92 protein-coding genes (1 of these 92 cut by a window edge) are annotated in these 115343 nt (G+C 62.3%); 53 read left to right on the top strand and 39 right to left on the bottom strand.

Going from position 1 to position 115343, the window contains the following annotated elements:
• Window positions 1–91: 91 nt before the first annotated feature.
• The 3 genes from AC3ISR_RS03140 to AC3ISR_RS03130 form a co-directional block, all read right to left on the bottom strand.
• Complete coding sequence (locus AC3ISR_RS03140; protein ID WP_005784408.1) at window positions 92–463, bottom strand: translation initiation factor Sui1; 372 nt, start codon at window positions 461–463, stop codon at window positions 92–94.
• A 195-nt stretch (window positions 464–658) separates the two neighbouring features.
• Window positions 659–1195 carry an NUDIX hydrolase gene (locus AC3ISR_RS03135; protein ID WP_463984722.1) on the bottom strand — a complete coding sequence of 179 codons (537 nt, stop codon included), beginning with the start codon at window positions 1193–1195 and terminating at the stop codon, window positions 659–661.
• Window positions 1196–1197: 2 nt separating this feature from the next.
• Complete coding sequence (locus AC3ISR_RS03130; RefSeq protein ID WP_192300187.1) at window positions 1198–2265, bottom strand: DUF2333 family protein; 1068 nt, start codon at window positions 2263–2265, stop codon at window positions 1198–1200.
• Between the two features lie 300 nt (window positions 2266–2565).
• On the opposite strand from AC3ISR_RS03130, the gene AC3ISR_RS03125 reads away from it, so the two are divergent.
• The 13 genes from AC3ISR_RS03125 to AC3ISR_RS03065 all read left to right on the top strand — a co-directional run bounded on the left by AC3ISR_RS03125 (window position 2566) and on the right by AC3ISR_RS03065 (window position 21158).
• Entirely contained in the window at window positions 2566–4236 is a 1671-nt protein-coding gene (locus AC3ISR_RS03125) for a GGDEF domain-containing response regulator (protein WP_489324576.1), read from the top strand.
• A gap of 53 nt (window positions 4237–4289) precedes the next feature.
• Entirely contained in the window at window positions 4290–6251 is a 1962-nt protein-coding gene (locus AC3ISR_RS03120) for a methyl-accepting chemotaxis protein (RefSeq protein WP_192300189.1), read from the top strand.
• Between the two features lie 175 nt (window positions 6252–6426).
• The gene (gene aroQ, locus AC3ISR_RS03115; RefSeq protein WP_017738538.1) at window positions 6427–6882 is read left to right on the top strand and encodes a type II 3-dehydroquinate dehydratase; all 456 of its coding nucleotides are present in this window, start codon (window positions 6427–6429) and stop codon (window positions 6880–6882) included.
• Between the two features lie 24 nt (window positions 6883–6906).
• Entirely contained in the window at window positions 6907–7371 is a 465-nt protein-coding gene (accB, locus tag AC3ISR_RS03110; RefSeq protein WP_192300190.1) for an acetyl-CoA carboxylase biotin carboxyl carrier protein, read from the top strand.
• 17 nt (window positions 7372–7388) lie between these two features.
• A complete protein-coding gene (accC, locus tag AC3ISR_RS03105) occupies window positions 7389–8750 on the top strand; it encodes an acetyl-CoA carboxylase biotin carboxylase subunit (protein WP_010213490.1) in 1362 nt (453 codons plus the stop codon).
• A 263-nt stretch (window positions 8751–9013) separates the two neighbouring features.
• Window positions 9014–9892: a 50S ribosomal protein L11 methyltransferase gene (gene prmA / locus AC3ISR_RS03100; RefSeq protein WP_226455671.1), complete on the top strand. Its 879-nt coding sequence runs from the start codon at window positions 9014–9016 to the stop codon at window positions 9890–9892.
• Window positions 9893–9922: 30 nt separating this feature from the next.
• On the top strand, window positions 9923–11164 hold the full coding sequence (locus AC3ISR_RS03095) for a DUF3426 domain-containing protein (RefSeq protein ID WP_192300192.1): 1242 nt from the start codon (window positions 9923–9925) through the stop codon (window positions 11162–11164).
• A 185-nt stretch (window positions 11165–11349) separates the two neighbouring features.
• Complete coding sequence (dusB, locus tag AC3ISR_RS03090) at window positions 11350–12363, top strand: tRNA dihydrouridine synthase DusB (protein WP_192300193.1); 1014 nt, start codon at window positions 11350–11352, stop codon at window positions 12361–12363.
• Window positions 12360–12680: a DNA-binding transcriptional regulator Fis gene (gene fis / locus AC3ISR_RS03085; protein ID WP_002555375.1), complete on the top strand. Its 321-nt coding sequence runs from the start codon at window positions 12360–12362 to the stop codon at window positions 12678–12680. Before dusB ends, fis begins: the two co-directional genes overlap by 4 nt.
• Before the next feature lie 82 nt (window positions 12681–12762).
• Entirely contained in the window at window positions 12763–14370 is a 1608-nt protein-coding gene (gene purH / locus AC3ISR_RS03080) for a bifunctional phosphoribosylaminoimidazolecarboxamide formyltransferase/IMP cyclohydrolase (RefSeq protein WP_192300194.1), read from the top strand.
• A gap of 166 nt (window positions 14371–14536) precedes the next feature.
• A complete protein-coding gene (gene purD, locus AC3ISR_RS03075) occupies window positions 14537–15829 on the top strand; it encodes a phosphoribosylamine--glycine ligase (RefSeq protein ID WP_192300195.1) in 1293 nt (430 codons plus the stop codon).
• 104 nt (window positions 15830–15933) lie between these two features.
• The gene (locus AC3ISR_RS03070) at window positions 15934–18705 is read left to right on the top strand and encodes a hybrid sensor histidine kinase/response regulator (RefSeq protein ID WP_192300196.1); all 2772 of its coding nucleotides are present in this window, start codon (window positions 15934–15936) and stop codon (window positions 18703–18705) included.
• Between the two features lie 1856 nt (window positions 18706–20561).
• Window positions 20562–21158, top strand: a complete 597-nt coding sequence (locus tag AC3ISR_RS03065; RefSeq protein ID WP_003171467.1) for a MarC family protein — start codon at window positions 20562–20564, stop codon at window positions 21156–21158.
• Here the strand turns inward: AC3ISR_RS03065 and AC3ISR_RS03060 are convergent.
• From AC3ISR_RS03060 to cobG, 5 genes are all read right to left on the bottom strand, one after another.
• Entirely contained in the window at window positions 21155–21934 is a 780-nt protein-coding gene (locus AC3ISR_RS03060) for a hypothetical protein (protein WP_192300197.1), read from the bottom strand. The two genes, AC3ISR_RS03065 and AC3ISR_RS03060, sit on opposite strands and share 4 nt — an antisense overlap.
• Window positions 21935–22160: 226 nt before the next feature.
• Window positions 22161–23798, bottom strand: a complete 1638-nt coding sequence (gene cobJ, locus AC3ISR_RS03055; RefSeq protein ID WP_489324575.1) for a precorrin-3B C(17)-methyltransferase — start codon at window positions 23796–23798, stop codon at window positions 22161–22163.
• Window positions 23798–24529: a precorrin-2 C(20)-methyltransferase gene (locus AC3ISR_RS03050; RefSeq protein ID WP_192300199.1), complete on the bottom strand. Its 732-nt coding sequence runs from the start codon at window positions 24527–24529 to the stop codon at window positions 23798–23800. Before AC3ISR_RS03050 ends, cobJ begins: the two co-directional genes overlap by 1 nt.
• Complete coding sequence (locus AC3ISR_RS03045; RefSeq protein ID WP_226455663.1) at window positions 24529–25155, bottom strand: precorrin-8X methylmutase; 627 nt, start codon at window positions 25153–25155, stop codon at window positions 24529–24531. The genes AC3ISR_RS03050 and AC3ISR_RS03045 overlap by 1 nt, the downstream gene beginning before the upstream one ends.
• Window positions 25148–26494 (bottom strand): precorrin-3B synthase, encoded by a 1347-nt coding sequence (cobG, locus tag AC3ISR_RS03040; RefSeq protein ID WP_463984657.1) that lies wholly within the window; start codon window positions 26492–26494, stop codon window positions 25148–25150. The genes AC3ISR_RS03045 and cobG overlap by 8 nt, the downstream gene beginning before the upstream one ends.
• A gap of 38 nt (window positions 26495–26532) precedes the next feature.
• On the opposite strand from cobG, the gene cbiE reads away from it, so the two are divergent.
• Window positions 26533–27738: a precorrin-6y C5,15-methyltransferase (decarboxylating) subunit CbiE gene (gene cbiE, locus AC3ISR_RS03035; protein ID WP_463984656.1), complete on the top strand. Its 1206-nt coding sequence runs from the start codon at window positions 26533–26535 to the stop codon at window positions 27736–27738.
• Window positions 27735–28454, top strand: coding sequence for a cobalt-precorrin-6A reductase (locus AC3ISR_RS03030; RefSeq protein WP_463984655.1), 720 nt, complete (start codon window positions 27735–27737; stop codon window positions 28452–28454). Before cbiE ends, AC3ISR_RS03030 begins: the two co-directional genes overlap by 4 nt.
• 118 nt (window positions 28455–28572) lie before the next feature.
• Here AC3ISR_RS03030 and AC3ISR_RS03025 read toward each other — a convergent pair whose 3' ends face one another.
• Window positions 28573–28821, bottom strand: coding sequence for a DUF6124 family protein (locus AC3ISR_RS03025; RefSeq protein WP_226455659.1), 249 nt, complete (start codon window positions 28819–28821; stop codon window positions 28573–28575).
• A gap of 517 nt (window positions 28822–29338) precedes the next feature.
• Here AC3ISR_RS03025 and AC3ISR_RS03020 point away from each other — a divergent pair.
• The 11 genes from AC3ISR_RS03020 (at window position 29339) to AC3ISR_RS02970 (ending at window position 40158) form a co-directional block, all read left to right on the top strand.
• Window positions 29339–29647 carry a type II toxin-antitoxin system RelE/ParE family toxin gene (locus tag AC3ISR_RS03020; RefSeq protein ID WP_463984654.1) on the top strand — a complete coding sequence of 103 codons (309 nt, stop codon included), beginning with the start codon at window positions 29339–29341 and terminating at the stop codon, window positions 29645–29647.
• Window positions 29644–29931 (top strand): addiction module antidote protein, encoded by a 288-nt coding sequence (locus tag AC3ISR_RS03015; protein WP_463984653.1) that lies wholly within the window; start codon window positions 29644–29646, stop codon window positions 29929–29931. Before AC3ISR_RS03020 ends, AC3ISR_RS03015 begins: the two co-directional genes overlap by 4 nt.
• A 97-nt stretch (window positions 29932–30028) precedes the next feature.
• Window positions 30029–30424: a DUF2946 domain-containing protein gene (locus tag AC3ISR_RS03010; protein ID WP_463984652.1), complete on the top strand. Its 396-nt coding sequence runs from the start codon at window positions 30029–30031 to the stop codon at window positions 30422–30424.
• Window positions 30425–30470: 46 nt separating this feature from the next.
• Complete coding sequence (locus AC3ISR_RS03005) at window positions 30471–30953, top strand: copper chaperone PCu(A)C (RefSeq protein WP_192300205.1); 483 nt, start codon at window positions 30471–30473, stop codon at window positions 30951–30953.
• Between the two features lie 11 nt (window positions 30954–30964).
• Complete coding sequence (locus tag AC3ISR_RS03000) at window positions 30965–31354, top strand: DUF2946 domain-containing protein (RefSeq protein ID WP_192300206.1); 390 nt, start codon at window positions 30965–30967, stop codon at window positions 31352–31354.
• Window positions 31355–31447: 93 nt separating this feature from the next.
• Window positions 31448–33517, top strand: a complete 2070-nt coding sequence (locus AC3ISR_RS02995) for a TonB-dependent copper receptor (RefSeq protein ID WP_463984651.1) — start codon at window positions 31448–31450, stop codon at window positions 33515–33517.
• A gap of 126 nt (window positions 33518–33643) precedes the next feature.
• The gene (locus AC3ISR_RS02990) at window positions 33644–35026 is read left to right on the top strand and encodes a PepSY-associated TM helix domain-containing protein (RefSeq protein ID WP_463984650.1); all 1383 of its coding nucleotides are present in this window, start codon (window positions 33644–33646) and stop codon (window positions 35024–35026) included.
• Window positions 35027–35175: 149 nt separating this feature from the next.
• Window positions 35176–37284, top strand: a complete 2109-nt coding sequence (locus tag AC3ISR_RS02985; RefSeq protein ID WP_463984649.1) for a TonB-dependent receptor — start codon at window positions 35176–35178, stop codon at window positions 37282–37284.
• 140 nt (window positions 37285–37424) lie between these two features.
• Window positions 37425–38207 carry an ABC transporter ATP-binding protein gene (locus AC3ISR_RS02980; RefSeq protein ID WP_192300210.1) on the top strand — a complete coding sequence of 261 codons (783 nt, stop codon included), beginning with the start codon at window positions 37425–37427 and terminating at the stop codon, window positions 38205–38207.
• Entirely contained in the window at window positions 38204–39151 is a 948-nt protein-coding gene (locus tag AC3ISR_RS02975; protein WP_463984648.1) for an ABC transporter substrate-binding protein, read from the top strand. The genes AC3ISR_RS02980 and AC3ISR_RS02975 overlap by 4 nt, the downstream gene beginning before the upstream one ends.
• A complete protein-coding gene (locus tag AC3ISR_RS02970; protein ID WP_463984647.1) occupies window positions 39148–40158 on the top strand; it encodes a FecCD family ABC transporter permease in 1011 nt (336 codons plus the stop codon). Before AC3ISR_RS02975 ends, AC3ISR_RS02970 begins: the two co-directional genes overlap by 4 nt.
• Before the next feature lie 81 nt (window positions 40159–40239).
• Here the strand turns inward: AC3ISR_RS02970 and AC3ISR_RS02965 are convergent, their stop codons facing one another.
• Window positions 40240–44697, bottom strand: coding sequence for a DUF4329 domain-containing protein (locus tag AC3ISR_RS02965; protein ID WP_463984646.1), 4458 nt, complete (start codon window positions 44695–44697; stop codon window positions 40240–40242).
• Between the two features lie 266 nt (window positions 44698–44963).
• On the opposite strand from AC3ISR_RS02965, the gene urtA reads away from it, so the two are divergent.
• The 11 genes from urtA to ureC all read left to right on the top strand — a co-directional run bounded on the left by urtA (window position 44964) and on the right by ureC (window position 55172).
• The gene (urtA, locus tag AC3ISR_RS02960) at window positions 44964–46229 is read left to right on the top strand and encodes an urea ABC transporter substrate-binding protein (protein ID WP_192300214.1); all 1266 of its coding nucleotides are present in this window, start codon (window positions 44964–44966) and stop codon (window positions 46227–46229) included.
• A 173-nt stretch (window positions 46230–46402) separates the two neighbouring features.
• Window positions 46403–47905 carry an urea ABC transporter permease subunit UrtB gene (gene urtB / locus AC3ISR_RS02955; protein ID WP_463984645.1) on the top strand — a complete coding sequence of 501 codons (1503 nt, stop codon included), beginning with the start codon at window positions 46403–46405 and terminating at the stop codon, window positions 47903–47905.
• Window positions 47905–48972: an urea ABC transporter permease subunit UrtC gene (gene urtC, locus AC3ISR_RS02950; RefSeq protein ID WP_463984644.1), complete on the top strand. Its 1068-nt coding sequence runs from the start codon at window positions 47905–47907 to the stop codon at window positions 48970–48972. The genes urtB and urtC overlap by 1 nt, the downstream gene beginning before the upstream one ends.
• Entirely contained in the window at window positions 48969–49802 is an 834-nt protein-coding gene (gene urtD / locus AC3ISR_RS02945; protein WP_463984643.1) for an urea ABC transporter ATP-binding protein UrtD, read from the top strand. Before urtC ends, urtD begins: the two co-directional genes overlap by 4 nt.
• A gap of 133 nt (window positions 49803–49935) precedes the next feature.
• Window positions 49936–50634, top strand: coding sequence for an urea ABC transporter ATP-binding subunit UrtE (gene urtE, locus AC3ISR_RS02940; protein WP_192300218.1), 699 nt, complete (start codon window positions 49936–49938; stop codon window positions 50632–50634).
• 31 nt (window positions 50635–50665) lie between these two features.
• Entirely contained in the window at window positions 50666–51499 is an 834-nt protein-coding gene (locus AC3ISR_RS02935) for an urease accessory protein UreD (protein ID WP_463984642.1), read from the top strand.
• Window positions 51500–51676: 177 nt separating this feature from the next.
• A complete protein-coding gene (locus tag AC3ISR_RS02930; protein WP_192300220.1) occupies window positions 51677–51979 on the top strand; it encodes an urease subunit gamma in 303 nt (100 codons plus the stop codon).
• 9 nt (window positions 51980–51988) lie between these two features.
• Complete coding sequence (locus AC3ISR_RS02925; RefSeq protein ID WP_192300221.1) at window positions 51989–52501, top strand: GNAT family N-acetyltransferase; 513 nt, start codon at window positions 51989–51991, stop codon at window positions 52499–52501.
• A 5-nt stretch (window positions 52502–52506) separates the two neighbouring features.
• A complete protein-coding gene (locus tag AC3ISR_RS02920) occupies window positions 52507–53040 on the top strand; it encodes a GNAT family N-acetyltransferase (protein WP_463984641.1) in 534 nt (177 codons plus the stop codon).
• Complete coding sequence (locus AC3ISR_RS02915; protein ID WP_185705172.1) at window positions 53037–53342, top strand: urease subunit beta; 306 nt, start codon at window positions 53037–53039, stop codon at window positions 53340–53342. The genes AC3ISR_RS02920 and AC3ISR_RS02915 overlap by 4 nt, the downstream gene beginning before the upstream one ends.
• A 129-nt stretch (window positions 53343–53471) precedes the next feature.
• The gene (gene ureC / locus AC3ISR_RS02910; protein ID WP_463984640.1) at window positions 53472–55172 is read left to right on the top strand and encodes an urease subunit alpha; all 1701 of its coding nucleotides are present in this window, start codon (window positions 53472–53474) and stop codon (window positions 55170–55172) included.
• Here the strand turns inward: ureC and AC3ISR_RS02905 are convergent.
• The 3 genes from AC3ISR_RS02905 to AC3ISR_RS02895 form a co-directional block, all read right to left on the bottom strand.
• On the bottom strand, window positions 55157–60298 hold the full coding sequence (locus AC3ISR_RS02905; RefSeq protein WP_463984639.1) for an NEL-type E3 ubiquitin ligase domain-containing protein: 5142 nt from the start codon (window positions 60296–60298) through the stop codon (window positions 55157–55159). The two genes, ureC and AC3ISR_RS02905, sit on opposite strands and share 16 nt — an antisense overlap.
• 67 nt (window positions 60299–60365) lie before the next feature.
• The gene (locus AC3ISR_RS02900) at window positions 60366–67343 is read right to left on the bottom strand and encodes a dermonecrotic toxin domain-containing protein (protein WP_489324574.1); all 6978 of its coding nucleotides are present in this window, start codon (window positions 67341–67343) and stop codon (window positions 60366–60368) included.
• An 85-nt stretch (window positions 67344–67428) separates the two neighbouring features.
• Complete coding sequence (locus tag AC3ISR_RS02895) at window positions 67429–68367, bottom strand: DnaJ C-terminal domain-containing protein (RefSeq protein WP_463984637.1); 939 nt, start codon at window positions 68365–68367, stop codon at window positions 67429–67431.
• A 236-nt stretch (window positions 68368–68603) separates the two neighbouring features.
• Here AC3ISR_RS02895 and AC3ISR_RS02890 point away from each other — a divergent pair, with 236 nt between their 5' ends.
• Window positions 68604–69872 carry an Hsp70 family protein gene (locus tag AC3ISR_RS02890; RefSeq protein ID WP_463984636.1) on the top strand — a complete coding sequence of 423 codons (1269 nt, stop codon included), beginning with the start codon at window positions 68604–68606 and terminating at the stop codon, window positions 69870–69872.
• A gap of 141 nt (window positions 69873–70013) precedes the next feature.
• On the opposite strand, the gene AC3ISR_RS02885 is transcribed toward AC3ISR_RS02890, so the two are convergent.
• The 3 genes from AC3ISR_RS02885 to AC3ISR_RS02875 form a co-directional block, all read right to left on the bottom strand.
• A complete protein-coding gene (locus tag AC3ISR_RS02885; RefSeq protein ID WP_192300227.1) occupies window positions 70014–71027 on the bottom strand; it encodes an AI-2E family transporter in 1014 nt (337 codons plus the stop codon).
• A gap of 195 nt (window positions 71028–71222) precedes the next feature.
• Window positions 71223–71525 (bottom strand): PsiF family protein, encoded by a 303-nt coding sequence (locus AC3ISR_RS02880; RefSeq protein ID WP_010213547.1) that lies wholly within the window; start codon window positions 71523–71525, stop codon window positions 71223–71225.
• A gap of 71 nt (window positions 71526–71596) precedes the next feature.
• A complete protein-coding gene (locus AC3ISR_RS02875; RefSeq protein WP_192300286.1) occupies window positions 71597–72385 on the bottom strand; it encodes an AraC family transcriptional regulator in 789 nt (262 codons plus the stop codon).
• A 97-nt stretch (window positions 72386–72482) separates the two neighbouring features.
• Here AC3ISR_RS02875 and AC3ISR_RS02870 point away from each other — a divergent pair, with 97 nt between their 5' ends.
• Window positions 72483–73358 carry a DMT family transporter gene (locus AC3ISR_RS02870; RefSeq protein WP_192300229.1) on the top strand — a complete coding sequence of 292 codons (876 nt, stop codon included), beginning with the start codon at window positions 72483–72485 and terminating at the stop codon, window positions 73356–73358.
• Between the two features lie 129 nt (window positions 73359–73487).
• On the opposite strand, the gene AC3ISR_RS02865 is transcribed toward AC3ISR_RS02870, so the two are convergent.
• Complete coding sequence (locus tag AC3ISR_RS02865) at window positions 73488–74378, bottom strand: esterase/lipase family protein (protein WP_463984635.1); 891 nt, start codon at window positions 74376–74378, stop codon at window positions 73488–73490.
• Window positions 74379–74554: 176 nt separating this feature from the next.
• On the opposite strand from AC3ISR_RS02865, the gene AC3ISR_RS02860 reads away from it, so the two are divergent.
• Complete coding sequence (locus AC3ISR_RS02860; RefSeq protein WP_192300231.1) at window positions 74555–75085, top strand: ferritin-like domain-containing protein; 531 nt, start codon at window positions 74555–74557, stop codon at window positions 75083–75085.
• Window positions 75086–75212: 127 nt separating this feature from the next.
• Here the strand turns inward: AC3ISR_RS02860 and AC3ISR_RS02855 are convergent, their stop codons facing one another.
• On the bottom strand, window positions 75213–77282 hold the full coding sequence (locus AC3ISR_RS02855; RefSeq protein ID WP_192300232.1) for an AsmA family protein: 2070 nt from the start codon (window positions 77280–77282) through the stop codon (window positions 75213–75215).
• Window positions 77283–77642: 360 nt separating this feature from the next.
• Between AC3ISR_RS02855 and AC3ISR_RS02850 the strand changes: the two genes are divergently transcribed.
• Both AC3ISR_RS02850 and AC3ISR_RS02845 read left to right on the top strand, forming a co-directional pair.
• The gene (locus AC3ISR_RS02850) at window positions 77643–77972 is read left to right on the top strand and encodes a hypothetical protein (RefSeq protein ID WP_489324573.1); all 330 of its coding nucleotides are present in this window, start codon (window positions 77643–77645) and stop codon (window positions 77970–77972) included.
• Window positions 77973–78121: 149 nt separating this feature from the next.
• Window positions 78122–78754 (top strand): TetR family transcriptional regulator, encoded by a 633-nt coding sequence (locus AC3ISR_RS02845; protein WP_192300234.1) that lies wholly within the window; start codon window positions 78122–78124, stop codon window positions 78752–78754.
• A gap of 5 nt (window positions 78755–78759) precedes the next feature.
• Here the strand turns inward: AC3ISR_RS02845 and AC3ISR_RS02840 are convergent, their stop codons facing one another.
• Complete coding sequence (locus tag AC3ISR_RS02840; protein WP_192300235.1) at window positions 78760–79245, bottom strand: C40 family peptidase; 486 nt, start codon at window positions 79243–79245, stop codon at window positions 78760–78762.
• Between the two features lie 277 nt (window positions 79246–79522).
• Between AC3ISR_RS02840 and ureE the strand changes: the two genes are divergently transcribed.
• From ureE to AC3ISR_RS02815, 5 genes are all read left to right on the top strand, one after another.
• Window positions 79523–80023 (top strand): urease accessory protein UreE, encoded by a 501-nt coding sequence (gene ureE / locus AC3ISR_RS02835; protein WP_192300236.1) that lies wholly within the window; start codon window positions 79523–79525, stop codon window positions 80021–80023.
• Window positions 80020–80694, top strand: coding sequence for an urease accessory protein UreF (locus AC3ISR_RS02830; RefSeq protein WP_192300237.1), 675 nt, complete (start codon window positions 80020–80022; stop codon window positions 80692–80694). The genes ureE and AC3ISR_RS02830 overlap by 4 nt, the downstream gene beginning before the upstream one ends.
• A gap of 12 nt (window positions 80695–80706) precedes the next feature.
• Window positions 80707–81321, top strand: a complete 615-nt coding sequence (gene ureG, locus AC3ISR_RS02825; protein ID WP_017737493.1) for an urease accessory protein UreG — start codon at window positions 80707–80709, stop codon at window positions 81319–81321.
• 21 nt (window positions 81322–81342) lie between these two features.
• Window positions 81343–81915 carry a HupE/UreJ family protein gene (locus AC3ISR_RS02820; protein ID WP_192300238.1) on the top strand — a complete coding sequence of 191 codons (573 nt, stop codon included), beginning with the start codon at window positions 81343–81345 and terminating at the stop codon, window positions 81913–81915.
• Window positions 81916–82096: 181 nt separating this feature from the next.
• Window positions 82097–83206, top strand: coding sequence for an AGE family epimerase/isomerase (locus tag AC3ISR_RS02815; RefSeq protein ID WP_192300239.1), 1110 nt, complete (start codon window positions 82097–82099; stop codon window positions 83204–83206).
• A gap of 120 nt (window positions 83207–83326) precedes the next feature.
• On the opposite strand, the gene AC3ISR_RS02810 is transcribed toward AC3ISR_RS02815, so the two are convergent.
• From AC3ISR_RS02810 to amaB, 9 genes are all read right to left on the bottom strand, one after another.
• Window positions 83327–84232, bottom strand: a complete 906-nt coding sequence (locus tag AC3ISR_RS02810; RefSeq protein WP_192300240.1) for a cation diffusion facilitator family transporter — start codon at window positions 84230–84232, stop codon at window positions 83327–83329.
• Window positions 84233–84429: 197 nt separating this feature from the next.
• A complete protein-coding gene (locus AC3ISR_RS02805) occupies window positions 84430–85194 on the bottom strand; it encodes an SDR family oxidoreductase (protein WP_192300241.1) in 765 nt (254 codons plus the stop codon).
• A 785-nt stretch (window positions 85195–85979) separates the two neighbouring features.
• Window positions 85980–86696, bottom strand: coding sequence for an ABC transporter ATP-binding protein (locus AC3ISR_RS02800; protein ID WP_192300242.1), 717 nt, complete (start codon window positions 86694–86696; stop codon window positions 85980–85982).
• Complete coding sequence (locus tag AC3ISR_RS02795; protein ID WP_192300243.1) at window positions 86693–87568, bottom strand: ABC transporter ATP-binding protein; 876 nt, start codon at window positions 87566–87568, stop codon at window positions 86693–86695. Before AC3ISR_RS02795 ends, AC3ISR_RS02800 begins: the two co-directional genes overlap by 4 nt.
• Window positions 87565–88842: a high-affinity branched-chain amino acid ABC transporter permease LivM gene (livM, locus tag AC3ISR_RS02790; RefSeq protein ID WP_192300244.1), complete on the bottom strand. Its 1278-nt coding sequence runs from the start codon at window positions 88840–88842 to the stop codon at window positions 87565–87567. Before livM ends, AC3ISR_RS02795 begins: the two co-directional genes overlap by 4 nt.
• 2 nt (window positions 88843–88844) lie before the next feature.
• Window positions 88845–89759: an ABC transporter permease subunit gene (locus AC3ISR_RS02785; RefSeq protein ID WP_463984630.1), complete on the bottom strand. Its 915-nt coding sequence runs from the start codon at window positions 89757–89759 to the stop codon at window positions 88845–88847.
• Window positions 89760–89960: 201 nt separating this feature from the next.
• Window positions 89961–91097: a branched-chain amino acid ABC transporter substrate-binding protein gene (locus tag AC3ISR_RS02780; RefSeq protein ID WP_192300246.1), complete on the bottom strand. Its 1137-nt coding sequence runs from the start codon at window positions 91095–91097 to the stop codon at window positions 89961–89963.
• A 374-nt stretch (window positions 91098–91471) separates the two neighbouring features.
• Window positions 91472–92755 (bottom strand): L-pipecolate oxidase, encoded by a 1284-nt coding sequence (amaA, locus tag AC3ISR_RS02775; RefSeq protein WP_489324572.1) that lies wholly within the window; start codon window positions 92753–92755, stop codon window positions 91472–91474.
• Between the two features lie 193 nt (window positions 92756–92948).
• Window positions 92949–94439 (bottom strand): L-piperidine-6-carboxylate dehydrogenase, encoded by a 1491-nt coding sequence (gene amaB / locus AC3ISR_RS02770; RefSeq protein ID WP_192300248.1) that lies wholly within the window; start codon window positions 94437–94439, stop codon window positions 92949–92951.
• A 155-nt stretch (window positions 94440–94594) separates the two neighbouring features.
• Here amaB and AC3ISR_RS02765 point away from each other — a divergent pair, with 155 nt between their 5' ends.
• From AC3ISR_RS02765 to nadE, 3 genes are all read left to right on the top strand, one after another.
• Window positions 94595–95485 carry a LysR family transcriptional regulator gene (locus AC3ISR_RS02765; RefSeq protein ID WP_463984628.1) on the top strand — a complete coding sequence of 297 codons (891 nt, stop codon included), beginning with the start codon at window positions 94595–94597 and terminating at the stop codon, window positions 95483–95485.
• Between the two features lie 219 nt (window positions 95486–95704).
• Window positions 95705–96919, top strand: coding sequence for a nicotinate phosphoribosyltransferase (pncB, locus tag AC3ISR_RS02760; RefSeq protein ID WP_192300252.1), 1215 nt, complete (start codon window positions 95705–95707; stop codon window positions 96917–96919).
• Window positions 96920–96922: 3 nt separating this feature from the next.
• On the top strand, window positions 96923–97750 hold the full coding sequence (nadE, locus tag AC3ISR_RS02755; RefSeq protein WP_192300253.1) for an NAD(+) synthase: 828 nt from the start codon (window positions 96923–96925) through the stop codon (window positions 97748–97750).
• Window positions 97751–97887: 137 nt separating this feature from the next.
• Here the strand turns inward: nadE and azu are convergent, their stop codons facing one another.
• Window positions 97888–98334: an azurin gene (azu, locus tag AC3ISR_RS02750; protein WP_192300254.1), complete on the bottom strand. Its 447-nt coding sequence runs from the start codon at window positions 98332–98334 to the stop codon at window positions 97888–97890.
• Between the two features lie 332 nt (window positions 98335–98666).
• On the opposite strand from azu, the gene AC3ISR_RS02745 reads away from it, so the two are divergent.
• A complete protein-coding gene (locus AC3ISR_RS02745) occupies window positions 98667–98849 on the top strand; it encodes a hypothetical protein (RefSeq protein WP_192300255.1) in 183 nt (60 codons plus the stop codon).
• A gap of 207 nt (window positions 98850–99056) precedes the next feature.
• Here the strand turns inward: AC3ISR_RS02745 and AC3ISR_RS02740 are convergent, their stop codons facing one another.
• From AC3ISR_RS02740 to ssp4 (AC3ISR_RS02710), 7 genes are all read right to left on the bottom strand, one after another.
• Window positions 99057–99947 (bottom strand): transglutaminase family protein, encoded by an 891-nt coding sequence (locus AC3ISR_RS02740; protein WP_192300256.1) that lies wholly within the window; start codon window positions 99945–99947, stop codon window positions 99057–99059.
• Window positions 99947–102433, bottom strand: a complete 2487-nt coding sequence (locus AC3ISR_RS02735; RefSeq protein WP_192300257.1) for a circularly permuted type 2 ATP-grasp protein — start codon at window positions 102431–102433, stop codon at window positions 99947–99949. Before AC3ISR_RS02735 ends, AC3ISR_RS02740 begins: the two co-directional genes overlap by 1 nt.
• Window positions 102434–102582: 149 nt before the next feature.
• Window positions 102583–105873, bottom strand: coding sequence for a transglutaminase family protein (locus tag AC3ISR_RS02730; RefSeq protein WP_489324571.1), 3291 nt, complete (start codon window positions 105871–105873; stop codon window positions 102583–102585).
• Between the two features lie 167 nt (window positions 105874–106040).
• On the bottom strand, window positions 106041–106547 hold the full coding sequence (locus tag AC3ISR_RS02725; RefSeq protein ID WP_489324570.1) for a hypothetical protein: 507 nt from the start codon (window positions 106545–106547) through the stop codon (window positions 106041–106043).
• Entirely contained in the window at window positions 106544–107458 is a 915-nt protein-coding gene (gene ssp4, locus AC3ISR_RS02720; protein WP_489324569.1) for an Ssp4 family T6SS effector, read from the bottom strand. The genes AC3ISR_RS02725 and ssp4 (AC3ISR_RS02720) overlap by 4 nt, the downstream gene beginning before the upstream one ends.
• A gap of 196 nt (window positions 107459–107654) precedes the next feature.
• Window positions 107655–108149, bottom strand: coding sequence for a hypothetical protein (locus AC3ISR_RS02715; RefSeq protein ID WP_489324568.1), 495 nt, complete (start codon window positions 108147–108149; stop codon window positions 107655–107657).
• A complete protein-coding gene (gene ssp4 / locus AC3ISR_RS02710; protein ID WP_489324567.1) occupies window positions 108146–109051 on the bottom strand; it encodes an Ssp4 family T6SS effector in 906 nt (301 codons plus the stop codon). The genes AC3ISR_RS02715 and ssp4 (AC3ISR_RS02710) overlap by 4 nt, the downstream gene beginning before the upstream one ends.
• Window positions 109052–109238: 187 nt before the next feature.
• Between ssp4 (AC3ISR_RS02710) and AC3ISR_RS02705 the strand changes: the two genes are divergently transcribed.
• Entirely contained in the window at window positions 109239–109727 is a 489-nt protein-coding gene (locus AC3ISR_RS02705; RefSeq protein WP_192300261.1) for an Hcp family type VI secretion system effector, read from the top strand.
• A 15-nt stretch (window positions 109728–109742) separates the two neighbouring features.
• On the opposite strand, the gene AC3ISR_RS02700 is transcribed toward AC3ISR_RS02705, so the two are convergent.
• The 3 genes from AC3ISR_RS02700 to AC3ISR_RS02690 all read right to left on the bottom strand — a co-directional run bounded on the left by AC3ISR_RS02700 (window position 109743) and on the right by AC3ISR_RS02690 (window position 113629).
• Window positions 109743–110183: a hypothetical protein gene (locus AC3ISR_RS02700; protein WP_192300262.1), complete on the bottom strand. Its 441-nt coding sequence runs from the start codon at window positions 110181–110183 to the stop codon at window positions 109743–109745.
• Window positions 110183–111103 carry an Ssp4 family T6SS effector gene (gene ssp4, locus AC3ISR_RS02695; protein WP_192300263.1) on the bottom strand — a complete coding sequence of 307 codons (921 nt, stop codon included), beginning with the start codon at window positions 111101–111103 and terminating at the stop codon, window positions 110183–110185. Before ssp4 (AC3ISR_RS02695) ends, AC3ISR_RS02700 begins: the two co-directional genes overlap by 1 nt.
• A 222-nt stretch (window positions 111104–111325) precedes the next feature.
• Window positions 111326–113629: a YgiQ family radical SAM protein gene (locus AC3ISR_RS02690; RefSeq protein ID WP_192300264.1), complete on the bottom strand. Its 2304-nt coding sequence runs from the start codon at window positions 113627–113629 to the stop codon at window positions 111326–111328.
• 217 nt (window positions 113630–113846) lie between these two features.
• Here AC3ISR_RS02690 and AC3ISR_RS02685 point away from each other — a divergent pair, with 217 nt between their 5' ends.
• Window positions 113847–115343, top strand: the start of a protein-coding gene (locus AC3ISR_RS02685; protein WP_489324566.1) for a dermonecrotic toxin domain-containing protein. 2460 nt of this gene lie beyond the right edge of the window; only the first 1497 of its 3957 coding nucleotides appear in the window; it begins with the start codon at window positions 113847–113849; its stop codon lies off the right edge, out of view.

The following is a 115343-nucleotide window of genomic DNA, read 5'->3' as shown; positions in this document are numbered from 1 at the left end:
CAGTCTAAAGAATGAAAATGACGATTTGCCTGCGCGAGAGGTAGGACCCCACTTGCAGGACAGAGTTTAGACACAGGTCGGGAAGAGGCTTTCAGCCGCCGGACTTCTTGGCCTTGTACCCGAGCTTGATCAGCTCGGCCAACAGCAACTCGACGTGATCGCCCTGGATCTCGATGACGCCGTCTTTCAACGCGCCACCGGTGCCACAACGCTTTTTCAGCGTGGTGGCGAGTTCTTTCAGGGCATCCTCGGCCAGCGGCACGCCGGTGATGGTGGTCACCGTCTTGCCGCCACGGCCCTTGCTCTCGCGTCGCACGCGGGCAATACCGTCGCCTTCAGGGATCAGGGTCTGTTTGCAGGTGCACGAATCCACGGGCTGACGACAGTCCGGGCAGTGTCGACCTGCGTCGGTGGAAAATACCAGGCCACCAAGGGCGGCGAAGGATGCGGCTTTTTTGGCCACCGGCAATCCTCTTGGGAGGACAAAGACAGATCGGTGCCCGCAACGGGACTACCGACCGCGAAGCCCCACTCAGGCAGGGGCAGCGCTACCGAACCGCCCCACTCCTAATAGCAGGAAGGCTCGGGTGAAAAGTCGCGCAGTGTAACGGCAAAAAGCCGACTTGCTAAGGGCCAAATCGCGCCAATTTATGCAAGTTTAGCGACGCAGGGCCAGATAGCGACGCAGGCCCTCCTGGGCGTCCGGGCAATAGGGCTTTTGTTCAGCTTCCTGAAGGATAACGTCGAGGGGCAGAAAGTGCGCTTCCATGACCTCTTCGGGCTGCAAACGCAGCGACCCGTCCCACACGGCAGAGTAGGACTTGCACCAGAGCCGGCTGTCGCCGTCGGCGAAATAGAAGTGATCATGCTCGACCAGTGCTACCCCGGCCACACCGAGTTCTTCTTCCAGCTCGCGGGCCGCCGAATCGGCGTAGCTCTCCCCCGCCGCGACCATCCCACCCGCCGCCGTATCCCAGAAACCGGGGTACAAGGCTTTGCTCAGTGTGCGTCGATGCACACACAGCTCGCCCTTGGAATTGAACAGGAAAATGAAGGTGCAACGGCCGATAAGACCGCGCTGGCGCAGGTCGGACCTGACCAGGTGACCGAGGAGCCTGTCCTCTTCGTCAACCCAGCAGATCAGTTCAGCATCAGAGGCCGCACGGTGTGCGGCCTCGTTTTGAGTAGCGTCCATCATCAACCCTGGTTGAGGAGCTGACGCAAGTCGATCACTGCAGCGTTGGCCCGGGAAATGTAGTTGGCCATCACCAGCGAATGGTTCGCCAGTACACCGAAGCCACTGCCGTTAAGAATCATAGGACTCCAGACCGGTTCCTGCGAGGCTTCCAGCTCACGGATGATCTGGCGCACGCTGACCGTGGCGTTTTTCTTGGCCAGTACATCGGCAAAGTCGACCTCGATGGCGCGCAGCAGGTGGGACAGCGCCCAGGCCTGGCCACGGGCTTCATAGAACACGTTGTCGATCTGCATCCATGGGGTTTCCACCACTTCTTCATCGACCTGCGGCACTTCACCCGGTGCCAGGGCTTCGGTTTTCAGCGCGGTGTTCAGTTTCACCCGGCCGACGCTGGCCGACAGGCGCTGCGACAGCGAACCCAGGCGGGTCGCCACGTCACCCAGCCAGTTGTTCAGGTTGTCGGCACGTGCATAGAACAAGGCGCCGCGCTGGTTCGGGTCGGACAGGCGCGCTTCATAGCGGCTCAGGGAGTTGATGCCTTCCTGGTATTCGGACTCGCTGGAAGGCAGCACCCAGCTCTTGTTGTCGAAGTTGAAGCGCGGTTCGGCCTTGGCCAGGTCCGCGTCTTCGGCCGACTGCGACTGGGAACGCGCGAAATCTTTACGCAGGGCGCGGGTCAGGTCACGCACCTGGACCAGCACGCCGTATTCCCAGCTGGGCATGTTGTCCATCCACAGGCCAGGCGGGAAACGGTCGTTGGAGATATAGCCACCGGGTTTGTCCAGCAAAGTGCCGACCACGGTCTTGAGGGTTTCGACAGTGGTATAGCCCACCACCATCTGCTTGCCTTCCTTCTCGGCGGCAATCTGCGCATTTTGCTGGACCGGGAACAGCGCCGGCTCTGCGCTCCAATACCACCCCAGGGCACCCGTGACCAACAGGTACAAGCCCAGCAGGCTGAGCACGGCGCGGCTCATCAGCAGGCTGCGAAAGTAGCTGCGGTTGGCCGACTTGGGTTCGGGGGCGGGGCCTTTGGTACTGTCTGCGCGGTTTTTCCAGTCCAGCATGGCGGGATCCTTTCAATCACTTGAGTTCATGCACGTCTATTGTCCGGGTGCGTTCAAACACTCCGACCACAACCCTACCCCATCGTGCCCGTCAGCGCGGGGCTTTTAAACGAAAGTGGCGCATACGGGGCGTTCGACTATAAAGGATGCACGCTTTTTACGCTGCGCGACCGATGAGTCGAAAATTGAATGCGTAAGTCTCGCAGTTAATTGACGTATGACACTCATGCAACAGAAAAGAGGTGCTAGCATAGAGCCATCAGTTCGACCTCAGCATGCAGCCTTACTAGTAGTCAGGATATGACCGAGCCAGAAGACCCCAGCCGTGAGCGTCTCAAGCACCATTTTGCCCAGCGGGTAATTCATCAGGCACGTCAAATTCTTGAGATCTGGCAGCGCCTGCAACGCAGTGAATGGTCCAACGCTGACCTCTCCGAACTCAGCGAAGCCAACCTGCGCCTGCAGCGTTTTGCCGAGCGTTTCGAGCAGCCGGAGCACGGCCAGTTGGCGCGGCATATCGGCGAATCGCTCAAGCAGGTCGACGAAAACCGTGGCCGCCTCAGCAGCCACCTGATCACCGAACTCAATCGCCTGATGCAGCGCCTGTCGCGCACCGGGCTGCGCCAGGGCGACCAGCTCGAACAAACCTTCCTGCCACCGATGCGCAAGCCGATCTACGTGATGCTCGCCGATCACGACCGCGCCGAGCGCCTGGCCAAGCAGCTGGAATTTTTTGGCATGAGCGCGCAGTCCCTGGACAGCGTGCCGGCGTTCCGAGCGTCGATGGCCGAGCGCTTGCCGTCGGCCATCGTCATAGACGTGGACTTTTGCGGCGCAGGCATGGGCCTCAAGCTGGCCGCCGAAGCCCAGGAAGGCCTGGAGCAAAAACTGCCACTGCTGTTTTTCAGCCTGCACGAAACCGACACCCCGACCCGTCTCGCCGCCGTGCGCGCCGGTGGCCAGGAGTTCCTCACCGGCACCCTGGAAGCCTCCAGCCTGCTGGAGAAGATCGAAGTGCTCACCTGCGTCGCCCAGTACGAGCCGTATAAAGTGCTGATCATCGACGACTCGCGCGCCCAGGCCCTGCACACCGAACGCCTGCTCAACAGTGCCGGCATCGTCACCCGCACCTTGATCGAGCCGATCCAGGCCATGGCCGAGCTGGCGGACTTCCAGCCCGACCTGATCATCCTCGACATGTACATGCCCGCCTGCACCGGCACCGAACTGGCCAAGGTGATCCGCCATAACGACCGCTATGTCAGCGTGCCGATCATCTACCTGTCGGCCGAAGACGACCTGGACAAACAGCTGGACGCGATGAGCGAGGGCGGCGACGACTTCCTGACCAAGCCGATCAAGCCGCGCCACCTGATCACCACCGTGCGCAACCGCGCCGCCCGCGCCCGCCACCTCAAGGCGCGCATGGTGCGCGACAGCCTGACCGGCCTGTACAACCACACCCACATCCTGCAATTGCTCGAAGACTGCAGCTTCCGTGCGCGCCGCGAGAACAAGCCGCTGAGCTTTGCCATGCTCGACATTGACCACTTCAAGCGGGTCAACGACAGCCACGGCCACCCCATGGGCGACCGCGTGATCAAGAGCCTGGCGCTGTTTCTCAAGCAGCGCCTGCGCAAGACCGACTACATCGGGCGCTACGGCGGCGAGGAATTCGCCATCGTGATGCCCGACACCGACCTGGAATCGGCCTGCAAGGTGCTGGACGAAATCCGTGGGCGCTTTGCCGAAATTCACTACCCGGCCCAGCCGCAGGACTTGTGGTGCACCTTCAGCGCAGGGGTTGTGGAGCTGTGCGACGGTTCCGACAGCCTGATGATGGCGGCCCAGGCCGACGAGGCGCTGTACCGCGCGAAGAACGCCGGACGCAACCGAGTACAAGCGGCGCGCACATCAAAGCAAAGTGCCACCTTTTCACCGGAATCCACTGATTCCGTCATAACCTTGTAATGAAAGCGCAATAACTTCAGGCACTTACCTTTTGCTGTCGGTTGAAATCCCGCATGCGCCTGAAGCTGCTGACCAATCTCAATACCCTTCTGCTCGTGGCCGTGTGCCTGGCGCTCGGGGCGACACTCTGGTGGTCGCAGCGGGCACTGGAGCGTCCGTATTTGCTGATGGAACGCTACCTGGGCCTGTCCCAGACCTTCCAGAACCAGGCCGCGCGCAATATCGACGACTACCTCGCCAGCGGCGACGCCCTGCGTTTGAGCAGCGCCAGCCAGAGCCTGGAAAACCTGCTGCAACATCTGGATGAACTGCCTGCCGACCTCGCGCAAAACCTGCGCCCGAGCCTTGTGGACCTGGACGCCTTCAGCAAGACCGACCTGCTCGCTGCCGGCAAGCTGGCCGGCGACCCGCAAGCCCTGCTGCTGCAAGCCGAGCGCGAATTGGGCGCGAACCTGGAGCAACTGAGCCAATACGCCATCGGCGTGAATTCCCCCCAGGCCGCGCGCTACCTGCCGCCGCTGCTGGCCGCGTCGCAACACCTGGGCAAACTGTCCCTGGCCCGCGACAAGCTGGTGAGCAGCGGCCGTGCGGAACTCGCCGCTGATGTGGAGCGCGAAGTCGGCAACATCCGCAGCCAGGCGGACCTGCTGGAGCAACTGCCGCTGCTGGGCGTGACGGCCAGCGCCGAATCCAGCGCCGACGATTTCTCCGCCCTGATGGGCCTGGAAAACAGCGAAAAAACCGAAGCCCAGGACACCGGCGTCGACCTCAAGCGCGAACTCAACAGCTTGCTGACCCGCTACCCCGCCGAACTCAAGCGCACTCGCGAGCAGATCCAGCAGCGGGCCGACCTGGCCAACGCCACTCACCTGAAAATCAACGCCGTGCAACAAGCCATCGCCAGCCTGGAGCCGGTGGTGCGCGCGCAGCACGGCAAGATCCAGGGCGAAGTGCGGGTGATGCAAGGCGTGATGATCGGTCTGATCCTGCTGATCGCATTGCTGATCGACACCCTGCAACGCCGCTTGGCGCGAGTCCTGACCAACCTGGCACCGGCCCTGTCGACCTGGGCCGAAGGCGACTTCAGCCAGTCGATTGCCTTGGGCAAGACCAACCGCGAACTGCACGATATTGAAGCGTCGCTGAACCGCCTGCGCGCCTATTTGGTGGCGTTGGTCGGCACCATTCGCGGCAATGCCGAGGAAGTCGCCGGCAGCAGCCGTGCATTGGCCGAACTGAGCAGCGGCCTGCATGACGGCGCCGAGCGCCAGGCCGGCGACACCGCGCAGATCCGCGACTCCCTGGGCGAACTCGAAGCGACCATTCAACAAGTCGCCGGCGACGCCAGCCAGGCCGCGGGGGCCAGCCGCAGCGCCGGTGACGCGGTGGAACAGGGCCAACGGGTGATCGGCCTGAGCCTGACCGGGCTACATGCGCTGGTGGGTGAAGTGCAGCAAAATGCGCAGATGATCGAGAAACTCGCTGAAGAGTCCGCGACCATCGGCGGCGTGCTGACGGTGATCCGCTCGATTGCCGACCAGACCAACCTGCTCGCGCTCAACGCGGCAATTGAGGCCGCCCGGGCCGGTGAAGCCGGACGTGGGTTTGCCGTGGTCGCCGACGAAGTGCGCTCCCTGGCGCAGCGCACCGCCGGCGCCACCGCCGAAATCCAGACCCTGATCGCCGGCCTGCAAGCCGCTGCGCACCAATCGGTGCAAGGCATGCGCGCCCAGGTCGAACACGCCGAAGCCACCGCCCAGCAGGCCCAGGCGGCCGACGGCGCGCTGGATGAAATCGTCGGGGCGATCCAGACCATTTCCGCCACAGCAGTGCGCATTGCCGATGTGACCGCGCAGCAGAGCAGCGCGGTCAGCGAAATCCGTGACAACAGCGAGCGGATTCACCAATTGGGTGAGGACAATTTGCTGCGCATCGGCCAGGGCCGCAGCCAGGGCGAGCATCTGCTGGTACTCGGCGGGCAGCTCAACACCGCTGTCCAGGCTTTCCGCGTTTAACCCGGTCTGAGCCTGGATGCCGCTCCCACACTGACCGGATCCAGCCTCGCAGTCACAAATTTTGCGCTATCCTCGCTAATCGTGCTGCCTACTGCATAGAACTGGACAGTCACAAAGGCTTTGCGGCATAGTCGCCGGGTTCTGCCGTACCCACATCAATAACAAGGAACAGCCGATGGCGACCTTTCTGGTTCTACACGGACCCAACCTGAACCTGCTCGGCACCCGCGAACCGGGCGTCTACGGGGCAGTCACCCTGGAACAGATCAACCTCGATCTGGAACGCAGGGCCCGTGAAGCCGGCCACCATCTGCTCTACCTGCAAAGCAATGCCGAGTATGAATTGATTGATCGCATCCATGCCGCGCGCGGCGAAGGCGTGGACTTTATCCTGATCAATCCCGCCGCTTTTACGCATACAAGTGTTGCATTACGTGACGCGCTGCTGGCGGTGAGCATCCCATTCATCGAAGTGCATTTGTCCAACGTGCACAAACGCGAAGCTTTCCGCCATCACTCTTACTTCTCCGACGTAGCGGTAGGAGTGATCTGCGGCCTTGGCGCCAGCGGTTACCGACTGGCCCTGGAGGCCGCCCTGGAACACATTGAACAACCGGCCAAGCGCCCCTGACCGACCCTTGGGAGTTGATGATTCATGGATATCCGTAAAGTTAAGAAACTGATCGAGCTGCTGGAAGAGTCCGGCATCGACGAGCTGGAAATCAAGGAAGGCGAAGAGTCCGTACGGATCAGCCGCCACAGCAAGACCCCGGCCCAACAGTTCTACGCCCCGCAAATGCAAGCACCGGCTCCAGCCGCCGCTCCTGCTGCTGCGCCAGCCGCTGCCGCCGCCGCTCCTGCAGCGCCAGCCGCTCCAGTGCTGAACGGTTTCGTGGTCAAGTCGCCAATGGTCGGTACTTTCTACCGCACCCCGGCGCCAACCTCGCCAGCCTTCGTTGAAGTGGGCCAGACCGTGAAAGTGGGCGACACCATCTGCATCGTTGAAGCGATGAAGATGATGAACCACATCACCGCTGAAAAAGCCGGCGTCATCGAATCCATCCTGGTAGAAAACGGTCAGCCGGTTGAGTACGACCAGCCGCTGTTCACCATCGTTTGAACCGCGGAGCGCCTTCGATGTTGAAACCTGCGAAGAAACTGCAAAAAGTCCTGATCGCCAACCGCGGCGAGATCGCGCTGCGTATCCTGCGCGCCTGTAAGGAAGAGGGCATCAAGACCGTCGCTGTTTACTCGACGGCTGACACCGAATTGATGCACGTGAAACTGGCGGACGAAAGCATCTGCATCGGCCCGCCACTGGCCACGAACTCGTACCTGAAGGTCTCGAACATCATCGCTGCCGCGGAAGTGACCGGCGCTGATGGCATCCACCCAGGCTACGGCTTCCTCGCGGAAAACGCCGATTTCGCCGAACAGGTGGAAAAATCCGGCTTCGCCTTCATCGGCCCGAAAGCCGAAACCATTCGCCTGATGGGTGACAAGGTTTCTGCCAAGGACGCCATGATCGCAGCCGGCGTGCCAACCGTTCCCGGTTCCGACGGCCCGCTGCCGGAAGACGAAGAAACCGCGCTGCGCATTGGTCGCGAAGTCGGCTACCCGGTGATCATCAAGGCCGCCGGTGGCGGTGGTGGTCGCGGCATGCGCGTGGTGCACAAGGAAGAAGACCTGATCGAAGCGGCCAAGCAGACCCGCTCCGAAGCGGGTGCCTGGTTTGGCAACCCGATGGTCTACCTGGAAAAGTACCTGACCAACCCACGTCACGTGGAAGTGCAAGTACTCTCCGACGGCCAAGGCCACGCCATCCACCTGGGCGACCGCGATTGCTCGCTGCAACGTCGTCACCAGAAGGTACTGGAAGAAGCACCGGCACCGGGCCTGGACGAAAAAGCGCGTCAGGAAGTACTGGCTCGTTGCGTCAAGGCGTGCATCGACATCAACTACCGTGGCGCGGGTACCTTTGAGTTCCTCTACGAGAACGGCCGTTTCTACTTCATCGAGATGAACACTCGCGTGCAAGTAGAGCACCCGGTTTCGGAGATGGTCACCGGTATCGACATCGTCAAGGAGATGCTGAGCATCGCCGCCGGCAACCCGCTGTCCTTCACCCAGGACGACGTGAAGATGCACGGCCACTCCCTGGAGTGCCGCATCAACGCCGAAGACCCGAAAACCTTTATCCCAAGCCCTGGCCTGGTCAAGCATTTCCACGCGCCCGGCGGCAACGGCGTACGTGTGGATTCGCACCTGTACAGCGGCTACAAGGTTCCGTCCAACTACGACTCGCTGATCGGCAAGCTGATCACCTGGGGCGCGACCCGCGACGAGGCCATGGCCCGCATGCGCAACGCCCTGGACGAGATCGTGGTTGACGGCATCAAGACCAACATCCCGTTGCACCGGGACCTGGTCCGCGATGAAGGCTTCTGCGAAGGTGGTGTGAACATTCACTACCTGGAACACAAGCTGGCCAACCAGTAAGCGCTCCACCCGACAAAGCCGCCTTCGGGCGGTTTTGTTGTTTCTGGCCCCCGGATTTTACTGGCGGGATACATTCCCCCTGTGGGAGCGGGCTTGCTCGCGAATGCGGTGCATCAGCCAAGATATTATCCACTGACCCACCGCATTCGCGAGCAAGCCCGCTCCCACATTTGTTATGTGTACACCCCTCCCGCCGCTCGCGTAAACTTGCGCCCTTTCGCGACCCACCCGTCGCACATTCAATTTTTTCAAAGGTGCCCGCCATGCCTTGGCTGCAAGTCCGTCTCGCCATCAGCCCAGAACAAGCCGAAACCTATGAAGACGCGTTCCTCGAAGTCGGCGCCGTTTCGGTCACCTTCATGGACGCCGAAGACCAGCCGATCTTCGAACCCGAACTCAACACCACCCCGCTGTGGTCGCACACCCATCTGCTCGCCCTGTTCGAAGACGGCACCGATGCCGCCAGCGTGCTAGCCCATATGGAACTGCTCACCGGCGCACCGCTGCCGGAGCATCACAGCGAAGTCATCGAAGACCAGGACTGGGAACGCAGCTGGATGGACAACTTCCAGCCGATGCGTTTCGGCCAGCGCCTGTGGATCGTACCGAGCTGGCACGCCGCGCCAGAACCTGACGCCGTGAACCTGCTGCTGGACCCGGGCCTCGCATTCGGCACCGGCACCCACCCCACCACCGCACTGTGCCTGGAATGGCTGGACGGCCAGGACCTGCACGACTGCAATGTGCTGGACTTCGGCTGCGGCTCGGGGATTCTGGCGATCGCTGCCCTGTTGCTGGGCGCCAAGGAGGCCGTCGGCACCGATATCGACGTGCAAGCCCTGGAAGCCTCCCGCGACAACGCCGGGCGCAACAACATCGCTGAAGGCAAATTCCCCCTCTACCTGCCGGAGCAATTGCCCCAGGTGCAGGCCGACGTACTGGTCGCCAATATCCTCGCCGGGCCGCTGGTGTCGCTGGCGCCGCAGCTGTCGAGCCTGGTCAGGCCCGGTGGCCGCCTGGCCCTGTCGGGCATCCTGGCCGAGCAAGGTGAAGATGTTGCCGCCGCCTATGCCCAGGATTTCGAGCTGGACCCCATCGCCAACCGTGATGGCTGGGTACGCATCAGCGGCCGTCGGCGCTAGAATGAGCGCTTGCCTGAATCGGATGGCCGCATGACCGACAGTTTCGTCACCCAGTGCCCGCATTGCCAATCGCGTTTTCGCGTCAACCACGCTCAATTGAGTGTGGCCCGCGGCGTGGTGCGTTGCGGCTCGTGCCTGCAAGTGTTCAACGCGGTGCGCCAGTTGCTGGAGCAGCGCGCAGCCGCGGCCGCCTCGCAAGCCGAGCAACCGGCCAGCGTCGAGCCGGCCCCCGCGGCCCCGCGCGCCATCAGCCAGAAGCAATGGAGCGCAGAAGAGCTGGACCTGGACAACCTGGACCTGGACCAGGAACTGGCCAAGCTGGAACGCCGCGAGATTCAGCACACCCAGCCGCTGGGCGCGGATCGCCGCCAACCCGGCAGCGATCGTCGGCAAAAAGACGAACCCCTCAGCGCCAGCCGCGACACCATCAAGGCCGAGGAAGAAAAGTGGGCCGCCAGCCTGTTCAGCGAACCGCCGCAAGAACGCCTGCCGGCTGAAGAAGACGACGCCGAACCGACGAACGCACCTGCGACCAAGCAGCGCACCGAACCGTCGATGTCGTTCCACACCGACGACCTGGATGACGAGCCGCCACTGCACGCGCCGCCGGACGAGGACGACATCGACCCGCCGTTCACGCCGCTGACCCATGCCGCCGGCCAGGCGGAAGCCGAAGAACGTCTCGGCACCCGCCGCAAGCGCCCGCGCACCGAAGCCGGCGTGCACGACGACGTGCTTCAGGACCTGGAAGACGACCCGCTGCACCTCTACGCGCAAAAACGCCCGGCCAGCCTGGGCAGCCGCCTGATCTGGATCTTGCTGGTGCTGATCGCCGCCGGCGGCCTCGCCGCCCAGTACATCGCCTACCAGTTCGACGACCTGGCCCGCCAGGACGCCTACCGCCCGTGGTTCCAGCAACTGTGCCCGACACTCGGCTGCACCGTGCCATCACGGGTCGACATTGCCCACATCAAGAGCAGCAACCTGGTGGTGCGCAGCCACCCAGAGTTTGCCGGGGCGCTGGTGGTCGATGCCATCATCTATAACCGCGCGACCTTCTCCCAGCCCTTCCCCTTGCTGGAACTGCGCTTTGCCGACCTCAACGGCAACCTGATCGCCAGTCGTCGCTTCAAACCCGCCGAATACCTCAGCGGCGAATTGGCCGGTGTCAGCGAAATGCCTTCGCAGACGCCGATCCACATCTCCCTGGACATCCTCGACCCGGGCAACAAAGCCGTGAATTACAGCCTGAGCTTCCACTCGCCCGAGTGAATCGGCCTATGTATTGAGGTTTGACGGCGGATTCTTGACTGGACCCCGCACATCCAAACCGGCGGCGATAAACAAATAACTGTTCAGATTTTATCCAATTCAGCCTTTATCCAGTCATCGAGAGCGGGTATCATGCCAACCCTTTTTCGAACTCTAATGATCCGGCCCCACAACAGGGAAGTCCTATGTCGGCGGTACGCATCGGCCCATATACATTGCACAACGGTTTGATTCTCGCCCCGATGGCGGGCGTCACCGACCAGCCCTTTCGTCAGCTGTGCAAGCGTTTGGGCGCGGGTCTAGTAGTCTCGGAAATGGTCACCAGCGACATGAGCTTGTGGAACACCCGCAAATCGCGGATGCGCATGATCCACGAAGGTGATCCCGAGCCCCGCTCGGTACAGATCGCCGGTGGGGATGCACAGATGCTGGCGGATGCGGCCCGGGCCAACGTGGAGTTGGGGGCGCAGATCATCGACATCAACATGGGCTGCCCGGCCAAGAAGGTCTGCAACAAGGCCGCCGGTTCCGCGCTGTTGAAAGATGAGCAATTGGTTGCCGAGATCCTGCAGGCCGTTGTCGCCGCAGTCGAGGTGCCGGTGACGCTGAAGATCCGTACCGGTTGGGACCGGGAGAACAAGAACGGCCTGACGGTGGCGAAAATCGCCGAACAGGCAGGAATTACAGCGCTGGCGGTGCATGGCCGCACCCGCGCCGACCTTTACACAGGTGAAGCCGAGTACGACACCATTGCCGCGATCAAGCAGGCGGTGTCGATACCGGTATTTGCCAATGGCGACATCGATTCAGCCGAGAAAGCCCGGCGCGTGTTGCACGCCACTGGCGCCGACGGCTTGTTGATTGGCCGGGCCGCCCAGGGGCGGCCCTGGATTTTCCGTGAGATCGACCATTTTCTGCGTACCGGCGAAGTCTTGCCGGCACCGGAGCTGATCGAGGTGGAACGTATTCTGCTAGAGCATCTGGCCGCCCTGCACGCCTTCTACGGAGACGTGATGGGAGTACGCATTGCTCGCAAGCATGTCGGCTGGTATCTCGCAACCCTGCCGGGCGCCAGGGAGTTTCGCGCCCACTTCAATCGTTTGGATGATACGGAAGCACAGTGCGCCAACGTTCGTGAGTTCTTCGGCGAGCGTTACAAGAGCCTGGGGACAGGGGACGGAGAGGGGGTGGCCGCATGACGATGATGACCGAGACTTTAGTGAGTGGAACGACACCCGTGAGCGACAACGTCAATTTGAAACAGCACCTGAACACGCCGAGCGAAGAAGGCCAGACCCTTCGCGGTAGTGTCGAGAAGGCGCTGCACAATTATTTCGCCCACCTTGAGGGCGCATCCGTCACGGACGTGTACAACCTGGTGCTCTCCGAAGTCGAAGCGCCCTTGCTCGAAAGCGTGATGAACTACGTCAAGGGCAACCAGACCAAAGCCAGTGAGCTGCTCGGCCTCAACCGTGGCACCTTGCGCAAAAAGCTCAAGCAGTACGATTTGTTGTAAGCATTCAATCAAACCAGAAAGGCGCCCGCGTAAAAAACGGCCGCCTTTTTTGCTGACTCCTTTGCTTTTGATGGAAATTGAAATGACCGACCAGACTACCCGCCTGCCGATCCGCCGCGCCTTGATCAGCGTTTCCGACAAGACCGGCATCCTCGAATTTGCCCGGGAGCTGGAAGCCCTGGGCGTGGAAATCCTCTCCACGGGCGGGACCTTCAAACTGCTGCAGGACAACGGCGTGGCCGCAGTAGAAGTTGCGGACTACACCGGTTTCGCAGAAATGATGGACGGTCGGGTCAAGACCCTGCACCCGAAAATCCACGGCGGCATCCTTGGCCGTCGCGGCACCGACGACGCCATCATGGCCGAGCACGGCATCAAGCCGATCGACCTGGTAGCCGTCAACCTGTACCCGTTCGAAGCCACCATCAACAAGCCAGGCTGCGACCTGCCGACCGCCATCGAAAACATCGATATCGGCGGCCCGACCATGGTGCGTTCGGCGGCCAAGAACCACAAAGACGTGGCCATCGTGGTCAACGCCAGCGACTACAGCCAAGTGCTCGAAAGCCTGAAAGCCGGTGGCCTGACCTACGCCCAGCGTTTCGACCTGATGCTCAAGGCGTTCGAACACACGGCAGCCTACGACGGCATGATCGCCAACTACATGGGCACGGTTGACCAGGCCGCTGAAACCCTGTCGACCGAAGGCCGCAGCCAATTCCCGCGCACCTTCAACAGCCAGTTCATCAAGGCCCAGGAAATGCGCTACGGCGAGAACCCGCACCAGAGCGCGGCGTTCTACGTGGAAGCCAAGCCTGCCGAAGTCGGCATCGCCACCGCGACCCAGCTGCAAGGCAAGGAACTGTCCTACAACAACGTGGCCGATACCGACGCCGCGCTGGAATGTGTGAAGAGCTTCGTCAAGCCCGCCTGCGTGATCGTCAAGCACGCCAACCCGTGCGGCGTGGCCGTGAGCCCGGACGCTGAAGGCGGTATCCGCCAGGCCTACGAACTGGCCTACGCCACCGACACCGAATCGGCATTTGGCGGCATCATCGCCTTCAACCGTGAACTGGATGCCGAGACCGCCAAGGCGATCGTCGAGCGTCAGTTCGTGGAAGTGATCATCGCTCCATCCGTCAGCGATGAGGCCCGCGCCATCGTGGCGGCCAAAGCCAACGTGCGCCTGCTGGCCTGCGGCGAGTGGTCGGCTGACCGCGCTGCGGCCTGGGACTACAAGCGCGTCAACGGCGGCCTGCTGGTACAGAGCCGCGACATCGGCATGATCGGCAGCGACGACCTGAAAGTCGTGACCAAGCGCGCGCCAACCGAGCAAGAGATCAACGACCTGATCTTCGCCTGGAAAGTGGCCAAGTACGTCAAGTCCAACGCCATCGTCTACGCCAAGAACCGCCAGACCATCGGTGTCGGCGCCGGCCAGATGAGCCGCGTGAACTCGGCGCGTATCGCTGCGATCAAGGCTGAACACGCTGGTTTGCAGGTGGTCGGTTCGGTGATGGCATCCGACGCGTTCTTCCCGTTCCGTGACGGCCTGGACAACGCCGCGAAAGCGGGCGTCACCGCCGTGATTCAACCGGGTGGCTCGATGCGCGATGCCGAAGTGATCGCTGCGGCTGATGAAGCCGGCATCGCCATGGTCTTTACCGGCATGCGCCACTTCCGTCACTGATCCAACTCGATAGAGATGTGAGAGCGGGCTTGTGTGGGAGCGGGCTTGCTCGCGAATGCGGTGTATCAGCTACATATCCTGCGACTGACACACTGCTTTCGCGAGCAAGCCCGCTCCCACATTTAAAGGCGCTTCTGCAGCGTCCACAGAATTTGAGGTTTTTGAAATGAATGTTTTGATCATTGGCAGCGGTGGCCGTGAACACGCCCTGGCCTGGAAAGTAGCCCAGGACCCACGCGTCCAGAAGGTTTTCGTCGCACCCGGCAACGCCGGCACCGCCATTGAAGCCAAGTGCGAAAACGTCGCTATCGACGTGCTGGCCCTTGAGCAACTGGCCGATTTTGCTGAAAAGAACGTGTCCCTGACCATCGTCGGTCCGGAAGTCCCCCTGGTTGCCGGCGTCGTGGACCTGTTCCGCAGCCGTGGCCTGGACTGCTTCGGCCCTACCGCCGGTGCAGCCCAGCTGGAAGGCTCCAAGGCGTTCACCAAGGACTTCCTGGCACGCCACAAGATCCCGACCGCCGACTACCAGAACTTCACCGAGATCGAGCCGGCCCTGGCTTACCTGCGTGAAAAAGGCGCACCGATCGTGATCAAGGCCGACGGCCTGGCCGCCGGTAAAGGCGTGATCGTCGCCATGACCCTGCAAGAAGCCGAAGACGCCGTGCGCGACATGCTCGCCGGCAACGCGTTCGGCGACGCCGGTTCCCGCGTGGTGATCGAAGAGTTCCTCGACGGCGAAGAAGCCAGCTTCATCGTGATGGTCGACGGCAAGAACGTGCTGCCGATGGCCACCAGCCAGGACCACAAGCGCGTCGGCGACGGCGACAGCGGCCCGAACACCGGCGGCATGGGTGCTTACTCCCCGGCCCCGGTAGTGACCGCCGACGTGCACCAGCGCGTGATGGACCTGGTCATCTGGCCAACCGTGCGCGGCATGGCCGCCGAAGGCAACGTGTACACCGGCTTCCTGTATGCCGGCCTGATGATCGACAAGGCCGGCAACCCGAAAGTCATCGAGTTCAACTGCCGCTTTGGCGACCCGGAAACCCAACCAGTGATGCTGCGCCTGCAGTCGAGCCTGGTGTTGTTGGTAGAAGCCGCCCTCGCCCAGGCCCTGGACAAGGTTGAAGCACAGTGGGACCCACGCCCAAGCGTCGGTGTCGTACTGGCCGCCGGCGGTTACCCTGCCGACTACGCCAAGGGCGATGTGATTGAAGGCCTGGACGCAGCTGCTACGCTGGAGGGCAAGGTGTTTCATGCGGGCACCGCGCTCAAGGATGGCAAGGTTGTAACCGCAGGTGGCCGCGTGCTGTGTGCCACCGCAATGGGTGCCAGTGTCGACGCCGCGCAACAACAGGCGTACAAGCTGGCCGCGAAGATCGACTGGAAAGGCTGCTTCTACCGCACGGACATCGGCTATCGCGCGATTGCCCGTGAACGTGGCGAGAGCAACTGAGTCGTAGCTATCCGTTCGGTTAGGCAAGGGCCCGCGGCCCTTGCCGTACACATGTCGCCCCGCGCATAGTTAACCCGTGCATCAACCTACGAAGGGATTTCGCCGTGCGCTGGCTCAGGATCGCCATAGGTTTCACAGTCAGTCTGCTGACACTGCTCTGCTTGTTCCCGGCCCAGGCCGCGGCGCAAGGCAGTGGTTGGGCAGTATTGCTTGATGAACAGGCCGACCTGCAACTGAGCGACATCCGTTCAGCCCGCTACACCAATCAATTCAGCCCCATCGAACTCGACCGGATCACGGCTGCGCCGCCCGACGGTGCGTTGTGGGTACGCTTCAAGCTGCAACCCGGCGCGCACGAACAAGTGCTGCGGGTGTTTGCCCCGGACCTGTCCCACCTGAGCCTCTACGTACTGGACGGCGACACCCTGGTGGAACAACAGAGCACCGGCACGCGCCAGCCCCAGGCCGAGCGCCCACTGCCCAGCAGCGATTTCATGCTGGCGATGCCCCAGAGCCAGAAAACCCTTGATGTGTACCTGCGCATGGTCTCGGAACACGAGCTGCGCCCGTACATCACCCTGGAGCCGGCCGTCCTCGTCGCCGCCAACCAGACCCAGACGCTGATCTACGGCCTGTTGTTCGGCTGCCTGCTGATGCTGATCCTGCACAACCTCACGCGCTTTGCCTACCACCGCTCGCGCAGCAGCCTATGGCTGGCCGCCTGCGAAGTGCTGTTGATGCTGAGCCTGGCGTTGCTGCTCAATGTGGTCGGCCCCTGGCTGCCAAACTGGCACGCGATCCAGACACCAGGCGCCTACCTCGCCCTGCTGCTCACCGCGCCGTGCGGGCTGATGTTTGCCTACCGCTTCTTCATGCCGCTGGGCCCGCACCCGCTGAACAAGCTGCTGATGGCCGACATCCTGTTTATCGTGCTGTGCGGCCTGCTGCTGTTATTCGTCAACACCCTGCCACTGAACATCATCACCTACGCCCTGGTCGCCCTCGCCGGGTTGAGCATGCTGTTTGTCTCGGCCTATCACTGGCAGAAAGGCTACCGCCCGGCGCGCCTGTTCGTGGCGGCGATGGTGGTATTCAACACGGGTACGCTGATCATCCTGCCCGCCCTGCTCGGCCTCACGCTGCTGGCGCCGCAAGGCTTGATCATCACCCTGCTCGCCTTTATCTGCATCAGCGGCTTGTTGATGAGCCTTGCGCTGGGTGAACGCCAGCGCGCCATTGTCGAAACCCGCTTCAGCCTCAGCCGCGACCTTGCTGCGAGCAACGCCGAAATCGCGGCCAAGGCCGAGTTCCTGGCGAAGATCAGCCACGAAATCCGTACCCCCATGAACGGCGTGCTGGGCATGACCGAGCTGTTGCTGGGCACGCCGTTGTCGGTGAAACAGCGGGACTACGTACAGACCATCCACAGCGCCGGCAACGAACTGCTCACGCTGATCAACGAGATCCTCGACATCTCCAAGCTCGAATCCGGGCAGATCGAACTGGACGACGTGCAGTTCGACCTCAACGCATTGATCGACGACTGCCTGAGCATCTTCCGCGCCAAGGCCGAACAACAGAACGTCGAGCTGATCAGCTTTATCCAGCCTCAGGTGCCACGCGTCATCAGTGGCGACCCGACCCGCCTGCGCCAGGCGCTGTTGAGCCTGCTGGAAAACGCCCTGCAAAAGACCGATGAAGGCGAAGTGCTGATCGTCGTCGCCCTCGATGAACGCAGCACCAAGCCGCGCCTGCGCATCGCCGTGCAAGACAGCGGCCTGCCGATGGAAGCGGCCGAACGCGACGCGCTGCTGCACAGCGAACTGCACAGCAAGAATTTCCTCTCGGCCACCCGCTTGAGCGGCCACCTGGGCCTGGTCATCGCCCGCCAACTGATCCTGTTGATGAACGGCGAGTTCGGCATCAAGAGCGGCAGCCACCAGGGCAGCACCCTGTGGCTGACCCTGCCGCTGGACCCGGAACGCCTGGAACACCCGACGTCCGACCTAGACGGCCCGCTCAAGGGCGCGCGCGTTCTGGTGGTGGACGACAACGACACCTGCCGCAAAGTGTTGGTGCAGCAATGCACGGCCTGGGGCCTCAACGTCAGTGCCGTGCCTTCGGGCAAGGAAGCCCTGGCGCTGCTGCGCACCAAAGCGCACCTGCGCGACTACTTCGACGTGGTTCTGCTGGACCAGAACATGCCCGGCATGACCGGCATGCAACTGGCGGCGAAGATCAAGGAAGACCCGAGCCTGAACCACGACATCCTGCTGATCATGCTCACCGGCATCAGCAATGCGCCGAGCAAAATCATCGCGCGCAATTGCGGGATCAAGCGCATCCTCGCCAAGCCAGTGGCGGGCTACACCCTCAAGACCACCCTGGCCGACGAACTGACCCAACGCAGCAAAGGCACCGTGCAATCACGCCCGACGCCAAGTGCACCGGCCGCCGTGACCGTGCCCGCCGACTTCCGCATCCTGGTGGCCGAAGACAACAGCATCTCCACCAAAGTGATCCGCGGCATGCTCGGCAAACTCAACCTCAACCCGGACACCGCCAGCAACGGCGAAGAAGCCCTGGAAGCGATGAAAGCTCAGCGTTATGACTTGGTGTTGATGGACTGCGAAATGCCGATCCTCGATGGCTTCTCGGCGACCCAGCAACTGCGCGCGTGGGAAGTCAGCCACCAGCGCATCCGCACGCCGGTGGTGGCGCTGACCGCACACATCCTCTCCGAACACAAAGAGCGCGCGCGCCAAGCCGGGATGGACGGGCACATGGCCAAGCCGGTGGAACTGTCGCAGTTGCGCGAGCTGGTGGAGTACTGGGTTGCACAGCGCCAGCAACGCCCGGAACACGCCCCCTCCTGACCTGCAATGCAGTTCCCCTGTGGGAGATTCCATGGTGGAGGGACAACATCTTCACCAGCAGTACCGCCGCCTTCGCAGCCTCGCTAAAGCTCGACAACTCCAACAGGGGATTGGCAGTGCCTGGGCAATCTCCAGCCAAACACTCACTCCCCAGCAACCCCAATCACCTGTGGGAGCGGGCTTGCCCGCGAATGCGGTGGTTCAGCCAACACCTCTGCCAACAGTACCGCCGCCTTCGCAGCCTCGCTAAAGCTCGACAACTCCCACAAGGGATTGGCAGTGCCTGGGCGATCTCCAGCCGAACACTGACAGCCCAGCAACCCCAATCAACTGTGGGAGCGGGCTTGCCCGCGAAAGCGGTGGCTCAGGCAACCTCTCTACCAGCAGTGCCGCCGCCTTCGCAGCCTCGCTAAAGCTCGACAGCTCCCACAAGGGATTGGCAGTGCCTGGATAATCTCCAGCCGAACACTGACAGCCCAGCAACCCCAATCAACTGTGGGAGCGGGCTTGCCCGCGAAAGCGGTGGTTCAGCCAACACCTCTGCCAACAGTACCGCCGCCTTCGCAGCCTCGCTAAAGCTCGACAGCTCCCACAGGGGATTGGCAGTGCCTGGGCAATCTCCAGCCGAACACTGACAGCCCAGCAACCCCAATCACCTGTGGGAGCGGGCTTGCCCGCGAAAGCGGTAGTTCAGCCAACTCCTCTACCAGCAGTACCGCCGCCTTCGCAGCCTCGCTAAAGCTCGACAACTCCCACAGGGGATTGGCAGTGCCTGGGCAATCTCCAGCCGAACACTGACAGCCCAGCAACCCCAATCACCTGTGGGAGCGGGCTTGCCCGCGAAAGCGGTAGTTCAGCCAACTCCTCTACCAGCAGTACCGCCGCCTTCGCAGCCTCGCTAAAGCTCGACAGCTCCCACAAGGGATTGGCAGTGCCTGGGCGATCTCCAGCCAAACACTCACTCCCCAGCAACCCCAATCAACTGTGGGAGCGGGCTTGCCCGCGAAAGCGGTGGCTCAGGCAACCTCTCTACCAGCAGTACCACCGCCTTCGCAGCCTCGCTAAAGCTCGACAACTCCCACAGGGAGTTGGCAGTGCCTGGGCAATCTCCAGCCGAACACTCACCATCCATCAACACCAATCAACTGTGGGAGCGGGCTTGCCCGCGAAAGCGGTGGCTCAGGCAACCTCTCTACCAGCAGTACCACCGCCTTCGCAGCCTCGCTAAAGCTCGACAGCTCCCACAGGGGATTGGCAGTGCCTGGGCGATCTCCAGCCGAACACTCACCATCCATCAACACCAATCACCTGTGGGAGCGGGCTTGCCCGCGAAAGCGGTGGCTCAGGCAACCTCTCTACCAGCAGTACCACCGCCTTCGCAGCCTCGCTAAAGCTCGACAACTCCCACAGGGAGTTGGCAGTGCCTGGGCAATCTCCAGCCGAACACTCACCATCCATCAACACCAATCAACTGTGGGAGCGGGCTTGCCCGCGAAAGCGGTGGCTCAGGCAACCTCTCTACCAGCAGTACCACCGCCTTCGCAGCCTCGCTAAAGCTCGACAGCTCCCACAGGGGATTGGCAGTGCCTGGGCGATCTCCAGCCGAACACTCACCATCCATCAACACCAATCACCTGTGGGAGCGGGCTTGCCCGCGAAAGCGGTGGCTCAGGCAACCTCTCTACCAGCAGTACCACCGCCTTCGCAGCCTCGCTAAAGCTCGACAACTCCCACAGGGAGTTGGCAGTGTCTGGGCGATCTCCAGCCGAGCGCTGACAGCCCAGCAAGCCCGCTCCCACATTTGATCTCTGGCGCCTGATAGACTCGACACACTTCTCTCATCGCGAGCCACTCACATGCTCCACGTGTTATTCAGCGTCTACCTGAAAATGCTGGTGCTCTACAGCCCGTTCTTCGTGCTGTCCTGCTTTATCAGCCTGACCCGTGGTTACTCCAGCAAGGAGCGCCGACGCCTGGCGTGGAAGGTCGCGCTGGCGACCCTGGTGTCGAGCGTGTTGCTCTACCTGTTCGGCCGCGTGATTTTCAGTGTGTTCGGGATCACTGTGGATGCGTTCCGCATCGGCGCCGGCAGTGTGCTGTTCATCTCGGCCCTGGGCATGGCCCAAGGCAAGTCGGCGGTGCAGACCGACAACGTGCAGCAGGACGTCACCATCGTGCCGCTGACCATTCCCCTGACCGTCGGCCCCGGCACCATCGGTGCGCTGCTGGTGATGGGCGTCAGCCAGCCGCACTGGGACGACAAACTCACCGCCATCCTCAGCATCGCCCTGGCCAGCCTCACGGTGGGCGTGGTGCTCTACCTGTCCAACCGCATCGAGCGGATTCTTGGCGACCAGGGCTTGCAGATTGTCAGCCGCTTGATGGGCCTGTTCGTCTGCGCCCTGGCCGCGCAAATCATCTTTACCGGGGTACGCGGCTACCTGGTGCCTTAGATCCGGTACTTGGCGATTGCCAGCTGCACCTTGTCACCCGCGCTCTCGCGCATCAGTTGGATGGTTTTTTCGTTGACCACCGAGGTATTCAGCACCAGACACGTCTGCCCGCTGAAGGCCTCGGACGAGGAACTGTCCCACTCCAGGAACGGCAGGCCGACCTGCTTGCTCACGCCGAGGGTGCTGTAGGTCACCAGCACCATCGTCACTTCGCCATCGGTTTGCGCACAGGACGCCAGGCCGAAATCCCCCCCTTGCTGCATGGTGCTGTTGCGCTTGAACAGCTCGAACGACGCTGGCGCCTGTTTCAAGGCCTCCAGCGCATCCGCCGCCAACTTAGGCAACGCCGCGAACGCCGGCCCGACCAGTGACGTCGAGGCCAGCATCGCCGCGATCATATTCAATGCCGCCAGTTGCACCGTCAGGCCCTTGCCGCTGCTGGAAACCCGCTCAAAGCTGCTACGCAACGGCAGCCAGCCCAGGCTGATCATCACCTTGATAAATTCGTCGTACCAGCCCTCGGTGCCGCGCTGGACCTTCAACACATCGCTGACGTAACTGCTGGCCAGCAAATAGCTTTTGCGGATGTACTCACGATTCAACGCCGACATGCCCTCGACGAACGAAATCACGCCGTTGTTCACCACCGCCGCATTGCAGTCATCCGCCGTATCCACCGGCAGCGCGGCATTCAATCCCGAAGCCCCCGGCAGCTTGTAGGCGGCGATCAATTTACGCCTCTTGGTACTGTTGATCCTTCTTTGATGTCGCTCCATTTCCAGTTCTCCACAAACACCCCACATGGGGCTTACCTGCACACTAGTCCAGCGGCTGGCGGGCTTGCCAGGCGACAAACATGCCTTGGCCGGGCGTGCCAGCCCCCAGCGTCCAGCAACCGCGCGGGCCTTGCGGATTTCAGCGCGCAAAAAAAGAAAAAGCCCCGGACAACCGCAGGTAAATCCCTGGGTCATTCGGAGCTTTCGGGCAGCCACGAGGCTGTTTTCAGGACAGGGGTTTTTCGCCGTACCAGCGTGGCGTGTACACCCACTCACCACCACCGGCGCGCGGGAACGCGCAGGTGGTGGACGAGCCGATCAACACCATGGTGCGCATGTCCACTTGCTCGGGCGTGAGTTGACCCAGGGTGGTGACGCGCAAGGTCTGGCCCGGGCGACCGATGTCGCGGCCCAGCACCACCGGGGTTTGCGGCGTGCGGTGCAGCGCGACGATTTGCAGGGCACGCCCCAGTTGCCACGGCCGCGAGCGCGAGATCGGGTTGTAGAACGCCAGGGCAAGATCGGCCTGGGACGCGAGGTCCAGGCGCTTTTCGATGATTGCCCAAGGCTTGAGGTTGTCCGACAGCGACATCACGCAGAAGTCGTGCCCCAACGGCGCACCCGCCTGGGCGGCGGTGGCCAGCGAAGCTGAGACGCCCGGCAGGATCTGCAGGTCGACCTGATGCCACGCCGGATCGCTGGACTCGTGCAGCGCCTCGATCACCGCCGCTGCCATGGCGAACACGCCCGGGTCGCCGGACGACACCACCACCACCGAACGGCCTTGCGCGGCCAGCTCGAATGCGTGGCGCGCGCGCTGCATTTCTGCGCGGTTATCGGTGCAGTGCTGCACCTGGTCGTCACGGAACGGCCCGGCCATGCGCACGTAGGTTTCGTAACCCAGCACATCGGTGCAGCGTGCCAATTCGGCCTTCACCGCCGGCACCATCAATTCGGCCGCGCCAGGCCCCAGGCCGATCACGGCCAGACGCCCGCGCACACGCCCTACCTGGGACAGGTCCAACGGTTGCTCGGCAACGGTGATCACGATGTCGGCGTCCTGGCTGACGCAGGCAAAACGCAGCGGCACCCCCAGTGCCGCCGCGGCTTCATGCAACGACGCCTCGGCCATCTGCGTATCACTGGCCAACAGGCACGCCAGGGATTGCACGGCGATGCCCGCCTCACGCAACGCCGTGCGCACACGCTCGGCCAGTTGCGCGCCGGGCTTGCAGGTCACGCTGACGTTCTTCGGATAGATCAGCAGTTCGTTGGCCGCAGGCGTGCGCTCGGCACTGCCCACGTGAATCGCCAACTGCGCCTGCTGGTCCTGGCGCAGGTTGGCTTGATCCAACCACGGCGCCGCGCCTTCGATGCGCACGCTTGCGCCCGCCAACAGGTCCGAGACAAAGCGCTTGCCCAGCTCCAGGTCGGCCAGCTCATAACCACTGGGAGGATTGAGCAGGCAGGTGCCGAAACGCAACTCGCCGCTGGTGGTGATCGCCGCAGCCACGTTCAACGCTGCCGCGATGTCCCGCGCCATGACGTTCACACCGCCCAGGCCACCGAGCAGCGGCACCACGGCGCTGCCGTCTTCGGCCACGGCCAGCACGGCGGGCTCTTCGCCTTTCTCCAGCAGCAGCGGCGCCAGGGTGCGGATCACGATACCGGCGGCACACAGCGCAATCAGCGGCGTGCCTTGTTGGTACAAGTGCCGCAGGGTCGTGCCGAACTCGCTGTAGGTCTGGTCCGCGCCTTCAACCCGTGCGGCCAAGCCGTGGATCAATGCGCCCGGGTAAACCTGCTGAATCTTGCGCGCAGTGGCCAGGCTGCCCTGGCCCAGAATGACAATCGCCGGCGTCATCAACCTTGCCACCGTTCACCGGGCACGATGATCAGCGAAAAGTACGGCGACGACGACGGATCCACCTGATCCAGCGCCACGATCTTCTGATTCGCCATGGTGGCGCGTTCCACATACAACGCGCGCCCGGCCAGGCCGAGTTCTTCCAGCACCTGGCGTACCTTGGGGAAGTTGCGGCCCAGCTTCATGATCACCGCCGCGTCGGCATCGGCCAGGCGGCGCTTGAGATCGTCATGGGGCAACACGCCGGAAAGCACCGACAGGCTCTGGTTGCGATACACCAGCGGCGCGCCCAGCACCGAGGCGCCGCCGAGCATCGAGCACACGCCGGGAATCACTTGCGCTTCATAACGTTCGGCCAGGCGGTCGTGCAGGTACATGTAGGAGCCATAGAAGAACGGATCGCCTTCACAGATCACCGCCACATCGCGGCCGGCGTCCAGGTGCGCGGCCACATCGACACTGGCCGCGTCGTAGAAATCGCTGATCACTTGCTCGTATGACATCGGCGCCGGCAAGGCTTCGGTGGTCACCGGGTACACCAGCGGCATCAGGGTCTGCTGCGGCACCAAGTGATCCTCGATGATGCCGAACGCGTTGCCCTTCTTGCCCTTGGCCACGAAGTACGCCACCACCGGCGACTCACGCAGCAGGCGCAGGGCCTTGAGGGTGATCAGTTCCGGGTCGCCGGGGCCTACGCCCAGGCCGATCAACCGTCCGCGAGCCTGCATTATTCGACCTCCGTGGCCAGGGCATTCACCGCGGCGGCTGCCATGGCACTGCCGCCCAGGCGGCCCTGCATGATCACGAACGGCACGCCACGGCTATCGGCGGCGAGCATCGCCTTGGATTCGGCAGCGCCGACAAAGCCCACCGGGAAGCCGAGGATCAGTGCCGGTTTCGGTGCGCCGGCATCCAGCATTTCCAGCAGGTAGAACAACGCGGTCGGCGCGTTGCCGATCACCACCACGCTGCCTTCCAGGTGCGGGCGCCACAGTTCCAGCGCCGCAGCGGAACGCGTGTTGCCCAGCTCCCGCGCCAGCTCCGGCACGCTGTCGTCGCGCAAGGTGCAGATCACCGCGTTGTTGGCCGGCAGGCGCGTACGGGTCACGCCTTCGGAAACCATCCGCGCATCGCACAGAATCGGCGCGCCGGCCGCCAGCGCATCGCGCCCGGCCTTGCCCGCGCCTTCGGAGAATTGCAGGCCGTCGATGGCGTCGACCATGCCGCAGGCATGAATCACCCGCACCGCGAGTTTTTCCAGGTCGGCCGGGATGCGCTCCAACTTGGCTTCCGCGCGAATAATGGCGAAGGAGTTGCGATAGATCTCCTGACCGTCGCGGATGTAATCAATCATCGGTGTTGCTCCGTGGGCGGGCGCGCAGCAAGGCACCCGTCGCTTCAATAGAAAGGGCGTGCGCGTGCAGCCGGCCGAAACCCGGGTGGGCTGCATCGCGAAAATAGAGGTCGTAGTGGCCGGGGCTTACCGCCAGCAAGGTCACCGGCGCGATGTGCGCGGCGGCGCAGGAACGCGGGCAGCCGGACAAGTGCACGCCGTGCCCTGGGTGCAGGGCGGCGAGTTGCACGGCGTCGGCCTTGGTATCGGCCAGGGCCTTGGCGCAACCGCTGGAGCCGGTGCAGGCGGTCATGTGCGCCAGGGGCTGGTCGACTGAGCAGAGGAAGCCCAGTTGCGCCAGGCGCTCGGTCACGGCATGGGGTTTTTCGACGCCGGGCAGCAGCACGCCTTGCCAAGGGGTGAAGCGCAAGGTGCCGTCGCCGTGCTCGCTGGCCAGTTGCGCGGCGCCTTTGAGCATCGTCGAATCCAGGCGCCCCAAGGGCGCGATGGCGGCGACATAGAATTGATTTTTTTGCACCTGTGGATAAGTCCCCAGGTGCAATAACGCGCCGCTGGGCGGGCGTTTGAAGCCATCCGCTGGCAGCAGCGGCAGGCTGAGGTGGCTCAATAACTTATCCACAGCCAGATGGCGCATGCGGGTTTGCGCCGGGGTCGCCAGGTCGAGAAAGGCTTCCAGCACCGCCACCACCAGCGCATGGCCCTGCTCCAACGGCACGGCGGCCACCGGCGCATCGAGCCCCGGGCAACCGGCCAGGCCGAACGCGAGGAGCGTCTGACCATCGCGCACGAACGCCGACAGCCACAGGTCATGATGATGTTCGAGCATCGCCAGGTCCTCGCCGCCATCCAGTTGCACGGCGAACTTGGCCGACAACTCGTGGAAACGCGGGTGGCTTTGCAGGGTGTTCAGGATCTGCCCGGCCAGCGGGCGCGTGTCGAACAGCATCTGCGGGTCGATCCCGGCGCTGGGGCTGAGCATCAGGTTGCGCACGTCGTCGCCAGCGGCGTTGTTGGGGCCGAGGTCGGCGGCCAAGAGCATCGCGATCAAGGCCCCCTCTTCGGTGCCGATCCCGCGGATCTGCAGGTTGGCGCGATTGGTCGCCTCGATCACCCCGCCTGCATAGGTCTGGGCGGCGTCCGCCACCGCATGGGCCTGGGCGGTGGTGATCGAACCGCCGGCCAGTTTGATCCGGCAAATACCGCCATCCAACGCCTGGACAATACGCAGCAACCCCGGACAAGCCGAGGGGCGCAAGGTATTCACAGCGGGCGTTGGTTTCACGGGGCTTCCGGTTGACGGGTAAAGGCGCGGTATTATGCCTGCTTTGTCCGGCAGCATGAAAAGCCTGCCCGTCGGATGTCGCTCAAGGAATTTTTATGTCGCCCTGGCTGACGGTTGTAGGCATCGGTGAAGACGGCTTCAAGGGGCTGGGCAGGAATGCCCGGCATGCCCTGTTGCACGCTTCGCGCATTATAGGCGGCCAACGCCAGTTGGACCTGTTGCCGGTGTGTATTCGTGGTGCGCGCGAGGTGTGGCCGAGCCCGTTTTCCCTGGAGCCGGTACTGGCCCGGCGCGGTACGCCGGTGTGCGTGCTGGCCAGCGGTGATCCGATGCTCTATGGCGTTGGCGCGAGCCTGGCGCGGCAGGTGGCGGCGGATGAACTGCTGGTCCTGCCGGCACCGTCATCGGTGTCCCTGGCCGCAGCGCGGTTGGGCTGGCCGTTGCAGGAGGTGGTGACGCTGTCCGTGGTGGCCCGGCCGTTGGCGGCACTGCATGCACATCTGGCCAGTGGCATGCGGTTGTTGGTGTTGAGCAATGACGGCAGTAGCCCGGCGTTGATCGCCGCTTTATTGGCCGAGTCGGGATTCGGACCGAGCCGTGTGAGCGTGTTTGAACACTTGGGCGGCGCGGATGAGCGGCGTCTCGATGGGTTGGCTGCGGATTGGCAACATACTGGAATCGCCGATTTGAACCTGGTTGCCATCGAGTGCGTGGCCTCTGGCGAAACACCCCGCCTGTCACGCTTGGCAGGCCTGCCGGATTCGGCGTTCAAACACGACGGCCAACTGACCAAGCGCGATGTGCGTGCCATGACCCTGGCCCGCCTCGCACCGATGCCCGGCGAATTGCTGTGGGACGTGGGCGCGGGCAGCGGTTCCATCGGGATTGAATGGATGCGCACCCATCCCAGCTGCCGAGCCCTGGCGATTGAAGCCGACGAGGGCCGCCAAGGCCTGATCGAACACAACCGCGACGCCCTCGGCGTGCCCGGCCTGCAACTGATCCGCGGCAAGGCCCCGGACGCGCTGCACGGCCTGCAAGCGCCGGATGCAATCTTCATCGGCGGCGGCGTCACCCGCGACGGCGTGCTCGACACCTGCTGGCAACACCTGCGGCCGGGCGGGCGCTTGGTCGCCAACGCCGTGACCCTGCAAAGCGAAATGACCTTGATGGACTGGCGCGCCCGGCATGGCGGCGAACTGACGCGCATCCACGTGGCCCAGGCGCAGCCGCTGGGGGACTTTGATACGTGGCGGCAGGCGTTGCCGATTACGTTGTTGGAAGTGGTCAAGCCGCTATGAAGCGCATCCTGCTACTGGGCGGCGTGACGGAAGCCCTGGCCATCGCCCGCACATTGGGCCCGGAACATATCTACAGCCTGGCCGGCGTTGGGCGCGTGCCGACCGATCTGACCTGCCAAGTGCGGGTCGGCGGTTATGGTGGCGCCGAGGGCTTGGCGCGGTTTGTCCGGGATGAGGGCATTAGCCTGATTCTCGACGCAACCCACCCGTATGCGGCACAGATCAGCCGCAATGCCGCCGAGGCCGCGCAGTTGAGCGGCGTGCCATGCTGGGCACTGCGCCGCCCGGCGTGGCAGCCGCAGGCGGGGGATGATTGGCGGAAGGTCAGTGATTGGGCCGCCTTGATAGAAGCGTTGAAACCGTTCAAGCGCCCGCTGTTCACCTTGGGACGCGAGCCGTTGCAGCACCTTGATGAAATCCCGCCGGAGCAGTTCTGGACGCTGCGGGCACTGGACGTGTACCCGGGGAATGAACGCTGCGAAGTGATCGGCGCACGCGGGCCGTTCTTGATCGAGGATGAGCGGTTGTTGTTTGCGCGGCGTGGCATTGATGTGTTGATCAGCAAGAACAGCGGCAGCATGGCGACGGAACCGAAGCTGGAAGTGGCAAGGGAGCTTGGGGTGCCGGTATTGGTGTTGAAGCGGCCCGTTCTGGCTCAGGTAGATCAAGAATTCAACACCGTACCTACGGTACTTCAGGCAATCACCACGCTCTAAACACCACAAATCCCCTGTGGGAGCGGGCTTGCCCGCGATAGCGTCCTGTCAGCCAACTTATCTGTAACTGATGCACCGCAATCGCGGGCAAGCCCGCTCCCACATTTGGACGGTATTGTCAGGCAGCAGTTGTCGCTGGGCCGCAGCCCTTGTGCACACGATCAGCCAGCAACTGCGCCAGCTCAATCAATTGCGCAACGCCGAGCAACTCCTCTCGTTTCGAGCCTTCCAGGTTAAATGCCAGATCGCAGCTCAGCGCATTGGCTGAGGCGAGGGTTTCGCCGAGGTTGACCAACAGGTCTTCGGTGCTGATGCCGTCGGCAACGGTGAAGAGCCGAACGGGGGGATTGGGGGTGGGTTTGATCATTGAGAAGCTCCGGAGAAGTCAAAAGGAGCTGCCACTGATCGCCGCGACGCGATGGGGGTGGCAGCTGTACGCAGGTTCGCGGACCGATTCTCCAGAACACCGGCATACCCGAAGGTATCCCGCGCACAGCCGCCATAGCGCCGCCCAGTAGACGATAAAAAAACGCCAACTGAAAGGAGACAATGACGCTTCGGCGTCTGGAGAAATCCGGGCCGCGACGCCCGACCGCTGCGCTGACAGCGGTGTACGGAGACTAGGGATTGAGTTTCCTAGGGGCAACCTTAAAGGCTTGTCGGAGATTTCTGTTTGTCTGAATAACCAGCCGAACAATCATCCAATCGAGCCCCCTAAAAGCCGAATCCACCTACAAACACTTTCGAACCAGCTGGCTCGCTCAGCCAAAAGCCCCCGCCCTAACCTTCCCCTTCGCGGTTTCGCATCAGCCAGCCGCAATGGGGATGCCTGCTTTGCAGCGCGTCGCAACTTGCCATCGTGTATCCCAAGGAATACGATAAAAATGATCCATTTCAAGAAATCCAAAGAGTTTCAGGAGTGGCTTGATTCGTTACGCAGTGAGTCCGCCCGTGCACGCGTATTGGCAAGGTTGAAAAATGCAAAGTCAGGAAACTTCGGAGACTGTGAAACAGTAGGAAATGGCGTATCAGAAATGCGCATTTACTACGGGCCTGGTTACCGGGTTTATTTCACACGCAGAGAAGAAGTGGTTTATCTACTGCTGATAGGGGGTGATAAATCAACGCAGAAACGTGACATCCAGCGCGCGAAGCAAATTGCAGAAGGTTTAGATAAAAGGAGTGACAAATGACCAAATTCACTGACTTTGATGTAGCTGAGCACCTCAAAACCCCCGCGGACATGGCCGAATATCTTGAAGCCTGCTTCGAGGAAGATACCGGCGATGGCTTACTTATCCGTTCAGCTCTCAACGATATCGCCCGTGCCCAAGGCATGACCCAAATCGCCCGCGACGCCGGCCTCGGACGCGAAAGCTTGTACAAAGCCCTCTCCGCCACTGGCAATCCTGAATTCGCAACTATCATGAAAGTCATGAAAGCTTTGGGCCTCAGACTTCACGCCACGGCTATCTGATAGCACTGCGACACCAAACCACACCACCCTTTTTTACTTATCCCCTACGATCAGGCTAAATACCCGCCTGATCGTTTAACCCTACGGATTGTCCGCCATGGCCCGTCAACGCTTTGCAATCGTCTGGATCGCCTGCTTTGCAGTGCTGTTCAACGCCTTTGCCATGCCGCTGGCCAGCGCGATGCAACAGTCCAAGGACCCGGCGCAGCAATTGCTGTGGGGCAGTTTCTGTTCCTCCAATGGCGCCAGTCTCAAGACCATCGCCCTGGGCAAGCTGGAGATTCCGGCGCCGCAGCAGGACGATCATTCCACCATGCAGCATTGCTGGTGCTGTTCGGGCTCGGCGCCGTTGGTGGCGCTGCCGGGGCATGTGCCGCAGTTGTATCTCGCGCAATTCAACACCTCACAAAGCTTGCCGCCGCCCCGGCTGCAAGGCCCGACCCCGCGCCAGCAATGGCCGAGCCTCAACCCGCGCGCCTCTCCAACGGCCTGATGTCTTCGCAAGTGAACTGCGTTTAGAACCGTTCTGGAGAACTGCCATGCTCAAATCTTCCCTGCTTCTGGCCGCGTTGTTGCTGCCGGTGTTTAGTGCTGCCAATGCCGATGATTACAAAACCGGTGACCTCGTGGTCAGCGAACCCTGGTCCCAGGAGTTGCCGCCGAATGCGCCCACCGTCGCGGCGTACTTTGTGATTCATAACACCGGGGAAACGCCGGACCGCCTGCTCAGTGTCGAGACGCCGGTAGCCGACAAAGCCGAGCTGCACGAGCACGTCATGCAGGGCGACCTGATGAAGATGCAGCAAGTGCCCACCGTCGCCGTCCCGGCCAAGGGCGACCTGACCTTCGCGCCCATGGCGTATCACGTGATGCTGCTGGGCCTCAAAGACCGCAGCCTGCTGGCCAACGGCAAGCACTTCCCGCTGACCCTGACCTTCGAAAAAGCCGGCAAGGTCGAAGTACAAGTGTCGGTGCAGAAGATGCCGCCGATGGCCGGCCACGAGCATAAACACGCCCAATAGGCCAACACTCGATGGGCGCCCCCCGCGCCAGGTTGTCCCCACCGTCGCGTGTGAAACGCGGCAGTTGGATCAGCCTGTTCGCCATGCTGATGATCTTTATCGGTCCGCTGATTTCCCAAGCGATGCCGATGGATCATCACGCCGGTATGTCGATGGACATGCCGATGGACCACGGCGCCGCCCATCACCCCAAGGCGCCTGACGAACACCACGCCCTCTGGTCCAAGTGCGGCTACTGCGACCTGCTCTACAGTTGCCCCGCCCTGCCCGGCGGCGTTTCCACGCTCACCCTCGGCGCCCCCACGCCGGCCAACGCCCTCACCCCCGCCACGCGCCTGGGCCATGCCCGGCAGAGCATCTTCCCCGGCGCCCGTAGCCGTGCGCCGCCCATCGTCTCGTAAGCACTTCACAGCGTTACTTCACCCCGGCCGACTCTAGACAGACAGCCGCAGGCTGCTGGCCGTGTTGTTTACGATTGATTGATGGAATTTGTCATGTCCAGGTTTACTGCTGACTCCCGTTTGGGATGTACCCCCGTGCTCGCTGCCCTGTGCGGAGCGCTGCTCGCCCCCCATGCCCTGGCCGATGAACATGCCGAGCATGAACTGAGCCCCACGGTGATCACCGCAATCGCCCCCAGCTCACCGCTGACCGTAATCACCAACCCCAAGGACCCGCGCCAACCAGTGCCCGCCAGCGATGGCGGCGACTACCTCAAGACCATCCCCGGCTTCGCCCTGGTGCGCAACGGCGGCACCAACGGCGACCCGGTGCTGCGCGGCATGTTCGGCTCGCGCCTGAACATCCTCACCAACGGCAGCATGATGCTCGGCGCCTGCCCCGGCCGCATGGACGCGCCGACCTCGTACATTTCGCCGGAAACCTACGACAAGCTCACCGTGATCAAAGGCCCGCAAACCGTGCTTTGGGGCCCGGGCGCGTCCGCCGGCACGATCCTGTTCGAACGAGAGCCTGAGCAGTTCGGCGAACTGGGCACGCGCCTCAACGCCAGCGTGTTGGCCGGTTCCAACGGGCGCTTCGACAAGGTCATCGATGCCGCCGCCGGTGGCCCACTGGGCTACGTGCGCGTGATCGGCAATCAGGCCCACGCCGACGACTACAAGGACGGCAACAACGACACCGTGGCCTCGCGCTACGACAAGTGGAACGGCGACGTCGCCGTCGGCTTCACCCCCGACGCCGATACCCTGCTGGAACTCACTGCCGGGCGCGGCGATGGCGAAGCACGCTACGCCGGACGCGGCATGGACGGCTCGCAATTCCTGCGCGAAAGCCTCGGGCTGCGCTTTGAAAAATCCAACCTCGGCGAGGTGCTGGACAAGGTCGAGGCCCAGGTCTACTACAACTACGCCGACCATGTGATGGACAACTACAGCCTGCGCACACCGTCAGGCACCGGCATGATGGCCGGGCCGATGGCGTCCAACGTCGACCGCCGCACCCTCGGCGCACGCATCAAGGCCACCTGGCGCTGGGCCGATGTGCAGTTGATCAGCGGCCTGGATGCGCAGACCAACGAACACCGCCAGCGCAGCAGCATGGGCGTCGACACCTACAAGGAGCTGCCGCGAAACAAGGACGCCAACTTCCATAACTACGGCGTGTTCGGCGAACTGACCTGGTACGCCGCCGACCGCGAACGCCTGATCAGCGGTGCGCGCCTGGATCGCGCCTCGGCCAAGGATTTCCGCCAGCGCACCGGCTCCGGCATGAGCGCCCGCCCCAACCCGACCGCCGACGACACCCGTGCCGACACCCTGCCCTCCGGTTTCGTGCGCTACGAGCATGATCTGGCCGACAGCCCCACCACCCTCTACGCGGGCCTGGGCCATTCGGAGCGTTTCCCGGATTACTGGGAGCTGTTCTCGCCGAACACCGGCGCGGTCGGCTCGGTGAACGCCTTCGACGGCGTGAAGCCAGAGAAGACCACTCAACTCGACTTCGGCGCACAGTACAAATCCACCGACCTCGAAGCCTGGGCCTCGGGTTACATCGGCCGTGTACAGGACTTCATCCTGTTCGACTACAAGCCCGGGATGATGGGCACCACCTCCCAGGCGCGGAACGTCGACGCGCGCATCATGGGTGGCGAACTGGGCGCCGCGTACAAGCTGACGCGTCACTGGAAAACCGACGCCACCCTCGCCTACGCCTGGGGCAAGAACAGCAGCGACGGCAAGGCGCTGCCGCAAATGCCGCCGCTGGACGCCCGCCTGGGCCTCACCTACAGCGAAGACGACTGGAGCGCCGGTGCCTTGTGGCGCGTGGTCGCGGCGCAAAACCGCATCGACCAGAACAAGGGCAACGTGGTCGGCAAGGACTACGACAAGAGCGGCGGTTTTGGCGTGTTCTCGCTGAACGCGGCGTACCGCATCAACAAAAACTTCAAGGTCAGCACCGGCGTCGACAACCTGTTCGGCAAGGCTTATGCCGAGCATCTGAACCTGGCCGGCAACGCCGGGTTCGGCTACCCGGCCAATGATCCGCAGGCCATCAAGGAGCCCGGTCGCACCCTGTGGACCAAGGTCGACATGAGCTTCTAAAAGCATCGCGGGCAAGCCCGCTCCCACAGCTTGGAATGTGTTCACACATCTGAATGTGGGAGCTGGCTTGCCTGCGATGGCGGCCTAACCAACAAAAAAATTCCAAGCCTTTGCGGAGCATCCCTGATGAGCACCCCCAAAATCTCTTTCTACAACCTGGCCTGGCGCTGGCACTTCTACGCCGGCCTGTTTGTCGCGCCGTTCATGGTGCTGCTGGCCCTGACCGGCATCATCTACCTGTTCAAGCCCCAGCTCGACCCGCTGATGTACGGCCACTTGCTTACGGTCCCGGTCGCCGAACACCGCCTGAGCGCCGACGAACAACTGCAACGCGCCAAGGCTGCCTACCCCAAGGCCGCCATCAGCAAATACCTGCCCCCGGCCGACGCCACCAGCAGCGCGCAATTGGTGATGCACAACGACGGCCGCGAAGTGACGGTGTTTGTCGACCCGTATCGCGGCACCGTCCTCGGCGAGCAAGACGCCAAATACAACCTGCAAGCCATCGCCCGTGCCCTGCACGGCGAACTGATGATCGGCACCGTCGGCGACCGCCTGGTGGAGCTCGCCGCCGGTTGGGGGGTGATGCTGGTGGTGTCCGGCGTGTACCTGTGGTGGCCGCGCGGCAAGTCGTCGGCCGGCGTGTTGTGGCCGCGTTTCAACACGCGCGGTCGCGTATTTTGGCGCGACCTGCACGCCGTCACCGGTTTCTGGGGCGCGTCACTGTTGCTGGTGATGCTGCTCAGCGGCATGACCTGGACCGGCTTCTGGGGCAAGCAATACGCCGACCTGTGGAACACCTTCCCGGCGGCGATGTGGAACGCCGTGCCGCAGTCCGACCAGCAGGCCCGCGTGCTCAATACCGCGACGCAACAGACCGTGCCATGGGCCCTGGAAAACACGCCTATGCCGATCTCCGGCGACCACGCCGAACACATGAACCACGGCGCCATGCACGCCGCTCCTGCCGCCCCCACGTTGCGCCTGCAACAGGTGGTGGACCTTGCCACCGCACGCAAAGTCGAACCCGGCTACAGCATCACCTTCCCCACCACCGCCGAAGGCGTGTTTACCGTCGCGGTGTTCGCCAACGACCCGCGCAACGACGCCACCCTGCACGTGGACCAGTACACCGGCAAGGTCCTCGCCGATGTGCGCTGGGAGCACTACAGCACGGTCGCGCGCGCCACCGAGACCGGCGTGATGCTGCACGAAGGCAAGATGTTCGGCTGGGTCAACCAACTGATCGTGCTGCTGATCTGCCTGATGATCCTGCTCAGCGCCGTCAGTGGCGTGGTGATCTGGTGGAAGCGCAAACCCCAGGGCAAGCTCGGTGTGCCGCCACTGCGTCACGACCTGCCAAAGTGGAAAACCGCGATGGTGATCATGCTCGGCCTGGCGATCATTTTTCCCCTGGTGGGCGCGTCGCTGATCGCCGTGTGGGTCCTGGATCGCCTGATCCTCTCACGCTTTTTTGGCCAACATGAGCCCGTCTCAGGTTCGTCATGAGCCCGGTGAGATGCCCGTTGCAGAGCACTTCTGTAGCCTTGCGCGACTTTTGCCGCGCAGCGAATAAGTGTTAACTTATAACACTTGTTGCGTTATCGTTGCTCGCCGCCACACGCGGCGAGCATCCCTCGAAGAAGACTGAACACCCCATGAACAAGTACCTAGCGTCCGGCCTGTGCCTGCTCGCCCTGCACACCCATGCCCAGGCCCTGACCCTGCCCGCCAGCGCTGTCAACGCACCCGCCGTGGACGACGAACATGTCGACCTCAAGACCCCGACCACCGCCGGCTCGCGCCTGAACCTCAGCGCCCTGCAAACCCCCGGCAGCGTCGAAAGCCAGACCGGCGCGCAGATCCGCGCGCGCGGCGACGCCAGCGTGCAAGATGCGATTTCCCGCGCCACCGGCATCAGCCGCACCGGCACGCCGGGTGACGGCGGCACCTCGTTGGCGGCCCGAGGCTTCAGCGGCCAGGGGTCGGTGATGCAGCTCTATGACGGCAACCGCATGTACATGGGCATGGGCACCTCGACCTTCCCGGTGGATACCTGGGCGGTGGAACGCGTCGACGTGCTGCGCGGCCCGGCCTCGGTGCTGTATGGCGAAGGCGCCACGGGTGCGGTGATCAACACCGTGCCGAAAAAGCCGTTTGAAGGCGCGATCGAAAACCACATCCGCCTCGGCTACGGTTCCTATGACCGCCAGCAACAAGCCCTCGACAGCGGCGGTTCGCTGAGCGACACCCTGAGCTATCGCCTCAACCTCAATCGCCTGCGCAGCAACGGTTTCATCGATCGTGGCGATTCCTCAAGCGACTTCATCAGCGGCGCCCTGCGCTGGCAGGCGGCCGACAACCTGAGCTTCACATTGGCCAGCGACTACGGCGACCAACGTCCGCAAAACTACTTCGGCACGCCGCTGATCAACGGCCAGTTGCATAAGGGCCTGCGCGACAAGAACTACAACGTGCGCAACGACGAGCAGCACTACAACGACCAGTGGACGCGCCTGACCAGCGAGTGGCAGATCAACGACAGCGTCAGCGCCACCAACGAATTGTTCTACCTGAAAAACCAGCGCCGCTGGCAGAACGCCGAGAACTACAACTTCACTAACGGCCAGCTCACCCGCAGCGGCAACTACGGCATCAAGCACAACCAGGAGCAGGTCGGTGACCGCCAGACCTTCACCTTCAAGCACACCCTGTTCGGCCTCGACAGCCAGACCGTGACCGGCGTGGAATACAACCGCATCCGCTTCCGCCTGGCCAGCAACTCGCCGTTCACCGACAGTTTCGCCGATGGCCAGCCCATCGATGTGAACCACCCGCCAGCCGGTCAGTTTGCCAGCAACGACCCGTTCAAGCCGCTGTTCGCCAGCACCACCAAAACCGTGGCCGGCTTCGCCGAAAACCGCCTGCAACTCACCGACAAGCTGGCGCTGGTCACCGGTATCCGCCGCGACTACGCCCACGTCGACCGCGATGATCTGCGCGATGGCAGCCAGGCCGACAAAACCCTCACCGGCAACAACTGGAAGGCCGGCCTGGTCTACGCGATCACCCCGGACACCTCGGTCTACGGCCAGCAAGCCACCAGCACCGACGGCGTCGGCGGGCTGATTTCCCTGAGCCCCGGCCAGCAACAATTCGACCTGTCCAGCGCACGGCAGACCGAGATCGGCATCAAGCAAGCCTTCTGGGACCAGCGCGGTGAATGGACCCTGGCCGCGTATCACATCGTCAAAAAGAAACTGCTCACCGACGTGCCCGGCAACCCGGACCTCAAGCAGCAAGTCGGCCAGCAATCCTCCCGTGGCCTGGAGGCCAGCCTCGACCTGCAACTGCCGGACGCCTGGCAGCTGCAAGCCAACGCGGCCATCGTCCACGCGCAGTACGACGACTTCAAACAGGCCGTCGACGGTGTGCAAGTCTCCCGCGACGGCAACCGTCCGGTAGACGTGCCGCGCCGCACCGCCAACCTGTGGCTGAGCAAGGCTGTGACCGACGACATCCGCACCGGCGCCGGCGTGCGTTATGTGGATGCGCGGTATGCCGACATGGCCAACCAAAATGAGCTACCGAGCTATACCGTGGTGGATGCGACGGTTTCGTGGAAGGCCATGCGCAATACCACGTTGGGGCTGCAGTTGAATAACCTGTTTGATCGCACCTATGCGGTCAGCCAATACAATGACGGGCAACAGTGGATCCTCGGTGAGCCGCGCTCGTTCTTCGTCACGGCGGACTACACCTTTTAACTGACACAACACAGGTCAAAAATGTGGGAGCGGGCTTGCCCGCGAATGCGGTGGATCAGTAAAGAATATAGCGACTGACACACCGCTTTCGCGGGCAAGCCCGCTCCCACATTTGGACCTGGTTTGACCTGAGAGTATTGATGACTTCACTTACCGTCACCGACCTTACCTGGTCCCCCGCAGGCCACTGCCATCACCAGTTCCACCTGCGTGACGTCAGCCTGCAGGTCGGTGCGGGGGAATTTGTCGGCCTGATCGGCCCCAACGGCAGCGGCAAGACCAGCCTGTTGCGCTGCGCCTATCGTTTCACCAGGCCCGCACGCGGCGATGTGCTGCTCGACCACCAGAACGTGTGGAAGCAAAGCGCCAAATGGTGCGCCCAGCGCATCGCCGTGGTGCTGCAGGAGTTCCCCGACGCCTTCGGCTTGCGCGTGGATGAAGTGGTCGCCATGGGCCGCACGCCCCACAAAGGCCTGTTCGATGGCGACACGTTACGCGACCGGCAACTTGTTCGCAGCGCGCTGGAGTCGGTGGGCATGCTCGGCTTCGAAGACCACGGGTTCGCCACCCTCTCCGGCGGCGAAAAACAACGTGTGATCCTGGCCCGCGCCCTGGCTCAGCAGCCGCAACTGCTGATCCTCGACGAGCCCACCAATCACCTCGACCCACGCTATCAGCTGGAGTTGCTGCGTCGGGTCAAGCGCTTGAACATCGGCACCCTGGCGAGCATCCACGACCTGAACCTGGCCGCCGCGTTCTGTGATCGCCTGTACGTGATCCACCACGGACGTATCGTCGCCAGCGGCACACCTCACCAAGTACTGAGCGTCCAATTGCTGCGCGAAGTGTTCGGCGTCGAAGCACTGATCGACACCCACCCCCTGTCCGGCTACCCCCGAATCACCTGGATAACCCAACCATGATCCTGCGCGCGCTCCTAGCCTTCGCCTTGTCTCTCGCGGCAGCCCCCGCGTTCGCCGACGCCACCCACTACCCGGTCACCGTGAAAAGCTGCAACCGCGACGTGACCTTCCAGCAAGCCCCGCAACACGCGGTCAGCCACGACATCAACATGACCCAGATGATGCTCGCCCTCGGCCTCAAGCCGCGCATGGCCGGCTACAGCGGAGTGACCGGCTGGAAGTCGGTCACCCCAGAAATGGCCTCGCTCCTCGACGGCCTGCCGGAGCTGGCGAGCAAATACCCCTCGGTGGAAACCCTGCTCAACGCCAACGTGGACTTCTTCTTTGCCGGCTGGGACTACGGCATGCGCGTGGGCGGCGACCTCACGCCGAGCACCTTGCAACCCTTGGGCATCAACGTGTACGAACTCACCGAGTCCTGCGCCTTCGTGATGAAACGCCCGGCCGCGACCCTCGACGACACCTATAACGACCTGCGCAACCTGGGCCGGATCTTCGACGTGCAGGACCGCGCCAACACCCTGATCGCGCAGATGCAGGCCCAGGTCGATGAGGTGCAACAAGACCTGCCCGAAGACAAGCCGCGGGTGTTCCTCTACGACAGCGGCGAAGACCGCGCCATGACCTCCGGGCGCCTGGGCATGCCCCAGGCGCTGATCGACGCGGCCGGCGGGCGCAACATCCTCGATGACGTCGACGCCAGCTGGACCCGCGTCAACTGGGAGACCGTGGTGGAGCGCAACCCGCAGGTGATCGTGATCGTCGACTACAGCGAAACCACCGCCGCACAGAAGCAGCAGTTCCTGCTGGACAACCCGGCGCTGCAAGCGGTGGACGCGATCAGGAACCAGCGCTTTATCGTGATCCCGTACGTGCAGGCCACGCCGGGGATCGACAACGTGCTGGCGGTGGAAACCCTGGCCAAGGGGTTCCACGGCGAATGATCTCCTGTCGCTACGCCTGGCTGCTGGTCGCCCTCGCGGCGCTGCTGCTGGTCTCGTGCGTGATCTCCCTGGGCTTTGGTCCGGCGCGGGTGCCGGTGGACGTGGTGTGGCGGATCATGCTCTACAAGGCTTTGGGCATCGGCGAGGTGAATTGGCCGGCGGGGCAGGAACATATCGTCTGGCTGATCCGCGTACCGCGCATGCTCCTGGGTGCGTTGGTCGGCGCCGGTCTGGCGTTGATCGGCGCGGTGTTGCAGGCGGTCACGCGCAACCCGCTGGCCGACCCGCACTTGCTCGGTGTGACCTCCGGCGCGACGTTGGGCGCGGTGATTGTGGTGCTGCACGTGGGCGAAATCATCGGCCTGCTGACCCTGCCCATTGCCGCGTTTATCGGCGCCATGCTGAGCATGCTGGTGGTGCTGGCGGTGGCCAGCCGCAATGGGCGGCTGGAGAGTGATCGCCTGCTGCTGTGCGGGGTGGCGGTGTCGTTCGTGATGATGGCGGCGGCCAACCTGCTGCTGTTCATGGGCGACCACCGCGCGGCCTCGGCGGTGATGTTCTGGATGCTCGGCGGCCTCGGCCTGGCGCGCTGGGAGCTGTTGGCGATCCCGTGCGCCACGGTGCTACTGGGTCTGCTGGTATTGCTGGGCATGGCCCGCCCGCTGAACGCATTGATGGCCGGCGAACAGACCGCCGTGACCCTGGGCCTGAACGCCCGCACGGTGCGCTTGAAGGTGTTCCTGGTAGCCTCGCTGATGACCGGTGTACTGGTGTCCATCAGCGGCTCCATCGGCTTTGTCGGGCTGATGGTGCCGCATATCGCAAGGCGCCTGGTGGGTGCCGAGCATCGTCGCTTATTGCCAGCCTGCGCCCTGCTTGGCAGCCTGTTCCTGGTGTGGGTCGATGTGGCGGCACGCACCCTGATCGCCCCCGAAGACCTGCCCATCGGCGTAGCCACGGCGGCGATTGGCGGGGTGTTTTTTATTGGCTTGATGCGCAAACGCTGAACCCTGGGTGTTTGAGCATCCCGTTCACCTTCACCCCACCTTTGCGTGTCCAGTGGTCATCTGTACACCCGGCGACTCAGTTCAAAGTTCGTCTTTTTCGGGCGCACCCGGCGTCGCGCCGTTCTGAGGTTGCCCCCCCTGCCCCAGTACTCCGCGCCTTGTCCAGAAGCGGCCGGCGTGCACAACCCGCAACTCGCCGATGCGGGCCAATTCAGCGATCACCCATGACGGTTCAGGCGCAAAATCTGTGTACCCACTCCCTTCGGACCATTTGCCGGTGCTGGCCAGCAGGTTGTATTCCGCGTCGCTGAAACGCGGGGTGTAGCGCAGCAGTGCGCCATCGCGGGCGCTCAGGTAGAACGCGTCGATGGACAGGCCATCGCGGGTCAATTGATGGATGTAGTACGCCAGTTCGCGCCATGACACGAAGTACTCGCGGTACGGGTCCTCAGCCACGGAATGTGGCTGGTCGAGGCCGGCATGAAACACCAGGTGCGCCGCACATAGCCGATAGCCCTCGGGCCATTGCGACCCGGTAAACAGCCGTGGTGCCATCGCGCAAGGAAAGCCCGCATCCACCACCGGCATCATCGCAACCCAACTGCTCGCCGCAGGATTTTCCAGCAGCGCCCCCAGGTATTGCGTACCGCTGAAGCGTCCGATGCGCCCATGCACGTAGCCCACCGCGTCATCCGCATGCGCATGGATCGGCCCCAACCCCCCTTGCGTCGCCCCACCCTGGGGCCAGTTCACGCTGGACACCAACACCGTCAACACGCCGGCCGCCCGCATGCGCTGGATAAAGTCGGCCGGACGGAGCAACCGCAAACGCAGTTTCAACTCATCGCCGTACCCGACAAACCGGGGGTCACGCACCACAAACCGCAGCAGTGCGCCGTCTGCGCAGGACAGGTACAGCGGCAGGCTCTGGCGTGTACTCGTGGCATGCACTTGAAACATCGCCTCGATCAGGTCGGAGGGTGAAAACAACCCCTGATAAACCCCGTCGCCGCTTTGCTCACGGCCCTCGGGATAAAACCCCGCCGGCTGCGAAACGCGCAGATACAGGCCCGCCAACTGGTAGCCATAGGGATAGCCGGCATCGCTGAATACACGGCGGCGCGCCAGCCTGGACCCCGCATCGCTGACCGGCAGGGTCGCGGTGTATTGGCCGTTGTGCCGGGCCTTGAGCACGTAGCCAAAGCGTAATTCGGTGCGCGCCATCGGCAGGCCATGCACGTACCGCGCAGCGTCGTCGGCCTGGCTGAACAGCGGGGTGCACGCCGGATCATGGCGCGCCATGGGGTAACCACGCGCCGTCGCCACCTCCGACACCAGCGGGTGCCACCCCGCCACCACGCCCTGCGGGCCCCATAACGGGCTGCCGATCACCACCTGTAAATCAAAGCTGTCGGCCACGCGGTTGACGTAATCAATCGGCATCAGTTCGGCGTTGCGCAGTTGGCGCTCCAGCGGGCTGTCCAGCCAATCATGACGGTGGCGTGGCTTGAGCTTGAGCTGAGCCGCGCTGATCACCGGGTTGTCGACCCGGGGCGCGCCGAACAGACGCAAGAGTGCTCCATCACTGGCCAGCAAATAGTGATATTGCCTGGCGGACGCATCTTCCATCGCCTGGGCCAGCTGCCGAGTGGAAAACATCGTGCCGTATACCTTGGCCTGGACCGGCGACAGAAACAGCGGCCCCCCCCTGGCAGGCCGTGATACGTAGCGCGCCACCACCGAGGTACGTACCGGGTACAGCCCGCGAGTCACCAGTTCATCGGGAAACACCCACGCGATGTCGAACACTTCATCCCGCACCTGCAGTGGTTCGGTGGCGACAAACCAGCCATCGTCGCGGCGCAGGATCACGCCACCGTAGTGCAGCGCCAAGTCGGTGGGTACCCGTTGCCGCACATACCGAGCCGCGTCGTCCATCGACACAAAGGCCGGGCTCAGGCGACGCCGCTCAAGAAAGTGGTAGGGGCTCCACAACCCGGAGACCGGCCCCTCGCGATCCCAGCACGGGCTCGTGCGGATCACCCGCAACGCCCCGGACATCGCGAAACGCCGCACCACCTGCACCGGCAGCAAGGTCCCGGCATTCAGCTTGGCCTGCATCACCTCGGCCGAATCCCCCTCGCTTTGCGCCTCGAACAGGCCACGGGTAGACGGCGACTGGTAGCGCAGCAAGGCGCCTTCCGGCGTGGCGATGTACACCAACGCGCCATGGGGCGGCAGCGGTGCATTGAGCCGGGCCTGGGTGATGGCCGTGTCCAAGTCTTGCATGCCGATGAAAAAACGCTCCAGCCACGCAGTCGACGCATTGCTTGCCCACGGCTGGGCGTAGAACAAAGCATGGCAGCTGAACCCCGCCGGCAGGGTGTCGCCGTACAGGCTCGACAGTGACAACAGCGGTGACGCGCGGGTAACGGGGATCGGCTCGCTGGCCAGATACTCGTCCTTGAGATCGGCCTTGAGAATAAAGGCGAAATAACGGCTGACGTGCTGTTCACCAAAGTCCTGCAAGTCGCGCTCTTGCAGGTCAAGGGCGGCGGCGTCGGCACTCGCGAACAGCGCGCCGTGGCTCACTGGCTGCGGTCGTTGATAGGCGAGCAGCCGGGTGAAGGGTGCCCAATCCGCATCAAGCGTGCCGGCGGGCCCCCACAGCGCGTTGCCCTGCAGTACCCGCAGCGTGCCGCCTTCGGTCAGCTTGCGCACCACATCCACAGGTTTGAGCACGCCGAGGGCAAGGTTGCGGGCGATCAGGCTGTCACCGGTCTTGGAGTCGCTTATCCATTGCGCCCGCCACTGCGCCGTGGACTCGCCCAGTTGATAGGCCAGCAGCCCGTCCTGGGCGCATGACAGATACGCCATCAGGCGATGCTGCAACAACGCTTCGATGTCGCGGTCCTGGAACATCTGCGCATCCAACTGCATATCCTCGCGCCGCCAGGCGGATCGCGCCGAAGCGCTGGGCTCAGAGACCGAAAGCGCCGGGCGCGAGCCATACACGGCGTGCAGTTGGTAGCCGGCGTGCAACACGATCGGTTGGCCTTGGCGGTCCTTGGGATAGGGCCCGCCCTCGGTAAACGGGTGCGTACCAACGGACACTGGCGCGGTGATCACGAAACGGCCGTCCTGCCGCTTGAGCACCAAGCCGCCATACGCGTGCCCACGCAGTGCATCGATGCGTTCGTGGGCATGGCGTGCGGCATCGTCGGCCGTCAGGAACGCACCACTGAGGGCCGGCAACGAAAAATCCGCATAGGGTTGCCACTGCGGGTCGACCACTCCGGGGCGGTCCCACAGGGCACTGGTTTTTTCCACACTCAGCTCACCCGCTGCAGCAACTTGCCGCACATAGTCACGGGTCAGCCGTTGCCCACTCGACAAGGCCGTCTGAATGCCGTGGTCGATGACCTCACCGTGCTCATCCCGGGTGAATAACTCGGATTCAGCCGCCGAGCCTGAAAAACGGTAGCGCAATACGGCTTCATCGCGCATGCGCAGGTACAGCGAGGCGCCCAACGTGGGCTGCCCGCTCAGGCTGTACTGGCGAAATCGTGCGATGTGGCCGGCCAACTCGGGCGGGCTGACAAAGTTCTTGTAGAGCCAGCCCTCCAGTGCCGGGTAGTGCCCGGGCAAAGGCCGGGAATGGACGTAGATGCCGTGCAGGTGCCAGCCCGCCGGCAGCAATGGCAGTGCATCGGGCGTCTGCGGTTCGCTGGCCACATAACCTTGGCCCGCCGTCTGTTGCAGGATCAACACCTGTTGTCGCGCCGCAGGTGTGCGCTGGATCAGCGACCAGGCATAGGAGAACACCTCAAGCTTGTCGTTGAACACCGGTCCGCAGGCGACTGGCAGCGCGGCCGCACTGAACGCCCGGTAAGGCTGCCAGTCGGCCGGCACCGCACCGACCGAACCACCCCAGGCAGCGCTGGAGAGCACAAAGGTCAGTTGCCCCACCGAGGCGAGCTTTTTGTAGACCCCCTCCAATGTTCCATCGTGAGCGTGCACCGACTCCCACGGGCCATTGGTGTCGAGCCAATGCACAAACCCGGCCTCGGCCACCGAGCCGCTGGGCTGGTACTTGAGCAACGCGCCATCCGGCCCGGACAGGTACGCCGCGGTAAAGCGTGCACGGTCCTGATAGTTGAAGCTGATGTCCGGCACCGAATAGAAGCTCATGAACGCCCTGGCCTGTTGCTGCGTCCAACGCGGGTTCTGGTGCTGGGTCGTCGCCAACGTATCGGGATGGGAGTGCAGGCTGGCGACAATGCGATAGCCGACCGGGTGGATGAACTCCCCGGACGCACGGTCGCGGTCCAGCAGCCGGTTCCAGTCGAAAGACGTCGCCTTGCCCATCACCGGCTCGCTGGCGACAAACCATCGATCCGACAGGCGCTGCATGATGACGCTCGCGTATTCAACGCTACGCCGCGCGCCAATGCGCTGGTGGGCCCAGCGCGCAGCATCATCGCTGCTGAGAAACGCGGGGCTCAGTCGGCCCGGCTTGGGGAGGTTTTTTTCGTCCATGAATGCACCTGAAACCTGAAAATGAAAGGTGCCCACCATCCTGATCCCATGCCTGCGACGCTGGCGCTACATAGTTAAATCGTGCACGCACCATGACGGTGCCCATCGCGCACCAACGCCGCCGTCCGGCGCCTATTCAGTGCGCGAGCCACGTACCGCCATCTGCCCGCAGGCCCCAGCCACGCCCTTTTCGAAAGCAGGCACAGCCTTTGCAATCGCCCCTGTATCTGTCCAACAACAACACTTGGGTTCTCGGAGATCGCACCATGAAGCGTCGCAGCTTGATCAAGGCTTTCACTCTTTCGGCATCCATCGCCGCCATGGGCATGACCTGGACCCTCCAGGCCGCCGAGACCATCAAGGTCGGCATCCTGCACTCGTTGTCCGGCACCATGGCCATCTCCGAAACGTCGCTTAAAGACATGGCGCTGATGACGATCGACGAGATCAACGCCAAGGGCGGCGTGAACGGCAAGATGCTCGAACCCGTCGTCGTGGACCCCGCCTCCAACTGGCCGCTGTTCGCTGAAAAAGGCCGGCAGTTGCTGACCCAGGACAAGGTCGCCGTGGTGTTCGGCTGCTGGACCTCGGTGTCGCGCAAATCCGTATTGCCGGTGTTTGAAGAACTCAACGGCCTGCTGTTCTACCCGGTGCAATACGAAGGCGAAGAGATGTCGCCGAACGTGTTCTACACCGGCGCAGCGCCGAACCAGCAGGCGATCCCGGCGGTGGAATACCTGATGAGCGAAGAAGGCGGCAGCGCCAAGCGCTTCTTCCTGCTGGGCACCGACTACGTGTACCCGCGCACTACCAACAAGATCCTGCGTTCGTTCCTGCATTCCAAAGGCGTGGCAGATAAAGACATCGAAGAGGTCTACACCCCGTTCGGCCACGCCGACTACCAGACTATCGTCGCCAACATCAAGAAGTTCTCCGCCGGCGGCAAGACTGCGGTGATCTCCACCGTGAACGGCGACTCCAACGTGCCGTTCTACAAAGAGCTGGCCAACCAGGGCCTGAAGGCCACCGACGTACCCGTGGTGGCGTTCTCGGTGGGCGAAGAAGAACTGCGCGGCATCGACACCAAGCCGCTTGTGGGCAACCTCGCGGCGTGGAACTACTTCCAGTCGGTGGAAAACCCGGTGAACCAGAAATTCGTCGCCGACTGGAAAGCCTACGCGAAGAAACACAACCTGCCGGGCGCCGACAAAGCCGTGACCAACGACCCGATGGAAGCCACCTACGTGGGCATCCACATGTGGGCGCAGGCGGCGGAGAAAGCCAAGTCCACCGACGTCGACAAAGTGCGTGAAGCCCTCGGCGGGCAGACGTTTGCCGCGCCGTCGGGCTTCACCCTGACCATGGACAAAACCAACCACCACCTGCACAAGCCAGTGATGATCGGCGAGATCCAGGCCGACGGGCAGTTCGCGGTGGTATGGCAGACCCAGGAGCCGATTCGTGCCCAGCCGTGGAGCCCGTACATCCCGGGCAACGACAAAAAGCCGGACTATGCGGTGAAAAGCAACTAAGCCCTACCTCGGTTCAACTGTGGGAAGGAGCCTGTGTGGGAGCGGGCTTGCTCGCGAAGAGGGAGTGTCATCCAGTACATCTGATACTGACACACCGCATTCGCGAGCAAGTCGAATCGTCGCACCGCCGCTCCCACATAAAGCCAGTCCGCGCATGATCAGGACACTTTGTTATGCCTACTGCCCTGTACCGTTTCATCCTCGCAGCGCTGCTGTTGCTGCCTCTGGCCGCACACGCCAGCGACGCCGAAGATTTCATCAACGCCAACCCGGCCCAGCAAGCCAAGCTCCTTCAGGACTGGGCTGCCCAGCCCGACCCGGCGCGCATCGAATTGGTCGACGCTCTTGAACAAGGCCAACTCAACCTCAACGGCGAAACCAAAACCGTACGCCTGAACAACCGCCTGCGCGGCTTGATCGACAACGTGCAAGCCAGCCAGCAACTGCTCGCCGCCGACCCCAAGGTGCGCCTGGCCGCGGCCCAGACCCTGCAAAAAAGCGCACAACCTGCGCAGCTCAAATTCCTCGACCAGCGGGTCGCCGCCGAAACCGACGAAGACGTGCATACCGCGCTGAGCCTCGCGCTGGCCAACCTGCAACTGGTCGACGCCGACCCCGTGGTGCGCCTCGCCGCCGTGCGCCTGCTCGGCAGCACCGGCGACCCGCTGGCGCGCACGCGCCTTGAAGCGCTGCTCGCTCCTGGCGTGGAAACCGATGCCGCCGTGCACATCGCCGCCGAGACCAGCCTGGCCCAGGTCAAACGCAAGCTGATGTTTGGCGAGATCCTCGGCCAGGCCTTCAGCGGCATGTCCCTCGGCTCGATCCTGCTGCTCGCCGCCCTCGGCCTGGCGATCACCTTCGGCCTGCTCGGCGTGATCAACATGGCTCACGGCGAGATGCTGATGCTCGGCGCCTACTCGACCTACGTGGTGCAAATGCTGATGCAGCGCTACGTGCCGCAGGCCATCGAGTTCTACCCGCTGATTGCGCTGCCCGTGGCGTTTTTCGTCACCGCCGCCATCGGCATGGCGCTGGAGCGCACGGTGATTCGTCACCTGTACGGCCGCCCCCTGGAAACCCTGCTCGCCACCTGGGGCATCAGCCTGATGCTGATCCAGTTGGTGCGCCTGGTGTTCGGTGCGCAGAACGTCGAAGTCTCCAACCCCGTGTGGTTGTCCGGTGGCATCCAGGTGCTGCCCAACCTGGTGCTGCCATACAACCGCATCGTGATCATCGCCTTCGCCCTGTGCGTGGTGGTGCTGACCTGGCTGCTGCTGAACAAGACGCGCCTGGGCCTCAACGTGCGCGCCGTCACCCAGAACCGCAACATGGCGGCGTGCTGCGGCGTGCCGACCGGGCGCGTGGACATGCTCGCGTTCGGCCTCGGTTCCGGCATTGCCGGCCTGGGCGGCGTGGCGCTGAGCCAGATCGGCAACGTCGGCCCGGACCTGGGCCAGAGCTACATCATCGATTCGTTCCTGGTGGTGGTATTGGGCGGCGTCGGCCAGTTGGCCGGTAGCGTGATGGCCGCGTTTGGCCTGGGGATAGCCAACAAGATTCTCGAACCACAGATCGGTGCCGTGCTCGGCAAGATCCTGATCCTCGCGCTGATCATTCTGTTTATCCAGAAACGCCCGCAGGGACTCTTCGCACTGAAAGGACGGGTGATCGACTGATGAACCAACCATTGATGCTCACGGCCACGCAAAAGGCCGGCCCCAAGGTGACGATTGCAGTGGGCGCGGTGATCCTCGCGCTGCTGCTGGCACTGCCGTTGCTCTCACTGTTGGCGCCGGACAACCCGCTGCATGTGTCGGCCTACACCCTGACGCTGGTGGGCAAGATTCTCTGCTACGCCATCGTCGCCCTCGCCCTGGACTTGGTGTGGGGTTACGCCGGCATGCTGTCCCTCGGCCACGGCCTGTTCTTTGCCCTGGGCGGCTACGCAATGGGCATGTACCTGATGCGCCAGGCGTCCGGCGATGAGTTGCCGGCGTTCATGACGTTTTTGTCGTGGACCGAACTGCCGTGGTATTGGGCTGGCACCGACCACTTCCTCTGGGCCCTGTGCCTGGTGGTGCTGGCCCCCGGCTTGCTGGCGCTGGTGTTCGGTTTCTTCGCCTTCCGCTCGCGGATCAAGGGCGTGTACTTCTCGATCATGACCCAGGCGCTGACCTTTGCCGGGATGCTGCTGTTCTTTCGCAACGAGACCGGGTTTGGCGGCAACAACGGCTTCACCAACTTTCGCAGCATCCTTGGTTTCGGCATTACCGAGCCGGGCACGCGGGCGGTGTTGTTCGTGGCCACGGTGCTGTTGCTCGTGACGAGCCTGTACATCGGCTGGCTCCTGGCCCAGAGCAAGTTCGGCCGGGTGCTGACCGCGCTGCGTGACGCCGAGAACCGCCTGATGTTCTGCGGCTACGACCCGCGGGGCTTCAAGTTGTTCGTGTGGGTGTTGAGCGCGGTGCTGTGTGGCCTGGCCGGGGCGCTGTATGTGCCGCAGGTGGGCATCATCAACCCCAGTGAAATGTCGCCGACCAACTCCATCGAAGCGGCCGTGTGGGTCGCCCTCGGCGGGCGCGGCACGCTGATCGGCCCGCTGCTCGGCGCCGGGGTGGTGAACGGCATGAAGAGCTGGTTCACCGTGGCATTCCCGGAGTACTGGCTGTTCTTCCTCGGGGCGCTGTTCATCATCGTCACCCTGTACCTGCCCAAGGGCGTTATCGGTCTGCTGAAGAAATGAGGAACGTCATGCTGGAACCTATTTTCGACGCAGGCAGTGGCCGCGAGGCCATCGGCCTTGGCCAGGCGGCAGGCCCGGGCCTGAATACGCGCCACGGCACCATCCTGACCCTGGAAGACATCAGCGTCAGCTTTGATGGTTTCAAGGCGCTCAACAACCTGAACCTGTACATCGGCGTTGGCGAATTGCGTTGCATCATCGGCCCCAACGGCGCGGGCAAGACCACCCTGATGGATGTGATCACCGGCAAGACCCGGCCCAGCCACGGCACCGCCTGGTTCGGCGAAAACCTCGACCTCACGGGCATGAGCGAAGTGCAGATCGCCCAGGCCGGTATCGGCCGCAAGTTCCAGAAACCCACGGTGTTCGAAGCCTTGAGCGTGTTCGAAAACCTGGAGCTGGCTCAGAAGACCGACAAATCCGTATGGGCCAGCCTGCGTGCGCGCCTGAGTGGTACGCAGAAAGACCGCATCGATGAAGTGCTCGACACCATCCGCCTGAGCGCCTCGGCACAGCGCCCGGCGGGGCTGTTGTCCCACGGGCAAAAGCAGTTCCTGGAAATCGGCATGCTGCTGGTGCAGGACCCGCAACTGTTGCTGCTCGACGAACCTGTGGCGGGCATGACCGACGCCGAAACCGAGTTCACCGCCGAACTGTTCAAGCGCCTGGCGGGCAAGCATTCGCTGATGGTGGTGGAGCACGACATGGGGTTTGTCGGCTCGATTGCCGACCATGTGACCGTGTTGCACCAGGGCAGCGTGCTGGCCGAGGGGTCGTTGGAACAGGTACAGGAAAACGAGCGCGTCATTGAGGTGTACCTCGGTCGCTAACCCAGACAAGCACTTGCTTTATGTGGGAGCGGGCTTGCTCGCGAATGCGGTGTATCAGTCACTACACCTTTCACTGACACACCGCATTCGCGAGCAAGCCCGCTCCCACAAGGGATTTGAGGAGAGTTGGAAGATGTTGCAAGTCGAAAAATTGCACCAGTACTACGGCGGTAGCCACATCCTGCGTGGGCTTTCATTTGATGTGAAAGTCGGTGAAGTCACCTGCCTGCTCGGGCGTAACGGCGTGGGCAAGACCACCTTGCTCAAATGCCTGATGGGCCTGCTGCCCGCCAAGGAAGGCGTGGTGAACTGGGAAGGCAAGGCCATCACCACGTTCAAGCCGCACCAGCGCGTGTATGCCGGGATCGCCTATGTGCCCCAGGGCCGGGAGATTTTCGGGCGGCTGACGGTGGAAGAAAACCTGCTGATGGGCCTGGCGCGCTTCCCCGGTGCCGAAGCCAAGGAAGTCCCGGCCTTCATCTACGAGCTGTTCCCGGTGCTGCTGCAAATGAAACACCGGCGTGGCGGCGACCTGTCCGGCGGCCAGCAGCAACAGTTGGCCATCGGCCGCGCGCTGGCCAGCCGTCCACGCCTGCTGATCCTCGATGAGCCCACCGAAGGCATCCAGCCCTCGGTGATCAAGGAGATCGGCGCGGTGATCAAGAAACTCGCCGAGCGTGGCGACATGGCGATCCTGCTGGTGGAGCAGTTCTACGACTTTGCCGCCGAACTGGCCGACCAGTACCTGGTGATGTCCCGTGGCGAAATCGTGCAGCAGGGCCGTGGCGAAAATATGGAAAGCGAAGGTGTACGCGGCCTGGTTACGATCTAATCTGTAGCGTCCTAACGATAAGCACAACGACATGAACCTGCCCTCTGCCCTGTTCACCCCCAGCTGGCACGCCGAGCTCAACCTCGGCTACGCCCGCTTCGGCGACACGACGCGCCCGGTGATGCGCCGCCACCTCGGCCCGCTGCGTGTGCAAAAACACCTGTACGCCGAAGGCCCCGAGGTGTGCCAGCACATCATCGTGCACCCGCCCGGCGGGATTGCCGGCGGTGACCGCCTGGACATCAGCGCCCACGTCGGCAGCGGCGCCTGGGCGCAATTGACCAGCCCCGGCGCGGCCAAGTGGTATCGCGCCAGCGGCCCGGCGTTTCAACAACTCGAGCTCACGGTTGAAACCGGCGCGACCCTGGAATGGCTGCCCCAGGAAACCATCGTATTCAGCGCGGCCCAGGCCGAACTCACCACGCGCATCGCGCTGCAGGGCGATGCACGCCTGTTCTACTGGGACGTGATCGCCCTCGGCCGCCCGGCCAGCGGCGAGCGTTTTGACCTGGGGCACTTCCAATCGCACCTGGACATCCGCCGCGACGGCCAGTTGCTTTGGCATGAGCGCCAGCGCATTGTCGGCGCCGACGCTTTGCTCGACTCGCCGATCGGGCTGGACGGGCAACCGGTGTTTGCCACGTTGCTGCTCACGGGTGACATCGACCCTGAACTGCTCGAACAATGCCGTGCCTTGCCCCATGCGGTGCGCGGCGACTTGAGCCAATTGCCCGGCCTGTTGGTTGCCCGCTGTCTGGCCAGTGAAGCGCTGCTGGCAAGGGCATGGCTGATTGATTTATGGAAATTGCTGCGCCCTGCCGTACTGGGTCGCGAAGCGGTCGCCCCACGAATCTGGAGCACATGAAGATCCAAAGATGGGAATCGGCTTGTGTGGGAGCGGGCTTGCTCGCGAATGCGGTGGATCTGCAACAGATGCATTGACTGACACACTGCATTCGCGAGCAAGCCCGCTCCCACACAAGCTCACTCAACATGTGATCTCTGGTGTATTTGAGAATGTATTGATTAAGGACCTTGAACCATGGACCTGACCCCACGGGAAAAAGACAAACTGCTGATCTTCACCGCCGGCCTGGTCGCCGAGCGTCGCCTCGCGCGTGGCGTGAAGCTCAACTACCCGGAGACCATCGCCTACATCTCCGCCGCGCTGCTGGAAGGCGCCCGCGATGGCCGCACGGTGGCCGACCTGATGCACTTGGGCACCACCCTGCTCAGCCGCGAACAAGTGATGGAAGGCATCCCGGAAATGATCCCGGACATCCAGGTGGAAGCCACCTTTCCCGACGGCACCAAGCTCGTCACCGTCCACCAGCCCATCGCGTGAGGCACGGCCATGATTCGTGATGCACTTGAAAGCGACCTGCCGGCGATCCGCGACATCTACAACGATGCGGTGCTGAATACGACGGCGATCTGGAACGAGCAACCCGTGGACCTGGCTAACCGCCAAGCCTGGTTCAACGCCCGCCAGGCGCAGCGCTATCCGATCCTGGTGTCGGTGGAAAACGGTGAAGTCACCGGCTACGCCTCGTTCGGTGACTGGCGGCCCTTCGAAGGCTTCCGCTACAGCGTCGAACACTCGGTGTACGTGCGCAACGACCAGCGCGGCAAGGGCCTTGGCCCGCTGTTGATGCAAGCCCTGATCGCGCGCGCGCGCAGCGCTGGCAAACACGTGATGGTCGCCGCCATCGAAAGCGGCAACCAGGCCTCGATCCGCCTGCACGAGCGCCTGGGCTTCGTCACCACCGGGCAGATGCCGCAGGTGGGCATCAAGTTCGGCCGCTGGCTGGACCTGACCTTCATGCAACTGGCGTTGAACCCGGGTGCCGAGCCGCCCAAGGAGTGAGATCGATGAGCGCGACACAACTGCGTCGAGTCAATGCTGAAAGTTTTGCCCACTACCGCCTGGGCTTGATCGAGCTGTTGCTGGACGCGGTCAGGCACGGCGCGTCGGTCGGGTTCATGGCCGACTTCGACGAGGCTCAGGCCCGCACCTATTTGAGCGGCGTGCAGGCGAGCATCGAAGACGCCAGCCTGTTGCTGTGGGTGGTGGTACGCGATGAACAGGTGATCGCCAGCGTGCAATTGGCGCTGTGCCAGAAGGCCAACGGCTTGAACCGAGCCGAGGTGCAAAAACTGCTGGTGCACAGCAGCGCACGGCGCCACGGCCTCGGCCAACAGTTGATGAACACCCTGGAACTCGCCGCACGCCAGTACAAGCGCGGCCTGCTGTACCTGGACACCGAGGCCGGCTCACCGGCCGAAGCGTTCTACCAGTCGTTGCGCTACACCAAGATCGGTGAGTTGCCCGACTACTGCCAAAGCCCGGACGGGCGCTACAGCCCGACCGCCATCTACTTCAAGACCCTGGGGCAACCCTCATGATTCCTGGTGAATATCAGATCCAGCCTGGCGACATCGAACTCAACGTCGGCCGCCGTACGATCAGCCTGAGCGTGGCCAACAGTGGCGACCGGCCGATCCAGGTGGGTTCGCATTACCATTTTTTCGAGACCAATGACGCGCTGACGTTTGACCGCGCGGCGAGCCGTGGCATGCGCTTGAACATTCCGGCGGGGACGGCGGTGCGGTTTGAGCCGGGGCAGAGTCGCGAGGTGGAGTTGGTGGACTTGAGTGGGGGTCGGCGGGTGTTTGGGTTTGCCGGGCGGATCATGGGTGATCTTTAGGGCCTCTTCGCGAGCAAGCCCGCTCCCACATTTTGACCGCGTTCGCTTGAACAACACCGACTCCATGTGGGAGCGGGCTTGCTCGCGAAAGCAGTCTCACATTCAACACAAATATTTCAGGGCAACCACATGAAAATCAGCCGCCAAGCCTACGCCGACATGTACGGCCCCACCGTCGGTGACAAGGTCCGCCTGGCCGACACCGAACTGTTCGTCGAAGTCGAACAGGACTTCACCGTCTACGGCGAAGAAGTCAAATTCGGCGGTGGCAAAGTCATCCGCGACGGCCAGGGCCAGAGCCAATTGCTCGCCAGTGAAGTGGTCGACACCCTGATCACCAACGCGCTGATCATCGACCACTGGGGCATCGTCAAGGCTGACGTCGGCCTCAAGAACGGGCGCATCCATGCGATCGGCAAGGCCGGCAACCCGGACATCCAGCCCGGCGTGACCATGGCCATCGGCGCCAGCACCGAGGTGATCGCGGGCGAAGGCATGATCCTCACCGCCGGCGGCATCGACAGCCATGTGCATTTCATCTGCCCGCAGCAGATCGAAGAAGCGCTGACCAGCGGCGTCACCACCATGATCGGCGGCGGCACGGGACCGGCCACCGGCACCAATGCGACCACCTGCACCTCGGGCCCATGGCACCTGGCGCGCATGCTCCAGGCCAGTGATTCGTTCCCGATGAACATCGGCTTCACCGGCAAGGGCAACGCCAGCCTGCCGGAGCCGTTGATCGAACAGGTCAAGGCCGGCGCCATCGGTTTGAAGCTGCATGAAGACTGGGGCACCACCCCGGCAAGCATCGACAACTGCCTGAGCGTGGCCGACGACTACGACGTGCAGGTGGCGATCCACAGCGACACCCTCAACGAGTCGGGCTTCGTCGAAACCACCCTCGCCGCACTCAAGGGCCGCACCATCCACACCTATCACACCGAAGGTGCCGGCGGCGGTCACGCGCCAGACATCATCAAGGCCTGCGGCTTCGCCAACGTGCTGCCCAGCTCGACCAACCCGACACGCCCGTTCACCCGCAACACCATCGACGAACACCTCGACATGCTGATGGTCTGCCACCACCTCGACCCAAGCATTGCCGAAGACGTGGCCTTCGCCGAAAGCCGCATCCGCCGCGAAACCATCGCCGCCGAAGACATCCTGCACGACCTCGGCGCGTTCTCCATGATCAGTTCCGACAGCCAGGCCATGGGCCGCGTCGGCGAGGTGATCACACGCACCTGGCAGACTGCCGACAAGATGAAAAAGCAGCGCGGCCCGCTGCCCGGCGACGGCCCCGGCAATGACAACTTCCGTGCCAAGCGCTACATCGCCAAGTACACCATCAACCCGGCGATCACCCATGGCGTAAGCCACATTGTCGGCTCCATCGAAGTGGGCAAGTGGGCCGACCTGGTGCTGTGGCGCCCGGCGTTTTTCGGCATCAAGCCGACCCTGATCCTCAAGGGCGGTGCGATCGCCTCAAGCCTGATGGGCGACGCCAACGCCTCGATCCCCACGCCGCAGCCGGTGCACTACCGCCCGATGTTCGCCAGCTTCGGCGCCTCGTTGCACGCCACCAGCCTGACCTTTATCAGCCAGGCCGCCCATGACGCCGGACTGCCCGCGGCCCTGGGGCTGAAGAAGCAGATTGCCGTGGTAAAGGGCTGCCGCGACGTGCAGAAAACCGACCTGATCCACAACGATTACCTGCCGGACATCGACGTGGACCCACAGACCTACCAGGTCAAGGCCGACGGTGTGTTGCTGTGGTGCGAACCGGCCGAGGTACTGCCAATGGCGCAGCGCTATTTCCTGTTCTGAGACGATCGCCCCATGACCCGGTCTGTCACGCTGCGCAGCACGTTCTTGTGCTCCTCGCCCAGGCTGGCCATGTCGGCGAAATACTCGTCGTCGCTCATCACCTGCTCCGGGGTGGCCTGCGACGACGATTTGCCCAATATCTGCGCCGATGTGTCGATAGTCGCGCGCAGGTCGGCCTTTTCCAGCGCAGTCAAACCACCGTCACCCGCCAGCTCTTGTTGAGCGGAGTAGAGGTTGATCAGGGCTTCATTCTTTGCACTCACGGCATCGAACTCCCTGGGGAAATTCACCTGCACATAGTCAGCCCAGAACGGTTGCTCAATGATGCCTTCACGCAGCAGGTTGCCCCGCTCCAGCGCAATAACGCGGGTGTAGGCGGCATCCAGCATTTTCGAGGTTACATCGGGTTCCTCGAACCTCATGCTTTTGGACTGCCAGGGCAGGTCCAGGCGGTCCGCCAGCCCGGTCGCGTACGCCAAATGAACCTCCACCTCATCAATGCTGCGCACAGCGTTTCCTTGGTCGTCATACTGCTGCACCAAGTCTCCCATCGCGTCGTACTGGGGAAACCTGCGCCCCTGGGCCAGCAATTCGCCCACCCGGGCGTGGGCGATACGGCCCAATTCATCCAGCCGCGCCTTGCCCTTGGCCAGTTCGAGCATCTCAAGGGCGATCAGGCCGGCATCCGGCAAGTCCTGCGCTTCGCGCAGCATGACTTCGATCCCCATCGCATTGAACAACTGCGCGCCCGCATCCACACAGGTGGTGGGCGCGGTGGCCATCTCAAAGAGCCGCTCGCGCAGCGCCGTGTCGCTGGCCATCGCTTCGAGCATGCGCCAGACCTTGGCGGTCAAATCGATCTTGTAATCGGGGTGAAACATGTCCGATGACACACTCAGTTTGCGGATCTCGTCAAAAAACGCTTCGCTGCCAATGGCCTCTTCAAGGTCATTCCAGATGGGTTGTTTGCTCAACCATTGCTGTTGCGTCATGCCGCTCATCCAATGCGCGCTATCTTGCACGCCGCGTGGCGGAAAGCGCCGGGCGGGGTCCAGGCCTACTGATTCAACATAGAGACTGAGGGTGCTGCGCACCTGGGGTGTGAGCCAGTCACGCGTCACGACGGTTCTGGCGAGAATTCGTGCCCGATCGGAACCTGGGGCGACATCGGGAATGCTGCTCAGGTGATTGCCACTCAGATCAAGCAGAAACTGCCGGGGTCGATGGAAGGCAAACAGGCCCACCGGCCAATCGCGCAAACCACTGCCCGACAAGTACAACCACGTCAGGCGGGGCATGCGACTGATGTCGATGTTCCTGGACAGTGGATTTCCCTGCAGGGCCAGCCCTTCAATCCGGTGCATGGCACGGATGTGCAGTGCCGTCTCGCTCGTCAATACAATCGCGTTATCCGACAGTTCCAGGCCTTCAATGCGCGGCATGTTCGCGCACACATCCGGCAAGCGCGTCAGGGCATTGTTTTCCAGGTTGAGCGTGCGCAGTGCCCGAAAGCTCGACAGGAAGGCGATGCTCTGGTCAGTCAGGCCGCAGCCTGGCAGGTAGACGCTGGAGACATGATCGAAGTTGCCCGGCAAGGCAGGCAGCGTCGCCAGCTGCGCGCCAAGTGCCGGGTCTTCCAGACGGATGCGCTGGCCGCGGTAGTTGCCGCTGATGTCGGTGTCCCATTCCGCACTTTTGCGCCAAACGTCGCGCAAGGTGTCGTAGATCCTGCGGCGCACACGCAAGGTGGCGCGGTCCCTCGGCCCCTCCACCAACCAGCGGCTCAAGGTGCTTTCCAGTTGCTTGTACTCGGTTTCCAGGGCCTTGAGCCAACGGTCGTCCTCAAGGTTGCGACCTTGCAGGTACTCGCTCAACTGCGCCGGGTTCATGCTCGGGTACAACGAGCGCACACGCTCCTCGATAAGGCGCCGCCACGTCACGGTGCCACGCCCACTCAGCGGGTAGCCCAAGCGGTTGTCGGATAAACGCCAAGGCCACCTGAAGAAGGGCTTACGCTCCGGCTGCATGCCCAGCACGCGACGCAGGTTCTGGCGAGGCAACGCCTTTTCGAGGATCAGCCCTTTCAACTGCTCGCCCTGCCCCACATGGGGCAGGCCAATGGCATTACGGTGCGCGTCCGGCAGCGCGTGCTGCAAGGCACCAAACAGTCCGTTGACGCCGTGCAGCGCCTGCCCGCGCCCATCAAATGCCTGGTAACGCCCCGGTGCCTTGTGCACCAGCACTTTGCGCTCGGCCGCATCTTGCGCACCATAGCTGGCGCGCAAGGCACCCTCGAATTCGCCCTCACGCACTTCCAGGCGCAGAGGCTCTGTCCAGCCGGGAAGGTTCTCCAGACTGTTGAGCACCAACGCTTCGGTGTCGGGATTGGCCAACCCTTCGAGATACAAACCTTCGTAGGCGTGGACCAGTCGCACTCGCTGTTGCAGCACCCGCGCGCGCTCGGCAAGGTGCAGCGGCACCCGCGCAGCGCTGGTGAGGGCTTCGCGCTGCGCGGGCGCAACCTCGGCCAACAACTCGCGCACCATCAGGGTGGGCAGGCTCTTGAAGTCGCGTTGTATCAGCGCCACCGCCGTATCGGTCAGGGGTTGTTGGTCGGTGTACAGGCTACGCATCAGGCGCTCACGCGCCAAAATCGCACGTTCTTGCAAGGCTTTTTGCACCGCGCCGATACGTGCACCCGCCTCACGAGATGTGTAGCGCCCCACCAGCCGATCCATTTGCGCCTCATCCAGAAAGCCATGGATGCGCTCCGGCAGTTTCCCGGCCATCAGCTCGGCGCGCCGGACCTGCAGGGTGTCCCGGATGGAAGCGTCCAGGCTTCCATATTTGGCCGACGGTCCACTCAGCGTCTCGTCGGCAAACACCTCGATCGCCTTGCCGTCGGGCCAGCCCGGCAACTCCACCGCCAACACCGCGGCGTAACCACACAGCGTTTCGGGCAACGCCCCGTCACCAATGCCCTGCGCCACTTTGACCGCACCGTCGTAGGCCCGGAACTGCCGAATCGTATCGAGCAGGATGGCCGGCACCGGCTCCCCCTCCACATGCACCCGGCGCAATTTTGCCTCGCTGATGTCGCTGACCTGGCGGATCTGTTCCAGCGTGGCATCACTGAACCCCTCGACCACCGGCCCGAGGCGGCGCATCAGTGTGGCGCCTTGCCAGGTCAACGGCTGCTCCAACTCATGGTTCCAGGCACCGCTGCCATTCGCTACCAGTCGCGGTCGATAGGCGTCCGGACGAGTCGGGTGCTCAAGGTGATAACGCTGCGTAACCGGGTCCTGGCCCACGGCGTAACGCCGATCGTCCAGGGTCAGATAGCGCTTGCTGCCCACCCGGACAAGCCCTTGCTCATCCAACACCGACACCACAGGTAGCGGGCCGACGTGCTCATAGGCAGACAGGTCGGGCTTCCATAGGCGCGTCTTGCCACTGGGCAACTGCACCGACTTGAGGTTCTCGATAAAAGGCGATGCGGCCACGTGAAAAACCGCCGCGCCCACCGCCACCTGCGCCAGGCTCTCCAGCACATCGCTGATATGCGCCCACCCGGCTTCGCGGTCACCGGCACTGAGCTCGACCACTCCTTCGAGCACCTCATAAAGCATCTGCCCGACCATGACCACCGACATCACCGCCCCCAAGGGAGGCACCGCCATTGCCACCAGGTTGACCGCAAACAGGCCGATATTCAGGTAGTGCGCCAGGCGCAGGCTGCGGCTGGCGGCATCAGCATCGGCGGTGGGGATCGCCTGGGCCAGGCCATCATCGAGCATCCGTTTGCGCAGGCTCTCAAAGCGCTGTGGCCACAAGTCGACTTCGTCCCATGGGCCATTGATGGCATCGGCGTTGATGTTGAACCGAGGGTCCTTGAGCGGGTCTCGCCGGTACGGTTGCGGCTCGCCGAGAATCGACTCGATCGGCGACAGCCGTGGTGCGACCAGGCTCAGCGCCACCCGGCCCCATTCCGAACGCAGCCATTGCATGGCGAAGGGCTGTGGCGGTGCGTCCAGCACCAGTTCGGTCAGGCGTCGGAAGTAATAGGGCCGATCCTTGTAGGCCACGAACCGGCTGAAGAAATGCGCATAGTCAGTGCCTGAGGTGTCACGGGGGCTGCCAGCCATCAACCGCCGGGTCATGGCCCGTTCGAACTCATCGAAGGAGGCATAGCGCTTGATGGGGTGGTCAGGGTCATCGGGGATGTAGGCGATAAACCAATCCGAATAGTGGTATTTGACGCAGGGATCGATGATCAGGCAATCGTTCAGGTGCAGGTTCATCAGGCACGGCGTGCGGTACCAGATCTGTTTGTCGCCCACCCTGATCGGTGATTGGCCGGCCGCCACTTTCAGCAACAGCCCATGGTCGCTGTCGCCGATATCGCCCTTGAGTAGCGCCAGGTAGGCGGCTGCCAGGAAGGCATCTTTCTGGTAACGCAGGTAGCGCTCGCGAAGCACGCCCTCGGCCACGCCCTGGTCGGGATACAACGTGCTCTTGAGGTGGGCCTGGTAGCGCGCGCCCAGGTCCAGGTCGCGACACAGTTTTACGAAGACCTCGATCTTGAGCGTCGTGGCGTGGCGCTCGAAATGCCCGAGCGTGTCGGGCTCATTGATAAACCCGGAGGCGGCGTTGAAAAAGCCGCTCTCGGCCTCCTGCGCCGAGAAATTATTCAGCGCCCCTTGCAACAGGGAAAACGTCTTGACCTTGAAGCCCTCCGTGCTGACCCCAAACCCATCCTCGGCCGGGCTGTAGAGGCGCAACCAGGTGCGATTGACGTCCAGTGGGTAACCGGCCTCTTGCAGCGCTTTTTCCAGCAGGGGCTGGCAAAAAGCGTGCACCGTTTGCAGCTTGCCAAGGGTTTTCTCCAGTGCATTGAGCGACTCACAGCGCGCTTGCATCAGTGCCTTGAGCCGGTCCTTCTGAGCATCGGTAGCGGCTGCATACCACGCGGGTATCTGCACGGGCGTTTGTTTGAGGGCGCTGCGGCGTTGCGGCGAAGACTGGACCAGGCATGGCGCGATGGCCTGACGGATAAACGCGTAGTGCTGCCCCTGTTCCCCTGGCATGAGCAGGGATGAGGAGCTAGGGGCTTGGGAATCGGGCATGGGATGACCCACCTTCAGGAGTGAAAGAAGGTCATCCTAGGTCGCGTGTTCGGGCCGGCGGCGCTAACTATCTACCCGTCGGTTGCGCCTGTGAGGTGCTGCTCAGGGGGCCTGGACGGGCGGGAGCGGCAAGCGCGCTCTCCTCCAGGCGCGAGAGTTCCAACAGCTTCTGGTTGCGCGCCAGGGCCCCATCGACTTCGAGGCTTTGCAGGGCCTGGATATAGGCTTCGCTGGAGTAGCCTGTATATTGCTCCTCGATTTTCTCCTGTTCAGCCTCCGACTGACGTTGCAGTTCACGCAAGGGCTGCGGGTATTTTTCCTCCAGGTAACGCACCCAATACTCCCGTGAGATCAGTTCTTCATAGAACTGCTCCGTGGTCTCGGCCTGTTCCACTTCGCGCAGCGCATTTGCCCGAACCTCCCCTTCGACCGGCCTGGCAAACGCCATGTAGCGCGGCTGCCCCGGCAAAGGCAAGCCGTCGCGCCAGCCGTTGGTCAAACCGATCCGGTAACTCAGGCGCACCTCGGCCGCATCGGCCCCGCGCGTCAACGACGCATCGGCCAGGCGCTCTACCTGGCCGAGGCGGAACAACTGTCGCGACAGGTTCAACAACGCACGCCCACGTTGTGCCAGGCCCGGCGGGATCTCGCGCAGGGCCTGGTACTCGAAGGCCTTGACCTCCAGGTTGCTGAACGCCAGCGTACGCCCGTCAATACAGGTGTCGTGGGTGGCGGACAGGCTGAACAGAGTCTGGCGCAATTCGGTATCGCCCTCGGCGGCCTCCAGCAAGCGCCATACACGGCGGGTCAAGTCGGCACGGAACTGGGTGAACTCCCGCGTATCTTGCATGCGCAATAGCAGGTGGAAAAACTCCGCGTTATCCGGTTCGTCTGCCAGGCGCTGCCAGCGTGCACGGTGGCCCGGCACCTCGGCAGCGGGCACGGACTCCAGCCAGGGCGCCAGTTGCTCGGGGATCGCCGCGGTTTCGTCCTCGGAGATCACTTCGTCGGGTTGGTCCAGTTCCGGTTCATCGTCGCTGTCCCCTTCGAGTTCCTCAGGGGTCATGCCCAGTACATGATCAAGCCCGCGCCTATCGCCGTAGTCCCGCAAACGCTGGAGGCTGGCAGCCGACAGGTAGCGGTTATCACTCATGTCGGTGCCGGCCATCAACGCGTCATGCGCGCCTTCCAGGGCTTGTGCAGGAATATCGTTGATTTCGTTGCCGCTCAAGTTGAGGCGACGCAGACGCGGCGCTTGCAGCGCCCCCGCCGGCCAGCGCTCCAGAAGGTTCTGGCTCAGGTTCAGCTCTTCCAGGTGGTCAAACTGTTCAACGCTGAAGGCGTGCAGGTTGTTGTAGCCCAGGTCCAGCACGCGAAGGTGTTGCAGTTGGCGCAGGGTCGGGTAGAGAGGGGCAGGATCGCTAAGTTCGGTACTCGCCAGGCTGAGTCGATCCAACTGCGTCATCTCGGCGACCGCCTCGGGCAACGTCGCCAGGTGTTGGCCGTCGAGGGTGAGGTAACGCACATTGCTGAACGCCCGCAGAAAAGCGTTGGAGCCCTGCGCCGAAAGCCGCACACCTGTGAGGTCCAGGCGCGCCACATGGGAGAAATCGCCCGCCAGCGCTGGCAAGTCCCCGACTTGCAAACCTTTAAGGTCGAGGCTGTACGGCGCAAGGCCGAGCCCATCCAGTGCACCCAGGCGCCAGCAGTCAATGATTCTCGCCGCCGCCAGGGCGCGACTTTCGGATGAAATCTGCCAGCCCAGACCGCTGGACCGATGGCTGAACAGCCAGCCGTTAAGCGTTTGGGTCATGGTGTCGAGGGCCTGGTTTGCCTGGATGAGCCGAGCGTCAATGGCTGCGTCCGACTGCAGCGCAAGACGCAGTTGAGCCAAGCCAGCACGCACCTGCCCGATGGAAAACTGCGGCTGGATACGCTGCAGGCTTTGCTCACGCCACGCCGCCCCTTCGCCCAGGGCCGGCGGCGCCATCGGCAACAGGTCGCGCGAGACGCTAAGGGCCGTTTCAAGGGGTGGAAAGTAAGGCGTCTCTTCGGCTTCGCCGGCAAATCGGGCCAGTGTGCCTTCTGGCAACCCCCGCACGCGTTCGACGCGTGACATCGCCTGGGTCAATTCGCGCAGCGTCGGTGCATCCAATGCCAAGCCATGCACATTCAGCACGAGCAGCATCCGATCCTGCGCCAGCACCTCGGCGGGCAACGCGGTGATCGCGCTGTCGCGCAGGTCCAGATAGCCCAACTGCGCCAGTTGCTCGGCCCCCTTGGGCCAACTGCGCACGCCGCTGCCGCTGAGGTCCAGTGCCTTGAGACGGTGCATGCCGCTGACGTCCAGGGCGACCAGCGGGTTTTTGCCGAGGTCGAGGTTTTCCAGCATCGGCAGGTCGGCGGCCTCAAAGGGCAGTTCCGTCAGTGCGCTGTCATTCAGATCAAGGCTGCGTACCTGGCCAAAGCTACGGACAAATTCGCGCACCTGCGCCAGTGGGGCACGCAAACCGCGCAGGTTCACCGAGCGAATATGCGTGAAGCCGTCCTCAGGCAGGATGGGCAGATCAGCGACAGACAGGTCAGTCAACTCAAGGGCGGTGGAACCCCGTGCGCCGAAGCGTGGCAGCAACCCTTCCCACCAGCGGGTACGCAACTCTTCTACCACACGTTCATGGGACGGATTCCTGCGCCTCCAGTCCTCCAGGCTGGCATTGAGCGCAGCCTGTTCCTGGCGCAGCGCCTCAACCGCCTGGAACCGGGCGCGGGCCCCGGTAAAATGATTGAAAAACGCAGAGCGAAAGGCTGATTGCCGATCGAACTCCAACGCCAAGCTCACGAACGGACGGGTTTGCGCACTGATCCGATCCAGCTCGGCGTGGCAGTACTCCCTGATCATTTCTTCCTCGTCGACCAGATGCTCGGGCTGAGCCCTGAGAAACTCATAGGCGGCACGCAAGCTGTCGCGTTCCACCAACGACCAGTTGAGGGAGAGCCCGCGCCATACGCGCTCATGGCCCGGTTTCAGCAGTTCATCCGGCAAGCGGCGGACGACCATGTCCTTGAGGTCCAGGCGTTCCAGATGAGGCAGCCCGAGCACGCCTTTGGGCAAGGCTCCCAGGAACCCTTTGGAGATCTTCAACCGCTGCAACTGGGTCATTGCACTCACGTCGAACTCGCGCGCAGACCCCAAAACACGGTACAGGGACAGCGACTTCAATTGCGTCAGCCGCTCCAGTTTTGCCACTTCACTGTCAGCAAGGGGGGCCGCCGCATCGCCGGTTGAAATGCTCAGGTCGGTCAGTTTGGACAGCGTGCCGAGAGCGTCGGGGACTCGTTTGAACGGGGCACTGACGGCCTTGAGTTCAAGACGCTGCACGCCAGGAAAAGTGCGCAGCAACGACTCGAGGTTGGCATCTGTCACATTGGGGCCGGCGATGGTCAGATCACGCACATGGGAGAAATCTGCCGTCAGCGCCGGCAGCACATCGTTGCAACGCAGTTCCAGGGTGGCAAAGCCTGGCAATTCAGCCAAGGGGGCGTTTTGCCAACTATGCTTGATGTCTTCGGCCACGTACGACCGGCCCCAAATACTGCGACTGAAGAGGGTGTCCGGTTCAGCGGCGACCCACTGATCCAGCGTGGCTTCCAGGGCCTGCCACTCACGCTGGCGTTCATTGAGCAGGTGCACGATCTCACGATCGGTCTTGTTGGCGATCATCTGCTTCAAAATAAAGCCGTCGGCCTGGTCGTTGGTCAACTGCGGATACACGGCCCGGACCCGCGCCGTCAGATCGGGAGCCTCGCCCACCCCGCGCCCGCTCGCCGGGTAACCCAGCAGGTTTGCGGCGATTCGCTGCGGCGGCCTGAACCAGGGTTGCTCACGCATGCGCCCGGAAACAATCCGCGCCGAGTCCTGGGCGTGATTCACCGCGAACTCGCTGATCGTGCGCTGCAACGCGGCATGCTGGTTCACTTCGGGTACGCCAAGGGCGCCGCGCGCGCTGTCCGGCAGGGCATGCATGACTGACGCAAAGAAATTGTCGCCCTGGGCCGTGACGCTGTTGAGGGCTTCGCCCCGCTCGTCGAACGCCTGATAGCCTGGCCCGCGCTTGACCAGGTATTTGCGGCTGGCGGCACCTTCATCGCCGATGGCATCGAGTAGAGCGCCGGCCACGTTGCCCTCGCGCACCTCCAGGCGCAGCCCCTGCGGCCAGCCAGGCAACTTGGCCAGGGTGTGCAGGGCCAGGTGGCGGCTATCGGCCGAGGCCATGTGTTCGGAGTGCAAACCGCTGAGCGCCCGGGTCAGTTGGCCTTGCTGCGCGTACCAGCGCCCTTGCTCCAACAGGCGAAGCGGCACTTTGTTACTCGCCTGCATCCGCGTGATCTCTGCCCCATCAGCCTGGGCCAGCACGGTTTTCGCCGCCGTGTCGCTGAGGCCAGGGCATTCGCGTTGCAACCGGGCGACCCAGGGCGAGCGCGGCTCAGTGCCGTTGTACAGGCTGTCAAAGATCGCCGAGGTGCGGGTGCGGGCGAAGTCGACCAGTTGCTTGCTGAACTCCCTGGGCCTGGCGCTGACCACCCGCGCCGCTTCGCCGCCGAGCAGATGGGTGACTTCCGACTCGTCCAACTGCGCCAGGATGCGCTGGGGCAATTCACCGCCGAGCACTTCGGCGCGGCTCACGCGGATCGGTGCCTTGCGCAGGCGTACGGGCACCCGGTGCTCGGAGCCATACTTGACGGATGGCCCGCTCAACTGCGGGCCCTCGAACACCTCCAACATCCGGCCCAGCGGCCAGCGGGGCATTTGCGTCACCAGCGGCAGGCTGTAGAAATAACGGCCATTGATCGGCCGTGCGCCGCCCAGTTGTTCCAGCACTTGGGCCACATCACGGTCCGCTTCCAGTAGCCGCAAGGCATCACTCAGTGCCGGCGGCGGCAAGGCGTTGTCCAGGTGCATCTTGCGCAATGCGTTGTCATCGATACCGCTGAAGTCGGCGGCCTTGAGCAGGGTTTCATCGCTGGCCCCCTCAGTGATCGGGCCCATGCGCCGCAAGAGGGTGAGACGGTCCCAGCTCAAAGGGCGCTCCAGGGTATGGCGCCAGGCACCGGCGCCGTTGTGGCTGAGCAACGGTTGGTAGGCGCTGGCGTCGCTGGGATGGCGAATGCGCCAGCGTCGCTGGGCGGGGTCCCAGGCCTGTTCATAGGCCTTGCCATCGATGCGGATGAAGGTTTTGCCATCGACCCGATATTGCCCCTGCGCATTGGCATGGTCAGGCAGGCTGACGGTTTGTTCATAGCCACTGAGGTCCGGCTTCCACAACCGGGTCTGGCCGTCGGGCAGGGTTACCGGTTCGAGGTTTTCGATCACCGGCGTGGCCTTGGCGGCCACCAGCTTGGCCAGGCCCTTACCCGCACCGGCGGTCACGGCGAGCAACGCAAGGTTTTGTGCGACATCCAGCAGGTGGGCCTTGGCGGCCTGGCGGTCGCCCTCGCTCCACTCCAGCACGCCTTCAAAACTTTCGTACAGCAACTGCCCCGCCATCACCGTGAGCATCAGTTCGCCCAGCCCGGGCACGAACATCGATACCCCCGTGAACAGCAACATGCCGATGTTGAGCAGGCTCGCGAACTTCTGCGAGCGGGCCCGGGCGTCCACATCTGCCGTCGGGACCGCATGGGCGCGGGCATCAGCGATGGCCTTGGCGCGATGCTGATCGTACAGGTAGGTCCACAGGTCAATATTGTCGGCCCACAGGCCATGGCCTGCGCGAGGCAAATCCACGGGCGCCAGGAACGGATCAGGGTTGGCTTCGCGGGCACCCGGCGCTTGTGGCGGTAGATCGCGAATGCCGGTGAACACGGCAAACGGATTGAAGCCCTTGGCGATCTCGTTGAACACCGGTGCATAGCTCGCCGCCTTGTGGGCAAACGAAGGGTCGGGGGTGGCCTGGGTCAGTTGGCTGAAATAATCGGGGAGGTCGGCATAGCCCACGAAGCGGCTGAAAAACCTTTGGTACGGCGTTGGGCTGCCGTCGTTCGGCGCCTTGGCATCGCGTTCGGTAAAGCGCTGCTTGAACGCATGCTTCATGGCGTCGCCACTGTAGCGCTTGAGCGGGGCCTGCGGGTCGTTGGGAATGTAGAGCAGCCACTCGTCGGTGTACTTGTACTTGTCGCTGATCACAAACAGCACGCAGCCGGTCATGCGGTGTTTCATAAGGCCCAGGTCACGGAACCAGACGGGTTTGCCATTCACGTTCGGCAACCGCTCGCCGCCTGTCACCGACAGGATCATGCGGTAGTCGCGAGGTTCGATGTCTTGCTTGAGTAACGCGATTTCGGCGGCCACGCGCAAGGCCGCTTTTTGCGCGGCGATGAATTTGTCGCGCAGCACGTAATCGGCCACGCCATCCTTGGGGTACAGGTAGTCCTTGAGGTAGGCCTGGTACTGCGAGCCGATGTCGAGGCGGCGACACAGGCGGGTGAATTGCGTCACGGTCAACGGGGTGGTGACGGCCTTGAATGTGCCGTCGGCGGCGTCCTGTTCGATGAACCCCGAGCTTTCATGGAAGGTATCGGCCTCACACTCTGACGCTTCGAAGTTATGCAGCGCCGCCTGCAGCAGCGGCAGCTTGAGCACGTCGTAGCTGGCGATATCGATGCCGAGGATGCCCAGCTCTACCGCTTTGCGCAGTTGCAAAAATGTCGAGTCAACGTCCAGTTCGACGCTGAACTGATCCTTCAAGGCCTTGACCAGCAATGGCCTGGCAAACGCGTCGACGCTCTGCAGGCCCGCCATGGCCTGGTCCAGCCGGGTCTGTGCGGTGAAGCTGGCGAGGGTTTGCGTGTGCAAGGCCTGGCGCTGCGCCAACGTGGCCTGCCGGTACCACGGCGGTGGTTCGGCGGGGGCGTCCTTGAAAGCGGCAAGGCGTTCGGGTGTGGCGTTGATCAGCCAGTCGGGAATGGACTGTTCGATGAAGTCGCCGTGCAGGCTGCGGGAAATCGGCGGGTGTGGCTGCGCCGTGGAAGGGGTGGTTTCGGGCATGGTGTCGCTCCTCTGATTGGGAGCGTCAGCACACCATGCCCGGATGAGCGAGCCGCGCTAGATAGTTAGCGCGGTGGCCGATACCTCAGAAGTTTTCCCGAGGGTTGAACGCGGCCTTTTTCGCCAACTCCTGCCACAGGGCGATGGTTTCGTCGTCTGCCGCCTTAGGCATCACGGCCTTGAGCTGGATATACAGATAGCCGCGTTGCCCACTCTTGTTCAACAGGCCATGGCCCTTGGCGCGCATGCGCTGGCCGTTCTGGCTGCCGGCAGGCACCTTGAGGTTGATCTTGCCGGTCAGGGTCGGCACCGCCACTTCTGCACCCAGCGCCAGTTCCCACGGCGCCAGCGGCAGGGTAATCACCAGGTTTTCGCCTTCGACCTCGAACTTGGGGTGTGGCGCAAACTTGACGATCAGGTACAGATCACCGTTGGCCCCCCCGCCAATACCCGGTGCACCCTGGCCCTTGAGCCGGATGCGCTCACCGTCGGCGACGCCGGCGGGGATCTTCACGTTCAGGCTCTTGGTGGTGTTGCTCACATGTCGGCCCGAGGCGTCGTATTGCGGCACCTGGAAGCTGATTTGCTTGGACTCGGTAGAAAGCGTCTCTTCCAGGAACACCGACAGCTGCATCTCCACGTCCTGGCCCTTGCGCCCGGCAGGACGGCGCTGACCGCCGCCGAAACCGTCGCCGCGCGAACCGAAGATCGAGCTGAAGAAGTCCGAGAAGTCCTCGCCGCCGCCACCGCCGCCAAAGCCGCCACGGCTCTGCCAGCCCGGTGGCCCCTGGAACGGTTGGCCATGCTGGCCGTATTTGCGCAACTCGTCGTATTCGGCGCGCTTGTCGGCGCTCTTGAGCGCCTCATAGGCTTCGGACGCGTCCTTGAACTTGGCTTCGGCGTCTTTTTCCTTGCTTACGTCGGGGTGATATTTACGCGCGAGCTTGCGGTAGGCCGCCTTGATTTCCTTGTCGTCGGCCGTCGGCTCTACGCCCAATATCTTGTAGTAGTCTTTGAAATCCATCGGCGGTTCACCTTCCTTAATCGAGATCGCACAGCCGGGGCACAACGTGCGCTGGTTTGCACCTGTTGAGTCTTGTGGCCAGGGGGTGCGTCAAAGTGTTATCGGCATTCGCCGTATGCAGCAGATGTGGGGGCGAATCCTGAACTTTCAAGGCGTATTTACAGATAGCCGGCCTACGCATCCGCCGCCGACTGGCATACACTGCGCGGCCGTTTTTCGACCGGAACCCGATAGACATGAACAACCCATCCCCGGCCCGTGCCTGCGGCATCGACTTTGGCACGTCCAACTCCACCGTCGGCTGGATTCGCCCCGGCGAGGAGACGCTCATCGCGCTGGAGGACGACAAGATCACCCTGCCGTCGGTGGTGTTCTTCAACTTCGAGGAGCGTCGCCCGGTGTACGGTCGCCTGGCACTGCACGAATACCTGGAAAACTACGAAGGCCGCCTGATGCGCTCGCTCAAGAGCCTGTTGGGTTCCAAGCTGATCAAGCACGACACCAGCGTGCTCGGCACGGCGATGCCGTTCACCGACCTGCTGGCGCTGTTTATCGGCCAGCTCAAGAGCCGCGCCGAAGCCAACGCCGGCCGTGAGTTCGAAGAAGTGGTGCTGGGCCGCCCGGTGTTTTTCGTCGATGACGACCCGATGGCCGACCAGGAAGCCGAAAACACCCTGGTCGACGTGGCGCGCAAGATCGGCTTCAAGGACATCTCGTTCCAGTACGAGCCGATTGCGGCCGCGTTCGACTACGAGTCGACCATCGCCAAAGAAGAGTTGGTACTGATCGTCGACATCGGCGGCGGTACGTCCGACTTCTCCCTGGTACGCCTGTCGCCGGACCGTCGCCACAACGACAACCGCCAGAGCGACATCCTCGCCACCGGCGGTGTGCACATCGGCGGGACCGACTTCGACAAGCAGCTCTCGCTCAACGGCATGATGCCGCTGTTCGGCTACGGCAGCCGCATGAAGAGCGGCGCCTACATGCCCACCAGCCACCACATGAACCTGGCGACCTGGCACACCATCAACTCGGTGTACTCGCAAAAGTCCCAGTTGGCCCTGGGCAGCATGCGCTACGACATCGAAGACACCGGCGGCATCGACCGCCTGTTCAAGCTGATCGAAGAACGTGCCGGGCACTGGCTGGCCATGGAAGTGGAAGAAACCAAGATCCAGCTGACCCACGAAGACAGCCGCCACGTTGCGCTGGACCGCATCGAAGCGGGCCTGAGCGTGGACCTGAGCCGGGCGCTGTTCGAGTCGTCCATCGACGCCTTGCTGGAGCGTGTGCGCGGCAGCGTGACGCAGTTGCTCAACGACGCCTCGGTGAGCGTGGAGCAGGTGGATACGGTGTTCTTTACCGGCGGTTCCAGCGGGATTCCGGCACTGCGCCACAGCATCTCGGCGATGTTGCCGAAGGCGCGGCATGTGGAAGGCAATATCTTTGGCAGTATCGGCAGTGGTCTGGCGATTGAGGCGAGCAAGCGGTACGGCTACTGAGTTTTAGCTGAAAGACTGCGGCGCGCCCTTCGCGAGCAAGCCCGCTCCCACATTTACGGTGTTTACACATTTAGACTTGTGAACACAGTACATGTGGGAGCGGGCTTGCCCGCGAAGAGGCCAGCCCAGGCAACACAAGCCTTAAACCATCCCTCCAAGCTTCAACTCACTCTTGAGATACGCATAATAAATCGGCCCCGCCACCACCCCCGGCAGGCCGAACGCCGCCTCGAACACCAGCATCGCCAACAACAGCTCCCACGACTTGGCGCTGATCTGCCCGCCGACGATCCGCGCGTTGAGGAAGTACTCGACCTTGTGGATCACAATCAAATACCCCAGCGCCGCCACCGCCACCCAGATCGACAGGGACAGCGCGACGATGGTGATCAGCGTGTTGGACATCAGGTTGCCGATCACCGGCAGCAGGCCGAGCAGGAAGGTCAGCACGATCAGGGTCTTGGTCAGCGGCAGGTGAATCCCGCACAACGGCAGCACCACGGCGAGGAAGACCGCCGTGAAGGCGGTGTTGAGCGCAGCGATCTTGATCTGGGCGAAGACGATGTTGCGAAAGGCCTGGACCAACAGGTGCAGGCGGTCGAACAGCGCGGCGGCCAGGGGTTTGCGTTTGGTCAGGTCGGGCACGCGCTGTAGGGCGATGATCGCGCCGAGCACCATGCCGATCAGCAGAGTGACGAACATGTGGGCGGCATCCTTACCCACAAGCTGCAGTTCGCTCAGGTGCTTGCTCATCCAGTCGCCGATGGCCACGCGGAACTCGGCGGCACTGGCGGGCAGGTAGGCGTCGATAAACGGCGGCAACTGCCCGCGCGCGCGGTCGACCACGCCCATGAATTTGTCGAGGGAGGCCCCGGGGTTTTCCGCTTCGTGAAGCAGGAAGCTGATGGCCCCGGCAAAAATCAGGGTCAACACGCTGACGATCAAAGTGCCGAGCAAGGCCACCGCCAACCAGCGCGCACGCCGGCCTTCGATCAGCCGTTGCAGTTGGGGGGTGAGCATGTTGACCAGTTCATACACCAACAGGCCGGCCAACAGGCTGGGCAGCAGCTTGAGTGGCAGCACCAGCAGCAAACCGCCGAAAATGATGATGTAGCTGGCCAGCAACAACACAGGACGCTGAGAAAACGTTGGCATACAGCCTCAAAACAAACGGCGTGAAAGGATGGGCAGTCTGCCAGCCTTGAGGGAATCAAGCGAGAGTTCTGAAAATTGTGAACACCGTCAATGTGGGAGCGGGCTTGCTCGCGAAAGCGGTGTATCAGTCGCCAGATTTGTTGACTGACCCACCGCTTTCGCGAGCAAGCCCGCTCCCACAGGGTATGTGCGCTGTCAGCTGCCTTTGAGGCAAGTGCTCATGAAGGTCTTGCGCGCATCGCCAGTCAGCGCCTTGGTCTTCGCCGAGGCATTGCAGTCTTTCATCTTCTGCTGCTGCGGCGTCAGGGTCTTGGCGTCATTGGCCGCCGGGGCCGACAGGCAGGTTTTCATGAACGCCTTGCGCTCGTCACCCTTGAGGGTCTTGGTGGTGGCTTCGGCGTTGCAAGTGGTCATCTTGTTTTGCTGGGCCGTGGCGGCAAAGCCCTGGGAACACAGCAGCAGGCCCATCATCAACAACGGAATTCGCAGCATCTTCATGGAGTTTTCTCCCTGTTACCGTACCGAGGGGCACGGCCTACCCTGCAGTGTAGTCAAACCCTGTTACATCTTCACCCACCACGAATCGTGGTCCGCCGGTACTGCTCCGGGGTGCAACCGGCGTGGCGTTGGAACATCGCAATAAAGGCCGAGGCAGTGCTGTAGCCCAGGTCGAAGGCCACGTGTTGCACGCTGTGTTCGCTGTTTAGCGCCTCGATAGCCGCAAGGTAGCGCAGACGCTGGCGCCATTCGCCAAAGCTCATGCCCAACTCGCGCACGAACTGGCGCGCCAGGGTGCGTTCGCTGACGTGCACTTGCGCCGCCCAGTGGGCCAGCGGGCGGTTGTCGCCGGGGTCGGCCTGCATGCCTTCGAGCACACCGAGCAGGCCGGGATGGCGGGCGTAGGGCAAGAAACAATTGTGGATCGGCGCCTGCTTGAGTTGGTCCACCAGCACCTGGGCCAGGCGGGTGTCGGCTTCGCTCTGCGGGATGTTCACGTCGCGCCGGGCGAAGTCGCTGAGGATCGCCTTGAGGATGTCGCTGATCGCCAGGGTGCAGGGTTGCTGCGGCAGTTGCGCGCAGAGCGCCGGAGCCAGCCCCACCGAGTGGTAGACAATCGCCTCGGCGTTGTAAGAACTGTGCTCGGTGTGCGGCGGCACCCACACCGCGTACTGCGGTGGCGACATAAAGCGATTGCCGGCCACCTCCATGCGCATCACGCCGCTGGCGGAGTAATCCAGCGAGCCCCAGCCGTGCCGGTGCGGGGTGCATTCGGTATCGGGGGCAAAATCCGAATAGCGGAAGTACACCGGGCTCGGCAGTTGGGGGAAATCCGGGAGGCGTACGTTGTGCTTGGCCATGTTGTCTGGATACATCAGTCATTTGTCCGGATCGCAGTATAGGCTGCGATCCAGACAAGGGATAATCGCCCCTCATCAACACACCTGGTTTCTTTCAATGCAATACGCGTATCCCCTGCTGGCCATCTTCATTTGGGCCGGCAACACCGTGGTCAACAAGTTGGCCGTGGGTTCGATCTTTCCCTCGGAGATCGGCTTTTACCGCTGGCTGCTGGCGGCGCTGCTGTTTACCCCCTTCATGCTCAAGCCGGTGCTCGCCCACTGGGCGCAGATCCGCCCGAGCCTGGGCAAGATCGGCATCCTTGGCGTGCTGGGCATGGCGGTGTACCAAAGCCTGGCGTACTACGCCGCGTCGCTGACCACGGCGACCAACATGGGCATCATCCTGTCGCTGATGCCACTGATGGCGCTCACCGCGGCGATCATCAGCCTCGGCCAGCGCCTGACCTACGGCGCGCTCACGGGAGCCGTGCTGTCGTTTGCCGGGGTGGTCGTGGTGGTGTCGTCCGGCAGTCTCGGTGCGTTGCTGCAGCATGGGGTCAACCTGGGCGATGCGATGATGCTGGTCGCTACCCTGGCCTACGCGGTCTACAGCACCTTGCTGAAAAAATGGCAACTGCGCCTGCCGCCACTGGTGTTGCTGTACTTGCAGGTGCTGGTGGCGGTGGTGGTGCTGTTTCCGCTGTTCGTGTTCTCGGAAAAGGCCGGGCTGGGCTGGGCGAATATTCCGCTGGTGTTGTACGCCTGCCTACTGGCTTCGATGCTGGCGCCGCTGGCGTGGATGCACTCGGTGAAGACCCTGGGGCCAAGCCGAACCACGCTGTTTTTCAATTTGCTGCCGTTGATCACGGCGCTGATTGCGGCGGTGGTGCTGAAGGAAGAGTTGGCGCTGTATCACTTGGTGGGGGGCTTGCTGACACTGGGCGGGGTGGTTTTGTCGGAGCGCTGGACCACGCCGGTCAGAGCGGCCTGAACGCGATCAACATGTGGAGCGGGCTTGTGTGGGAGCGGGCTTGCTCGCGAATACGGTGTAACAGTCGCCAGATTTGCTGCCGACCCGCCGCTTTCGCGAGCAAGCCCACAATTGGACCGAGTCAACTGTTTAGACTCCGGCGGCCTTGAGCCTTTGGGCATGTTCGGTAAACAACCGGATCGGCTCGGCCCCCTTGCCCACCAGGCCCAGGGACTGGTTGACGATGTCAAAGTGGTCCAACGGAAAGTCATCACCGATCACCAGCCCCAGGTGTGAACTGTAGCGCCCGACCATGCCGTCGCACTGGCCCTTCTCACGGACAAAGCTGCGGGCGAACAGGCGACAGCTGCGGTTCGTGCCATCGAGCAGGTTGCGGCCGCGGTCGGTGATACCCGGCTGCAAGGTGCCGGACCACGAGTAATAACGCACCCCGTTGACCACCTCATCACCCTGCCCGCCCCAGGTCTGGGGCAACCCTTGCGGGTACTGACGATTGAACAGCGCCACCCCCGCGCTGGTCAGGGAATGGTGGGAGGCCTGTAAATCCGCCTTGAAGCGCGGCCCGCGATAGCCGGTTTCCAGCACACCCATTACCCACGCCGCCAGATGAAACAGGGCGCTGATGATCCGCCCTTTCACGCCGTCGATGGGGTAATGAACCTGGATATGGTCGGCCAGTTCCGAGCCATGGTTCGGCCCGGCCACCGAGGTCACCGAGGCCACCCATTCCGGACGCTGGGCCGCGGCATAACGGGCGGTCAACGAGCCCTGGCTATGACCGATCAGGTTGACCTTGTCGGCGCCGGTCTCCCGGCGGATACGCTCGATCTGCACCAGCAACTGCTCGCCGCGCACCTCGCTGGAGTCCAGCGGCGCCACTTGCACCGCAAACACCTGCGCGCCACCCGCGCGCAATGCCGGGACGATGCCGTACCAGTACGGGAACCAGCCCAAACGCACAAACCCAAGCATGCCGGGCACCAGGACCAGGGGGTAACGCGTGGCTAACGACTGCGGCATGGTGCGAACGTCCTCGAACCTGATCACTTGAGCGCCAGCCTAACCCGGCCTCAAGTCGGGCTGATGACGCACGGGGTAAATCCGATAAAACTTTTTGCTTGGTCCGGGACTCACAACTTCGAGCGATCACGCCGACAGAGCGTGGCGCAAAACCGGATTAGCACCAGGAGATTGAGATGACTGAAGCACACCTGACAGACGTTGCAACCCTGCGCAGCCGCGCGCGCCAAAACGTCGAAAATGGCGCCGTGACCGAAGGGTACGACGCCGACCGCGAAGAAATCATCCGCCTGCTCAACGCGTCGCTGGCCACGGAGCTGGTCTGCGTGCTGCGCTACAAGCGTCATTACTTCATGGCCAGCGGCCTCAAGGCCTCCGTCGCCGCCGATGAGTTCCTCGAACACGCCACCCAGGAAGCCGAACACGCCGACAAACTCGCCGAGCGCATTGTGCAGTTGGGCGGTGAGCCGGAGTTCAACCCGGACCTGCTGTCGAAGAACTCCCACGCGCAGTACGTGGCCGGCAAGGACCTGAAGGAAATGGTCTACGAAGATCTGGTAGCAGAACGGATTGCGGTGGACAGCTACCGCGAGATCATTCAGTACATCGGTGATAAAGACCCGACCACACGCCGGATCTTCGAAGACATCCTGGCCCAGGAAGAAGAACACGCCGATGACATGGCGGATATTCTGCAAGGTCTCTAACAGGCAATACCTAACAGTGTGGGAGCGGGCTTGCCCGCGAATGCGGTGTATCAGTCAACTTACATGTGGCTGGCACACTGCATTCGCGAGCAAGCCCGCTCCCACATTTTTTGACTCGGTTTGTTCGTTAGCCCTTCACCGTTTTCGGTGCCTTGCCCTCTTTCATCTGCTGCAACAACGGCGCGCACTGGTTCGGCACATCGCCGCTGGGTGCCACCAGCGCCAGCAAGCCGGCCGCCGGGGCAACGATCACGCCCAAAGCCACCATGCCCGCGCCGCGCAGCATCAGTGGGACCGCCTTCACGCCAGCGTTGGGCTTGATGAACGGCCCGTTGACGTACAGCGGTGAGCGCAGGGAGAACAGGCGAAAGCCCTTGGATTCCGGGGTGATGATCAGGTCCAGTTGCTCGGTGGCCATGTTGGCGGTGCCATCGATGTAGATGATCGCGTTCTCGGTATCGAACACAAACAAGCGCGTGGTCGCCAGGCCGTTCTTGACACCGAAGTCCGCCGCGGCGCAGTTGATCTTCACTTCCTTGTCGCCGAACAGGCGGCCGACCACGTAGTTACCGACGTTGAGTCCGGCAATTTCCATCAGGCCACGGCTGATCGCGCCGTCGTTGATCAGCATCTTCAGGTCACCGTTGGAACTGCCCAGCAGCGCCGCTACGGAGTTGCCGCGCCCGGCGATATCGGCGTCGCCGTTGAGTTCGCCGAAGCTGGTTTTCATCGGTTCGAAGGTCGGGAACAGTTGCTTGAGCTTGAAGTTGCGTGCCGTGAGTTTGGCGCGGCCTTCCATGGGCGTGATGCGCCCGTTCAGGCGGATCTGCGCGTCGAGCTTGCCGCCAGCCACGCCGAAGCGCAGGGGTTCGAGGCTGAGTTGGCCGTCGTTGAGCAACACGTGGGTGTAGAGGTCGGTGAAGGGCAATTCGGCGCTGTGCACGATGCGTTTGCCGGTGAATTCCACGTCGGCATCCATGTCGCGCCAGCGTTCGGTGCGGAACTCTTCCACCGGCAGCACTTTGGTCGCCGGCTGTTTGCTTTCGCCGCCACGGGCCTTTTGCTTGGCGTTGGAGTCGGCGCCGATCAGCGGTGCGAGGTCGGTCATCAGCAGTTGGTTGGACACCAGCGCGCCACTGAGCTTGGGGCGTGGCTGGCTGGCGACGTAGGCGAGGTTGCCGTGGATGTCGCTGTTGCCGATCTTGCCGTTGAAGTTGTCGTAGCTGAATGATGCGCCGCTGGCCTCGTGCAGCTTGGCGATCAGGCGGCCGTCGGTGGAGTAGGCCGGCGAATCCGGCAGGGTCACGCCGGTCAGCGGGTAGAGGTTGCCGAGGCTGGCGCCGGCGAGTTTAAGACGCAGGTCAAGGGCGCCGAGGTTGAGCGGGTCGGTCAGGGTGCCGGCCAGGGCGATGCTGGTGTCAGCGATCTTGACCTGGGCTTGCAGCGGGAATGGCTTGGCCGCGTCCTGCAAGGCGAGCAGGCCGCCGATCTTGCCGGTGCCGTCGAGTTTCTGGCCGTGGTACTGGCCTTTGACCTTGAGCGCGAACGCGTAGTCCTGGGGCGCCGAGCCTTTTTCCAGGGCCTTCTTCGCATCGGCGTCGCCGACGATTTCGCCGAAGGGGATGGGTTTGCCCAGGGGATCGATGATCACGTCGAGTTGGGTCTTGAGGGTTTGGTCGTCGAGGGTCACGTGGCCCTTGTCGAAGCCGATGGCGCCGATGTCGACCACCCAGTTGGAGGGCTCGGCGTTGGGGTCTTTAGGGTCGAACTTGAAAGTCCAGTTGGCGCGGCCGTCGGCCAGGCGCTGCAACTCGGCGCTCGGCTCGGTGAGATCGATACGCGGGATCACCACGCGCTGCACCAGCAAGGCCAGGGGCGAGATGCGCAGCTCGACCTTTTTGAGGCTGACCATCTGCGGTTTTTTTGACCAGTCGGGGTTGCCGAGGCTCAGGTCTTCGGCGATCAGGTGCGGCCACGGCACCCAGGCGCGCCAGCCGCCTTCATCGGGTTCACGCGCCCACACCACTGCCAGGTTGCCGTTGATGGCGAACGGGCGGTGCAGTTCTTCGGAGACCTTGGCGTTGATCTGCGGCTTGATGCGGTTCCAGTCGAAGAACACCAGCATCAACACCGCCACGGCGATTAATAGAACGAAGCTGGTACAGCTCCAAGCGACGATTTTGCGCGTGCGCGTCATTGCACAGGACTCCTGAATACGACCGGCTGGGTGACAGCCGTTTAAGACAGCTTATAGGACTACGACTGGCAAACCGCGCGGGGGTTTAACCGGATCGGCCATTTGCCAGGAAAAAGGCGTTTTTCTGACCATCTCGACAGATTTATCCCTACGCCGGCGCACCATTGTTACCCGTGCACGTGTCGAAAATACCCACCCCGGTGCAAAACCGCGGGCTTGAGAGGTGCGGTCTAGAGCCATCCCTTGGAACAATCAATTCTGTTGATTATTACCATTGTGTTTATGAACTTTTATATCGAGTTATCAAGAGTAGCATTAGCCCTGTACCCACTTTATCGCCCTCCCAAGGAGCAACCCATCATGAAACGCCAAGTACTCGCTACCGTCCTGTTGTCCGTCCTGGCTTCCAGCGCTTTCGCCCTGCCAGCTGCCGAACAGGCCATCCCACAGAACAAAGCACAAGCCGTCCAGTCCAGCCAGACCCTGGCTCGCAGCGGCTCGCAAGAAGAAGAAAACCGTGACTACGCCAAAGGCATTGCTGAAGGCGGCGCTGAACAAGCCAACGACCGTGCCTACACCCAAGGCGTCGCTGAAGGTGGTGCTGAACAAGCCAACGATCGCGCTTACGCCCAAGGTCTTGCCGAAGGTGGTGCTGATCGCCTGAAAGAACTGCACGAAGCCCAGAGCTAAGCCCGTGGTGGCCGAGAAAAAAGCCCGATCTGTCGATCGGGCTTTTGCTTTCCTGTAGACCGCATCACGCAGTACCCCGCCAAGTTCGACGCCAACAGAGCTGGTTTGCTAGAGTGCGTCGCTGTACTTGCCGACTAAGCCCGCCCGCCATGCTGCCCCGCGCCGAACAGAAGCAACAGACCCGCCTCGCCCTGATGGACGCTGCTCGCCATCTGATGGAGTGTGGCCGTGGGTTCGGCAGCCTGAGCCTGCGTGAAGTGGCCAAGACCGCCGGCATCGTCCCCACAGGTTTCTATCGCCACTTTGCCGACATGGACCAGCTTGGACTCGTGTTGGTCAGTGAAGTCGGCCAGACCTTTCGCGCCACCATTCGCCTGGTGCGCCACAACGAATTCGTGATGGGCGGCATTATCGATGCCTCGGTGCGCATCTTCCTGGATGTGGTCGCCGCCAACCGTTCGCAATTTTTGTTTCTCGCCCGCGAGCAATACGGTGGCTGCCTGGCCGTGCGCCAGGCCATTGGCGCCTTGCGTGAAGACATCACCCGCGACCTGGCCGCCGACCTGACATTGATGCCCAAGCTGCAACACCTGGACGGCGAAGGCTTGCACGTGATGGCCGACCTGATCGTCAAAAGTGTGTTCGCCACCCTCCCCGACATCATCGACCCGCCCGCCCAGGCCCTGCCTGCGCACCTCACGCCCCAGGCAAAAATCACCCAACAGCTGCGCTTTATCTTTATCGGCCTCAAGCATTGGCAAGGGCTGGGCAGCACCGAGTAACGCGGTCACCCCGCCGAGTGGAAACGCTTGGCAGTCGTGTAGTTCCTGTTCCAGTAGTTGTTGCTCAGCGAGTCGATGCGCACGGTCTTGCCGGTGCGCGGCGAATGGATGAACTTGCCCTCACCGATATACAGGCCCACATGGCTGACCTGGCCACGCCCGTTGCCGCTGAAGAACACCGCATCGCCGGGCTTCAAGGCATTGCGCGGGATAGTCGCGGCCGTCGAACGGTGCATCGCCGCCGTGGTGCGCGGCAGCTGGATATTCGCTTCGGTCTTGAACAGGTAGACCAGGAAACTGCTGCAGTCGAAGCCCTGCGTCACTGAGTTTCCGCCGTATTTATAGGGCGTTCCCAACAGCGCGTGGGCACGGTCGACCACATTGTTGATGTCAGCCTTGCTGAACACAGGGCGGGGCTGGAAATTGGCTGACGCGGTGGAGACGGAAAAAGACAGGCCGATAAAAACCAGACACAAAAATGACTTGATCATGATGAACGTCGCAGTGGATTAAACACGGCGCGAAGCCTAATCAATCACCCCGAAACGCCCTGAACGGCGAATCCCCAAGACATGTAGGAAAAATCCCAAAACGCCCGCAACAAGTGCGCCAGAGCAATCCATGCACCACATCGGCGCACACCAAAATTCCCACCACGCCCTGTTTCGTGGCGCCATCGTGCCTGCCTACAGGCAATTCCTACTCGCTCCCGGGGTTGGCAAGCCCCTTGCTCTAGCACTGTCATCGCTCATTGCTGGAAGCCTTCTGATGCTGGTGATCCACCGCCGAATCGCCCCCCAAGCCCTCTGGGCCGCCGAGTTGCTGCTGAATTTCGAAGCCCGCAGCAAAAGTCGCCTGCGCTGTTTCAGTGCCGACGGTGAAGACGTCGGCCTTTTTCTGGAGCGCGGTCAGCCACCGCTGCACGACGGCGAATTCCTACAGGCTGAAGACGGACGCGTCGTACGCGTCTGCGCCCGTCCTGAACAACTGCTGCATGTCACCTGCAGCAGTGCCTTTGAACTGACCCGCGCCGCCTATCACCTGGGCAACCGCCATGTGGCACTGCAAGTCGGCGATGGCTGGTTGCGCTTGCTTGATGACTACGTACTCAAGGCCATGCTCGAACAACTGGGGGCCAGCACCGCGACCATCGAAGCGCCGTTCCAACCGGAACATGGCGCCTACGGCGGCGGCCATCACCACTCACGGCATGGCGACGAAGATTTCAACTACCCGCCCAAGCTGCACCAGTTCGGCGTGCGGCTATGAACCCAGCCTGGGCGCTGCTGCGTCTGGCCAGCCCGCAATTGCCGATTGGTGGCTACAGCTATTCCCAGGGCCTGGAGATGGCCGTGGACAACGGCCGGGTGCATGACGCGGGCAGCGCCAGGCGCTGGATCAGTGACCAGTTGCTGCTCAACCTGGCACGCTTCGAAGCACCGCTGCTGCTCGCCCATTGCCACGCCGCGGCACAGGAGAATTGGCCAATGCTGGCAACCCTGTGTGAAGAGCACCGCGCCAGCCGTGAGACCCGCGAGTTGCATCAAGAAAGCCGGCAGATGGGTTATTCGCTGCAACAACTGCTCAACGGCTTGCCTGAACTGGACGACAGCGCGCGCGCCTTCCTTGAACAACGTGCCGAACCCCATCTCGCCCTGGGCTGGGCCCTCGCCGCCCGCGCCTGGGCCATCAGCCCCGCCGACGCCCTCGCCGCCTGGCTGTGGAGCTGGCTGGAAAACCAGTTGGCCGTGCTGATGAAGACCCTCCCCCTGGGTCAACAAGCCGCCCAACGCCTGACCAGCGAACTGCTGCCGTTGCTGCAACAAGCCCAGCAGGACGCCACCCACATCGACCCCAACCATATCGGCAGCGCCGCGTTCGGCCTGTCCCTGGCGTGCATGGCTCACGAGCGCCAGTACAGCCGCCTGTTCCGTTCCTAGGAGAAGCACACCATGAACACACAACCTCTGCGCGTCGGCATCGGCGGCCCGGTAGGTTCCGGCAAGACCGCCCTGACCCTCGCCCTGTGCCTGGCGCTGCGCGATCGCTACAACCTGGCCGTGGTCACCAACGACATCTATACCCGCGAAGACGCCGATTTCCTGGTGCGCAACCAGGCCCTCGCGCCCGAGCGCATCATTGGTGTGGAAACCGGCGGCTGCCCGCACACCGCAATCCGCGAAGATGCATCGATCAACCTCGAAGCGGTCGACCAACTCAACCGCCGCTTTCCCGGCCTGGACCTGATCCTGGTGGAGTCCGGCGGCGACAACCTGTCGGCCACCTTCAGCCCGGAGCTGTCGGACCTGACCATCTACGTGATCGATGTGTCCGCCGGCGACAAGCTGCCGCGCAAGGGTGGGCCGGGTATTTGCAAGTCCGACCTGCTGGTGATCAACAAGATCGACCTGGCGCCGCTGGTCGGCGCGTCGCTGGAGTTGATGAACAGCGACACCACGCGCATGCGCAACGGCAAACCCTTTGTGTTCAGCAACCAGAAAACCGGTGTGGGCCTGGAAGAAATCGTCGCCTTCATCGAACGCCAAGGCTTGCTGACCGCTGCCTGATAAACCACAAGGAGCCTGTTTATGAGCCTCAAGAAACTCTTCACCGCCGCCGCATTGCTGCTGGCCCCCGCCCTCGCCTTCGCCCATCCGGGGCATGGTGACAACGGCTTGATCGCCGGGATCAGCCACCCGCTGGGCGGCCTCGATCATTTGCTGGCGATGGTGGCGGTCGGTCTGTGGGCCGCGCAACAGCAAGGCGCGGCCCGCTGGGCACTGCCGTGCACCTTTGTCGGCACCATGTTGCTCGGTGGCGTGCTGGGCTTTGAAGGCATGCAATTGCCAGCGATGGAAAGCGGGATTGCCGCTTCGGTGCTGGCCCTGGGCCTGGCGGTAGCGTTGGCGGTGCGGCCGCCGTTGTTCATGGCCGTCGGTGCAACAGCCTTGTTCGCCTTGTTTCATGGCGTAGCGCACGGTTTGGAGCTGCCGGACATGTCCAGCCCGTGGGCGTATGCGGCCGGGTTTGTCGGGGCGACGGCAGTGTTGCATGCGGCCGGGTATTGCGTGGTGCGCTTCCTGCCGGCGGCGGCTGCGCCGTTGGTGCGGATTGCCGGGGCGGCTTCGGCGGCGACGGGGGCCTGGTTGTTGGCGGGCTGATTCGCGGCGTTGATTCGGGCCTCTTCGCGAGCAAGCCCGCTCCCACATTTAACTGCGTTCTACCTTTGAAATGCGCTCGAATGTGGGGGCGGGCTTGCTCGCGAAGGCGGCGGCACAAACAACAGATAACCCAAGCCTGCTACCATGCGCGCCTACACCCCTGCCGTGACGACGCCAGCCAATGCCCACCGCTCCAAGCTCCGCCCTGAATGCCGTGCTCAATCACTTCCACACCTTGATCGTGCCGCTCTGGCAAGGCCCAGGCTGGAATGCCGACCTCGCGCTGCCCTATGAAGCGCTGGACGCCCATCACCAGCCGCTGCCTCCGCAGCGCTACCGGGCCATGGCGTGCGCCCGGCAGTTGTACCTGTTTGCCAGCCTGATCGGCGAACCCGGCGCAGCATTTGCCGAAGAGCGCGCGGCGGCGTTGTTCCGCTCTCTGCAACGGCATTTCCACGACGCCGAGCACGGCGGTTGGTTCTACAGCATCGACCCGGCCGGGCAGCCACTGGACAAGCGCAAAGACCTCTACACCCACGCCTTCATTATTTTTGCCTGCGCCCACTACTGGGCCAAGGTGCGCGAGCCGTTGGTGGAATCGGTGCTCAACGCCGCCCTGGCAGTGGTAGCCCAGCGCTTTTCCAGCGGCGACGGCCTCTACGAAGCGGTACTGGAGCGCAACTGGTCGTCCCTCAAATCCGGCCCGCTGCAAAACCCGTTGATGCACCTGGCCGAAGGTTTCCTCGCCACCCTCGCGGTGCGTGAAGACGCCGATGTGCAAGCCGCATTGCTGGGGTTGGCGACGGCCATGCAGCAGCGCTTCATCGACCGCCAGCATGGCGTGATGCTGGAGAAACCGCTGGGTGCTGTGGATAACTGGTTTGAACCGGGCCACCAGTTCGAGTGGTTCTTCTTGCTGGAATCGTCGGACGTCCTGCGCGGTACGCCGTTGCATGCCTCGTTGACGCGGGCATTTGCCTACGCCGAGCTCAAGGGTGTGGATAACTTGAGTGGTGCTGTCAGCGGCATGCTGGCCCTCGATGGCAGCGTGCGTGACGGGACCCAGCGCATCTGGGCCCAGGCGGAATACCTGCGGGCACTGACATTACGGCCGGGTAGCGAGGCGGTGTTGCAGCGGCAATTGCTGGCGCTGCAACAGCACTTTTTGCATAGCAATGGCTGGAATGAATGCCTGGATGCCCAGGGTGTGGTGAGTCGGCGGGATATGCCGTCGACTACGCCGTATCACTTGGCGACTTGCTATCAGGGCCTGATCCAGCATCTGGGCTGATCTTCAGGGCCTCTTTGCGAGCAAGCCCGCGCCCACATTTAACTGCGCTCTAGCGTTGAAATGCAGTCGAATGTGCGAGCGGGCTTGCTCGCGAAAGCTTCATCCCGGTCTACCTGCCCCTCACGCAATCCACTTGCGATCCCCGGTAAAACTGATGGTCAACCAGCGCGCCGCATCCGGTTTGCCGAGCCCTGTGGATATTTCTTCGCGCAGCCCATCCAGGGTCGCCACGTTATCCACCGGGTAATCCGCCGGCAACACCACATGAATCTCGATAAACCGTGCCCGCCCGTGCTTTTGCACGTAGGACACGTAATCGGCGAAACCATGCTTGGCCTGCGCCGTGTTCATCACTTCGCGCACCTTGTCGTCCAACTGGTCCGGGGCGATCCCCAGCACCTCGCGCAATGCCGGGCGCAGGATCTTGAACGCCGGCGCCAGCATGCTCAGGGCCAGCAGGATCAGGATCAGCGGGTCGACATACATCGCCCACTCATCGTAACCCTGGGACTTGAGCAACAACGCCACCAGGAAGCTGATCAGCAAGCCGATCGAGAGCATGGCGTCCACTAGCCAACTGATGTTGTCAAACTGGATCAGCGACGATTTCAGCGTGCGATTGCGATACCGCACATAGAAGAAGTAGGCGAATTCCAGCACGGTAAATACCGCCGCGTAGATGATTACCAGCCCCAACTCGATCTCGCGCCCGCCATTGATAATGCCGAACACACCGTTGAGGAACGCGTAGATGGCGATCAGCAACAGGAAGCTGCCTTCGATCAACAGCACCATAGGCTCCAGGTGCCAATAGCCGAACTGGAAGCGTTCGTTGCTTTTCTTGGCGATCAGCTTGGCCGTGATCAGCATCAGCACCTTGATGGCGGTGGCGATCAGCGAGAAAAAGCCGTCGAACAGAATGGACTGGGCGCCGGATACTACACCCGTGACAATCCCGGCGATCGCGACTGCGAACATCAGGATAGTCGATTGTTTGAGCAGTGCCTGCTCACCTCGGTTACTCACATTTCCTCCCGTCAAAACCTTGAATCCACAGAGTGCGGAGGGGTTTTACCGGGTGGAGTGTACCTTATGTCGCATTTTGGCCGATTTGACGCCTTCGCGAGCAAGCCCGCTCCCACACTTGACCGCATTTCAAGGATGTACTCGGTCAACCTGTGGGAGCGGGCTTGCTCGCGAAGCAGGCGGCGCGGTTTAAAGCCTTACTTGGCCCCACGCTCAATGGCAAACCCAGCCCAGGTCTGGCTCACTGGCATCAGTTCCAGGCGGTTGATGTTCACATGCGCTGGAGTGTTCATCACCCAGAAGATGGTGTCGGCAATATCCTGCGGCTGGATCGGCTCGGCACCCGCGTACGTCGCGTCATACCGCGCCTGATCGCCACCAAAGCGCACCAGCGAAAACTCGCTTTCACACAGGCCTGGCTCGATGTTGGTCACACGCACGCCGGTGCCTTGCAGGTCGCATCGCAGGTTCAGCGAGAACTGCTTCACGAACGCCTTGGAGCCGCCATACACATGGCTGCCCGGGTACGGGTAGTTGCCGGCGATGGAACCGAGGTTGATGATCCCGGCACCACGGCCGTGGGCGATCAGACGCGGCAGCAGCAGGTTGGTGGTGGTCAGCAGGCCCTTGATGTTGGTGTCGACCATGGTCTCCCAATCGTCGAGGTCGCACTTGGGCGCAGGGTCGGTGCCCACGGCCAGCCCGGCGTTGTTGATCAGCCCGCGCAGCTTGGCGAACGACGGCGGCAGGTTGGCGATCGCCTCTTCCATGCCCTTGCGGTCACGCACATCCACTACCAGGCCGTGCACTTCGGTCTGCTCTGACAGCTCTTGCACCAATGCATTCAAGCGGTCGGCGCGACGGCCGGTGAGCACCAGTTTCCAGCCGGCTTGGGCAAAACGACGGGCACAGGCCTCGCCGAAACCTGAGGTTGCGCCAGTAATAAACAGCGTGTCGGACATGGTGTTCTCCTTGCGGGCATCGGGAAAAAAGTTGCCAGCAGAATGCCCGTACGCCGCCGCGGCGGCAACCGTTAAGCACACAACTCGATACACGCCTGATCAATTTTTAACCATGTCTAGCAAAGCCTTTTAAACCGTGGCTTACAGCCATATGCGCGCAGGTTATCCACAGCTGCGCCCACAGTCTCTGGGGGCAAGTCCAAAACAGCCCAAGCCGCTGTATGCGTGGCTTTCAGAGGGTTTTAGAAAGTTTTTTGCTTGACCTCTGCGAGGGCGTATGTAGGCCCACTGCCAGCGGGGAAATTCGAACGATGGCTCCAGGCCAGTCATTCCGGCCTCTGCGGCGGTCTTTCCAGAGTTTAGTCACAGACTTATCCACAGGCCTGACGGACATAAATCAGTCATATACCTGTGTCTATAAACAGGTTGACAAAGCCCTCGACAGGCCGCGAAAAAGTCCTTGATCAAAAAACGACCATCGCGCTACAAGCCACGGTTTTAAAGGCCTTCAGCAGAGTACTACCACGTTACCCACAGCCGGTTCCACAGTAGGTGGGGACAAGTCAAAACTGTGACAAAACAGGGATTTGCGGCGGCTATATGTCGCGCTTTGGAGGGGAGCCAGATTTGTTTTCCACAATTTGGTATCGGCCTTATGAACACCGTAAAACAAATGTGGGAGCGGGCTTGCTCGCGAAGGCGGTGGATCAGTTTCAGATGTTCTGACTGACACACCGCTTTCGCGAGCAAGCCCGCTCCCACAGGGGCCTGCGTCAAACTTCAGGTCAGTGCCCGCCGAGATAGGCGTTGCGCACTTCCTCGTTCACCAGCAGCTCTTTACCCGTGCCTGTCAGGCGAATCTCGCCGTTGACCATCACATACGCCCGATCCGACAAGCGCAGCGCATGGTTGGCGTTCTGCTCCACCAGGAAGATGGTCATCCCGGTAGACGCCAGCTCGCGCAACGTCGAGAAGATCTGCTTCACCACAATCGGCGCCAGGCCCAGACTCGGCTCGTCCAGCAGCAACAGCTTGGGCCGGCTCATCAGCGCGCGGGCGATGGCGAGCATTTGCTGCTCGCCGCCGGACATGGTCATGGCCCGCTGGTTACGCCGTTCCTTGAGCCGTGGGAACAACTCGAACATGCGCTGCATGTCTTCCTGGGCGTATTTGTCGCCAATCGGGATGGTGCCCATCAGCAGGTTTTCCTCGACGGTCATGTCGGGGAACACCCGCCGCCCTTCCGGCGACTGCGCGATGCCGTTGGAGGCGATGTAGTGGGACGACTTGTGGGTAATATCGACGCCGTTGTACAGAATCTGCCCCGACTCGGCCCTTGGTTGGCCGAAGATCGACATCAGCAGCGTGGATTTACCCGCGCCGTTGGAGCCGATCAGGCTGACGGTTTCGCCTTCGTTGATGTGCAGCGAGACTTTTTTCAAGGCCTGGATCGGGCCATAGAACACGTCCAGGTCCTTCATTTCGAGGATAGGTCCGCTCATACCAACTCCTCTTCGTCGGCGCCCAGGTAGGCGGCAATCACTTTCGGGTCGTTGCGGATCGCATCCGGGCCGCCTTCGGCGATCACGTTGCCGTGGTCAAGCACCACGATGTGGTCGGAAATACTCATCACCATGCCCATGTCGTGTTCGATCAGCACCACCGTAAGGTCGTGTTCGTCGCGCAACAGGCGAATCATCGCGCTGAGGGCTTCGGTTTCCTGGGGGTTGAGGCCAGCAGCCGGTTCGTCGAGACAGATGATCTGCGGCCGCGTGCACATGGCGCGGGCGATTTCCAGGCGCCGTTGTTGGCCGTAGGAAAGTTCGCCAGCGAGGCGGTTGGCGCAGTCCACCAGGTCCACCACCTCCAGCCAGTAGAAGGCGTGGTCGAGGGCGTCGCTTTCGGCCTTGCGGTAGCCTTTGGTGTTGAGGATGCCCGCGAGCATATTGCGGTTGACCCACATGTGCTGGGCCACCAGCAGGTTTTCCACCACCGACATTTCCTTGAACAGGCGAATGTTCTGGAAGGTCCGCGCCAGGCCAGCGCGGTTCACCAGATGGGTGCCGCCGAACATCTTGTAGAACACCCGGCTGAAAAAGCTTTTGGGCGACACGAAGTCGGTGGGCTGGAAGCGCTCGCCGAGCAGTTGGATCACGTTGGTGCGCTTGCCGCGCACGTTGAGTTCGATCTTGCCGCCGCTGGCTTTGTAAAAGCCGGTGAGGCAGTTGAACACCGTGGTCTTGCCCGCTCCGTTGGGGCCGATCAGGGCGAAGATCGAGTTGCGTTCGACCTTGAGGCTCACATCGCTCAAAGCCTTGATGCCACCGAAGTGCATCATCAAATGTTCCACAGAGAGGACGACTTCCTTGCTCATGGCGCTACCCCCTTGCGTGGTGTCACACCGGTCCGGCTGATGCGGATCAACCCGCGCGGTCGCCAGATCATCATCACCACCATCAACACACCAAACAGCAGCACGCGGTATTCGGAGAAGCTGCGCAGCAGTTCCGGCGCAACCGTCAGCACGAACGCGGCGATCACCACGCCCACCGTCGAGCCCATGCCACCCAACACCACGATGGCCAGGATCAGCGCCGACTCGAAGAAGGTGAACGACGACGGGTTGACGAAGCCTTGGTAACTGGCGAAGAACACCCCGGCAAGACCTGCGGTGGAGGCACCGATGGTGAACGCCGAGAGCTTGACCAGCACGTGGTTCAGGCCCATGGAACGGCAGGCGATTTCATCTTCGCGCAGGGCTTCCCAGGCACGCCCGACCGGCATGCGGGTCAGGCGGTGCTTGATGTACAGCACGGCCAGCACCACCAGGAACAGCACGATGTAGATGAACATGAACTTGATGTTGGGGTTGTAATCGATGCCGAAGAACTCGTGGAACGGAATCCCGCCGTCCTTCGCCTTGCGCCCGAACTCCAGGCCAAGGAAGGTCGGCGACGGCACCGGCATGCCGTTCGGGCCGCCAGTGAACGACAGCCAGTTGTTCAGCACCAACCGGATGATTTCACCAAAGCCCAGGGTCACGATGGCGAGGTAGTCGCCGTGCATTCGCAACACCGGGAAGCCGAGTATGCAGCCGGCCAAAGCCGCCGCGATGGCCGCCAGTGGCAGTACCGTCCAGAAACCCAGGCCGAGGTACTGATACCCCAGGGCCAGGCCGTAGGCGCCGATGGCGTAGAACGCCACGTAACCCAGGTCGAGCAGGCCGGCCAGGCCAACCACGATGTTCAGCCCAAGGCCGAGCAATACGTAGATCAGCCCGAGGATCACCACGGTCAGCAGGTATTTGTTGGCGAAGATCGGGAACACGATGGCAATCACGATCAGTGCCGGGATAATCCAGCGCAACCGCGACTTGTAGTCCGGCGCCAGCACATGCACACCCGAACCGCTGCTCTCGAAACCTTGCAGGACCTTGAGGCCCTTGGGCGTTTGCAGGAACAGGCTCAGGGCAAACCGGCCGACCATCACGATGGCGACCAACGTGGCCACGCGGGCCGGTTCCAGGTTGAAGCTATAGCCGTCGAGGACTACGCCGACGATCGGGCCGAACACGACCAGGGAAATAAGCCCGGCAAGGATCGTATCGACCACACTTTTCTTGATATCGATGGGTTTGGCAGCAGACATGTTTACACCTTAGCCACGAGTGGGCGACCCAGCAGGCCCTGGGGACGGAAAATCAGAATCACCACCAGCAGGGAGAAACTGAACACGTCTTTGTAGTCAGAGTTGATCAACCCCGAGAACAGCGACTCGGAGATGCCGAGGATGATCCCGCCGAGCATCGCCCCAGGCAGGGAGCCGATGCCGCCGAGAACCGCAGCGGTGAACGCCTTGATGCCGATGATGAAGCCGGCATAGAAGTCGAAGGTGCCGTAGTTGAGGGTGATGAGCACACCGGCGAGGGCGGCCATGGCGGCCCCGATGACAAACACGTAGGAAATCACGCGGTCGGTGTTGATGCCGAGGATCGAAGCCATCTTGCGGTCTTGCTGGGTGGCGCGGCACATGCGGCCGAGCTTGGTGTACTTGATCACGTAGGTCAGCAGGGCCATGCCCGCGAAGGCGGCGACCAGGATGAAGACCTTGGTGTACGTCAACTGCACGAAACCGGTGCCGATCTCGACACGCCAGGCCCCGGCCAGCAAGGTGGGAATCCCTTGTTGCTTGGCGCCCTGGGCGATCTGTGCGTAGTTCTGCAGGATCAGGGAGATACCGATGGCGCTGATCAGCGGGGCCAAGCGGGTGGAGTTGCGCAGCGGTTTGTAGGCGACACGCTCGATGACCCAACCGTACACGCCGGTGACGACCACGGTGAAGATCAAGGTGCCGAGAATGAGCAGCGGGAAGGATTCAATGCCGAAGTAGGCCAGCAGGGCCAGAGTGATCGCCGCGAGGTAAGCGGAAATCATATAAACCTCGCCGTGGGCGAAGTTGATCATGCCGATGATGCCGTAGACCATTGTGTAGCCGATGGCGATCAGGCCGTAGACCGACCCGAGGGTCAGGCCGTTGACCAGTTGCTGCAGGAAAATACCATCCATAACGCAATCTCACGCGGTGAGCACCTGCACACCTGTGGGTGTGCGGCGCTTCTGGAGGAAAAGACAGATCTTGATCACAACACAGTCCCCCTGTGGGAGCGGGCTTGCTCGCGAAGGCGGGGTGTCAGAAACACATTCAGAGACTGACACGCCGCATTCGCGAGCAAGCCCGCTCCCACATTAGGTCCGCGGTGTTTGTACTTACTTCTGTTTTTCCAGCTGATGGTATTTACCGTCTTTATCCCACTGGTAAACCACGTAGTCGGAGATTTTCAGGTCGCCCTTGCCGTCCCATTCCTTTTTGCCCATGACGGTCTGGACCGGGTTGGCCTTGAGCCATTTGGCCGCGTCTTCGCCCTTGTTGGACTTGGCGCCGTTGAAGCCGGCAGCCAGGGCCTGGACCGAGGCGTAGGCGTACAGGGTGTAGCCTTCAGGCTCGGTGCCGTTTTTGCGGAACTCTTCCACCACGGCCTTGCTGTCCGGCAGCAGGCGCGGGTCGGCGCCGAAGGTCATGTAGACGCCGTCGACGTATTGCTTGCCGCCAGCGGTGGCGACCAGTTCGTCGGTGACGATGCCGTCATCGGACATGAACTTGACGTCTTTCAGGCCGGCTTCACGGATCTGGCGAACCAGTGGACCGGCTTCCGGGTGCAGGCCGCCGAAGTACACGACGTCGGCGCCCAGGGAACGGATCTTGGTGACCAGGGCGCTGAAGTCTTTCTCGCCACGGGTCAGGCCTTCTTCCAGCACCGGCTTGACGCCACGCTTGGTCAACTGGGCAGCGGTGGCATCGGCCAGGCCTTTGCCATAGGTGTCCTTGTCGTTGATCACCGCGACTTTCTTGCCCTTGAGTACGTCGACGATGTAGTCGCCGGCGACGATGCCTTGCTGGTCGTCACGCCCGCACATACGGAACATGGCACCCAGGCCGCGCTCGGTGACTTGCGGGTTGGTGGAGCCAGGGGTGATGGCGATGATGCCCGCTTCGTCGTAGACCTCGGACGCCGGGATGGTGTTGGACGAGCAGAAGTGCCCGACCACGCCGATGACTTTGTCCTGATCGGCCAGGCGGTTGGCCACGGCTACGGCCTGCTTGGGCTCGCAAGCGTCGTCGCCGGCCACCAGGACGATTTTCTCGCCATTGATGCCACCAGCCTTGTTGATGGTATCGGCCGCCGCCTGGGCACCCTTCATGTACTGCTCACCGAAAGCGGCGTTGGCACCCGTCATGGGCCCCGCTACGCCAATCTTCACATCAGCTTGAACAAACGTAGAAACACCCAGGGCCGCTGCAACGGCGAGGGCAAGAAAACCTTTCTTGTAAAACGTCTGGGACATGAGTGGTGCTCCGATATTTTTGATTTTTGGCACTACAACTTGCGTTCAAACTTTCCACTGAAAGCCCAGAGCAAAGCGCGTGCCAGTAGGTTTTTATTCTTCAAAAAGACACGGTGTCATTGGAATTACAGGCGTTTCGGCTCCGTTCGTCAGGACGTGCAACCCTCTAGGATCAATAGGTGCAACCAATGAGCGAAAAAAGTACAACCCTGGCAGGTCGCACCTGCAACCAGGCCTATAAACGACAGTACCTACAGCTGTAACAGGCTGCGTAACGGAACTGCACATTTACAGTGCGCGACTGCTACGACTTGCACCAATACAGATTAGTAGCCTGCTAAGAAAATGCGGGCTTCTGAGCGGTATTTCGCTGATCAGATCACGATCCGCAGACATTGCCCGGCGTGATACAGCGAGAATCCAGCCTCATACAAGCAACTGCGCAGGCCCACCCCGGCCAGCGGCTGCATGGGTGCAAACGGGATCGGTAAGGCCTGGGGATTCTGGTGACATAGATAGTCGGCGAACGCCTTGCCGACCACACTGCCGGTGGTCACGCCACGCCCGTTATAGCCGGTAACGGCCACCAGCCCCGGCGCCGGTTCGAACAGGCGCATCAAGTGGTCGGGAGTGAAGGCGATGCAGCCGGTCCAGGTGTACTCCCACTGCACCGATTTGAGGTACGGGAAGTAATGCTGCTGCACCCGATCGGCCCACGCCTTGAGAAACCAGGCGGGTTTCTGGTTGCCATTGCCCAGGCTGCCAAGGAGCAGGCGGCCATCGGCGTCACGGCGGATGCTGCTCAGTACTTGGCGGGTGTCCCACGAGCCCTGGCCACCGGGAAGGATCTGTTGGGCAGCGGCATCCGTCAGCGGCGTCGAAGCGACCTGATAGTAGTAGCCGGGGAAGAAATTGCGCCGCAGTTCGGTCCATTCGCCTTCGGTGTAGGCGTTGGAGGCGATCACCACTTGGCTGGCCTGCACCGAGCCCTGGACGGTCTGCACCGACCAGTGCGAGCCCTGGCGTTCCAGCTGCGTGACCGGCGAATGATCGAACAACTGCCCGCCCAAGCCGACGGCAGCATTCGCCAGACCACAGGTGTAGGCCATCGGGTTCAAGGTGCCGGCGCGCCGGTCGAGCAAGGCAGCGGCGATTTTCTGCGTGCCGGTGGCCTGCTCACAGGCCTGGCCGGTGAGCAGCTCCACCGGCGCACCACGGCGCTTCCATTGTTCTTCGCGGCTGCGCAAATCCGCCTCGCCCCGGGCGTTGTGCGCCATGTGCAAGGTGCCCTCGCGGCGCAATTGGCAATCGATGTTGTACTTGTCGATCAGGCTGAACACCAGTGCCGGCGCCGCACCCAGCATGCGATTGAGCTGGCTGCCGACCGCTTCGCCAAAACCGGCTTCGATGTCATCCGGCGGGATCCACAGCCCGGCGTTGACCAGCCCGACATTGCGCCCCGAACCACCGTGGCCGGTGCGATGGGCCTCCAGCACGGCGACGCTTTTACCTTGTTCCAGCAAGTGAATGGCCGCTGACAAACCGGTGATCCCGGCGCCGATCACGCACACATCCACCTTGACCTCGCCCTTGAGCGCGGCGCGGTCTGGCCGGCTGGGGGTGAGGTGTTCCCACAAACATGTTTCGCGTAATGCCATTGCCAGACTCCGATGAGACCCAACAAACCACTCAATTCAGTTTCGACTTGGTAATCCAATCAAATGTGGGAGCGGCGGTGCGACGATTCGACTTGCTCGCGAATGCGGTGGATCAGCTGTAAATCTGTTGACTGACACACTGCATTCGCGAGCAAGCCCGCTCCCACATTTTCAACCGCGTTCCGACAGTGTTTTAGTCGAAGGTAATACCTTGGGCCAGCGGCAGTTCCAGCGAGTAGTTCACGGTATTGGTCTGGCGACGCATATACCCGCGCCATGCATCCGAACCCGACTCACGCCCGCCGCCCGTCTCTTTCTCCCCGCCAAACGCGCCGCCGATCTCCGCGCCGCTCGGGCCGATGTTGACGTTGGCGATGCCACAGTCACTGCCCACCGCCGACATGAACTGCTCGGCCTCGCGCACGTCCGTGGTGAAGATGCACGACGACAAGCCTTGCGGCACCGCATTGTTCAGGCGCAAGGCTTCGGCGAAATCGGTGTAGCCGACCACGTACAGGATCGGCGCGAAGGTTTCGGTGCACACCACGTCGCTTTGCTCGGGCATTTCCACGATGGCCGGCGACACGTAGTAGGCATTCGGGAAGGTGTCTTCCAACTGACGCTTGCCGCCGAACACCTTGCCGCCTTCGCTCAAGGCTTGCGCCAGGGCATCCTGCATATTGTCGAAGCCGTGTTTGTCGATCAGCGGGCCGATCAGGTTGCCTTCCAGCGGGTGGCCGATGCGCACCTTGGAATAGGCGGCCTTGAGGCGGGTGACGATTTCTTCCTTGACCGATTCGTGAGCAATCAACCGGCGCAAGGTGGTGCAGCGCTGGCCGGCAGTGCCGACAGCGCTGAACAGGATCGCGCGCACGGCCATGTCGAGGTCGGCGCTGGGGCCGAGGATCATCGCGTTGTTGCCGCCCAACTCAAGGATGCTGCGGGCAAAGCGCGCGGCGACTTTGGGCGCCACTTCGCGGCCCATGCGCGTGCTGCCGGTGGCGCTGATCAGGGCGACACGCGGGTCATCCACCAACGCGGCGCCGGCATCGCGACCGCCGATGATCACTTGGCTGAGGTACGGCGGCGCATCGTTGAAGTTCTTCACCACGCGCTCGAACAACGCCTGGCAGGCCAGGGCGGTGAGCGGGGTCTTTTCCGACGGTTTCCAGATCACCGCGTTGCCGCACACCAGCGCCAGGGCGGTGTTCCACGCCCACACCGCGACCGGGAAGTTGAAGGCACTGATCACGCCGACCACACCCAGCGGGTGCCAGGTTTCGCGCATATGGTGGCCAGGACGCTCAGAGGCGATGGTCAAGCCGTAGAGCTGGCGGGACAGGCCGACGGCGAAGTCGCAGATGTCGATCATCTCCTGCACTTCACCCAAGCCTTCCTGGGTGATCTTGCCGGCTTCCCAGGAGACCAACTCGCCGAGGTCGGCCTTGTATTCGCGCAGCACCTCGCCAAATTGGCGCACCAGCTCACCGCGACGCGGCGCCGGCACTTTGCGCCAGGCCTCGAATGCATGCTCGGCGCGACTGACCTGTTGCTCCACCTCGGCGGCACCTTCCCAGTGCACACTGCCGATACGGCTGCCATCAATCGGCGAATGCACGGGTTGTTTCCCCGCCTGGTACAGCGCCGGGTTTACCCCGAGACGATCAAGCAATGCGGCAACCATGGGTCACTCCTTCAGTCTGCAGACCTAAAAATTCGCGCCGCGAGGAACACGACGATCCAGAGCTTATTTGTAGCTGGCGCAAGACTTGCCAACAAACGACGATTAGGCGAGATATCATTCCATTAATTCATGCAAAACATAAAAAGAGGCACAGCGTGCTGAACAAAAGACATTTGCCCTCGATCACCGCCCTGCAGTGCTTCGAAGCCGCCACCCGCCACCTGAGCTTTACCCGCGCCGCCGAGGAGCTGAACCTCACGCAAAGTGCGGTGAGCAAGCAGGTGGCGCAGTTGGAAGAACTGCTCCAGCACCTGCTGTTTCGCCGCGTGCGCCGACGTTTACAGATGACCCCGGCGGGCGACCTGTACCTGGTGGAAGTGAGAAAAATCCTCACGCAAGTGGAGATGTCCACCCACTACCTGCGTTCCTACGGTGGCGAGACCGAAGTGCTACGGGTGTCCACGCCCTACACCTTCGGCGCCCGCTGGCTGGTGCCGCGCCTCAAGGGCTGGCGGCTGCGTCACCCGCAGATCCATCTGGACCTGTGCAACGAACAAGACCCGGACGAGCTGCTGCAAGGCAAGGCCGACATGGCCTTCTACTTCGGCCAAGGCTCACGCCCGGGCACCGAGAGCCTGAAATTGTTCAGCGAAGAGCTGGTGCCCGTCTGCGCCCCGGACAGCCTGCCCGCGCAGCCATTCACCGACCCGACGCAACTGAGCGACTTGGTGCTGCTGCAAAACGCCTCGCGCCCCCAGGGCTGGCACGACTGGTTCGCCAGCCAGGGCTACCAGACCGAACACAGCTACCACGGACCGCGTTTCGACACCTTTTACATGTGTATCCGCGCGGCGCAGGTGGGCTGCGGCGTGGCGCTATTGCCACGGTTCCTGGTGGAGGAGGAATTGGCCGACGGCAAACTGGTAATCCCCTGGCAGCATGCGATGCCGAGCCAGGACGCGTACTACCTGGCGTACCCGGAGCATTCGGCGGAGGTGCCGAAGGTGCGGGAGTTTGTGAGGTGGATGATGGAGCAGGTGATTTAGCGTCTGAAATGACGCCTTCGCGAGCAAGCCCGCTCCCACACTTGAAATGCATTCCAAATGTGGGAGCGGGCTTGCTCGCGAAGGCACAAGTGGTCGCCACAAAAATGCCAAGCTGAAAAAACACTGGCAAACCACCCCCCGCCTATGCGCCACTAGCCCCCATCCTTAATTGTGCGTAAAGGTCGGCGCCCATCGCCGATCCGTCTGGAGAGTCCCGTTATGAGCGAGAGTGTGTTTGCCGATCGCATCGTGCAGAACCTGCTCGACACCGACTTCTACAAGCTGACCATGATGCAGGCGGTGCTGCACAACTACCCGAATGTGGAAGTTGAATGGGAGTTTCGTTGCCGCAACAGTGAGGATCTGCGCCCGTACCTGGCGGAAATCCGCTACCAGATCGAGCGCCTCGCCGAGTTGAGCCTGAGCCCCGACCAACTGGGTTTCCTGGAGCGCATCAGCTTTATGAAGCCGGATTTTTTGCGCTTCCTCGGGCTGTTCCGCTTCAACTTGCGCTATGTGCAGACCGGGATCGAGAACGGTGAGTTGTTTATCCGCCTGCGCGGGCCGTGGCTGCATGTGATCCTGTTTGAAGTGCCGATGCTGGCCATCGTCAGCGAAGTACGTAACCGCTATCGCTACCAGAGCGTGATCCTCGAACAGGCCCGCGAGCAGTTGTACCGCAAGTTCGATTGGCTGACGGCCAACGCCAGCAGCGATGAATTATCCGAACTGCAAGTCGCCGATTTCGGCACGCGCCGGCGTTTTTCGTACCGGGTGCAGGAGGAAGTGGTCAACGTGCTCAAGCATGACTTCCCCGGCCGTTTCGTCGGCACCAGCAACGTGCACCTGGCCCGCGAGCTGGACATGAAACCGCTCGGCACCATGGCCCACGAATGGATCATGGCCCACCAGCAACTCGGCCCGCGCCTGATCGACAGCCAGATCGCCGCCCTCGATTGCTGGGTCCGCGAATACCGTGGCCTGCTGGGCATCGCCCTGACCGATTGCATTACCACCGATGCGTTCCTCGGCGATTTCGATCTGTACTTCGCCAAGCTGTTCGACGGCTTGCGCCACGACTCCGGTGATCCCGTGCAGTGGGCCGAAAAAGCCATCGCCCACTACCACAAGCTGGGCATCGAGCCGATGAGCAAGACCCTGGTGTTCTCCGACAGCCTGTCGCTGCCCAAGGCGCTGGAGATCTTCCGGGCGCTGCGTGGACGGATCAATGTGAGCTTTGGCATTGGCACCAACCTGACTTGCGATATTCCAGGGGTGGAACCGATGAGCATCGTGCTTAAAATGACCGCCTGCAATGGCCAGCCCGTCGCGAAAATTTCCGACGAAGCGGGCAAGACCCACTGCACCGATCCGAACTTTGTCGCCTATTTGCGTCACGTTTTCAAAGTACCTGCCATCTCTAGCAAGGAGTGAATCATGCAAGCCGTACAGCGTGAGATTGCTGAACAACTCAAGGTCCAAGCGCCGTTCAACGACCAGGCGGCCCTGGAGGCCGAGGTGGCCCGCCGCGTGGCCTTTATCCAGGATTGCCTGCGCAATTCCGGGCTGAAGACGTTGGTGCTGGGCATCAGCGGCGGCGTCGACTCCCTGACCGCCGGCCTCTTGGCCCAGCGCGCGGTAAAAGAACTGCGCGAAAACAGCGGTGATGCGGCCTACCGCTTTATCGCGGTGCGCCTGCCGTACGAAGTCCAGTTCGATGAAATCGACGCCACGGCCTCGGTGGACTTTATCGAGCCGGACGAGCGCCATACCGTCAACATCGGCCCCGCGGTGAAAGCCCTGGCGGCTGAAGTGGCGGCGTTTGAAGGCAAAGCCGCAGTTTCCCGCGACTTCGTGCTGGGCAACACCAAGGCGCGCATGCGCATGGTGGCGCAGTACACCGTCGCCGGCGCGGCCGGTGGCTTGGTGATCGGTACTGACCATGCGGCGGAAGCGGTGATGGGCTTTTTCACCAAGTTCGGTGATGGTGCGTGCGACCTGGCACCGTTGAGCGGGCTGGTGAAAAACCAGGTGCGTTCGATTGCACGCTACTTTGGCGCGCCGGAATCGTTGGTGGAGAAGGTGCCGACGGCGGACCTGGAAGACTTGTCGCCGGGCAAGCCGGACGAGGCGTCACATGGCGTGACGTATGCGGAGATTGATGCGTTCCTGCACGGTGAGCCGGTGCGTGAGGAAGCGTTCCGGATTATCTGCGAGACCTACCGCAAGACTGCCCACAAGCGGGTTATGCCGTTCGCGCCGTGAGGTGGGCCTGGCAAGTTCTGTATTGATTGTTAAGTCGCCTTCGCGGGCAAGCCCGCTCCCACACTTGACCGCGCTCCAACAGGGGAATGCGGTCGAATGTGGGAGCGGGCTTGCCCGCGAAGAACGATAACGCGGTCTTACTTGACGACCACCGTGCCTTTCATCATCGAGATGTGGCCCGGGAACGAGCAGAAGAACGCGTAGTCAGTCCCGGCGGCCAGTTTCGACACGTCGAAGGTCACCGAATCTTTCTCGCCGGCACCGATGATCTTGGTGTGGGCGATGATGCGTGCATCACCTTCCTTCAGGTAGTTCTTGTCGATGCCAGCGGCCATGCCGTCAGTGGCAACCGGTTGCATGTCGGCCGCGCTGGTCAGTACCCAGTTATGGCCCATGACGTTTTTCGGCAAGCTGCCCGAGTGTTCCAGGTTCACGGTGAACGTCTTGCAGCTCTTGTCGATCGTGATTTCCTTGGTGTTGAAGGACATCTGGTCAGTGGAGTCGACGGTGACCTTGCACTCTGCAGCAAGCAACTGGCCGCTAGCCAGAGTCAGCAGGGAAACAGCAACGAGTTTGGCGAACATGTGAATCTCCAAGGCAGGGTTTAAAAAACGCGGATTGCGACAAGGGTGCCTCAAGCAGGCATGAGTTCTTATGATCTGAGTCAACAGATTGTATACAACTTTAGGCTATCAGACTTATCAACACAATCTAACGGCCAAAGTACTACGACCACCCTATGATCGGCCCACCAACCACTGGAGCCCGCATCATGCACCTCGACCAACTGTTCAACGGCCTGCTGGCCGCTTACGCCTGCGGTAAGTGAAGGCCAAGCGCGCTGCTAAGCTGCTACCATGGCAGCCCAAGGCAGCTGCGCGCCGCCACCCTCACCTTCGACCCTAGAGGATCGCCCATGGCCAAACCTAATTACTCCTTCGCCAAACGTCAGAGAGACTTGGCCAAGGAGCAGAAGAAAGAGGAAAAGCTGCAACGCAAGAAAGCCGCTGCAGAAGACGAAGCCAATGGGCTGAGCACCGATGTCGATGCTGAAGAAACGAACGACGAGAGCGAAACGCCAAAAGATCCGGCGCAATAATTGAGCGCTCCCACCTTGTGGTGAGCAGGCCCTGGGTATCTACACATCTTCTGAATCCCTAGGCGAATCCTGTAGTGAGCGGGCTTGCCCGCGCTGGGTGGCGCAGCCACCCTAAATCCAGGCGCCTCGGTCTTTCTGAAACAGCGCGGCGGCCCTATCGGGGCGGCTGCGCCGTCCAGCGCGGGGCAAGCCCGCTCACGCCGCCAATCATTCCAGCGGCATCACCGTCACCCGCACCTCCGGGTCATGGCTACCGCCCCCCAGAATCACTCCCCGCAACGGCGACACATCGGAGAAATCCCGGCCCCAGGCCAGGGTGATGTGCTCCAGGGCCGGCTGCACATTGTTGGTCGGATCAAAATCCACCCAGCCCGATATCGGGCAATACACCGAAACCCATGCGTGGGACGCATCGGCGCCGATCAGCCGTGGCTGGCCGGGCGGAGGCTGGGTGAGCAGGTAGCCGCTGATATAACGCGCCGCCAGGCCACGCGAACGCAGGCAAGCGAGCATCAGGTGCGCAAAGTCCTGGCACACGCCACGGCGGCGCTCCAGCACTTCCACCAGCGGCGTGGCGACTTGGGTGGCTTCGGCATCGAAGGTGAATTCGCTGAAGATTTTTTCCATCAGCGCCTGCACACCGAGCAACAGCGGACGCCCCGGTGGGAAACAGCTGGCGGAGAACTCGACGAAGTTTTTCTTCAGGTGCACGTAGGGCGATTCGAAGCGGTAACGGATGGCTTCGATCAACTCATCGGACAGCGGCTGGCTGCTGTAGGTCAGGCTGTCGCGGGCCTGGTCCCAGGCGGGCGATTGCTGGAAGTCCAGCATCGGACGCGCCAGCACCTCCACGGTCAGCCCGGCGTTCACCAGCAGTTCGTCGTGGGGGCGCTCGAAGGCCAGGCGGGTGATCGGGTTGCCGAACACGTCTAGCTCATCGCGCCGCGACGAGGGCTGCGGGCTGATTTCCAGTTGCTGCTGGGTGCAGCGCTGCCACGCACACGGCCGGGGCCACAGGTGCGCCAACTGCTGGGCCAGGGACACCGGGCTGTCGTAGTGGTAATGGGTATCGTGGAAAATCTGGTAGTGCGCACTCATCACACCGACACCGTTTGCTGGCTGACATCATCCACGTGGGCAAAATGGCGCAGCGCGAGGCGATCCGACACTTGCCCACTCTCATCGGCGACCGCTTGCAGCAGGTCGGCCAGGCCGTCCAGCGCGGCACGTACGCTGGTTTCGCCGAACAGCGGGTTCTCCAGGCAACCCAGGTCGAAATGCGCAAGGCGCTCGACCAGCGGGCCAAGCCCGGTTTCCCGGGGCACGCCAAAATCATCGTTCAAGCGCCGCAGGGTGCGGCTCACCAGTTTCAATTGGAACAGCACTGCATGGGGGTTCTGCTCGTCCAACAGCAACAAGTCGAGCACCGGGATCAACTGCGGCACCGCCAGGTAGCGTGAGCGGTAGGTGATGCTGCTGTTGCCCAGTTCGAGCAACCACTCCAGCCCCGCCTGATCAAACACCGCCACACCCCGCAGAAACGCCGCCAGGCTGCTGCTCAGAAATTGCAGGCGCTCGATGCGTCGGCCCATCATCAAAAAGCGCCAACCTTCGTCACGGGTCATGTCGTCCAGGGCAAATCCGGACAGCGCCGCCAGGGACATCACCAGGCGGTTGAGGAAATCCAGCAATTCGCCGAAATCCGGCGCTTGGCTTTCCAACTCCAGGGCTTCGCGCTGCAACTCCACCAGCGCCTGCCAGTTCTCCCGGGACAACTTGCCCCGCACCTGGGACGCGGCCCACTGCAAGCGCTGCAGATTGGCGCGCAGGCTCGACGGCCAGTCGTCACCGAGCATGGCACCCAGCAGGCGTTCGGGTAGCTCGCCCTCCTCCGGCAGCAACCGCAGGTTCTCGCCCAACTCCACCGCCGCTTGCAAGGCCAGCGGATCGTCGCCATCGACATAACGCGCCAGCACGATGCGCAGCCAGCGCGCACTGTCATCGCAGCGCTCGCAATAACGACCGAACCAGAACAGGTTTTCCACCACGCGGGACGGCAGGTAAGGATCGCGGCGCACCAGGTCATGGGCGCCGATGGTGCGCTGCGCACGCCATTGCTCGCCACCCGGCGCGCGTTCGCCGAGCACCCAGGTGTCCTTGCTCGCGCCGCCTCGTTGCATCGACACCACTTCGGCATCGGCTTGCGCCGCTACACGCGTCAGGCCGCCGGGCAACACGCGATAACCGTCATCGCTGGCCACGGCGTACACTCGCATGCCGATGGCGCGGTGTTGCAGATGGTCCTCCACGGTGTGCCACACCGGCGCCTGGGACAGCTGCGCCAGCTCTTGGGCGACGTAGGCGTAAGGGCGCGCGCGCATGCGTTCGGCCAGGGCCTGGCGTTGTTTGTCGTCCAGATCGCGCCCGAACACCGGAGCAAAACTTTGCGACGCAAACGCCGGCTTGATCAGCAGCTCGGGCAGTTTCTCAAGCGCTTCGGCCAGTACCGGCGCTTCACCGCACCACCAGGTGGCGATGGAGGGCAGGATCAACGCCTCGCCGAACAGGAACTCATTGATCTTCGGCAGGAAACCAAGCAACCCCGGCGACTCCAGCACGCCGCTGCCCAAGGCATTGGCCACCAGCACATTGCCTTGGCGCACGGCATCGAGCAGGCCGGGCACGCCCAACGCCGAGTCGGTGCGCAGTTCCAGCGGGTCGCAGAAATCGTCGTCGAGACGGCGCATGATCGCGTGCACCCGGCGCAGGCCGCTGAGGGTCTTGAGGAACACACTGCTGTCGCGCACGGTGAGGTCGCCGCCCTCCACTAGCGGGTAGCCGAGCTGGCGCGCGAGGTATAGGTGTTCGAAGTAGCTTTCGTTGAAGCGCCCCGGCGTGAGCAGCACGATCAGCGGCGGCTGGTCATCGCCGGGTGCCTGGCGGGCCAGGGTTTCCTGCAGGGTGCGGAAGAAACCGGTGAGGTGCTGCACCTGCAAGTCGCGGTACAGGTCCGGAAAGGCGCGGGACACGATGGTGCGGTTTTCCAGTGCATAACCGGCGCCCGACGGCGCCTGGGTACGGTCGGCAGTGACCCACCAGCGGCCGTCGGGTGTGCGCGCCAGGTCCACGGCGTAGAGATGTAGAAACGCGCCGTCCGGCGGTTGGATGCCCTGGCACGGCCACAGGAAGTTGTTGTGTCCAAATACCAGCTCGGCCGGCAGCAGGCCTTCCTTGATCAGGCGCTGCGGGCCGTATAGGTCGGCGAGCACAGCATTGAGCAGGCGCGCGCGCTGGGCGATCCCCGCTGCCAGGTGCTGCCACTCTTCGGCGGCGAGCACATGGGGCAGCAGGTCCAGTTCCCAGGGACGGTCGGCGCCCTTGGGGTCGGCGTAGACGTTGTAGGTCACGCCGTTTTCCTGGATCTGCCGGGTCAGCAGCGCCTGGCGCTGGGCCAGTTGCGCGGGGGTGCTGCGTTGCAGGTGGTCGAGCAGGCGCTGCCAATGGGCACGCACCGCACCGCTGTCGTCCAGCAGTTCGTGATAAGTGCCCGCGGTCAGCGGGTAACGGTCGAGCAAGTCGGACATGGAACGCTCGGCAGAGGCAAAGAAGGTCGGATTCACCACAGTCTAATGTGGGAGCTGGCTTGCCTGCGATAGCAGTGGGTCAGTCACCAGAAGTATCGACTGGTACACCGCTATCGCAGGCAAGCCAGCTCCCACATTTTGAACTGCGTTCAGTCATTTTTATTGGGGAAGCGTCGTAGATCCAGGGTCATTGGCAATTCATCATTGATCACCAGGGACGGCACCGGAAGCTTCCCTGGGCTATGCCCAAGGCGGAAAAACCGCGCCATCCGCCGACTCTCCGCCTCGTTGGCATTCACCGGCAAACTGTCGTAATTGCGCCCGCCCGGATGGGCGACGTGGTACTGGCAGCCGCCCAGTGAACGTTGCATCCAGGTATCCAGCAAATCAAACACCAGCGGCGCATGCACCGGGATGGTCGGTTGCAGGCAGTTGGGCGGTTGCCAGGCGCGGTAACGCACGCCGGCGACAAACTCGCCCACGCGGCCGGTGGCCTGCAATGGCACGGGGATGCCGTTGCAGGTCAGCAGGTAGCGTTGCGGCGCCAGGCCGGTCAACTTGACTTGCAGGCGCTCCAGGGACGAATCCACATAGCGCACCGTGCCGCCCACCGCGCCCTCCTCGCCCAGTACGTGCCAAGGTTCGAGGGCCTGGCGCAGTTCCAGTTCGATACCGCTGACGGCGTAGTCGCCGACCTTGGGGAAGCGGAACTCCAGGTGCGCGGCAAACCATTCGGCGCGCAGCGGGTAGCCGGCGGCGTTGAGTTCGACGATCACGTCGGCGAAGTCCTGCTCGATAAAGTGCGGCAGCAGGAAGCGGTCATGCAACTCGGTGCCCCAGCGCGCCAGCTTTGGCGGCGCGTAGGGTTCGCGCCAGAACCGTGCGACCAGGGCACGCAACAGCAATTGTTGGGTCAGGCTCATGCGCGCATGGGGCGGCATTTCAAACGCGCGTAGTTCCAGCAAGCCCAGGCGGCCGGTGGCGCCGTCTGGCGAATAGAGTTTGTCGATGCAGAATTCGGCGCGATGGGTGTTGCCGGTCACGTCGATCAACAGGTTGCGCAGCAGGCGATCGACCAACCACGGCGGACATTCTTCACCCGGTTCAGGCATTTGCGCGAAGGCGATTTCCAGTTCATACAACGCGTCGTTACGTGCTTCATCCACCCGTGGTGCCTGGGACGTCGGGCCGATAAACAGCCCGGAAAACAGGTAGGACAACGAAGGATGGTTATGCCAGTAGCTGATCAGGCTGCGCAGCAGATCAGGTCGGCGCAGGAACGGTGAGTCCTTGGGCGTCGCGCCGCCGAGTACAAAATGGTTACCGCCGCCGGTGCCGGTGTGGCGCCCGTCGATCATGAATTTTTCCGTGGTCAGGCGGGCTTGCCGCGCCTCTTCGTAGAGGAATTCGGTGCGCTCGACCAGCTCGTCCCAACTGGCGGACGGCTGCACGTTGACCTCGATCACACCCGGGTCCGGCGTCACGCGCAAGTTGCTCAGGCGTGCATCGGCAGGCGGTTCGTACCCCTCCAGCAGCACCGGGCAATGCAACTCTTCGGCGGTGGCCTCGATGGCGGCGACCAGTTCCAGATAATCCTCGACACGCTCCAGCGGCGGCATGAACAGGTAGAGGCGCCCTTCCCGCGCTTCGGCGCACAACGCGGTGCGGGTCAGCCAGTCGGCGGATTCGTCCACGCTGGGCGTACGCTCATCGCTCGGCGCAGGTTCGCCGTGGCTGTTCAACTGGGCGGTCGTGGGCAGCTCCGGCTGATCCTGGTTCGGGTCCGTCGGGTGCACAAACGGATACTCCGCCGCCGTCACCCAGGGCTGCGACGCCAATGGCAGGCGATAGCCCAAGGGCGAATCCCCCGGCACCAGGCGGCAGTGGTTATCGCGCAAGTACCAGCGCCCGCTCTGCCAGCGGTCGTTGGCAGCCGTACGCGCCAGCGGCAGGACCTGGCCGATGACTTTGTCCAAGCCCTGGCTGAACACTTTGCGCAGGCGTTCGCGTTCCAGGTCGTCGCTTAGACGCGGGTCCTGGGCGGTGACGTTTTGCGGCAACGCGCCTTCGCGCCACAGGTAGTAGAAGTTGTCTTCAAACGCCGGGAATACAAAACGCGCCGGCAGTTTGAGGCGCTCGGCGACGCTGGCGAGGAAACGCCCGGCCATGGCGCCGTCCGCGCCGTAGTCTTGTTGTTCATCGGCGATCAGCGCGCTGTTGTGCCAGATCGGTACGCCGTCGCGACGCCAGTAGCAATTGAGCGACCAGCGCGGCAATTGCTCGCCGGGGTACCACTTGCCCTGGCCGAAGTGCACCAGGCCCTTGGGCGCGTAGTGCTTGCGCAGGCGCTGGAACAACTCGGCAGACAGCCGGCGCTTGTCCGGGCCGAGGGCCGCGGTGTTCCATTCGGCGCCGTCGGGGTCGTCGATGGAAACGAAGGTCGGCTCGCCGCCCATGGTCAGGCGCACATCGCCCTTGAGCAGGTCGCCATCGATCTGCCGGCCGAGGGCCTGGATCGCCAGCCATTGTTCTTCGGTGTAGGGCTTGGTGACGCGCGGCGCCTCCCAAATCCGCTCAACCGACATTTCGTGGGTGAATTCGCACTCGCACGGTTCCACCAAACCACTGATCGGGGCGGCAGACGATGGATCGGGACTACAGGCCAACGGGATATGGCCTTCACCAGCAAACAGACCGGAGGTGGCATCCAGGCCGATCCAGCCCGCGCCGGGCAAATACACTTCGCACCAGGCGTGCAAGTCGGTGAAGTCCACCTCGGTGCCGGACGGCCCGTCGAGGGCTTTGACGTCGGCGGTGAGCTGGATCAGGTAGCCAGACACAAACCGCGCCGCCAACCCCAGGTTGCGCAGCAATTGCACCAGCAGCCACGCCGAGTCACGGCAGGAGCCGGAGGCGTTTTCCAGGGTGAACTCCGGCGTCTGCACGCCCGGCTCCATGCGGATCAGGTAGCCGATATCGGCAGCCAGGCGTTGGTTGAGGCCCACCAGGAAATCCACCGCCGGCAATGGCGTGCGGTCGATACCGGCCAAGTAGGCGGCGAACTTCGGCGTCAACGGCAAGGTTTCCAGGTACGGCGCCAGCTCGCGCTGCTCATCGGCGGCATAGCTGAAAGGGATTCTTTCGGCGTAGGGCTCGAGGAAAAAGTCGAACGGATTAAACACCGCCATCTCGGCGACCAGATCGACTTCGATACGCAGCTCGGCAGTCTTTTCCGGGAACACCAGACGCGCCAGGTAATTGCCCTGGGGATCTTGCTGCCAATTGATGAAATGCTGCTCGGGCAGCACTTTCAGCGCGTAGGACAAAATCCGCGTGCGGCTGTGGGCCGCCGGGCGCAAACGCACGATCTGCGGGCCGAGTTCGACAGCGCGGTCGTAGCGGTAATGCGTAACGTGGTGCAACGCGACATGAATCGACACGGCGGCCTCCTGCGAGCCAGGGCATGGGGTTTGACGCGCGCAAGACTTATGCCAGCGCGGCAGTCATTGCACTTTGTCGTACGGCCCGGTGCAGTACAGCACCAAAACGGCGCCAACGTAGGTGCCCTGGTGCAACAGTTGCACATATTTGTGGCGGGTGTGGGGGATTACCTCGGTTTCTTTATTCTTATGATTGCGCGCTCGTGTTTGCGTCGTTTCTCGATGGCGTCCATTACCTTGCTGCGCAGGCGGCGAAGTTCTACGCAGTTGGCACGCATTTCCCCGTGGCGTTTACTGCTAAGCAGTACTAAACCGAGCAGCGGCCAAACGACGCTTTCTACGTAAATAAATGGATGCGGTGAAAACCGAAAAGCCGGTAAAGCGAACAATAGGCAGGCGATGAAAAGACCGTACATGCCCCAGACCCATTTTGGTCGCCCGTAAGCGATCATGAAATTGCAGAGGGTGATAAAGAGGGCCAACACGACACAGGCTTTCTCAGCAGCAGACGCCGATAAAGCCCACGGAGCTGTGCGCGGGTAGTAGTGTTCCAACAGCGCCACGACAGCGGTCCCGCCTAAAATACCCATGAAGATGGCACCCATAAAGACGGGAAAAAACCGCAAAAGAAAGGGGCGCACCGGTATAAGAAATCTCACTCTGAAAAATCTCATTCCGAGATTTCCTCATGCAGCCCAACCGCGATAATCCGGATGTTCCCAGACCTCACACTGCCAGCAATACTCGATACGGCGCCAAGGGCATCAAGCATCTGAATCATGGTCCCACGCCTTACTTCAGACGAAGTGAAACGCTTGGGCATCTCACCAGTCATCTGCTTTAGCTTGAGCATTTTTCGGGATATTTCCGGATGGTTGATACTTATCAGCTCCTTGGTGAGCTTCACCCGCTCCTGCCGATTCAACCCTTTGAGCACTTGGTGTGTACTTCTCCCCGTTGCCTTTTTGAGTGAATTAACCATTCGAATCGTAGACCTTGCTGTGTTGCCAGCACCTAGTAATGAGGCGGCGTCTAGCCCAAGCGTTACGGCTTGATACCATTCGTTGCGGTCGAGTTCATCATTAAGTGCTGGGTCTACAAATTCATTTCGCGTTCGTCGCATACCAATCGCGCATTGGAGAGTGCTTGCCGAAGCGCCTACGACGCTAATCGCGGCAACTACACCTGTGGCTCCAAAAGTAAACGGGGTCAGCGCTGCGCCCCCCAGTATCACCAACCAACTAATCACCGCCGAACCACACGCAAAGCCCGCATTCACCGCCTCAAACATCACATCCGATTCACGCGGCTCGTTCGCCAACCGCCGTGCAAACTCCACCCGCCCGACATAACTGGGCGCCTCCCGCAAAATCACCTTCTTGGGCACAACGCTGCAAATCGGCTGGAACTCGCGCAACACGATCACCCGCAACTGCGCATCGAGGTACACCACGCCAGCACCGACAATCGCCGGATCAGCATCAATGGCGGCAAACAACTTACGCAGATCAATCGTGCTTTCCACCCACTGCCGCGTCGTCAAGTGCGCACTGGGGAATCCGTCTTTCAACACACTGGAAGTCATCCCTTTACTCCGGTTTTTCACAAGAGCGCAGAGGGTAAAGACTGGGCATCGCGTAAAAATGTCAGAAGCTTCGCTTTATCCAGACAGGCACTTCCTGATCACGGTGTAGCGTCTTGTAGGCCATGTCCCGAATAAGAAAAAGTACGCCCCGCGCCACTACCGGCGCACATCAGTACAGGGAACGACAATAGGGGAGTCACCTCGATTTCTTTATTCGGATTATTGCGCGCTCGTGTTTGCGTCGTTTCTCGATGGCCGCCGTGACTTTGCGGCGCATATGGCGAAGTTCTACGTATTTGGCACGCATTTCATGGTGGCGTTTGCTGCTTAGTAGCAGTAGGCCAAGTACCGAGGAAAAAATGCAATCCACATAAAAGACGGGGATCGGCAAAAAAATAAAACCTGGCACAGCAACCAATAGGCAAGTGATGAAAAGGCTATACATGCCCCAGGCGCCCCTTGGAAATCCATAGGCAATCATGACATTGCAGAGTGTGATAAAGAGGGCTAGCACCACGCCGGCTTGTTCAGCAGCAGCGTTCGATAGCGACGGCAAATAATAGTTCTCCACCATCACCACGACGACAGCACTGCTGTAGATGCCCGAAAAAATCACGCCAACGAATACGGGGAAATACTGAATTAGAAAAGGGCCTCGCGGTATGAGTGATTTCCTTTCGATAAGTCTCATTCTGAGGTTTCCTCATGCAGCCCAACCGCAATGATCCCAGAACGTACGCTGCCGGCAACACTCGATGCACCGCCAAGGGCATCAAGCATCTGCATGAGGGTCCCTCGCTTGACCTGTGCCGAGGTGTAGCGCTTTGGCATCTCGCCTGCCATTTGCTTCAACTTGATCATTCTCCGGCTCATTTGCGGATGGTTGATGCTCAGTAGCTCCCTGGTGAGCTTTACCCGCTCCTGACGATTCAGCCCTTTGAGTACCTGCTGCGTGTTTTTCCCCGTTGCCTTTTTAAGCATGCTGACGAATCGAATCGTCGACATCGCCGCATTACCAGCCCCCAATAACGAAGCCGCATCCAAGCCGGCCGTTACGGCCTGATACCACGGATCGCTATCCAAAGCGTCGTTGAGTGCTGGGTCATCCCTTTCATTTGCAGTCCGGCGAATGCCCATCCAACATTGAATACTGCTGGCCGACGCTCCCACAACGCTGATCGCCGCCGCTACGCCAGTAGCCCCAAAAGTAAATGGGCTCAGCGCAGAACCACCCGCGATCAATAACCAACTAATCAGCGCCGACGTACACGCAAACCCCGCATTCACCGCCTCAAACGTCACATCCGCCTCTCGCGGCTCGTTCGCCAACCGCCGTGCAAACTCCACCCGCCCGACATAACTGGGCGCCTCCCGCAAAATCACCTTCTTGGGCACAACGCTGCAAATCGGCTGGAACTCGCGCAACACGATCACCCGCAACTGCGCATCGAGGTACACCACGCCAGCACCGACAATCGCCGGATCAGCATCAATGGCGGCAAACAACTTACGCAGATCAATCGTGCTTTCCACCCACTGCCGCGTCGTCAAGTGCGCACTGGGGAATCCGTCTTTCAACACACTGGAAGTCATCCCTTTACTCCGGTTTTTCACAAGAGCGCAGAGGGTAAAGACTGGGCATCGCGTAAAAATGTCAGAAGCTTCGCTTTATCCAGACAGGCACTTCCTGATCACGGTGTAGCGTCTTGTAGGCCATGTCCCGAATAAGAAAAAGTACGCCCCGCGCCACTACCGGCGCACACCAGTACAGGGAACGACAATGGCAACTGATATGTTTTTGAAGTTGGGCGACATCAAGGGCGAATCCAGGGATCAGGCCCATCGCGATGAAATCGAGATCAGCCGCTGGGGCTGGGGCATGTCGCAGACGGGCTCGATGCATAGCGGCAGCGGCGGTGGTGCGGGCAAGGTCAATATCGAGAACCTGTCCATCTCGAAAGTGATGGATAAGTCCTCACCCAACCTGATGATGGCCTGCTCCACCGGCAAGCATTACCCGCAAGCGCGGCTGGTGGTGCGCAAGGCCGGTGGCAGCAGTGCGGTGGAGTATCTGGTGATCACCTTGAAGGAGGTGATGGTGACGTCCTACCAAACCGACGCGGTGAAAAACAGCGACGAACTGACAGAGGTCATCGGCTTGAATTTCGCCAGCGTCGAAGTCAGCTACCAACCGCAGAAAGCCGACGGCGGCAAGGACGGCGGTGCGGTGAAATACGGTTGGAACATTCGTCAGAACGTGAAAATCTGACCACGCGAGCCAAGGCTACAGGCCCGCCTTGGCCGCCTCACGCAAGCGGCGCACATCCACCAGCTTGCCCACCATCGCCCGATAGCCCTTGCCGTTGATCAGCAACAACCCCAACAGTGGCCAGAACAGACATTCGCTGTAGATAAACCAGTGGGGGCCATAGGCCAGTGTCGGCAGGGTCACCAGCAGACACACCACGAAAAACCCGACCATACCCCACACCGCCCAGGCGTGCCCGCGCACGACCAGGATGTTGCTGAGGGTCACGAACAGCGCGGCAAACAGCACCACGAACCACGACACCGTCGCGTTGGTAGCCATCGGCACGTCGGCGAAGTAGGTGCTGGCAGCCAGGGAAATAGCGCCAGAGCCGCCCAGGCAGCCTGCGAGAATCACACCGATGAACGATGGGAAATGTTCCAGCAGGAATGGTTTCAACGACGGCACGCCACGCATTATTCGGACTCCTCGTACAAGCCAATCGCCAGGGTTTTCTTGACGTTATCCGAACGAGCCAGCCCCCAGCTGCCGAGCCCGGCGCCGAAGGCGTCGCCGATCTGCACGATGGTGGCGTGCTTGAGCTGGGTCGGGGTGAACCGCTTGGTCAACTCGCCACGCAGTTGCAGGAGCTTGCGCATCTTGGTCGACATCTGCGGGTCGGCGAGTTTCAGCAGTTCCTTGGTCAGCTTCTCCCGCTCCTGGCCGTTGAGGCCCTTGAGTACCTGGCGCAAGGTTTTGCCGGTGGAGGCGCGGGTGACGTTGATCAGTTTGACCGTGGTCAGCGTCGACGCGCCCACGCCGACCAAGGCCGCGCCGTCCATGATTTTTGTCGCGGTCTGATACCACTCTTCGTTATCCAGGTAGTCGTTCATGCCTGGGTTGACGATTTCATTGCGCGTGCGATACGCGCCGAAGAAGCACGAAGCGGTACTGGCCGTGGCGCTGGCATAGCCGATCACGGTCATCACCGAACTGGCGCCGGCGGTGAACGGCACGGCGATAGTACCGCTCAGGACAACGAGCCAACCGATGATCGCCCCGCCACAGGACAATGTGGTGTTGATGGCTTCGCCGATCAGCCGTCCTTCGCGCGGGTTGTTGACGACCTGGTCGGCGAACTGTGCCGGCGCGATGTATTTCTGTGCCTCGCGCACAATGATGCGCTTGGGCAGGATGCTGCAGATCGGCTTGAATTCGCGCAGGGTGACAACGTTGAAGTCGGCGTCGATATACACCACGCCGGCGCCGACGATAGCGGGGTCGGCGTCGATGGCGGCGAATAGCCGGGGTACGTTGATCTCACTTTCGATGCGCTGGCGCGCCATGAACTGGGAGCGGTTGGAGTCCATGCCGATGCCGGCCAGGGGGTTGCCCATGGGGGTGTTCTTCCTTGAATGGGGTGGTGACTGAGCTGACGCTTTCGCGAGCAAGCCCGCTCCCACACTTGACCGAGTTCCCACATGAGAATGCGGTCGAATGTGGGAGCGGGCTTGCTCGCGAAGGCGGCCTGATGGGCGCCACCTTAACAAACCGGCGCGCCACCGAATAGAAAGCAAAACGCCAGCACTCGGCTGGCGTTTTGCATATTCACGCGTCGATCAACGCGGCACCACTGGCTTGCGCGCAGGCTTGCCGCCCTTGCCCTTCGCCGCATCGCTACGTTCCTTGGCGGCCTGCTTGTTGCGGGCCTGGGCCGCGGCCTTGGCTTGCTCACGCTTGTCCCACGGGTTGCTGCCGTCACTGCCGCGTGGTGGCAGGCCGGTGTGCTGCGTGAGGATCCTGGTGGTGGTTTCCTTGGCGACCTTATGGCTGCCGGCCGGCGTCGAGTTCTTGCGACGGGCGCTCTGGTAGCTGTCAGTGCTCGGCTGGTGCAGCGGGATCAACTGCTCCTTGCCCGGGCCGATCAGGTCGGCGCGGCCCATGCGGGTCAGTGCCTCACGCAGCATCGGCCAGCCTTTGGGGTCGTGATAACGCAGGAACGCCTTGTGCAGACGGCGCTGCTCTTCGCTCTTGACGATGGTCACCGCGTCGCTCTTGTAGGTGACCTTGCGCAGCGGGTTCTTGCCCGAGTGGTACATGGCCGTGGCGGTAGCCATTGGCGACGGGTAGAACGCCTGCACCTGGTCGGCACGGAAGCCGTTGCCCTTGAGCCACAGGGCCAGGTTCATCATGTCTTCATCGGTGGTGCCCGGGTGGGCGGCGATGAAGTACGGGATCAGGTACTGCTCCTTGCCCGCTTCCTTGGTGTACTTCTCGAACATGCGCTTGAACTTGTCATAGCTGCCAATGCCCGGCTTCATCATCTGGTTGAGCGGACCTTCCTCGGTGTGTTCCGGGGCGATCTTGAGGTAACCACCCACGTGGTGGGTTACCAGTTCCTTGACGTATTCCGGCGACTCGACCGCAAGGTCGTAGCGCAGGCCGGACGCGATCAGGATCTTCTTCACCCCCGGCAACGCACGGGCGCTGCGGTACAGCTGGATCAGGGAAGAGTGGTCGGTGTTCAGGTTCGGGCAGATGCCGGGGAACACGCACGACGGCTTGCGGCACGCGGATTCGATTTCCGGGCTCTTGCAGGCGATGCGGTACATGTTCGCGGTCGGACCGCCTAGGTCGGAGATCACCCCGGTAAAACCCGGGACCTTGTCGCGGATCTCTTCGATCTCGCGAATGATCGACTCTTCGGAACGGTTCTGGATGATGCGGCCTTCGTGCTCGGTGATCGAGCAGAAGGTGCAGCCGCCGAAGCAGCCACGCATGATGTTCACCGAGAAGCGGATCATGTCGTAGGCCGGGATCTTCTCCTTGCCATACGCCGGGTGCGGGACGCGGGCGTAAGGCATGCCGAACACGTAGTCCATTTCTTCGGTGGTCATCGGGATGGGCGGCGGGTTGAACCACACATCCACTTCACCATGCTTCTGCACCAGGGCGCGGGCGTTGCCTGGGTTGGTCTCCAGGTGCAACACGCGGTTGGCGTGGGCGTAGAGCACCGCATCGCCGCGGACTTTTTCCACGGAAGGCAGGCGGATCACCGTTTTGTCGCGGGTCATGCGCGGGCTGGCCAGGATCTGTACGACCTTGGCTTCTTCCGGGTCATCCACCGGCCCCTTTTCCTGCTCGATGGCGCAGGCCTGGGTGTCCTGGGTGTTGACGTACGGGTTGATGATCTTGTCGATCTTGCCCGGGCGGTCGATACGCGTGGAGTCCACTTCGTACCAGCCTGCCGGCGTGTCACGACGAATGAACGCGGTGCCGCGCACGTCGGTGATGTCTTCGATCTTGTGGCCCCACGACAGGCGCTGGGCGACTTCGACAATCGCCCGCTCGGCGTTGCCGTACAGCAGGATGTCGGCGCAGGCGTCGATCAGGATCGAGTTGCGCACGCGGTCCTGCCAGTAGTCGTAGTGGGCGATGCGGCGCAGGGAGGCTTCGATGCCACCGAGCACGATCGGCACATGCTTGTAGGCTTCCTTGCAGCGCTGGCTGTACACCAGGCTGGCGCGGTCCGGGCGTTTGCCGGCCATGCCGCCGGGGGTGTAGGCGTCGTCGGAGCGGATTTTCTTGTCGGCGGTGTAGCGGTTGATCATGGAGTCCATGTTGCCGGCCGCGACGCCGAAGAACAGGTTCGGCTCGCCGAGCTTCATGAAGTCGTCTTTGGACTGCCAGTTCGGTTGGGCAATGATCCCGACGCGGAAGCCCTGGGACTCCAGCAGCCGGCCGATGATCGCCATGCCGAACGACGGATGGTCAACGTAGGCATCACCAGTGACGATGATGATGTCGCAGGAATCCCAGCCAAGCTGATCCATCTCCTCCCTGCTCATCGGCAGGAATGGCGCTGGACCGAAGCATTCGGCCCAATACTTGGGATAGTCAAATAACGGCTTGGCTGTTTGCATGACGGTGACCGGTGTTGAGATGAAAAATCGCGGGCGCGGAATATAGCACAAATTTTGACCAATTCCGACGGCAATGGTCGGCTTTTACCCAGGTATCACTTTTGCGCGCACACATAGCCGGATTTGCAGGGGGCGAGGGCCTAATCCGCTAGCCCCGCCCCCGGAAACACCCTGGATAGGCTGTCGGGATCCGACTCGCTTTTTCATGGAAACCCACATGAGCAGTAATCCTGCGACCCCACCGGCAATACCCGACGCCCACGCCGCCTTCATTCAGACCCAACTCCCCACCTGGCTCACCGACTCCCCCGCAGACACCCGCGCCGCCCTGCGCGCCAACCTGCTCAAGAGCAATCAATCCAGGCACAAGATCCAGGAACTGCTCAAGCAACTGCAAAGTCCCGAGGCGTTCGCTCTTGCGCTACTCGAGCAGGCGCTGCGCCGTGAATACCTGACGCTGCTGAATGCGAAGACTTCGGTCCTGGTGCGCGAATGGAGAAATCATCACCTGTTCGGGCTGCTAAGCACCCATGCACGCACCACCGAACAATCCCTTTTGGAGGCGGCCCTGCAGAACTTCGAGGCTTCGGAAGCAGAGGACGGCGGCATGGAGACCGGGACCGAGCTTTTCAACATCACCCAGGGTTCACGATTTCCTTCGTTGATCTCCGCAACGCAGTTCGCCGGTTTTTGCCGCGAACTGGACCTGGGCGGGCAGTACCTCAAGCACATTCGCGCAGTCATCAGCAACAATCTGTCGGTGCGCCCGCTCTTTCGCGAGCACGAACAGCAGCGGTTCAACGTTGCCTTGCACCTGGCCTACCTCAAGAACGAGATAGCGCAAACCCTGTACGAAGAATTGCTCGAGCTCTCCGAGCGCGGACACCACGTGTCCTTCGACTGCTTTCACCTGACGCTTGATGGGGTGGTGCTGCCTGACGTCCTGGTCATCACTGACACCCGGGCAGAAACCGGACCGCTCCTCTACACCCCCGAAGACCCGATCGCCGCTCTTCGCCAGCACCCCTCGATGGTGGACCTGGAAACTCAACTGGTCGAACGCCTGATGCAACCGGACTACCTGGCCTTCTTCAAGCGGCTGGCCCCAGTGCATCAGCGAGAATCGCTGCTGCTGGTAAAGCCCATGTGGATTGATTGGCTGCCCATCGGCTCCCCCGGGAAAATCAAGCCAGCGCACCTGGACAAACCGCTGAGCCTGACCAGAATCACCGGCCACCTGTTCCAAGCCATCACCCTGCGACGGTTTTCCCAGATAGAAAGCGACGCTTGCGAAGTCGCGGTCCCGACGGCACAGGTCGATGCCATCAGCCGACAAAAACGCCTGCAGTTCTATGCCGACCTGGGTAAAACCCTGCTGTTCTTTGCCGCATCCTTCGTGCCAATCGTCGGCGAAGTGCTGCTGGTCGTTACCGGCGCTCAATTGATCGGCACGGTCTATAACGGCTTTGCCGCCTGGAGCCGGGGCGATAGCCAACAGGCGCTCGATGACCTGCTGGACGTAGTGGATAACATTGCCATGGCCGTAGCGACCGCCGGCGTGATCAAGGCCGGACGTTTTACGGCGGGCCTCGTGAAAGTTCAGGTACGCAATCAGGGCTGGCGCCTCTGGCACTCTGACCTGGAACCCTACAAACACCCCGCGACATTGCCTGAACACGTGGTTGCCGATAAACAAGGTATCTATCAATACCAA

The sequence above is a fragment of the Pseudomonas sp. GL_117 genome (genome assembly GCF_057835125.1).
Note: the sequence above shows the minus strand (reverse complement) of the source record. Positions and strands in the feature narration are given on the sequence as shown.

Coding starts and splice junctions, on each gene's coding strand:
- AC3ISR_RS03135 (WP_463984722.1), bottom strand. CDS start 1,195: ATGGACGCTACTCAAAACGAGGCCGCACACCGTGCGGCCTCTGATGCT.
- AC3ISR_RS03130 (WP_192300187.1), bottom strand. CDS start 2,265: ATGCTGGACTGGAAAAACCGCGCAGACAGTACCAAAGGCCCCGCCCCC.
- AC3ISR_RS03125 (WP_489324576.1), top strand. CDS start 2,566: ATGACCGAGCCAGAAGACCCCAGCCGTGAGCGTCTCAAGCACCATTTT.
- AC3ISR_RS03120 (WP_192300189.1), top strand. CDS start 4,290: ATGCGCCTGAAGCTGCTGACCAATCTCAATACCCTTCTGCTCGTGGCC.
- aroQ (WP_017738538.1), top strand. CDS start 6,427: ATGGCGACCTTTCTGGTTCTACACGGACCCAACCTGAACCTGCTCGGC.
- accB (WP_192300190.1), top strand. CDS start 6,907: ATGGATATCCGTAAAGTTAAGAAACTGATCGAGCTGCTGGAAGAGTCC.
- accC (WP_010213490.1), top strand. CDS start 7,389: ATGTTGAAACCTGCGAAGAAACTGCAAAAAGTCCTGATCGCCAACCGC.
- prmA (WP_226455671.1), top strand. CDS start 9,014: ATGCCTTGGCTGCAAGTCCGTCTCGCCATCAGCCCAGAACAAGCCGAA.
- AC3ISR_RS03095 (WP_192300192.1), top strand. CDS start 9,923: ATGACCGACAGTTTCGTCACCCAGTGCCCGCATTGCCAATCGCGTTTT.
- dusB (WP_192300193.1), top strand. CDS start 11,350: ATGTCGGCGGTACGCATCGGCCCATATACATTGCACAACGGTTTGATT.
- fis (WP_002555375.1), top strand. CDS start 12,360: ATGACGATGATGACCGAGACTTTAGTGAGTGGAACGACACCCGTGAGC.
- purH (WP_192300194.1), top strand. CDS start 12,763: ATGACCGACCAGACTACCCGCCTGCCGATCCGCCGCGCCTTGATCAGC.
- purD (WP_192300195.1), top strand. CDS start 14,537: ATGAATGTTTTGATCATTGGCAGCGGTGGCCGTGAACACGCCCTGGCC.
- AC3ISR_RS03065 (WP_003171467.1), top strand. CDS start 20,562: ATGCTCCACGTGTTATTCAGCGTCTACCTGAAAATGCTGGTGCTCTAC.
- AC3ISR_RS03060 (WP_192300197.1), bottom strand. CDS start 21,934: ATGGAGCGACATCAAAGAAGGATCAACAGTACCAAGAGGCGTAAATTG.
- cobJ (WP_489324575.1), bottom strand. CDS start 23,798: ATGACGCCGGCGATTGTCATTCTGGGCCAGGGCAGCCTGGCCACTGCG.
- AC3ISR_RS03050 (WP_192300199.1), bottom strand. CDS start 24,529: ATGCAGGCTCGCGGACGGTTGATCGGCCTGGGCGTAGGCCCCGGCGAC.
- AC3ISR_RS03045 (WP_226455663.1), bottom strand. CDS start 25,155: ATGATTGATTACATCCGCGACGGTCAGGAGATCTATCGCAACTCCTTC.
- cobG (WP_463984657.1), bottom strand. CDS start 26,494: ATGCTGCCGGACAAAGCAGGCATAATACCGCGCCTTTACCCGTCAACC.
- cbiE (WP_463984656.1), top strand. CDS start 26,533: ATGTCGCCCTGGCTGACGGTTGTAGGCATCGGTGAAGACGGCTTCAAG.
- AC3ISR_RS03030 (WP_463984655.1), top strand. CDS start 27,735: ATGAAGCGCATCCTGCTACTGGGCGGCGTGACGGAAGCCCTGGCCATC.
- AC3ISR_RS03025 (WP_226455659.1), bottom strand. CDS start 28,821: ATGATCAAACCCACCCCCAATCCCCCCGTTCGGCTCTTCACCGTTGCC.
- AC3ISR_RS03020 (WP_463984654.1), top strand. CDS start 29,339: ATGATCCATTTCAAGAAATCCAAAGAGTTTCAGGAGTGGCTTGATTCG.
- AC3ISR_RS03015 (WP_463984653.1), top strand. CDS start 29,644: ATGACCAAATTCACTGACTTTGATGTAGCTGAGCACCTCAAAACCCCC.
- AC3ISR_RS03010 (WP_463984652.1), top strand. CDS start 30,029: ATGGCCCGTCAACGCTTTGCAATCGTCTGGATCGCCTGCTTTGCAGTG.
- AC3ISR_RS03005 (WP_192300205.1), top strand. CDS start 30,471: ATGCTCAAATCTTCCCTGCTTCTGGCCGCGTTGTTGCTGCCGGTGTTT.
- AC3ISR_RS03000 (WP_192300206.1), top strand. CDS start 30,965: ATGGGCGCCCCCCGCGCCAGGTTGTCCCCACCGTCGCGTGTGAAACGC.
- AC3ISR_RS02995 (WP_463984651.1), top strand. CDS start 31,448: ATGTCCAGGTTTACTGCTGACTCCCGTTTGGGATGTACCCCCGTGCTC.
- AC3ISR_RS02990 (WP_463984650.1), top strand. CDS start 33,644: ATGAGCACCCCCAAAATCTCTTTCTACAACCTGGCCTGGCGCTGGCAC.
- AC3ISR_RS02985 (WP_463984649.1), top strand. CDS start 35,176: ATGAACAAGTACCTAGCGTCCGGCCTGTGCCTGCTCGCCCTGCACACC.
- AC3ISR_RS02980 (WP_192300210.1), top strand. CDS start 37,425: ATGACTTCACTTACCGTCACCGACCTTACCTGGTCCCCCGCAGGCCAC.
- AC3ISR_RS02975 (WP_463984648.1), top strand. CDS start 38,204: ATGATCCTGCGCGCGCTCCTAGCCTTCGCCTTGTCTCTCGCGGCAGCC.
- AC3ISR_RS02970 (WP_463984647.1), top strand. CDS start 39,148: ATGATCTCCTGTCGCTACGCCTGGCTGCTGGTCGCCCTCGCGGCGCTG.
- AC3ISR_RS02965 (WP_463984646.1), bottom strand. CDS start 44,697: ATGGACGAAAAAAACCTCCCCAAGCCGGGCCGACTGAGCCCCGCGTTT.
- urtA (WP_192300214.1), top strand. CDS start 44,964: ATGAAGCGTCGCAGCTTGATCAAGGCTTTCACTCTTTCGGCATCCATC.
- urtB (WP_463984645.1), top strand. CDS start 46,403: ATGCCTACTGCCCTGTACCGTTTCATCCTCGCAGCGCTGCTGTTGCTG.
- urtC (WP_463984644.1), top strand. CDS start 47,905: ATGAACCAACCATTGATGCTCACGGCCACGCAAAAGGCCGGCCCCAAG.
- urtD (WP_463984643.1), top strand. CDS start 48,969: ATGAGGAACGTCATGCTGGAACCTATTTTCGACGCAGGCAGTGGCCGC.
- urtE (WP_192300218.1), top strand. CDS start 49,936: ATGTTGCAAGTCGAAAAATTGCACCAGTACTACGGCGGTAGCCACATC.
- AC3ISR_RS02935 (WP_463984642.1), top strand. CDS start 50,666: ATGAACCTGCCCTCTGCCCTGTTCACCCCCAGCTGGCACGCCGAGCTC.
- AC3ISR_RS02930 (WP_192300220.1), top strand. CDS start 51,677: ATGGACCTGACCCCACGGGAAAAAGACAAACTGCTGATCTTCACCGCC.
- AC3ISR_RS02925 (WP_192300221.1), top strand. CDS start 51,989: ATGATTCGTGATGCACTTGAAAGCGACCTGCCGGCGATCCGCGACATC.
- AC3ISR_RS02920 (WP_463984641.1), top strand. CDS start 52,507: ATGAGCGCGACACAACTGCGTCGAGTCAATGCTGAAAGTTTTGCCCAC.
- AC3ISR_RS02915 (WP_185705172.1), top strand. CDS start 53,037: ATGATTCCTGGTGAATATCAGATCCAGCCTGGCGACATCGAACTCAAC.
- ureC (WP_463984640.1), top strand. CDS start 53,472: ATGAAAATCAGCCGCCAAGCCTACGCCGACATGTACGGCCCCACCGTC.
- AC3ISR_RS02905 (WP_463984639.1), bottom strand. CDS start 60,298: ATGCCCGATTCCCAAGCCCCTAGCTCCTCATCCCTGCTCATGCCAGGG.
- AC3ISR_RS02900 (WP_489324574.1), bottom strand. CDS start 67,343: ATGCCCGAAACCACCCCTTCCACGGCGCAGCCACACCCGCCGATTTCC.
- AC3ISR_RS02895 (WP_463984637.1), bottom strand. CDS start 68,367: ATGGATTTCAAAGACTACTACAAGATATTGGGCGTAGAGCCGACGGCC.
- AC3ISR_RS02890 (WP_463984636.1), top strand. CDS start 68,604: ATGAACAACCCATCCCCGGCCCGTGCCTGCGGCATCGACTTTGGCACG.
- AC3ISR_RS02885 (WP_192300227.1), bottom strand. CDS start 71,027: ATGCCAACGTTTTCTCAGCGTCCTGTGTTGTTGCTGGCCAGCTACATC.
- AC3ISR_RS02880 (WP_010213547.1), bottom strand. CDS start 71,525: ATGAAGATGCTGCGAATTCCGTTGTTGATGATGGGCCTGCTGCTGTGT.
- AC3ISR_RS02875 (WP_192300286.1), bottom strand. CDS start 72,385: ATGGCCAAGCACAACGTACGCCTCCCGGATTTCCCCCAACTGCCGAGC.
- AC3ISR_RS02870 (WP_192300229.1), top strand. CDS start 72,483: ATGCAATACGCGTATCCCCTGCTGGCCATCTTCATTTGGGCCGGCAAC.
- AC3ISR_RS02865 (WP_463984635.1), bottom strand. CDS start 74,378: ATGCCGCAGTCGTTAGCCACGCGTTACCCCCTGGTCCTGGTGCCCGGC.
- AC3ISR_RS02860 (WP_192300231.1), top strand. CDS start 74,555: ATGACTGAAGCACACCTGACAGACGTTGCAACCCTGCGCAGCCGCGCG.
- AC3ISR_RS02855 (WP_192300232.1), bottom strand. CDS start 77,282: ATGACGCGCACGCGCAAAATCGTCGCTTGGAGCTGTACCAGCTTCGTT.
- AC3ISR_RS02850 (WP_489324573.1), top strand. CDS start 77,643: ATGAAACGCCAAGTACTCGCTACCGTCCTGTTGTCCGTCCTGGCTTCC.
- AC3ISR_RS02845 (WP_192300234.1), top strand. CDS start 78,122: ATGCTGCCCCGCGCCGAACAGAAGCAACAGACCCGCCTCGCCCTGATG.
- AC3ISR_RS02840 (WP_192300235.1), bottom strand. CDS start 79,245: ATGATCAAGTCATTTTTGTGTCTGGTTTTTATCGGCCTGTCTTTTTCC.
- ureE (WP_192300236.1), top strand. CDS start 79,523: ATGCTGGTGATCCACCGCCGAATCGCCCCCCAAGCCCTCTGGGCCGCC.
- AC3ISR_RS02830 (WP_192300237.1), top strand. CDS start 80,020: ATGAACCCAGCCTGGGCGCTGCTGCGTCTGGCCAGCCCGCAATTGCCG.
- ureG (WP_017737493.1), top strand. CDS start 80,707: ATGAACACACAACCTCTGCGCGTCGGCATCGGCGGCCCGGTAGGTTCC.
- AC3ISR_RS02820 (WP_192300238.1), top strand. CDS start 81,343: ATGAGCCTCAAGAAACTCTTCACCGCCGCCGCATTGCTGCTGGCCCCC.
- AC3ISR_RS02815 (WP_192300239.1), top strand. CDS start 82,097: ATGCCCACCGCTCCAAGCTCCGCCCTGAATGCCGTGCTCAATCACTTC.
- AC3ISR_RS02805 (WP_192300241.1), bottom strand. CDS start 85,194: ATGTCCGACACGCTGTTTATTACTGGCGCAACCTCAGGTTTCGGCGAG.
- AC3ISR_RS02800 (WP_192300242.1), bottom strand. CDS start 86,696: ATGAGCGGACCTATCCTCGAAATGAAGGACCTGGACGTGTTCTATGGC.
- AC3ISR_RS02795 (WP_192300243.1), bottom strand. CDS start 87,568: ATGAGCAAGGAAGTCGTCCTCTCTGTGGAACATTTGATGATGCACTTC.
- livM (WP_192300244.1), bottom strand. CDS start 88,842: ATGTCTGCTGCCAAACCCATCGATATCAAGAAAAGTGTGGTCGATACG.
- AC3ISR_RS02785 (WP_463984630.1), bottom strand. CDS start 89,759: ATGGATGGTATTTTCCTGCAGCAACTGGTCAACGGCCTGACCCTCGGG.
- AC3ISR_RS02780 (WP_192300246.1), bottom strand. CDS start 91,097: ATGTCCCAGACGTTTTACAAGAAAGGTTTTCTTGCCCTCGCCGTTGCA.
- amaA (WP_489324572.1), bottom strand. CDS start 92,755: ATGGCATTACGCGAAACATGTTTGTGGGAACACCTCACCCCCAGCCGG.
- amaB (WP_192300248.1), bottom strand. CDS start 94,439: ATGGTTGCCGCATTGCTTGATCGTCTCGGGGTAAACCCGGCGCTGTAC.
- pncB (WP_192300252.1), top strand. CDS start 95,705: ATGAGCGAGAGTGTGTTTGCCGATCGCATCGTGCAGAACCTGCTCGAC.
- nadE (WP_192300253.1), top strand. CDS start 96,923: ATGCAAGCCGTACAGCGTGAGATTGCTGAACAACTCAAGGTCCAAGCG.
- azu (WP_192300254.1), bottom strand. CDS start 98,334: ATGTTCGCCAAACTCGTTGCTGTTTCCCTGCTGACTCTGGCTAGCGGC.
- AC3ISR_RS02745 (WP_192300255.1), top strand. CDS start 98,667: ATGGCCAAACCTAATTACTCCTTCGCCAAACGTCAGAGAGACTTGGCC.
- AC3ISR_RS02740 (WP_192300256.1), bottom strand. CDS start 99,947: ATGAGTGCGCACTACCAGATTTTCCACGATACCCATTACCACTACGAC.
- AC3ISR_RS02735 (WP_192300257.1), bottom strand. CDS start 102,433: ATGTCCGACTTGCTCGACCGTTACCCGCTGACCGCGGGCACTTATCAC.
- AC3ISR_RS02725 (WP_489324570.1), bottom strand. CDS start 106,547: ATGAGATTTTTCAGAGTGAGATTTCTTATACCGGTGCGCCCCTTTCTT.
- ssp4 (WP_489324569.1), bottom strand. CDS start 107,458: ATGACTTCCAGTGTGTTGAAAGACGGATTCCCCAGTGCGCACTTGACG.
- AC3ISR_RS02715 (WP_489324568.1), bottom strand. CDS start 108,149: ATGAGACTTATCGAAAGGAAATCACTCATACCGCGAGGCCCTTTTCTA.
- ssp4 (WP_489324567.1), bottom strand. CDS start 109,051: ATGACTTCCAGTGTGTTGAAAGACGGATTCCCCAGTGCGCACTTGACG.
- AC3ISR_RS02705 (WP_192300261.1), top strand. CDS start 109,239: ATGGCAACTGATATGTTTTTGAAGTTGGGCGACATCAAGGGCGAATCC.
- AC3ISR_RS02700 (WP_192300262.1), bottom strand. CDS start 110,183: ATGCGTGGCGTGCCGTCGTTGAAACCATTCCTGCTGGAACATTTCCCA.
- ssp4 (WP_192300263.1), bottom strand. CDS start 111,103: ATGGGCAACCCCCTGGCCGGCATCGGCATGGACTCCAACCGCTCCCAG.
- AC3ISR_RS02690 (WP_192300264.1), bottom strand. CDS start 113,629: ATGCAAACAGCCAAGCCGTTATTTGACTATCCCAAGTATTGGGCCGAA.